The sequence below is a fragment of the Mesorhizobium temperatum genome (assembly GCF_002284575.1).
Taxonomy (GTDB): domain Bacteria; phylum Pseudomonadota; class Alphaproteobacteria; order Rhizobiales; family Rhizobiaceae; genus Mesorhizobium; species Mesorhizobium temperatum.
Genome location: NZ_NPKJ01000076.1, coordinates 166602 through 281944 on the forward strand (window position 1 = coordinate 166602; position 115343 = coordinate 281944).

Sequence of the window (115343 nt, forward strand, 5' to 3'; positions counted from 1 at the left end):
TACTGCCGCCGGACGGGCGCTTCCAAGTGGCACTGGACGCACCTTATAACAGCGCCAATCCGCTTGATCTTCGCGCCGCCCCTCGACTCGCCCGCTGGCCAGGCCATGTCACGGTCTTCGAAGGCGCCGTCGGCTACAGTTTTGTCGTGCCGGACCCGTTGACAAGGGCCGACGAGATCGCCGCCGGTTCTGACAGCCTGCGGGCGCCGATGCCGGGCCTGGTCAAGCTGGTGCGTGCAGCCAAGGGCGACGCCGTCATCAAGGGCCAGCCGCTGTTGATCCTGGAAGCGATGAAGATGGAGCATACGATCTCCGCCACCCATGACGGGACCATCGCCGAGATCGCCACAGAGGGGGCGCAGGTCACCGACGGGACCGTGCTGGTGCGTTTTGCCGAGGAAGCCCACGGCTGACGCTGCTCCTTAATCCACGAGGCGATGTAGGGGCACGCGCCACAGACGCACCCCCAAAATGAAAATGGCCGAGTCTGCCCGGCCATCTCCGATAGTCGCTAGGCGACGCTAGCCATCACGGCTGGATCGGCGCGTATTTGCCGTCGTGCCACTGGTTGATGTCGTAGCTGACGTTCTTGAGGTCGCCCTTTTCATCGAAAGTGACAGGGCCGACGACGGTGCTGATCGGCTCGCCGTTCTTCAACGCTTCGGCAACCTTGGCCGGGTCGTCGCTGCCGGCGCGCTTGATACCCTCGGCAAAGGCCTGGATCACGGCATAGGAGAACAGCGTAAAGCCCTCGGGCACGAAGCCGCCCGCCTTGATCTTTTCGATGGCTTCCTTGGCTTCGGGCTTGGCCCGCGGATCCGACGGGAAGACGAACATGGTGCCTTCGCCGGCCGGGCCGGCAACCTGCCAGAATTCCGGCGTGGCAATCGAGTCCGGCATGATCAGCTGGAACTTGAGGTTCTGTTCCGCCGACTGACGCAGGATGAGGCCGGCCTCGGGGTGGTAGCCGCCGAAATAGACCACATCAGCCTTCAGTTCCTTGAGCTTGGTGACAAGCGCCGAGTAGTCCTTTTCGCCGGCGTTGATGCCCTCGTAGAGTATCTCTTTGAGACCGTTCTGGTTCATCGTCGCCTTGACGGCGTCGGCCACGCCCTGCCCATAAGCGCTCTTGTCATGCATGATGACGACGTTCTTGCCGGCATATTTCTTGGCGATCCATGGACCGATGAAGGCGCCCTGCGCATCGTCGCGCGTATAAAGGCGCATGATCGTCGGCCAGCCGGCTTTCGCCGCCGCGTCGGTCAGTTCTGGGTTCGACGAAGCCGGACTCATCATCAGCGCACCGGCTTCGGCATAGACGGCCGAGGCCGGGATGCTCGAGCCCGAGCAGGCATGGCCATCGATGAACTTGACCCCGTTGGCGACGATGCGGTTGGCGACCGAAACCGCCTGCTTCGGATCGCACTGGTCATCCTGGACGTCGAGCTTGATCTGGCGGCCTTCGACACCTCCAGCGGCGTTGATCGCGTCGGCGGCGGCTTGCGCGCCCTGCTTGAACTGGTCGCCGATGGTGGCAAGCTGTCCGGTCATCGGTCCGACCACCGAAAAGGTGATGTCTTCGGCGAAGGCAACCGGCGCGCTCATCACCAGGCCCACTATGGCCGCGCTCAAAATACCCAACTTTTTCATGGTGATACAACTCCTCCACTCTCGCGCGGCCGTCCCGGCCGCGCCTCTTCCAGAGTGGCTGGGAGAATCTCACCCTTCGCTAAGCCTGTCTAGGCGCATCGGCGGCACTCAATTGGGCCTGCAGCCTTTCTGTTTGACGATGATCTTCTTCCAAAAACCGGTTTCCACTTTTTGGGATCATGGTCCGAAAACGCAAAAGCCGCGCCGGCCTTGTTCCGGCCGGTCGCGGCTTTGTCGATCGAACAATCTCGAACGCTCCTGCGCCCGAAAACCGCTCGCCTTCCCTGTCCGTCGCGCAGCTTGGCTGTATCCGGCCTGCCGCGTTCCTGTCATTGTAGGTACGACCGTCTTGCGCGGCCTTGTTCTTGCCGGTCCGGCCGTCTTGAGCAGCCTTGACCTGAAGCGTCCCTGTCGGTGATCTCAGTGCCCGATGAACTCAAGACCCAATGAACTCCGGGCCTGATGAACTCAGGGCCAACTTAGTGCATCGTCATCCATTCGCGGGCTTCGCGCAGCGCCCTGGCGATCTCGACCTTCGACATGGCGGCCGACAATTCCGAGCGCAGTTCCGCGGCGCGGACCGAGCCCTTGATCGCAGCGATGTTGAACCATTTGTGGGCGGCGACGACATCGGTCTCGCAATCGCGGCCGGTCGCATACATCATGCCCAATTCGAAAAGAATATCGGCCTGGGCAGTTGCCCCCATGGCGCCGAAGCCGGCTTCAGGCATTTCAAAACGTGCCATTTCAATCCCCTGTTCTAGCCCCTGTCAGGCTCCCGAGAGCTGCCTCGTTCTGTCCCTTGGTGTCTGTTGATAACCCTTGGGGCGGCCGCTCTTTCGATGCTTTCGAGAATGAACCGGAGGCTTGAATCCGCGGTTAAGTGGCGTGCTTAATTTGAGGAAAACAAAGCTAAAACAAGAGGTAAACGCGAGAATTCGTTAAGGATGCAAAGCCAGCAATTGCGCCGGTTTGCACCAAATTTGACGAAAATTTGCGAGGCGAAGATCAAGACTCCGCTAACCACGGGAGACAAAGACGGAGTTGCGAACGTTTCATTTCCCACCGATGAGACCGCTTCTAGCGGCCGGAAAATCCTGAAGTCTTCCGCAGCGGCACCGCTTTTGTTTTGTCGGGAGGTGAATTAGCTTACGTTTGCGTAAAAGGCAGACCGGCGGGGCGGAACACCCGGCCGGATGCCCACAGGGAGGAGAAACATGTTTCGCAAAATCAGCATGGCCCTTGCGGCCACCTTGATCATGGCCGGCGCGGCTTGCGCCGATCCGATCGAAGGCAACTGGAAAACGCAAGCCGGTTCGACTGCCGCCATTGCGGGCGGCGGCGGTGCATTTTCCATCACGCTCAAATCAGGCAAATTTGCCGGCAAGCGGATCGGTTCGTTCAAGGTGTCCGGCGCCAACAAATATTCGGGCACCATAACCGACCCGGAAACCGACAAGACCTATTCGGGCAAGGCCTCGGTCTCGGGCGCTTCGCTCAAGATGAGCGGCTGCGTGCTCGGCGGGCTGATCTGCAGGAGCCAGACCTGGCACAAACTCTGATCGTTTCCGCTGCCACAAAATGAAAACGGGGCCGCGAAGGCCCCTTTTTGTTTGCGCCGTCTGTTTGGGACAACGGATCAATCGTGCGGGCCGCGCGTTCAGCGCCCTAACAGCATTTTACCCGCCCTTGTCGGCAGCAAGATTGGGGGTCGGCAGCTAGACTGCGGCGACGCTCGTGGCCGGCGACGGCGCGGTGGCGGCGGGCACTCGACCCTCCGTCGATAAATTTGAACCGCAGATGAACGCCGGCATCAGAACCGGTTCAGTTGCATCAGGGCATTCTCATGCGTGTTGAAGGAGACACCACGCAATGTTCGCCCGCCGCTTCACCATCGTCTGCCTGCTGATGAGCCTGTTCGGCATGTCGTTCGCCATCCTCGTTGCCGAGGCCGGCCGCCCAGCCCGCTCCTGGGACCAGGCCAATTCCTGCCGGTTCGGTTGCCCGGGCCATCTTCGCCATTGACGCCGACAAAAACCCTTAGAGAGAAGCAACACACCATGAACCGCATCGTCGCCAACGCCCTCAAGACCCTTCGGCTTGTGCCGCGGGCGACGCTCATCCTGATGGTTCTTGCAGCGCCGGTTCTGGCCGTGCCCTCGATGCGCGCCGATGCCGGCTCGACGATCGAGGCGCCGGCGTTGAAGAAGACCGGCGTCGGCTTTGTGCTGTTGATCAGCCTGCGGCGCGGCTAGGCCAATCGGCCTTCATCGAAACCATTGAAAAAGAAAAAACGGCGCTTCGGTCGCGTTCAAACCGGCACACCCCCTCCCAACCGCATGACCAAGCCTCTATATTGGGTTATGGAAAAGCGAATCTATCCCCAAGCCATAGACTCAGTCGTGATGCCGGAGCCGTTTGGCCGGCAGAGCTTCAATGATGCAGGAAAGGCCGTCGCGGCCTTGCAGGTCCTCTACGATCGCCACACCAAATTCCTGCGCGATTCATTTACGGCGCTCGCCGCAGGCGGCGACAATAACAAGCGCTACCGGGCCTTCTATCCCGAGGTCGGCGTCACCACGACTTCGTTCACCCAGATCGACTCGCGGCAGGCTTACGGCCACATGCCGACACCTGGGCATTTCTCGACCACCATCACCCAGCCTGCCCTTTTCGAACGCTATCTTACCGAACAGCTTGGCCTGATCATGCGCAATCACGGCGTTCCGGTCACGGTTTCGGAATCGACGACGCCAATCCCGCTGCATTTCGCCTTCCTGGAAGGCTCCCATGTCGACGGCGCGGCAGCCGAGCGCATCAGGCGGCCGATCCGTGACCTGTTCGACGTGCCGGACCTCGACGGCACCGACGACCAGATCGCCAACGGCACGTTCGAAGTGGCGTTAGGCGAAGCCAGGCCGCTGGCGGCGTTCACAGCGCAACGTATCGACTACTCGCTGCACCGGATGTCGCACTACACGGCTACCAGTCCGCAGCATTTCCAGAATTTCGTGCTGTTCACCAACTACCAGTTCTACATCGACGAATTCGTCGCCCGTGCGCACAAGCTGATGGCGAATGGCGGCGGCGGATACGTCGAATTCGTCGAGCCGGGAAACGTCGTCACCAAGGCTGGACAAAGCGCGCCTAGCGATGGCGTGGCGCCGCCGCGCTTGCCGCAGATGCCGGCCTATCATCTGAAGAAGCCGAACCATGGCGGCATCACGATGGTCAATATCGGCGTCGGCCCCTCCAATGCCAAGACGATCACCGACCACATCGCGGTGCTCAGGCCGCATGCCTGGGTGATGCTCGGCCATTGCGCCGGGCTGCGTAACACTCAGGCGCTGGGCGACTATGTGCTGGCGCATGCCTATGTGCGCGAGGATCATGTTCTGGACGACGATCTTCCGGTCTGGGTGCCGATTCCCCCGCTGGCCGAAATCCAGGTGGCGCTGCAAGAGGCGGTCGCCGAAGTCACCGGCCTTTCCGGCTACGACCTCAAGCGCATCATGCGCACCGGCACCGTCGCCACCATCGACAACCGCAACTGGGAGTTGCGCGACCAGCGGGGGCCGGTGCAGCGGCTGTCGCAGTCACGGGCGATTGCGCTCGACATGGAATCGGCGACGATCGCGGCCAATGGCTTCCGTTTCCGCGTGCCCTACGGCACCCTGCTTTGCGTCTCGGACAAGCCCCTGCATGGCGAATTGAAGCTGCCCGGCATGGCGACCGAGTTCTACAAGCGGCAAGTGGCACAGCATTTGACCATCGGCATCAGGGCGATGGAAAAGCTGGCCGAGATGCCGATGGAACGGTTGCATTCGCGCAAGCTCAGAAGCTTTTCGGAGACGGCGTTCCAGTAGCAACGATCGGCTTGCATCGACCGGACCTTGGTAACCGCGCGGCAGGGCATTTCGTAATCTTGATTTGGGCTGCATTTCTGCCGATAAGCAAACGAGATGGCACGCGTTCGAAACATGATGGCGTCGGTAGCATTCGTAGCAATGCTCGTCTTCTCGGTCGCGGTGGTGGCCGGGTTTTTCGGAACGCTGCATCCGGCCTTCGATTCCTTCGCTCATTTCCGCGCTCATCTAGCCGTGCTGATGGGGCTTTGCGCGCTGCCGCTGCTCGCGACCTCGTTTCGCCTAGAGGCGGCCACAGCGCTGCTCTTTGCGGTGGCTGCCTTTGCCACCACCTCGAACGCCCTGTCGGTGCCCCGCCTGTGGCCGGTCCAGGCAGCCTACGAAGCAGAGGCCGGCGATCAGGCGGTCCCCGGTGACCAGGCGGTCTACCCCGGTGACCAGGCGGTCTACCGCCTGCTGCAGATGAATCTGCGGTTCAACAATCCAACGCCTGAAAAAGTCCTGTCGCTGATCGGCCGGACCCAGCCTGATGTGATCACACTCAACGAGGTGTCCGACATGTGGAAGGCGAAGCTTGCCCATCTCGCCAGCGCCTACCCCCACCGGATCCTCTGCCCCTACCCCAATGGCGTGTTCGGCGTTGCGCTGCTGTCCAGACGGCCGTTTGCCGCCGGCACGCAACCGCGCTGCGATGGCCGCGGTGCGATGGCCGTCGCGACGGTCGATTTCGGCGGAACCGACGTCGACGTCGCCGCCATGCACCTGACCTGGCCATGGCCGCGCAACCAGTCACGGCAGATCGGCGGATTGTCGGGGGAGTTCGCCTCGCTCGGCGAAACATCGATCATGGCATGCGACTGCAATGCAGTGCCGTGGAGTGCCGCCGTCCGGCGCGTCGCAGGTCTTGGCAAGCTGACCGTGGCGCCTTCGCCGGGACCGACCTGGCTCTATATCGAGCTGCCGGATTTCCTGCGCTTCGCCGGACTGCCGATCGACCAGGTTTTCAGCAAGGGCGCGGTTCTCATCCATTCGGTGTCGAGGCTGGAAGCCACCGGCTCCGACCATCTTCCGCTGATGGTGGAATTCTCGCTCAGGCCGGAACAGAAAAAGCCGGTCGACGAACATGAAACCGCAACCGCATCGGTGACACAGAACGGCAGGACGCGAAGCTGAGCGCCTACTGCTTGCGCAACAGGGCACCGATGAGGCGTTCGACATGGCCGCCGGCGCGATGCTCGCGCGCGTCGAAAGCGTTCTGTTTCGCCTCGTATTCGGCATAGACAGCCTTGATCCGGCGCCTCGCCTCGCGATGCGTCTTGCTGCAAACCCAGTTGTCGGCGAGTTCCAGTCCGGTGATCGATTTCTCGGTCGCCCGCATCATTGTCCTGGCGATGCGGCCGTGGTTATGCTCGTGGGCACGAACGCCCGCGAAAAACCGCTTCCAGCGCTTCTGAAGCGCCGGCGTCGCGGCTGAGACCATGCGCGGTAAGGTGTAGGTGAGATCGAGTGTCCCATTGGCCTGCCGCAGCCGGCAGACACCACCCTCTCTGGTGACCTCAAGGTCCCAATTTACCGTATAGGCGGCCAGCGCGATGGCGTGCGTCATGAAGCCGTGCCGCTTCGGACCTTTCCGGTCCATGGCCTCGATCAGGGCGGCGCCCGTGGTTCCTGATATGTCGTAGGTTCGGGTCTTGACCAGCACCTTCGTGTCAGCCGATGCCGACGGTGCGAAGCCGCACAAGCCACCAATAGCCACAAGGCACGTCAGAACCGCCAGGCGCATGGTCATCTCTCCGGGTCAGGAGGGAAAGGAACCACAAGCGCCGCGCCGCTTCAACTTCTTTTAGATGCCAGAAATATAACGGGCCTTCCCCTGCTTTCATTTTGGTCGACGGTTCCGGTGGACTTCACACGCTGACGTTGTGCTCCATTGATCTACGCATCACAGCGGCGCATTCCATCGCACATTGAACTGGCCGGAACGTCTCTCGACCCAGAAGCGGACTTCCTGCGCTTCCGGGGCTCTCGTACCCGAACATACGCTCCGTTCCGGTTCTCGGAAACCACCATGTCGGCGCGGCCTGGCTTGAATCTCAACACACCGAGTTCCCGATGGTCCGCTGGCTGGCGCAAACGCGGCGTCTCTTAAGCGCCTGCGGCACGGAAAGGAGGCGACGCGTCATGCGTTCGGCAGGGCGGCGTGTTGCGCGCCAATCGCGATCCTTGCGGATTTCCTCAACGCGGCGGGCCCGTCGATCCGCGGACCACCAGTTCAACCGACATGATGATCTGCCTCGGCTGGCCGTTTTCATTCACCATCTGGGCAGCAAGGCGACCCTTCCCGATGATGTCGTGCGCGACAGTGGTGAGTGGGGGCGTGGTGCGTGCCGATTCCGCGGTGCCATCGAAGCCCACAACCGACACGTGCTCGGGTATGTTTATGCCGCGACGAACCGCTTCGTCGAGTACGGTGATTGCCTGCCAGTCCGACATGGTCAGGATGGCCGTTGCTTCTGGAAATCGATCGAACACGACAGCTCCGGCCGAAGGCTCCCCAGGAGTGGTTTCGATGATCGGGACATCATCGATTGACAGATTGACCTCCGCCAAGCCTTGGGCGAAGCCATCAAGCCTTTCATAGTCGAGCTGAAAGCCCGCGGTAATCGCACGCTTGCCCTTGCCCGGCATGTGGACAATCGGTGGTCCGGATGTGCGCCGGATGGAGAGGATCACAAAATGCCGGTGCCCGAGAGCAGCCAGGTGCCCGACAGCCATCAGCGCTCCGCTCCTGCCGTCGATCCGGATCGAATTGATATCCGGGCCGGCATCGCTTTCGAGGATGACAAATGGCAGGCGCCGGCGCTGCGCCGAGGTGATCAGGTCGATGTCTACGCTATGGCCCAAAATGAAGCCGTCAACCAACGCCTCCCGGATGGTAGAGGTGCGCGTTTCTTCCGTACCGTTGACTAGGCTCAGCGTCGCCCCGGCCTCGTCGCACGCAAGCGAAACGCCAAGCACCAGTTCTCGTCCATATGGGCTTCTGATCACGTCGGCAATGGCATAGGCGCCCGGCGGCATAAACCCGATGGCGTTGAATTTGCCATTACGCAGTACCCGCCCCCTAGGGTCGGGACCATCATAACCAAGCTGGCGCGCCGCAGCTTCGACGCGCTCGCGCACGTCGGACCGCACCAGGTCCGGGTGATTGAAGACATTGGAGACAGTGCCGCGGGAGACCCCGGCAACTCTCCCGACATCCGTGAGGGTCGGCGTTTTGGTATGATTCATTCCTTCAGTTAAACACTTTTTTGGAGCGCTCCAAGGTTATTCTTGACTCGTCATCATAAAAGGCAGATCTTGCATTGGAGCGCTCCAATTAGCATAAATAGCGGCTTTATAAGCATTCTGTGCCAAAGCGAAGGCTCGTGTGCCCAATCTGGGTGTGTGAGCGCTAAATCATCAAAGGAGAGTAGGATGGCTGCGACCAGTGGTGGCCCGACATCGCTCGTGGGGAAGACTTTCGACTGTTCATTCGGCCCGTTCGTGCCGCGGCTCACGGTTCTGTCGCCGACAGAATTGCATGTACGGGCAACGATCGGCGCTACTCAGATCGATGAGGTCGTGAAGAGCGATCTGACAGGCGTCCGCCCTGATCTGTTCATCATGAGCTGGACGGAGCAGAGCGGTAACTTCGTCGTGCAGGTTCAGGATCACGAGAACAAAGTCGTTCATAATTATGCGCGGCTGGCCGACGGGCAACTGTTCTGTGCGCAGGGGTCATTCAGCCGGTACCGGCGGCCTGACAGGGTATCACACCGCGCCGCGCGAACTACGCGAACTGTTGTGCGGCCACTTGACGAATACAGGAGTACATTTCCCTCAAAATAGACCCGTTCACCCTCAGGAGTGTCGTCATGAACACCCTTTCCGAACCAATCTTCGATGTCGCCCAGCTCGCGCATGTCGAATTGCTGACGCCCGATCTCGATGGGACGTTACGCTTCTTCATGGATTTAATGGGCATGCAAGAGACCGAGCGGCGCGGCAAGTCGGTCTATCTGCGCGGCTATGAGGAGCAGTATCACCACTCGCTGAAGGTGACCGAGGCACAGCACGCTGGACTGGGGCACGTTGCTTGGCGGACGCGCAGCCCGCAGGCGCTGGAGCGCCGAGTCGCAGCGGTAGAGGCGACCGGCCTCGGGCGAGGCTGGATCGACGGTGATGCCGGCCATGGCCGCGCCTTCAGATTCGAAACGCCCGGGGGGCACTCGATGGAGCTGCTGTGGGACGTCGACTATGTCAGCGTACCGCCGGGGCAGGCTACGAAATTGCTTAATCGCCCGCAGAGACGCCCGCTCAACGGCATTCCGGTTCGCCGCATCGACCACCTGAACCTGATGGCCGCCAACACCGGCGCCTGCCGCGATTTCATGGTTGACGTGCTAGGCTTTCGCGAGCGCGAGCGGGTCGTTGGTGACAACGGGTCGGCGATCGCGAGCTGGCTCAGCGTGACCAACCTTTCGCACGATATTGCAATCGTCCCGGAGCCGACGGAGATGCGTGGACGCTTCCACCACGTCTGTTTCCACTACATTTCGGTGCAGCATCTCTTCGATCTGGCGGAGCTGGCAAGGGAAGCCGGCATTTCGATAGAGCACGGGCCGGGCCGGCACGGCATTGGCGGGGCAACGTTCCTGTACATGCTGGAACCAGGGGGCAATCGCATCGAGGTGATGGGCGATCCCGGCTACATGATCTTCGATCCGGCCTGGAAAACCGTGGTGTGGGAGGCGTCCAAGATCGCCGATGCCGTGGTCTGGAGCGGCTCTCCGGTTCCGGATTCCTTCTGGGTCTATGGAACGCCGGTGCCGCGGCCGGTGGAGGGTACGACCATCGCCGCCGTGGCGTAGAGTCAGTATTAGCGCGAAGACAGAATGCCAATTTTCTAGCGTTCAATACGCTCGCCAGATCTGCTCGGCACGGCACCGCGCGATCCCACGTCGAGTGCAAGATGTGCCAGCAGTCTTGCCACTCGTTCTGTCAATTAGGAATAGCTAATATCTGACGCTACATGTTCTGGTAAACTGGGCCTTCGCCACCTTGTGGCGGCACCCAGGTTATGTTTCGGTTCGGGTCCTTGATGTCGCAGGTCTTGCAGTGGACGCAGTTCTGCGCGTTGATGACGAAGCGCACGTCCTTCGCCTCGGGATCGGCGGCGGCGTTGCCATCCTTGTCGACCCATTCGTAGACACTGGCCGGGCAGTAGCGTGTCGATGGCCCGGCATAGACATCGTGTTCGGAACGCTGCTGCAGATCCATATCCGCGACCAGCAGGTGGACAGGCTCGTTTTCCTCGTGGTTGGTGTTGGAGAGAAACACCGAGGACAGGCGGTCGAAGGTGAGCACGCCGTCCGGCTTCGGATAGGCGATCTTCTTATGCTTGGCGGCCGGCTCCAGCGTCGCATAATCGGCCTTGCCGTGCTTCAGCGTGCCGAAAGGCGAGAAGCCGAACAGCGTGTTCAGCCACATGTCGAGGCCGCCAATGCCGACGCCGATGGCGGTGCCGAAGCGCGACCACAATGGCTTAACGTTGCGCACCTTCTTCAAATCCTTGCCGATGTCGGTTGCCCGCCATGCCGCCTCGTAAGAAGCCAGTTCGTCATTGGCGCGGCCGGCGCCGATCGCCTCGGCGACGTGCTCGGCCGCCAGCATTCCGGAGAGCACGGCATTGTGCGAGCCCTTGATGCGCGGCACGTTGACGAAGCCGGCGGCACACCCAATCAGCGCGCCCCCGGGGAAGGACAGTTTCGGCACCGACTGCCAGCCGCCCTCGGTGATGGCACGGGCGCCATAACCCAGCCGCTTGCCGCCCTCGAATGTGCCCTTGATCGCCGGATGGGTCTTGAAGCGCTGGAACTCGTCGAAAGGTGACAGATAGGGATTCTTATAGTTGAGATGGATGACGAAGCCGACCGCCACCTGGTTGTCCTCCAGATGGTAGAGGAAGGAGCCGCCGCCGGTCTTCATGTCGAGCGGCCAGCCGAAGGAATGCTGGACCAGGCCTGGCCGGTGGTTCTCCGGCTTGACCTGCCAGAGCTCCTTGAGACCGATACCGTATTTGCCGGGCTCGCGGCCGTCGGAAAGATGGTATTTGGCGATCAGCTGCTTGGCCAGCGAGCCGCGCGCGCCCTCGCCGATCAGCACATATTTGCCCATCAGCGCCATGCCCGGCGCGAAGCTCGGGCCATGCGTGCCGTCCTTCTCGACGCCCATATCGCCGGTGATAACGCCGGTGACCGCGCCCTCGTCACTGTAAATGAGGTCCACGGCGGCAAAGCCCGGATAGATCTCGACGCCCAGCGCCTCGGCCTTGGTCGCCAGCCAGCGGCAGACATTGCCGAGCGAAACGATGAAGTTGCCGTGGTTGTTCATCAGCGGCGGCATCAGGATGTTGGGCAGACGGAACGAACCGGCGGGGCCGAGGACCAGGAAATGGTCTGCCGTGACCGGCGTCTTGAACGGATGTCCCTCTTCGTCACGCCAGCCCGGCAGCAGCCGGTCGATGCCGATCGGATCGACGACGGCACCGGACAGGATATGGGCGCCGACTTCGCCGCCCTTTTCAAGGACGACGACGGAAAGCTCGGGATTGACCTGCTTGAGACGGATCGCGGCGGCGAGGCCAGCCGGACCGGCGCCGACGATGACCACGTCGAATTCCATGCTTTCGCGTTCGATCTCGCTCATCAACTTCTCACTGGCTGCCGCATTTGCGCATCTTGCTGGCTTATCAGCTGCATAGCGCATCAATTCGCGACGTGAAACCGGCGCTGACGTGACAATGCCGATTTCGTCAAAAAGTCGCGCATCATACTACAAAATCGCGGTTTGCGGTCCACCAGAACATCGATCCCGGCCAAGGCATTCCAAGACGCCACTCCAAGGAGAGCCGTCGCCCTGACGTTTTTAATTGTTCGACGGCTTGCTTATCGGCCATACTTCGCGCCATGCGCACTCCTGGGCCATCCGGCTTTTCATCGACGCGCTTTTTTTCGTCGCCCGGACGGATTTGCCGGGCGCTCGTTTTGGCCCTTTTGCCGCTGGCGTCCGTTGGCGCCCACGCCGAGCCGCAAAGGGTCTGGGCGGCCGGAGCCTACTCCTTTTCCGACGAGTTGGGCGGCTTCCGCATCACCAGCGCCTCGGGCATCGGGACAAAGGAGGACCCGCTTGTCATTACCGAAGAGCTGAACTCGGCGACACCGGTGACATTGACGATCCGCACGACTAAGCCGATCCAGCCCTTCGGCACTGCGGGCCAATTTGCCAATGGCCTCATGTATATGCGCGTCGACGTGCTCAACAACAGCGGCCAGGCCTGGGTCGAGTTCCAGTTCGAGCTCCAGGAGGTGCTCCACAGGCCGAGCGTATTCGGCGACGGCCTGTCATTCGACCAGCGCAACAAGACGCCTGACAACATCTGGTCGAGCAGCTTTTCCGATTTCGATCGCGACTTCGAGCCCTATGACCGGCTGCTGTTCAAAAGCGGCAAGATCGACCCGCTGAAGACGGCAAAGTTCAATTACCTGATCACCGACTACACGCCTCGCTGGACGTTCTATCTGGTGCAGGATCCGCGTATACCGTCGAGCTGAACTACTTCGTCATTCCAGGGCGGAGCAGGAGCGAAGCGACGTCGCGGAGACCCTGGAATCCATGCCGTGGCTGCCGCCGAAGAATGCGACGGCCCAGAATGAAGGCTGCTTTTTGGCGCCGCCTCCGCTCACAGGGATCTGCACCGCTGCAGCGCTCCGATGTTACGGCATGGACCCTGGGGTCTTCGCAACGTCGCTTCGCTCCTGCTCCGCCCCAGGATGACGAAATCATGAAGCATCGCGCCAATCACGATGTTGCAAATTCCTGCCGCGCGGCCGAATGTGAAAGCATGACTGCCGTTTCCCGAGACGACCGACCAGATATCGCCGACCTGCTGGCCTTCTACGCCAGCGTTGGGGTCGATGAAGCGCTCGAAGACGAGCCGCTGAACAGGTTTGCCGAGGCTGCGTCAAAGCCGCCTGAGCGGGCGCCGGCGACAGTTACGCCGCCAACTGGTGAAAACGCCGCACTGCCACGCCCGACAAGCCTGTCACGCGCCGGAATGGGCGAAAGGCAAGCTGCGGCACCGGCGGCGCGCGCGCCGTCCGGGACGGCGACGGTGCCCGACGAAGCGCAAGCGGCATTGGCGCGGCAATTGGCGACGAGGGCGGCGAGCCTGGACGAGCTTCGCCAGCACATGGCGGCATTCGACGGCTGCAATCTCAAATTCACCGCCAAGAACCTGGTGTTCGCCGACGGCAATCCGAATGCCGCGGTGATGCTGGTCGGCGAGGCGCCCGAGCGCGACGAGGACATCGAGGGATTGCCGTTCGTCGGCCGCTCGGGCCGGCTGCTCGACCGGATGCTGGCCGCGATCGGCCTCGACCGGACCTCGGCCTACATCGCCAATGTCATCCCCTGGCGGCCGCCGGGCAACCGCACGCCGACACCGCACGAGACCGAGATTTGTCGGCCGTTCATCGAACGGCAGATCGAACTGGTCAATCCGAAGGTACTGGTCAATTTGGGCGGCCTCTCGGCAAACACCCTTCTCAACACCACAGAGGCCATCCTGCGGCTGCGCGGCAATTGGCGCGTCCACACGACCGCCGCCGGCATTGCCATTCCCGCCATGCCGACCCTTCACCCGGCCTATCTCTTGAGAACCCCCGCGCATAAGAAGCTGGCGTGGCGGGATTTTCTTGAGGTGAAAGCGAAGCTGCGGGCGCTGGGTTGAGTTGGGGCGCAGCTTCCCTTCTCCCCTTGTGGGAGAAGGTGGCCGAGCGAAACTCGGTCGGATGAGGGGTGTTCCAGCTTGGCAAGGATGGCACTCCGTCCAGCACCCCTCAACCGTCTCGGCGCTACGCGCCGATCCACCTTCTCCCACAGGGGGAGAAGGAAGAGCCGCGCGATAACCTCCCCGGTAATTGAAATACATCTGCTACCGGCCTAGTCATGCGCTCATGACAGCAACCCAGACTTCCGCCGGTAGCCTCATTCGCGAATGGCGCACGCGCCGGCGCATGAGCCAACTCGATCTCGCCATGGAAGCCGAAATCTCACAGCGGCATTTGAGCTTCGTGGAAAGCGGCCGTGCAGCACCCTCGCGCGATATGGTGCTGCATCTGGCCGAGCAGCTGTCGATCCCACTGAGGCAGCGCAACCAGCTCCTGCTGGCCGCAGGCTTTGCCCCTAGCTTCAGCGAGCGTTCGCTCACCGATGCCTCACTGGCGCCGGCGATGGCGGCCGTCGAGATCGTGCTCAAGGGGCACGAACCCTTCCCAGCGCTCGCTGTCGACCGACACTGGAACCTGGTGTCGGCGAATGCTGCCATCGGCCCGTTCCTTGCCAATGTCGCCGAGCCCTCCCTGCTGAAGCCGCCGGTCAACGTGCTGCGGCTCAGCCTGCACCCCGGTGGCGTCGCGCCACGCATCGTCAACCTCGCCGAATGGCGCGCGCATCTTCTTGACCGGCTGAAACACCAGAACGACGCCACTGGCGACCCGGTTCTGGTCGGACTGGAGCGCGAGCTTCGGACCTATCCGTCCGGCCTGAACGGCGCACGGCCGGTGCCGGTCGAGCCGAACGCGATCGTGCACCCGCTGCGGCTTGCCCATGGCGATGCCGTGCTGTCGTTCATCAGCACCATCACCGTGTTCGGCACGCCGCTCGACGTGACGCTGTCGGAACTGGCGATCGAATCCTTTTTCCCCGCCGACGAACAAACGCGGACGGTGCTGGTCCGATTGGCGAAAGAGCGGGCCGAGCCGTCCTGATCATCATTGCGGCGGGGTCGCCTGGCGGGTGCGGGCACGTTCGAGGCCAAGCTGGCGCTCGCGCCAGATGATGAAGATGCCGGCGGCAACGACGATCACGCCGCCGATGAGCATATGAACCGTCGGGACGTCGCCGAAGGCGAGATAGCCGACGACGATGCCAAGCAGCATCGACGTGTATTCGAACGGCGCTACGACCGAGGCCTCGGCATGGCGATAGGCTGCCGTCATCAGAATCTGCGCGACCCCGCCGCAAAAGCCTGCAGCAATGAGAAGACCCGCCTGCACCGGTGTCAGCGCCTGCCAGCCGAACGGCAGCGAAAGCAACGCCAGGACGCTCGCCGTTACCGAAAACCACAGCACGATGGTTGCCGTCGGCTCGCTCTGGACGAGGTTGCGCACCAGCAGCATGGCGACGGCCGAGATCGCTGCCGCGACCAGGGCGGCGACGACGCCGAGCACCTCCTGATCGCCGAGTGCAGCGCCCGAACCAAGCAGCGTCAGTTCCGGCCATGAGATGACCAGCACCCCGACCAGTCCGACCGCAACCGCGCTCCAGCGATAGACGCGGATTGCTTCGCCGAGGAAGATCGAACTGAACACCACCACCAGCAGCGGTTGTGCGTAGTTCAGCGTGATCGCCTCGGGAAGCGGCAGCCGTGTCAGCGCAAAGAAGCCGAGGCCCATGGCGCAGACGCCGACAACGCCGCGCGCAATGTGGTTGAGCGGACGTTTGGTCGAGAACGCCGTGCCAAGCTTTCCCTGGAAGGCCAGTAAGACGATGATCGGAAAGATGGCGAAGAAGGAGCGGAAGAACACGATCTGGCCAGCCGGCACCGTGCCCGCCGCCTTGATGCAGGACGACATGCCGACAAAGACCGCCACCGACACGATCTTGAGCATGATCCCGGTCAGCGTGTTGTGCGCGCCGGGATGATCCGTCGGGTTCACTTAGCAGCTGCTTCCTGGATCGCTGCCCAGATGCGCGCCGGCGTTGCCGGCATGTCGATATGCCTGATGCCGTAGGAGCGATAGAGCGCATCCGTCACCGCGTTGAGCGCGGCAGGCGTCGCTCCGATCGTGCCTGCCTCGCCGGCGCCCTTGATGCCGAGCGCATTGGTGGTCGAGGGCACGTTGCGGGTCTCGAAATGGAAGAACGGCAAATCGTCGGCGCGCGGCATAGCATAGTCCATGAAGCTCGCCGTCAACAGCTGCCCGTCCTCGTCATAGACCGTGTTCTCGGTCAGCGCCTGGCCGATGCCCTGGACGACGCCGCCATGCACCTGGCCGGCCAGCAGGATCGGGTTCACGGTGACGCCGAAATCGTCGACGATCGTATAGCGAACAATCTCCGTCGTGCCGGTGTCGGGATCGATCTCGACCTCGCAGATGTGGGTGCCGTTCGGATAGGTGCATTCGTCCTGCACGAACTCGCCAAAGCCTTTGAGATCGTCCGGGTTCTTGGCGGCCTTGGCGATGCTCGAAAAATCGATGGTGCGGTCGGTGCCGACGATTCGGGCGACGCCGTTGGACAATTCGATGTCGCCGGCCGAGGCTTCCAGCTCATCCGCGGCGATACGCTTGATCTTGTTGGCCAGATCCTCGCCGGCGCGAGAAGCTGAGACACCGCCAAGCGGAATCGAGCGCGAGCCGCCGGTACCGCCGCCGGCCTTCAGCTCGTCGGTGTCGCCCTGGCGGACATGGATCTTGTCGATGTCTAGATGAAGTTTTTCCGAGAGGAACTGCGCATAGGCGGTCGCGTGTCCCTGCCCGTTGGTCTGGGTGCCGATCTTCAGCGTCACCGTGCCATCGCCGTTCAATTCGACAAAGGCCGGCTCAGAGCCCGGAAAGGCACAGGCCTCGATATAGGTGGCCATACCGATGCCGCGGATCTTTCCTTCAGCCTTCGACTGCGCCAGCCGCTCCGGGAACGCCTGCCATTCCGCCTCCTCGATGGCGCGGTTCATATGGCCTTCGAATTCGCCGGTGTCGTAGAGACGGCCGGTCTGCGTGCGGTAAGGGAACTGCTCAGGCTTGACGAAATTGCGCCGGCGGATCTCTTCGACGGGCAAGCCCAGATCGTGGGCGCAGGCGTCGACGAGCTTTTCCAGCAGGAATGCCGCTTCCGGACGGCCGGCGCCCCGATAGGCGTCGACCGGGCAGGTATTGGTGTAGAGGCCGGTCACCGATACATCGAGCGCCTGGATGTCGTAGACGCCGGTCGACATGGTGACACCGACATAGGGGATGAACGGGCCGTATTGTGAGACATAGGCGCCGATATTGGCGAGAAGATCGACCTTCATGCCGAGGAAGCGGCCGTCCTTGTCCATGGCCATCTCGGCAGTCACGACATTGTCGCGGCCTTGCGCATCGGTGAGGAAATGCTCGGTGCGGTCGCCGGCCCATTTCACCGGGCGGCCAAGGCGCCTGGCGGCCTCGAGCACCAGCGGATGCTCGCGATAGACGAAGGTTTTCGGTCCGAATCCGCCGCCGACATCCGGCGTGATGACGCGCAGCTGGTTCTTCTTGATCTTGAACACGTCGGCCAGGATGTACTGCATGGAATGCACGCCCTGCGAGCCCGTGGTCAGCACGAAGCGGTTCTCATCAGCCTTCCACTCGCCGATCGCCGAGCGCGGCTCCATGTAGTTGCAGACCAGCCGGTTGTTGATGAATTCGATGCGGGTGACATGCGCCGCCCCGGCGAATGCCGCCGCGGTCTTCGCCTTATCGCCGATGTGATAGCTGAAGGCGCGGTTGGAGCCGAGTTCCGGCCAGACCAGCGGCGTGCCTTCGTCAAGCGCCGTGGCGGTGCCGGACGCGGCATCCTCGCCATCGTAAGCGACTTCGATCAATTCGGCCGCGTCCTGCGCCAGGGTGCGGCTGTCGGCGACGACGAAGGCAACAGCGTCGCCGACATAATTGACCCGGTCGCGGCAAAGGACCGGAATGTCGCGGGTCGGCGCCTTGGTGCCGTCCGGCTGCCTCTGCATGACGCCGGATTTCAGCTTGCCGAGATGAGCAATATCCGCCCCAGTCAGCACCAGATGGACGCCAGGTGCTGCCTTCGCCGCCTCGGTCGATCCGACGGTGAAGCTTGCCTTGGCCACCGGCGAGCGCAGGACGTAGCCGTGCAGGAGGCCGGCCGGCTGGATGTCGTCCGTGTAGCGACCGAGACCCTTGATGAAGGCCTGATCCTCGCGACGCAGCACAGAGGCGCCCATGCCGAATTTCGGTGTGACGACGGTCATGGATACCTCGCGATGATGATTGGAAAACGAGTGCCTGAAATAGGCGCTGCGCCAGTTTTGTCGAGTGACGGTTTCGTGTAAAGAGCGCGGGCTTCAAATTTCTTGGACCAGCGGACTCACATGCCGCTGCGGGAATCGACAGGAAACCTCACGGAATGCGCACGGACACCGGCCAGGTCTTCAAGCTCGAAGACTATCGCCCCACCGACTATCTCATTCCGGAAACCGGCCTGACTTTCCGCCTGTCACCAGCAGCCACGCGTGTCATCGCCGTACTGACGGTCGAACGCCGCGACGGCATAGCGGCGTCAGTGCCGCTGGTGCTGGACGGCGATGGGCTGACGCTCAGCCGCATCGCAATCGACGGCCAGACACTCGCGCCGGCCGATTTTTTTGCCACGCCCGATCAGCTGACGATCACCACGCCGCCCGCAGCACCCCGCTTCCAGCTCCTGATCGAAACCGAGTTGGCGCCGGCGCACAACGAAGCCCTGATGGGTCTCTATCGCTCCAGCAACGTCTATTGCACGCAATGCGAGGCCGAGGGCTTTCGGCGCATCACCTATTTTCTCGATCGCCCCGATATCCTGTCCGTCTATACGGTGCGCGTCGAGGCGCGGCACCACGAGGCGCCACTGCTTCTTTCCAACGGCAACCCGGCGGGCAGCGGCGAACTTGCCGACGGCTGGCACTATGCGGTCTGGCACGACCCCTTCCCCAAGCCGTCCTATCTGTTCGCCCTGGTGGCGGGCGCTCTCGGCAAGGTCGCTGACAGCTTCGTCACATTGTCCGGCCGCAAGGTCGAACTCGGCATCTATGTCGAGCCGGGCAAGGAGCGGCTCGCCGGCTACGCCATGGACGCCCTGAAACGGTCGATGAAATGGGACGAGGAGGCGTTCGGCCGCGAATACGACCTCGACGTCTTCAACATCGTCGCCGTGTCCGACTTCAACATGGGCGCGATGGAGAACAAGGGCCTCAACATCTTCAACGACAAATATGTGCTGGCCGATCAGGAGACCGCAACGGACGCCGATTTCGCCAATATCGAGGCGATCATCGCGCATGAGTATTTCCACAATTGGACTGGCAACAGAATCACTTGCCGCGACTGGTTCCAGCTTTGCCTGAAGGAAGGGCTGACGGTTTTCCGCGATCACGAATTCTCCGCCGACCAACGCTCGCGAGCGGTGAAACGCATTGCCGAAGTGCGCACGCTGCGGGCGCATCAGTTTCCCGAAGACCAGGGACCGCTGGCGCATCCGGTGCGGCCGCGCCGCTACCGCGAGATCAACAATTTCTACACGGCGACAGTCTACGAAAAGGGCTCGGAAGTGGTGCGCATGATCCGCACCATTCTCGGCAGCGAGACGTTCCGGGCCGGCATGGATCTCTATTTCGAGCGCCACGACGGCGAGGCTGCGACGATCGAGGACTTCATCAAGGTGTTCGAGGATGTGTCCGGCCGCGACCTCTCGCAATTTTCGCTCTGGTACCATCAGGCGGGCACGCCCAATCTGACGATCAGTTCGACGCACAATCCGGCAGCCCAGGAATTCACGCTCGAGATCGAGCAGTCGGTACCGCCAACGCCGTCCGAAAGCCGCAAGCGGCTGATGCATATTCCGCTGGCCTTCAGCCTGGTCGGCACCGACGGCAAAGCGATAGCCTATAGCGGCGTCGAGGGCGCCAGCGTCGAGGACGGCGTCATCCATATCCGCAAGCGCCGGCACATGGTGCGCTTCACGGGCGTCGCCGAGCGCCCAGCGATGTCGCTCAATCGCGGCTTCTCGGCGCCGGTGACGCTTTCCGTCGAACAGAAGGCCGACGATCAGTTCTTCCTTGCCGGCCATGACAACGATACCTTCTCGCGCTGGCAGGCGTTCAACACGCTTTTGACCGACGCGCTGATATCAGCCTTCCGCCAGGTCCTTGACGGCAGGCAGCCCGGTTTCGCATCACGGTTGACCGGGCTTGCCGGCAAAATAGCCGACGACGAGACACTCGAACCGGCCTATCGGGCGCTGGCTCTGGCGCTTCCGAGCGAAGCCGATATCGCCCGTGACATCGGCAAGAACATCGACCCCGATGCCATTTTCTCGGCCCGCGAGGCGCTGACGGCCGCGATCGCCGAGGCGAACCGCGAGATATTCTCCGACCTCTACGATCGACTGGCCAACAACGACGCTTTCAGTCCGGATGCGGCGAGCGCCGGGCGCCGGGCGCTGCGCAACACCTTGCTCGACTATCTCTCGCTGCTGCCGGGAGGTGCGGCGCTTGCGGCCCGGCATTTCCAGTCCGCGACCAACATGACGGACCGTGCCGCCGCACTGACCGTGCTTGCGCTCCGCCACCGCGGTTCGCCCGAGACGGTCAAGGCACTGGCCGACTTCGAAGCGAAATATGCGACCGACCCGCTGGTGATGGACAAATGGTTCCAGATCCAGGCCAGCGTGCCGGGCCCGCAAACCATTTTTGCGGTGCGCGCCCTCACCGGCCACCCGGCCTTCTCGATGGCCAATCCGAACCGGGTGCGCTCGCTCGTCGGCACGTTTTCCAGCGCCAACCAGACCGGCTTCCATCGCGCCGACGGCGAAGGCTACCGGTTTTTCGTCGAAACGGTCCTGCAGGTCGAAAAGCGCAACCCGCAGCTGGCCGCCAGACTGGCGACGGCACTCAGATCATGGCGCTCGCTCGAACCTGCCCGGCAGGCCAAGGCAAGGGAAGCGCTGCTTTCGATTGCCAAAACCGAGAACCTGTCGGCCGATTTGCGGGACATCGTCGAGCGGACGCTGGCGTAGGCGTCCCTTCCTTCTCCCCTTTGTTTGGACTGGGGACATCGCGCTTCTGTCCTTGAACGGCATCCCGAACCCCTCGCGCACAATGCGCAAAACTGTTCGCGATGTCCTCGCACACCTGTTCGCGATGTCCCCAGTCCAAAACACCCTTGTGGGAGAAGGTGGATTGGCGCGTAGCGCCAAGACGGTTGAGGGGTGTTGGACGGAGTGCCGTCGTTGCCAAGCTGGAACACCCTAATCCGGCCTAGCGCTGCCACGCGCCATTATCGGGCAGGAAAGCCATTATTTTAGTCGATTTTTAATCTTTTTTCGCTGCGCCTATGGACAAGCCGAATCACCTTTGATTCTTTAGCTTAAGATTCGGAAGTGCGGCGTCGCCGGATCGTCAAGCAGATTTAAAATCGGGGAGAGCCATTTATGGCGAAGGCGGACGCGTGGGGCGCGCCCGGAGGGACGGGTTTTGAGCAGCGTGAGGCGAGAAGCGACGGTCTCGCCGGCAACGCGCGGCTCATCGCCGAACCCGCCTACCGACGGCTTCTGGCAGCCGAGCCATTGTTGCGCCGATCGATACCGGCCCTCATCATCATTTTCCTGGTCGTCATCGCGGCGCTGCGGTTCCTGTCGCTGATGAACGAACGTGACGACGTGGAACGCGACGCCAAGGCGATCCTTTCGCTCGCGGCGGGCCAACTGGCCAGTTCGATTAGCGTCGATGCGAACTTGGCCTCAACGCCTGGCGCGACGCAGGACCTGTTGGAGGGCATCAGCCGTCAGGGCGCGATGGGCCGAAGCCACGTGCTTGCGGTCACCGACAGCGCGTTCAAGATCGTTGCCGTGACACCGCAATCGACGGGCTGGGAAGGGCGGTCGCTCGACGCCATCGCCCAGGGCGGTCAGCCGCTGTTCATGTTCGGCGACCGCGCCGGGGTGATGGAGGTCAGAATCGGCGGCCAGGACTGGTATGCGGCGGTGAGCCTGACAAACGGCAGGAACGGTGCTGCCGCAGCGCTCGTTCCGCAGGAAGCGGTCTTCGACACGTGGCGCAAGACCGTTTCGCTCAACGTCACGCTGTTCGTGCTGACAGCCGGCGTGCTGATCATCATCCTCTACGCCTATTTCGGCCAGGCGGCGCGCGCCCAGGCCGCCGACCGCATTTATCTCGAAGCGCACCAGCGCATCGACATGGCGCTGGTGCGCGGCCGCTGCGGCCTGTGGGACTGGGACATGGTGCGCGGCAAGATGTACTGGTCGCGCTCGATGTACGACATGCTGGGCTATGAGCCCTGCGACACAATGCTGTCATTCGGCGAGGTCGACGAGATCATCCATCCCGAGGACGGCGACCTGTTCCAGCTCGCCAACAGGATCGTCGCACGCGAGATCGATCACATCGACCAGGTGTTCCGGATGCGCCATGCCGACGGACAATGGGTGTGGATGCGCGCAAGGGCGCAGGTGATCGACCCGGAAGCGCCGGAGATCCAGCTGATCGGCATCGCCGTTGACGTCACCGAGCAGCGGCACCTGGCGCTGCGCTCCGAGGCCGCGGATCTTCGCCTGCGAACGGCCATCGAAAACATCAACGAATCCTTCGTGCTCTGGGATTCCGCCCAGCGCCTGATCATGTGCAATTCCAAATACCAGCAGGACAACGGCCTGTCGGACCGCGACGTGATGCCGGGCGCCTCGCGCGCCGTTCTGGAAGATCGCATGCTTGCCTTCGCCTCGGAGCGCCGGCTTGCCAACACCAACGGGCAGCAGGGCGGCGTGACTTTCGAGCGGCAGCTTGCCGATGGCCGCTGGCTGCAGGTGAACGAATTGCGGACCAGGGACGGCGGCACCGTTTCGGTCGGCTCGGACATCACCCAGATCAAGCTGCACCAGGAGAAGCTGGTCGACAGCGAACGCCGGCTGATGGCGACGATCCACGATCTCAGCCTTGCCCGCCGGGCTGAGGAAGAGCGGTCGCGCGAACTGGTCGAGCTCAATCACAAATACATGAAGGAAACCGAGCGCGCCGAGGCCGCGAACCGGGCCAAATCCGAGTTCCTGGCCAACATGTCGCATGAATTGCGCACGCCGCTCAACGCGATCATCGGCTTCTCGGAGCTGATGGAACAGGCGCTGTTCGGGCCCTTGGGTTCGCCGCGCTACGAGGAATACGCTACCGACATCAACGGCAGCGGCAAATATCTTCTGGGCGTCATCAACGACATCCTCGACATGTCGAAGATCGAGGCCGGCCAGTTCTCGATGGATCAGGAGGAAATCGACCTCTGCCCGCTGATGCGGGAAACGGTGCGCGTCATCTCGCTGCAGGCAGCGGAAAAGTCGATCACCGTCGAAACACGCATCCCCGATTCGCTGACGCTGTTCGCCGACCGCCGGGCGATCAAGCAGATCATCATCAACCTCCTGTCGAACGCGGTGAAATTCACCGGCCAGGGCGGCCGCATCGCGGTAAGGGCCCGCAACACATCCAGCGCTCTGGTCCTGACGATCGAAGACAATGGCTGCGGCATCCCGAAGGAGGCGCTGAGCAAGCTCGGACGGCCGTTCGAACAGGTGCAGAACCAGTTTTCCAAGAGCCATGCCGGTTCCGGCCTTGGCCTTGCCATCTCACGTTCGTTGGCCGAGCTTCAGGGCGGCGCTTTGAAAATCCGCTCAACCGAAGGCACCGGCACGATCGTGTCGGTGCGCATTCCGACCAGGAAGCCGACGCAGCCGGTCAGGGCCGCCGCCTGACCCTATGTTGTCGTGAAGCGGTTGGAACTTTCGGAAAACGCCGGAGGGACAGCGCCCCCCGATGCTATTCGAAACAGCCGTTTGGCGTTGCGACGTCATGGTCGTTTCGCACGAAGCAAAAGGTCGAAATCCTTTCTAACCTTTTGCGACGTCTCTTTGAGGTGCGCTTCCAGCACACCGAAATCCGGCAGGTCGGTGACCGCCAGAAGCAGATCCGAAAGCCCGGGCGGAACGTCGTCCCGTTCGAATACGCCGGTGAGGCAGAGCCGCGTCATCTGGGTCAGCGCCAGATAAAGCGCATAAGCATCGCAAAGCTCCTGCCTGACCTGGGCCTCGGCGAAATCCGGCGCCAGCCTCGACAGGACTTCCGCTGTCCCGGTGACCCGGCGGCCGGCTTCGATCTTTCCCGTGATCACCGCCACCTGCGCGATGAATTCGAGATCGATGAGACCGCCCGGGATCAGCTTGATGTCCCAGAGATCGCGCGGCGGCTTCTCCTTCTCGATCATCGCGCGCATCTCGGCCGCCTCGGCCATCACCTTGGCGCTGTCGCGCGGCAGGGCGAGCACCGCCGCCACCTCGGCCTCGACCTCGGTGCATAGCGCTTGATCGCCACCGATCGCGCGGGCCCTGGACAGCGCCATATGCTCCCATGTCCAGGCGTCCTTGCGCTGGTACTTCTTAAAAGCATCGACATGGGTGGCAACCGGCCCCTTGTTGCCGGACGGCCGCAAGCGAAGGTCGAGCTCGTAGAGAACGCCCTCGGCGGTCGGCGCGGACACGGCTGATATCAGCCGCTGCGTCATCCTGGAGTAATAGTGGGATGGGGCGAGCGGCTTGTCGCCGTCGGATTCCTCGGCATCCGCATCGTGATCATAGAGGAGGATGAGGTCGACGTCGGAGCCGGCCGTCAGTTCGCGGCTGCCGAGCTTGCCCATGCCGAGCAGCGCAACGGTGCCGCCGGCGATGCGACCGTGACGCAGCGCGAACTCGGCGATGACCGCCCGCAGCGCCGCGTCGATGGTCAGATCGGCCAGATCGGAAAAGGCACGGCCGGCGCGGGCCGGATCAATCGAGCCGGCAAGCAGCCTGACACCGATCAGGAATTTTTGCTCGGACGCAAAGATACGCAAACGGTCGAGCACGTCCTCATAGGCCCTGTCGCCCTCGAGGAAGGCGGCGAGACGGCCGGACAGATAGGCGCGGTCCGGCAGCTCGGTCAAAAGGGCCGGATCCAACAAGCCATCGAACACGTGCGGCCGGCGCGTGATGATAGCGGCCAGCCGTGGGGCCGCGCCCATGATCGTCGCCAGCAGCTTCAGCAGAGCCGGATTGGACTGGAGCAGCGAGAAGAGCTGGATGCCGGCGGGCAGGCCGGCAAGGAATTCGTCGAAGCGTATCAACGCCTCGTCCGCCCGGCGCGTCTGACCGAAGGATTGCAGCAGCGCCGGCGTCAGTTCGGTCAACCGCTCGCGCGCCTCGGCCGACTGGGTGACGCGATAGCGGCCGAAATGCCAGCCGCGGATGACGCGGCAGATGTCGCTCGCCCGCTGGAACCCCAATCTCTGCAGGGTCTGCAACGTATCGGGGTCATCGACATCGCCGGTAAAGACCAGATTGCCGATGCCCGCCGAAAGCTCGGGCGCAGTTTCGAAGAGTGCTGCGTAGTGGCGTTCGACCTGGTGGAGTGCGGCGCGGAACGCCTCGGCAAAGGCCGCCGCATCGGCAAAGCCCAGAATGCGGGCAATGCGTTCGAGCTCTTCGTCATCTTCCGGCAGTACATGGATCTGCTCGTCGGCGACCATCTGGACGGCATGCTCGACGCGGCGCAGGAACCAGTATTCCCGGGCGAGCGCGTCGCGCGCATCGGCTGTGATCCAGCCGCGTGCCGCAAGCTGGCCAAGCATCGGCACGGTCTCGCGGCCGCGCAGCTCGGGGAAGCGGCCGCCGGCGATGAGCTGCTGGGTCTGGACGAAAAATTCGATCTCGCGGATGCCGCCGCGGCCGAGCTTGACGTTGTGGCCCTTCACCGCGATCTCGCCAAGACCCTTGTGGGCGTGGATCTGGCGCTTGATCGAATGGACGTCGGCGATCGCCGCATAGTCCATGTATTTGCGCCAGATGTAGGGCTGGAGGTCCTTCAGGAACGCAGCACCGGCATCAAGATCGCCGGCCACCGGACGCGCCTTGATCATGGCGGCGCGCTCCCAGTTCTGCCCGCGCGCCTCGTAGTAGCGCAGTGCCGCCTCGACCGGGATCGCCAGCGGCGTCGAACCGGGGTCGGGACGAAGCCGGAGATCGGTGCGGAAAACATAGCCGTGCTCGGTGCGATCCTGGAGAATGCGGACCAGCCGGCGCGTCAGGCGCGACAACAGCTCCGTCGCATCGAGCGGGTCGACGACGGCAGGCGCCTGCGGGTCGAAGAAAACGACGAGGTCGATGTCGGAAGAGAAGTTCAGCTCATGCGCGCCAAGCTTGCCCATGCCGAGCAGGATCCAGCCCGACCGGCGCGCCGGATTCTCGAGGTCCGGCAGTTTGAGCTTGCCCTGTCCGTGCGCGTCGCGAAGCAGGAAGTCGACGGCAGCGCGGGTGCAGGCGTCGGCAAGATCGCTCAGCCGCCGTACTGTGATTGCAGTTTCAGCCTCGCCTGCAAGGTCGGCCAGCGCGATCAGAACATGCGCTTGCGCTTTCCATTGCCGCAGCGCCATCATCAGGCTGTTTTCAGAGATGGCTTCCGCCCGCGCGGCCTCGTCGATCGCGGCGCCGATCGACGCCAGCCGGGCCTCGACCGTCTCACCGAAAAGCGCGTCCAGGATCTGCGGGCGGCGGCGTACTGTGTCGCGGAGAAACGGCGACAGGTCGAACACTGCGGCGAGGAAATCCTGGACGGCGCCCTTGCCGGTGAGAAATTTCGCGAGCCGGGGGAGCCCGTCTTCCTGCGCAGCGGAAGCGATTTCCGACAATTCCCGCCTGGCGCGGTTCCGATCCAGGGGGACGAGCTTTGCCGCCGGCTTCAGAAGCCAGTTGGTCTGTTCCGCAGCCGCCCTCACCGCCATCAGCGATCCTCCCGTTCGGGAAAACTCATGACGACGGACAATCCGGGATCGGCGGGCAGAAGATCAAGCCGTCCGTTGTGGAATGTCATGATTGCCTTGGCAAGGCTGAGGCCCAGACCGGAGCCCGGTTGCGAGCGGCTCTTCTCCAGGCGCACGAAACGCTCGGTCGCCCTGGCGCGATCGGCATCGTCGGGAATGCCCTGGCCGTTGTCTGTGACGGAAAGCCTGATTTCCCTGCCAACGCGATCGAGCGCCACGCGGACGGTCGGCTTGGTGGTCGAATCGGTCGAATATTTTATCGCGTTGTCGACGATGTTCGATAGCGCCTGGCCGATCAGCTCGCGATTGCCTTCGACGGCGAAGCCATCCTGCACCGAGGTCTCGAGTGTCACTCCCGCCTCCTCCGCCACCGGCTCGTAGAGCTCGACGACATCGTGCACGGACGCAGCAAGATCGACCCGGCTGGTGCTTTCGGAGGAATAGCCCGCCTCCAGCCTGGAGATCATCAGGATGGCGTTGAAGGTCTTTATCAGCTGGTCAGACTCGGCGATCGTCCCTTCCAGCGCCTGGCGGTAGTCGGTAGCGCTGTGCTTGCCGGAAAGCGTCGCTTCGGCACGGTTGCGCAACCTGGTCAGCGGTGTCTTCAGATCGTGGGCGATGTTGTCGGAGACCTGCTTCAGCCCTTCATTCAGCGTGGCGATCCTGGCCAGCATGGAATTGAGATTTTCGGAGAGCCGATCGAACTCGTCGCCGGCGCCGGTGACCGGTAGCCGGCCGGAGAGGTCACCGCCCATGATGCGGCGGCTGGCCTCCGACACCGAGTCGATGCGCTTCAGCGCCGCGCGGCCGACGAAGAACCAGATCAGGAGCCCGCCGAGCGCCATCATGCCGAGCGCCAGCATCAAAGCGCGGCGGATGATGGCGCGGAACCGCTCCGGCTCGCCAAGATCGCGGCCGACGAGCATGATCATCTGGTTCGGCAGGCGCAGCACCAAGGCAATGGCGTTGTGGCCCTTCTCGCCTTCGACCTGGACTTCGCTCTGGCTGGATTCGTTCGGGTCGGCGACCGGGTTGCGTTGCCGCTCGAGCTCGCCCTCGCCGAAGCGCCGGTAGGAAAACGGCTCCGTCGTCCAGCCCTCGGCCTCGAGAACGCCAGGCTCCAGGCTCTGCACGTTTCCGGTTAGGATCTGGCCGTTGGTGTCGGCGATCAAATAGAGATTGGCGCCAGGCTGGCGGGAGCGCTGCTCGACCACGCGGACCAGCAGCGGCAAGCCGCCGCGCTGGTAGGCCCGGGCGAGGCCAAGCACCTCGTCGTTGATCGTGTCCTGGGTCTGACCGGTCAGCATGCGCGCCGACAGCGAGGTCATGTAGAAGACGAGCAGCACCGCGCAGATGGCGAACAGCAGGAGATAGAGCGCCGAAAGCCGCGCTGCCGTCGTCTTCATGATGGCCGGCATGGAAAGAGCCATGCTACCCGCTCTTGAGCATATAGCCGGCGCCACGAACGGTGTGCAGGATCGGCTTGTCGAAGCCCTTCTCGATCTTGCCGCGCAGCCGCGAGACGTGAACGTCGATGACGTTGGTCTGCGGATCGAAATGATAGTCCCAGACATTTTCCAGCAGCATGGTGCGCGTCACCACCTGGCCGGCATGGCGCATCAGATATTCCAGCAGGCGGAACTCGCGCGGCTGCAGCGTGATCTCGCGTGCCGCGCGCCGCACCGAATGAGAGAGCCTGTCGAGTTCGAGATCGCCGACCCGGTAGACGGTTTCGGCTTCCCTGGCGCTGGCGCGGCGGTTCAGCACCTCGACCCGGGCCAGAAGCTCGGAAAAGGCATAGGGCTTGGTCAGATAGTCGTCGCCGCCGGCGCGCAAGCCAGTGACCCGGTCGTCGACTTCGCCGAGCGCCGACAGGATCAGCACCGGCGTTGTATTGCCTCTGGATCTCAGACCGGCGATGACCGACAGGCCGTCGCGGCGCGGCAACATGCGGTCGACCACCATCACGTCATAGTCGCCGGAGTCAGCGAGCGCGAAGCCGGTTTCGCCGTCGCCGGCGACATGGGCAGTGTGTCCGGCCTCGGTAAAGGCTTTCTGCAGGTAATCGGCCGCTTCGCGATCGTCTTCTATAACGAGAATCTTCATGGGACCGTTATACGCGATTTCGCTGGAAGATTGAGTGGCCGGCATATGCATCGTGGCCTCACCAGGGCGTATCGCGAACAAAGTGATTCAAGAATACGCAGTAAGTCTTTGTTTTGGAATGTCGTTGCTTCGGAGCCGCCGGCACCCTCGGATCAAGCCCGAGGCAGGCTTTTGGGCGACATGCAGCGGCAGCGGGCGATGGGAGCCCGCTGCCGCTGGGGCGGAACACGATGACTGACTAACGTATTCAAGCCCCGTACTTTCCCGTGCGGCGGCTCGGGGTGTTTGAAACCGCCGCACCGGAAAAGTCTGGAATGTCAGCCCTTGGCGACAGGCAGCGCGACGAAGCGGTTGCTGTCGTCGCGGGTGATCTGCATCAGCACCGCCTTGCGGCCCGACTTCACCGCGTCGGCCATGGCCTTGGCAATATCGTCGGTGCCGTTGACCTCCGTCGAATTGACCGAGGTGATGACGTCGCCGGGCTGGATGCCGCGATCGGCGGCATCGCTGTCGGGATCGACATCGGTCACCACAAGCCCTTTGCCATCGTCGGACCTGGTGACGGTGAGGCCGAGATCGGCCAGCGTATCGGCCTTTGGCGGAGCGGAAGGCTGCTGGTCGGCCGAAGCCTGCTTATCGCTCGAAGGCAGCGTGCCGAGATCGACCTTAACGGTCTCACTCTTGCCGTCACGCCACAGCGTGACGTCGACCGGCTTGCCGGGTTGGTAGGCGCCGATCAGACGGGCGAGTTCCTTCGGCGAAGTGACGTCCTTGCCGTCCACCTGAGTGATGACGTCACCGGCTGATATGCCGGCCTTCTTGCCGGGACCATCGTCCTGGGCGCTGGAAACGAGCGCACCCTTATCGGACTTCAGCCCGAGCGATTCGGCGATTTCGGAGGTGACCGGCTGGATCTCGACGCCAAGCCAGCCGCGCTGGACGGTGCCGTCCTTCATCAGATCCTGCACGACTGCCTTTGCCGTCGAGGCAGGAATGTCGAAGGCGATGCCGACGCTGCCGCCGGACGGCGAGAAGATCGCGGTGTTGATGCCGACGACCTGGCCGTTGAGGTTGAAGGTCGGGCCGCCTGAATTGCCGCGGTTCACCGAGGCGTCGATCTGAATGAAGTCGTCATAAGGACCGGCGCCGATATCGCGGCCTCGGGCCGAGACGATGCCGGCGGTGACCGTGCCGCCGAGGCCGAACGGATTGCCGACGGCCACGACCCAGTCGCCGACGCGAACCTTGGAATCATCGGCGAAGTCGACATAGGTGAACTTGCCGTCGCCTTCGACCTTGAGCACTGCGAGATCGGTGCGCGGATCTGTGCCGACCAGCTTGGCGTCGAGTTCCTTGCCGTTATGCATCACCACCGTGAAGGACGAGCCGTCTCCGACGACATGGTTGTTGGTGACGAGGTAGCCATCCTCGGAGATGAAGAAACCGGACCCCTGGGCGACCGGCCGCGGCTGGCGGTCACGGCGTTCGAAACGTCGCATTCCATCCCGGCCATCCTGATCGCCAAAGCCACGGAACTCCCTGAAGAAGCGGCGCAATTGCGGATCATCGGGAAGATTGCCGAAGGCGTCGGGCAGGTCGGAGCCGTCGTCGGCCGTCGATTCTATCTTGGCTTTGACGCGGACACTGACAACCGCCGGCGAAACGCGCTCGACCACGTCGGCGAAGCTCGGGACCTGCGGTGCCTCGACACGCACGGCTTCGGCCAGGACCGGTACTGTCCCGGTGGCAACCGCGCCGAAGCCGATCGCGCCGGCAATGGCCACTGAAGCGGCGGCAGCCATCAGGCGTGTGCGGGTGCGGGGATATGAATTGGGGGCAATATTCATGGGTCTCGTATCCTCTTTCAAGGGATGCGCTTCGGTCGGCATCCTCGGGCAAGAGAAATAGGGGTGCGCACATTACGGCGCCATTTCCGGTGCATGAAACTTTTGTAATGTTTGCGGGCGGTCGCCGCCTTCAGTCCCGGTGCAAAATAGTATCCAGCTCCGCCTGTTCCTCGGCGGTCAACGCATTGGTTGCCGTCGAACGGCGCGACCGGGCGGTCAGCACGATGAAAATCCCGCCGGCAAGGAGCAGAAGGACCGGCGTGCCCCAGAGCAATGCATTGCGCAGGCTGAAGCGCGGCTTCAACAGCACGAACTCGCCGTAGCGGGAAACGATGTAGTCTATCACCTGCTGGTCGGTGTCGCCGGCGACCAGGCGCTGCCGCACCAGCACGCGCAGATCGCGGGCAAGATCGGCATCGGATTCGTCGATCGACTGGTTCTGACAAACCATGCAGCGCAGCTGCTCCGAAAGCGTCCGCGCCCGCGCCTCGAGCGCCGGGTCGGCCAGAACCTCGTCGGGCTTCACCGCAAGTGCGGCGCCGGCAAACAACAGCGTCAGCAGCAGGATCAGCGATGCCAGCGAAAATCTTGCGGTCATGGCAGGCTCGCGGAGGGCACAGCGCCCGTCGACTTGCGGCGACGGGACGGTGCCCCGACGCGCAGGCGCCGGTCCATGAGCGACATCGCAGCACCTGCCATCATGACAAGGCCGCCACCCCAGATCAGCGTCACCAGCGGCTTCCACCACAGCCGCACCACAACGGAGCCGTCGGTTCCCTCGTCGCCAAGCGAGAGGTAGAGCTGGCTGAACCCAATCGTCTTGATACCGGACTCGGTTGTCGTCATCTGTCGGATCGGATAGGAGCGCTTGGCCGAGGTGATTACGGCGGTAGTGCTTCCATCAGCGCCGAGCAGGGCGAAGCGGCCGCGATCCTCGCTGTAATTAGGCCCCTGAGCCGGATAGAGCCCTTCGAAACGCAACGTGTGGCCGGACAGTTGCACGGTCTCGCCAGCATGCATCGACAAGATCTTCTCGGTGCCGAAGCAAAGTGTGCCGACGATGCCCAGCGTCGTCAGCCCGAGGCCGAGATGGGCAAGCGCGGTGCCGAAGACCGAACGCGGCAAGCCGGCGAAGCGCCTGAGCATGACGCCGGGCGCGACAGTGCCAAAGCCGGATTTGACGGCAATATCGGTGAGCGCGCCGCAGATCAGCCAGAAGGCCAGGCCGACGCCAAGTGCTGCAAACACCGACGCGCCGTCGATGAACAAGGCCGTCACCAGCACGGCCAAAAGCGCTGCGGCGAAGGCCGCCATCAGCCGCTGGGCGACGGCGAAAATGTCGCCGCGCTTCCAGGCCAGCAGCGGTCCGAACGGGACCACGGCCAGAAGCGGCACCATCAGCGGGCCGAATGTCAGGTTGAAGAATGGCGCGCCGACCGAAATCTTGTCGGCAGAAACGGCCTCGACGGCCAGCGGATACAGCGTGCCGATCAGCACGGTGGCGGTGGCCGTGGTCAGGAACAGATTGTTGAGGACCAGCGCCCCCTCGCGCGAGATCGGATGAAACAGGCCGCCGGCCGTCAACCTGGAGGCGCGAAAGGCGAACAACGCCAGTGATCCGCCGATGAACAGTGTCAGGATACAGAGAATGAACACGCCGCGCGTCGGATCGGTGGCGAAGGCGTGGACGGAAGTGAGCACGCCGGAGCGCACCAGGAAGGTGCCGAGCAGCGATAGCGAGAAGGTCAGGATCGCCAACAACAGCGTCCAGATCTTCAAGGCCGAGCGCTTTTCCATGACGATCGCCGAATGGAGCAGCGCGGTGCCGGCCAGCCAAGGCATGAAGGAGGCGTTCTCGACCGGATCCCAGAACCAGAAACCGCCCCAGCCAAGTTCGTAATAGGCCCAGTAGGAACCCATGGCGATGCCACCGGTCAGGAACATCCAGGCGACGAGCGTCCATGGCCGCACCCAGCGCGCCCAGGACGCGTCGATGCGGCCTTCGATGAGGGCGGCGACCGAGAAGGAAAAGCAGATCGAAAAGCCGACATAGCCGAGGTAGAGCAGCGGCGGATGGATGGCGAGGCCAAGATCCTGCAGGATCGGGTTGAGATCGCGGCCCTCGATCGGCGCCGGATTGAGCCTGGCGAACGGGTTGGACGTCGCCAGGATGAACAGGAAAAAGGTGGCGCCGATCGCGCCTTGCACGGCCAGCACATTGGCTCGAAGGGCCGCGGGAAGATTGCTGCCGAAAGCAGCGACGAGCGCGCCGAAAAAGGTCAGGATCAGCACCCAGAGCAGCATCGAGCCCTCGTGATTGCCCCAGGTGCCGGTGATCTTGTAGATCAGCGGCTGCAGCGAATGCGAGTTGTCCCAGACGTTAGCCACCGAAAAATCGGACGTTGCATAGGCTATCGCCAGCGCCGCGAAGGACAGAGCGGTCAAGGCAAAGCCGGTCACCGCGACCGGACTGCCGACGGCCATCATCTTCTGGTTGTTCATGCGCGCGCCGAACATCGGCACCAGCGTCTGCACCAAAGACAGCGCGAATGCCAGGACCAGCGCGAAATGTCCGGTTTCAACCATTGTGGCCAAGCCCGCCAGGTTTTTGTTTTGCCGCAGGATCTTGCCGCAAAACCGAGGGACACTCTTGCGGAACCTGCTTAGTCACTCTTGCTCTCCTGCCACACGCCCTTGGATTTGAGGCTCTCGGCCACCTCCTTGGGCATGTAGTTCTCGTCGTGTTTGGCCAGCACGCTGTCGGCGACGAAGACGCCGTCCGGGCGAAACGTGCCTTCAGTGATGACGCCCTGCTCCTCGCGGAAAAGGTCGGGAAGAATGCCGATGTAGGTGACCTTGACCTGCTTCTGGTTGTCGGTCACCGAAAAGGCGACGGTGGCCCCCTGACCGCGCTCGATCGTACCTTTTTCGACGAGGCCGCCGAGTCTGATACGCTGCCCGGGCTGCAGGCTGGCGTTGGTCAGATCGGCGGGCATGTAGAAGTAGGAGGCCTTCTGGCCGAGCGCGTAGAAGGTCAGACCGGTGGCTGCACCGAGAAAGGCCAACCCTCCGGCGATCACCGACAGTCTTTTCTGCTTGCGCGTCATGTTTTACTCCGTCGCCGTCAGGCCAAGCGAGACGGCAAAGGCGGTGAATTTCTTCGCTTCCTCACTATCGGAGCCAAAAACGGCGATACCGCGATTGAGCGCGTCGCGGGCCTGATCGGCCTTGCCCAGCATGACATAGGAACGAATAAGCTGCATCCATCCTTCCGCATCGCGCGGGTTTTGCCGAAGTCTTTCATCAAGTCCCGCGACCATGGTGTTGATCATCGCTTCCCTGTCCTGCGGCGACATCGACGAGGCGGCATCGATATCCCCGCCGTCCGGGCCTTTTGCAGGCACTCCCGAAGCGACGCTCTGCCTGGCGGATTCGGCCAGTGCCTGCTCGACGGCGGCGCGCCAGGCTGAGTCCCGCGGCAAGGCCGCGAGCATTTTCTGCCAGCCAGCTGTGGCCTCCTCAATGCGGCCTTCCTGCGCCATGCCCATCGCCAGATAAAAGCTGGCCTTCGGATTTGCCGGATCGAGCTTCAGCGCCGCCTCGAAGGCGGCCTGAGCGTCGGCCGAGACAATGCCGCCCGCTGCGCTGGCGATCGCCTCGCCGAGGCCGGCCCGGCGGGCAGCGCTGTCGCCGTCGAGGCGAATGGCGTTGCGGTACGCCGTCACCGCGTCGGAAAACCGCTGCATGCGCAGATAGACCGGCGCCAGAACGTCCCAACCCCTGCCGTCGGACGGATTGGCGGCAAGGTGGGCCTCGGCGCGTGCCACCAGTTCGTCCACCGAACTGTCGGCGGGATTCTTGGCCAGTCGCTCGCTGAGCGGCTGCGACGGCAGCTCGGGCGAGCCGAGCTGGCTGTACAAGCCCCAACTGACCAGCGGAACCGCCAGGACCGCGGCCGTCGCAACCAGCCTGGTCGCCGTCGACGGCTGCCGCGCCGCTGTCTTGTCGGCGGCATTGTCCAGGCGAAGGATGCGGCGGGCGATCTCCGCACGCGCCTCTTCGGCCTCCGCCGGCTGGATCAGGCCACGCGCCACGTCCCGGTCAAGCTCGGACAACTGGTCGCGATAGACTTCAAGGTCATGATCGCTGCTCGCCGAACCACCCTTCGGGCCGCCGGCCAGCGGCAGCAGAACCGCCAGGCTTGCACCCAGCGTGAGAATGGCAGCTATGACCCAGAACAGCATACTTCTTCCAATAACGGCAGAGCCCTGCCCTGCCAACACAGGCGTCCTGCGACGCTTTGACGGCAGATGCGTCGCATGTCCTTGATTGATGTCAACCGGACCTAAAGCGCGTCGCGTTCGACCGGCGTAATGCGACGCGCTTTAGGTTGTTGTTTTCATGCACGTCGTCATCGCAAAACCGCTGCACACTTTTGCGCGACATGCATTATCCGGCCGGTCGTTACGTCAGTGGCGTCCAGCTGCCATCGGCGTTGCGGCAAGCGGTTCCGCGCGCGGTGGCGCCGGCAGCGCCGGTAAAGACCGTATGCGTGTATTGCCGGCAGTCCTGCGAGCCGACACGATAGGGCTGGGCGGGCACGACTTCGCCGTAATGCGCCGACCGATCGCTCTTCCATGTCACCTTCTGGCCACTCGCCGTGTACTCGAGCGCCCTGTATTCCGCTTCCAGCGCCTTGCGCTTTTCCGGATCGCTCAAGCCGGTACCGATCGATCCGCTGACGAGGCCGCCCCCCATGGCGGAAATGATCGTCGTCGCGATCTTGCCGTCACTTGGCGGCGTGGCGGCCGGCTGCGGCGCCACCGTGGGGCCAGGGCTATTGCCCAGCGTCGTGCAGCCGGAAACGGCCAGCAGTGCGGAAACGAGCGCGACGCAAATCTTCATGCCAACAACCGGTTTGAGTTAGAGCTGGGAGCCGCGCCATCGGGGAAGTCGGCGTGGCCATAGTGTCGATGTTTGTCGGAAATTTGGCCGCGGCCGACGGCTCCGGGACCAGTCGACATGCCGCAATATCACGCACCGTCGATCAATGTCGACTGGCCCCAGCAAAAGCATAAGTCTAGTGAAGGCTCCGCAATCGAACCACCGCCTTCAACCCGCCCATGCTCGACCGTTCCAGAGCCAGAACGCCTCCATACTCGTTGATCAGGTCGGCGACAATGGCAAGTCCAAGCCCGGTCCCCGGCTTTGTCTCGTCGAGCCGCCGTCCGCGCTTCAGCGCCTCGCGCGCCTTCTCTTCGGGAATGCCCGGGCCGTCATCTTCGATGCTGATCTCGAACAGATCGACAGCACCCTCCTTGCCGACGCCACTCTTCTTGCCGGAGATTGGCGCCACCGACACGGCGACCGCGCTCTTTGCCCATTTCATGGCGTTGTCGAGCAGATTGCCAAGCAATTCTTCCAAATCCTGGCGTTCGCCGGCAAAGACGATATCGACTGCCGGCAGCGAAAGCGAGAGAGCGGTCTGCGGGTTGAGTTTTTGCAGCACGCGCACCATGCGCTGGACCAGCGGCGCCACCGGCGTGCGGTAGACGACGCTGTCGCGTTGCGCCGCAACGCGGGCGCGCTGCAGATAATGGTCAACCTGCTTCTGCATAGAGGCGGCCTGCTCGGCTATGAGCTGGCCCTTGGCGCCGCCGAGCGCCCGCCCCTCATTGATCAGCACCGCCAGCGGCGTCTTCAGCGAATGGGCGAGGTTGCCGACCTGCGTCCGCGAGCGCTCGACGATACGCTTGTTGTTTTCGATCAGCGCGTTGGTCTCGTTGGCGAGCGGCTCAATCTCGGCCGGGAAGCGACCGTCGAGCCTTTGCGCGGTTCCTTCGCGCACCATGGCGAGAGCGTTCCTGACCCGGCGCAATGGCTGCAGGCCCAACAGGATCGCGATGGCGTTGATGGCGATCATGCCGACGCCGAACAGGGAAAGATAGGTCAGCAGACGACGCTGGAAGGCGCCTATCTCCTGCTCGAGCTCGGTCTTGTTGCCCATGACACGGAAGCGCGCTGCGCGATTTTTCGCGTCGAGAACGAATTCGCTCTCGAACACTTCCAGTTCCTCGCCATTGATGCCTTCTGTCGCATAGCTGCGCTGGAAGCTGGCATTGAAAGGAACCTCGGCGACGCTTGGCGACAGGATCGCCTTGGTCATCGAGGAGGAGTGCAGCTCACCGCGGACGCCTTCCGACGCAGGCTCCACCGACCAGTACCAGCCGGAATTCGGCTCCGAGAACCGAAGATCGCCAAGGTCAGGAGCGCCGGTCAGCGAACCGCCTTCGGACACGCCGACCGAGCCGATCAGGTTGAACAGATGCGCCGACAACAAGCTGTCGAAACCGCGCTCGCTCGCCTGGCGATAGAGTGTCGTGATCAGCGTGAAGATGACAATCAGGGTGAGTATCGCCCAGACCGTGGAAAAGGCGATCACCCGGAACGCCAGCGAACGCGGCCAGAACCGCAGTGAAAGCGGCGTTCTTGCAGTCTGTTTGAGCGGTTCCGCCTTACGCCTCCGGCTCACGCATTCGATAGCCCATGCCGCGAACGGTTTCTATCATGTCGATGCCCATCTTCTTGCGAAGCCGCCCGACAAAGACCTCGATTGTGTTGGAATCGCGGTCGAAATCCTGATCGTAGAGATGCTCGACCAGTTCGGTCCGGGACACGACCTCGCCCATATGGTGCATCAAATAGGCAAGCAGGCGAAATTCGTGCGACGTCAACTTGAGCGGCACGCCGGCGACATCGGCCTTGGAGGCCTTGGTGTCGAGCCGCAGCGGCCCGCATGTCAGTTCGGACGACGCATGGCCGGCCGCGCGCCGGATGAGCGCTCGGACCCTGGCCAGCACCTCTTCGATGTGGAACGGCTTGGTGACATAATCGTCGGCGCCGGCGTCGATGCCGGATACCTTGTCGCTCCAGCGATCGCGCGCCGTCAGAATCAGGACAGGCATCTTGCGGCCGCCGCGCCGCCAGCGCTCGACCACGCTGATGCCGTCCATCTGCGGCAAGCCAATGTCGAGCACCACGGCATCATAGGGTTCGGTGTCGCCGAGGAAATGCCCTTCCTCACCGTCGAAAGCCCGGTCGACGACATAGCCGGCATCGACCAGCGCGTCCGATATCTGCCGGTTGAGATCCTTGTCATCTTCGACAACGAGTACGCGCATGCGGGGATCATACCTGTTGAAGATCTGGCCTGTTGAAGAGCTGCCCTGTTGAGAAGCTGGGCGTCAGATATAGGCCGATTCCGGCGCCTGGGAAACGGCAGGGATCAGTTCAGCGGAACGACGATCTCGGTGCGGCGCGGACGCTGCCCGTCCTTGCCCGGGACCAGCACGACGATGACGCAGACCGGCTGGCCACCGCGCGTCGACTGCGAAGCCTTAGCCAGCGTGCCGCCATTCTGCTCGGCAACCTGCTGACCGATCGCGTAGCAGTCGGAGGCAGCCAGGACGATCGGCCGGTTCTGCTCGGGCACGACGATCGGCAGCGCCGTCGCCTGCGGCGCAAACAGACCGGCAGCGCAGAGCGCTAGTGTCGCGGTTCGGAAATGGGAGCGAAGCGTTTTCATGATCAGCGTCCTAACGCATCGGTGCTGAACGTGAAATGAACGGTGAACGCCTGCAACACATGCCTATCTCACCCCCCTGAAACGCGAGACAACCGACCTTATGATTTTGGCCGCCCAACCCGGCAAATTCATCCAAGCGCCAGTCTAGACTCTGTTGCAGCCAGATTGAAAGCGCGTCAGGCGTTTTCTTCCGTCACGGCGCGAAAGCGCAGCAGCCCGTGATAGGCTGAAAGATCCTCGTCATAACGGGCCTCGGTGAATTCGAGCCTGAGATTGACGCGGTGATGCTCGTCGAGCGCGAGCGCCGTATCCTGAAGCCGCGCGCTGACCATGTCCATCAAATCGAGCATTTCTTTCCTGGCCTCGGACTTCGACCAGAAATGCAGTGTGAAAAGCTGCTCGGCTTCGTTCTCCATGCCGGTTGTCCAGTCGTAGACGCTGGTCCGGCCGTAGGTGACATAGGGAAATGGGACATTTTCCGGGGCATGATCGAACAGTTTTGCGCCGCCCAATGCCGCTGACAGGGAACCATCGCCGTTCAGCGCTTCGAACAAGGCCTTCTGCAGCGCAGCGGCCGGCGCGGTCATCGTCTTCTCCCTCGCCCGTCACGGCTGAACGGGCCTTTGTGCCGTCAGCGACTCCTGCTTGCAGCGTAGCCGCGTTGAAGTTGCTGCGCCAGATCAAGGGATCTCGAGTGGCTAACCCACACCTTTCATTTGGCATGCAAGGCGTTTGAAAAACGGTGCTATGGAGTGTTTGTTTCTCCAGACATTCGAGGTTGTTTTCGTGCGCGAGCCATCGCTGCTGCCCGTTTTCGGAAAGCTTGGGATCAAGTCGCCAGTTGTCATTGCGGCGGCACCGACCATGTCGAAGAGCATTAAGAACAGTTTGCCCCGCATGCGGGAGGTTCTGTCTTCACACGGAGGCTTGGCCTTGAAGCTGTCCGTGGTCGTGTGGACGGTCCTTGTCCTGGCGGCAGTGTTCTACATCACGCAGGCCTGACCAATCGACGTTTCATCGATCGGGGCACCCAGGTTATGGTCGGCACCAGATCATGGTCGGCATGAAAACACGCGACGCAGACGTGATGCTCAATCGGCTGAACAGCCGAGACGTCAAGCGGCGGGCAAAGGCCGACCGCAAGTCCTGATCCTGCCGCTAGGTTCACCCGGCACATCTGTGCGCCTGGATCGGGAATCGGATCTGGCGTTGGCCCTGAACGCGACGACGTTCGGGATTTAGCGAAAATCGGCCGCGGTCAGCACATATATGCTCTTGCGAGTGCGGGCATAGGCATTTCTGGCGATTTCATGGATGGAACTGGAGGCGGTGTCGAACGCCGCCAGATAGGTGGCTTCAGCAGTTGGTGCCTCTGATGGTGCCTTCGAGATGGCATCCGTGGCGACAGAGAAGGAAATCTGGAACATGCCGTCATGGCCGACGAAGCGGATGCGTTTGCCCGCCTCGTCGTAGCTGCGGCTTCGATTGGGAAATGTCAGGCTCATGACTTGACCTCCGTTGATGCAACCTCTGCTTTCTTGACCGCCCGTGACGCCCGCTTTTTCTTGGGGGCGACGGGATTGAGTGCCTTCGCGGCGCGGTCGGCCTCTTCCTTGGCTAGCCGCAACGCCCGCAATCTTGCCGTCTTGATGACCCTGGCCTTGGCCTCGGAAACATACTCGGCCGTTGCCTGGTTTCGCTCCGCAGTCTTTTTCTGCTTTTCCATGAAGCGCGCTTCAGCTTTCTCCATGATATTCTGACTGAATTCCGCCATCGATTAAAACCTCCTTTTTGCTGGAATGATGAAAATGATTTTCGTACTTAAAATAGGGACTCGAGGTGGAAAAATCAATTTCTGATGTACTTTTGATGAGGCAAATTTCTGAAAGCGAAAGGGCAAAATAATACTATTCAATATTTTACGACCTCCAATGAATATTTTTTGGCACTCCTATCTATCGAGTGCCAACGCGCCTATAGAAGGGAGCGGCCGCCTAAGCCGGCCCCAGAAAGAAGTTTCCATGAAATTCCGGCCACTCCACGATCGCGTCGTCATTCGGCGCGCCGAAAGCGACACCAAATCCAAGGGCGGCATCATCATCCCCGATAATGCCAAGGAAAAGCCGCAGGAAGGCGAAGTGATCGCCGTCGGGCCAGGCGCGCGTGACGAAAGCGGCGCGCTGATCGCGCTCGATGTCAAGGCCGGCGACCTCATCCTGTTCGGCAAATGGTCCGGCACCGAGGTCAAGATAGACGGCGAGGACCTTCTGATCATGAAGGAGGCCGACATCATGGGTATCATCGAAAAGACCGTCGCTGCCAAGAAGGCCGCGTGATTGGAACGCTGCGCGTCCGCTTGGACGCGCAATGGCGCTCCAGTTTTTTGAATTTATGCATCGTGCTTTTCCGAAAATCGAATCCGATTTTCGGGCCGATACTTCAGGCGGCACGCCGAAGCCTTCCTGGCTCCACAGCGAGCGGGCCTACTCCACACACGAACGGGATGAAAAATCATGTCTGCCAAGGAAATCAAGTTCTCCACCGATGCGCGTGACCGGATGCTGCGCGGAGTCGAAATCCTCAACAACGCCGTCAAGGTGACGCTCGGCCCCAAGGGCCGCAACGTCATCATCGACAAAGCCTATGGCGCACCGCGCATCACCAAGGACGGGGTGACGGTGGCTAAGGAAATCGAGCTTGCCGATAAGTTCGAGAACATGGGCGCCCAGATGGTACGCGAAGTGGCCTCGAAGACCAACGACCTTGCCGGCGACGGCACCACCACCGCCACGGTGCTTGCCGCTTCCATCTTGCGCGAGGGCGCTAAATTCGTTGCCGCCGGCATGAACCCGATGGACCTCAAGCGCGGCATCGACCTTGCTGTTACCGCTGTCGTTAAGGAAATCCAGGCACGCGCCAAGAAGGTCAAATCCTCCGGTGAAATCGCGCAGGTCGGCACCATTGCCGCCAATGGCGATGCGACCGTCGGCGCGATGATCGCCAAGGCGATGGACAAGGTCGGCAATGACGGCGTGATTACCGTCGAGGAAGCCAAGACCGCCGACACCGAACTCGACGTCGTCGAGGGCATGCAGTTCGACCGTGGCTATCTCAGCCCCTATTTCGTCACCAATGCCGAGAAGATGCGCGTCGAGCTGGAGGATCCTTACGTCCTCATCCACGAAAAGAAGCTCGGCAATCTACAGGCGATGCTGCCGATCCTCGAAGCCGTGGTGCAAAGCGGCAAGCCGCTGGTGATCATCTCCGAGGACGTCGAAGGCGAAGCGCTGGCAACGCTGGTCGTCAACAAATTGCGCGGCGGCCTCAAGGTCGCGGCCGTCAAGGCGCCGGGCTTCGGCGACCGCCGCAAGGCGATGCTGGAAGACATTGCCGTGCTCACCGCCGGCCAGATGATTTCCGAAGACCTCGGCATCAAGCTCGAGAACATCACCATCGACACGCTCGGCCGCGCCAAGCGCGTGCTGATCGAAAAGGACACGACGACGATCATCGACGGTGCGGGCGAGAAGGCCACGATCCAGGCGCGTGTCCAGCAGATCAAGGGGCAGATCGAGGAAACCACCTCCGACTACGACAAGGAGAAACTGCAGGAGCGGCTGGCCAAGCTCGCCGGCGGCGTCGCGGTCATTCGCGTCGGTGGTGCGACCGAATCCGAGGTCAAGGAAAAGAAGGACCGCATCGACGATGCGCTGAACGCCACGCGCGCGGCGGTGGAAGAGGGTATCGTTCCCGGCGGCGGTGTCGCGCTGCTGCGCGCCAAGGCCGTGCTGAACGGGCTGACCGGAGCCAATGCCGATGTTACGGCGGGCATTTCGATCGTGTCGAGAGCGCTCGAAGCGCCGATCCGCCAGATCGCCGAGAACTCCGGCGTCGAAGGTTCGATCGTTGTCGGCAGGCTCATGGACAGCAGGGATCACAACCAGGGCTTCGATGCCCAAAACGAGATCTATGTCGACATGATCAAGGTCGGCATCGTCGACCCGGCAAAGGTGGTGCGGACCGCCCTCCAGGATGCCGGTTCGATCGCGGCATTGCTGATCACTGCGGAAGCCATGATCACCGACATTCCGGCCAAGGATGCCGCGCCTGCGGCCGGCATGGGCGGCTACTGATAATCGCCTGGACAAGCCTGCAGCGCCCGGCCGGAAAGGCCGGACGCTGATCCAACATCAACCAAGAAGGAACTGTTCCGTGGCCACACAAAGCAGCAAGCCATCTCTCGCGCGTCGATGGGAAGATTACCAGCCGGCCAAATCCACGCTTCTGTGGGCATGTGCGGCAACCGTCGTCGCCACGCTGATCATCGGTTTCAACTGGGGTGGCTGGGTGACCGGTGGCACCTCACGCGCGCTGGCGGCAACCGCCGGCGACGTGGCGCGCGGCGAGCTGGCCTCGGCGGTCTGCGTCGATCGCTTCAACACGGCACCCGACGCGGCCGTCAAGCTTATCGAGTTCAAGGCCATAACCGACAGCTACAAGAAGCGGCAGTTCATCGAGACGGGCGGCTGGGCGACTATGCCCGGGAAAACCTCGCCCGACAAGCTGGGTGCGCAAAGCTGTGCGGTCGCTCTCGCCGCCTGACATCTTCGAGCTCTCCGAAAGAAGAGAGATCTTCACGAGAGCCTGAAAGACTGCCGCCGGGGCATTTTCCCCGGCGCCAGCCCAGCGGCAAGGAGATCGATCCATGATCGCATTCGTCCCGAAGCCAAATGCAGCGGCGAAGACCAAAGTGGCCGAGGAAAGCCGCTTCGATCGCATTCGCAGGCTTGCCGACAAGCACAGGAAATCCGAGGTCGGCACGATACGCCGCGACCCGCAAAAGACCCGGGATAAGCGTCCCATGTGACGCATGTGGCTGAACTGCATCAAGAGATCGGCGCGGCCCCGCCCTCTTCCGTGCGCCGCGCTATGAATTCGTCGAGGACGCCTGATGTGGCAGCGGCAGAAGCCGGCGGCTGGAAGTCGGCCAGCAGCCGTTTCCAGATGCCGGTGGCGCGCTCGGTCGCGGTTCTTGACCCAGCCTCGCTCCAGTTGCCGAAATTCGACCAGTCGGCGACCAGCGGCTCGTAGAATGCGGTGCGGTAGCGCGCCATTGTATGTCCGGCCGAGAAGAAATGCCCGCCCGGCTGCACTTCGGCGATGGCCTCGAAGCCGATCGCATCTTCGTCGCCTGGCGTCGTCGTGCACAGCTCCGCGATGGTCTGCAGCGCTTCGACATCGGTGATCAGCTTCTCGAAGGAGACGCTCAAGCCGCCTTCGAGCCAGCCCGCGGCATGGATGCAGACCGTTGCACCCGCAAGCACCGAGCCCCACAGAGCGAACTGCGTTTCGTGGGCCGCCTGCGCGTCCGAAATGTTGGCGGCGCTGCCGCCGCCGGATCGCCAGGGAAGGCCGGTGAAGCGTGCAAGCTGACCGGCGCCGAGCGTCGCCTTGACGTGCTCCGGAGTGCCGAACGCCGGCGCCCCCGACTTCATGTCGACATTGGAGGAGAACGAACCATAGACGACCGGCGCGCCCGGTCGCACATTCTGGGCCAGCGTCAGCCCGGCCAGCGCTTCGGCGTGCTGCAGCGTCAGTGCGCCGGCCACCGTGATCGGCGCCATGGCGCCGGCCAGGCAAAAGGGCGTGATGATCAACACCTGCCCCGCCTTGGCGAAGTCGATGATGCCTTGCGCCATCGGAATGTCGAGCTGACGCGGCGAATTGGTGTTGATGACGGTGTAGCAATGAGCGCCCGAACGGAATTCGGCCTCGGACAGGCCGCGCGCCAGCCGCAGCATCTCGAAGCCGTCCTCGACCTGCGGCGTGCCGCGCGCGAAGACGAACGGTAACTTGTCGGAGAGCGTCAGTTGAGCCCGGTTGACGGCATAATGGCGGAAACGGTTGTCGATGTCCTGCGGCTCGATGCAAGGTCCCAGCATGTGCAGCACGTCGAAATGCTGCACCAGGCGAATGAGATCCTCGAAAGCGGCAAGCGTTCCCGGCCGCCGGCCGCGCTCTAGATCGGTGACGTTGGGCGCTCCGGATCCCGCCAGGAACGTCATCGAGCCAAGCTCGAGCGTCAGGTCGCGGGCACGGTCACCAGCGTACGCCCGGATCGATTTCGGCGCAGAGACCAGCGCCGCCGCGACAATGTCGCGGCCGATGCGCACCATTTGACTGTCTTCGTCGACCAGCGCACCGGCACGAGCAAGAATGGTGCGCGCCTCCGGCAGCAGCACCTTGACGCCGAGTTCCTCGAGCACGCGCAGCGCCGCGTCATGTATCGCGGCGACCTGATCGGCCGAAAAGATCGGCTGCGGCAGGAACGGGTTCTTCAGCGAACGATAGTCCGGCCGGCGGCTGGTCTCGCTGCCGGCCTCACCGGTTCGTCCGCGCCTGCGTTCGCGCCTGAGATCACGTGCGGCGTCATCGATCATGGCGGATACTCCTCATTGCCGTATTGCCCTGCCGTATTGCCTTGCCCTGGGATCGTAGGGAGAAGCCGCTATGACGCGCGCCGGCCGCTCGGCCCAGTTCGTTGAGGCGGGCAGGACACTTGCACTGTACATATGTGTCTAGTACGATTGTGTGCAGTTCCCCCTCATGCTTATTGTGCGGCCATGATCATGATTGCTCCGCAGGACGAGCCGGCGCCCGGCAACATCAAGGTGACGCGCTGGGACTGGATCAATCTTGCACTCCAGACATTGATTTCAGGCGGCATCGAAAGCGTACGCGTGCTGCCGCTCGGCCAGAAGCTCGGCGTTTCGCGCTCAAGCTTTTACTGGTATTTCGAGAGCCGTCAGGATCTGCTCGACCAGTTGCTTGCCCATTGGCGGAACACCAACACCAAGGCGATCGTCGAACGCGCGCAGCGGCCAGCCGAAAGCATCATCATGGGCGTCATGAACGTGTTCGAATGCTGGGCGGACGAGCGCCTGTTCGATCCCAGGCTCGACTTCGCCATCCGGGAATGGGCGCGTCGCTCCGACGACGTGCGCCGGGCCATCGACCAAGCCGACAATGACCGGCTCGGCGCGATCCGCGACATGTATCGCCGGCATGGCTACGACGAAGAGGATGCCTTCATCCGCGCCCGTGTCCTTTATTACATGCAGATCGGTTATTATGTGCTCGACCTCAAGGAACCGGTCGAGGCGAGAGTCGGTCATCTCGCCGCCTATCTGCGCAGTTTCACCGGCCAGGAGCCAAGCGACGCCGACGTGGCACATTTCATGCGCTTTATCGCGGCGCGGTAATTTGAAAGCGGATGCGAGGTGCCAAGGCGGTGGAGGTTGCATGCCCCTCCCCCTCGCATCGACAATCTGTGCCGCAAAAGTCCCCCTCGCCCTTGTGAGCGGGGCCAAAATGGACGAATAGTCTTGGCTGGCGCGCCGCCCTGAAATTGCCCGCATGCAGTTTCTCAGTGAGAGGCGTAGCCGCAGCCGGATCCTGGAATGGCCAGTCCTTTGAAACCACGCAAGAGAAGAGGTCCGATTGCCGCAAGACTGCTGGCAGCGGATGCGTGGTTCGATTCCTCGCTCTACGAGATCGGCTTCAAGGCGCGCCGGTTCTGGGAAGCGGCCACCATTTTTTTCCGGCGCTTCCGCGTCTCCGGCTGGCGCCGCGGCATCATCGAACTGTTGAGCGAGGGCTTCACGCTCGGCGCCGGCGGCATCGTCGTCATGCTGGCGCTTGCCTTGCCGGCCTTCCAGGAAACCGCTGGCGACTGGCGTGCCCAAGGCGATTTCGCCGTCACTTTCCTCGACCGCTATGGCAACGAGGTCGGCCAGCGCGGCATCATCCAGCGTGATTCGGTGCCGGTCGACGAGATGCCCGACCAGGTCATCAAGGCGGTGCTGGCCACCGAGGATCGGCGTTTCTTCGATCACTACGGCATCGATGCGCTCGGCCTTTCGCGCGCGATCTTCGCGAATGTGCGGGCGAATTCCGTGGTTCAGGGCGGATCGAGCATCACCCAGCAGCTGGCCAAGAACCTGTTCCTTACCAATGAACGGACTTTGGAGCGCAAGGTCAAGGAAGCCTTCCTGTCGCTGTGGCTCGAGGCCAATCTGTCGAAGAAGGAGATCCTGCAGCTCTATCTCGACCGCGTCTATATGGGCGGCGGCACCTTCGGCATCGAAGCGGCCGCCGATTTCTATTTCGGCAAAAGCGTCAAGGATCTGAACCTCGCCGAGGCGGCTATGCTGGCCGGCCTGTTCAAGGCACCGACCAAATACGCGCCGCACATCAACCTGCCTGCTGCCAGGGCACGTGCCAACGTGGTGCTGTCCAATCTCGTCGAGGCCGGCTTCATGAGCGAGGGTCAGGTGCTGCAGGCGCGGCTGCATCCGGCCGAAATCGTCGACCGCGGCGAGCAGAAGAGCCCAGATTACTACCTCGACTGGGCATTCGAAGAGGTCAAGAGGATCGCGGCGAAGTCCGGCCAGCATTCGCTGGTCGCTCACACCACTTTCGATGCCAACATCCAGAAGGCGGCGGAAGAATCAATGGAGTTCCATCTCCGCCAGTTCGGCAAGGAATACAACGTCACCGAAGGCGCCATGGTCATCATCGAAACCAATGGCGCAGTCAGGGCGATCGTCGGCGGCCGCGACTACGGTGCCAGCCAGTTCAACCGCGCCACCAAGGCGCTGCGCCAGAGCGGCTCATCGTTCAAACCCTATGTCTATGCAACGGCGATGGAGCACGGCTTCACACCGGACTCGGTCGTTTCCGGCGGGCCGATCTCGTGGGGTGGCTGGTCGCCCCATAATTACAACGGCGGATCGGCCGGCAAGGTCACGCTGATCACGGCGATGGCCAAATCGATCAACACCGTGCCGGTGCGGCTGGCCAAGAATCATCTCGGTATCAAGCCGATCAAGGCGATGGCGGAAGCCATGGGCGTCGAATCGCCGCTCGAATCGCACAAGACGATGGTGCTCGGCACATCGGGCATGACCGTGATGGACCAGGCGACAGGCTATAGCGTGTTCGCCCAGAACGGCTTTGTCGGCTCCCGGCATGGCATCACCCAGCTCGTCACCCGTACCGGCGAGGTGGTTTACGATTTCGCCAAGGACGCGCCGCCACCGCACCGTGTGCTCTCGGAACAGGCGCTGAAATATATGAACACCATGCTGGCGGCGGTGCCGGTGATGGGTACGGCGCGGCGCGCTGCTCTTCCCAATATCGTTTCGGCGGGCAAGACCGGCACCACGCAGTCTTACCGCGACGCCTGGTATGTCGGCTTCACCGGCAACTACACGGCTGCCGTGTGGCTCGGTAATGACGACTTCACCCCGACCAACAACATGACCGGCGGCTCGCTGCCGGCGATGGTCTGGCAGCGGCTGATGGTCTATGCGCACCAGAATATCGACCTCAGGCCGATCCCCGGTCTCGATCATCCCTTCGTAGACGAAGAGATCGCCGCCAAGGCCGAGGAAGCGGAAAAGAAGAATGCCGAGCAGGCAGCGGCCGACGCTGCCGCCGAGCGCCCGCCGGTGCTGTCCAGCCAAACAACGCGGGCGCTCAGGGACATCACAAGACTGTTCCAGTCAGCGCCCGTCCTACAGGCGCCTGCGACGCCGGAGACCCTGTCGGCGCTTTGACGCCGGCACGACGGGCCAGGCCGTGCTCGCGCCGGCAATTCCACAGAGGTCCGCTTGCCATCGCCCCCTGCCCCGCGATATCCCCGGGCGGCACTCCTCTTTTTTCCCGCGGCTCTTCATGCTCAAGAACGCATTCCTGACGCTCCTCGCGCTTGCCATAGCCATCGGCGGCGGCGGCGGCAGCGTCTGGTACGCTCTCAAGACGCAGGACGGCATCGGCGCGATCAGGATCGGCCCATGGACAGCGTTCCCCGATATCGGCACGAGGGCGGCGGATCCTTATTCGAAAGCCCGCGTGGCGCGCGAGGGTATCCTTGCACTCGGGCAAGCAGAAGGCCTGTCCTTTATCGCCGAACGCGATTCCGGTGGCGAACAATTGAAACGCCAATGCGCCTATGAAATCGAAGGTGGATTTCCCGCGGCCCGGTTCTGGACCCTCTATGCCGCCGATCAATCGCTCGGGGTGGTCGAGACCGGCAAGCCAAGGCTTGCGGCACTTCAATCATACCAGGTGCTGCGCCAGCCCGACAATTCGGTGGTGATTTCCGTCAGCAACCGCCCCGCACCCGGCAACTGGCTGCTTTCCGACGGCTTCGGCCGGATGTATTTCGTGCTGACATTCTACGACACGCCGATCGCCAGCAGCACGGGTCTTTCGGACATCACGCTGCCGCAGATCCTGAAGGTCGGCTGCAATGCGTAGGCTGCTGCACGCGATCCTGCTCGGCCTGCTGGGCGCCGGCATCGTGCACATCGTCGTGCTGCTGCTCGTCCCGGAATTTTCCGAACGTGATGCGTGGTCGCGGCTGGCCATGGCCTCGGACCTCTATAGGATGACCAGGCTGGACGCCGAGGCCGGCGGTACGCCGGTGGTAAAATCCGTCGATCCGCTGTTTTATGCGGCTGCTTGCCGGTTCGATCTGTCAGAAGGGATGGTTCGGGTGAAGTCACCAGGAAACGTCCCGTTCTGGTCCGTATCGGTCTATGACCGCAGCGGCCATAACATCTACTCCTTCAACGACCATAGTGCGACCGGAAGGGTGCTGGACAGTATCGTACTGACGCCGGCGCAGATGATTGAGATCCGCAAGGAGCTCCCGGAGGAATTGCAAGGGGCAATCTTCGTCGAGGCGCCCGTTGACGAAGGCATGTTCGTCATCCGCTCGTTCGTGCCCGACGACAGCTGGAAGCCGGTCGTGTCGCGGTTTCTCGAGCAGAGTTCCTGCGAACTGCAGGCCTACTGACGTCAACCGAAATATGCCGCCGGTTTCCGGCCCAACAGGGTGCGCGGCGCTAATGATGCGGAACAGGCATCGTCCCCGACGAGCCCGGCATAGTCCTTGACGAGCCCGGCTTATCCGGACCGGCGCCTGGCCGCGTCTCGCCCGTCAGCTGCCGTAGCTCGTAGCGGACGCCGGGGAAAATGATCACCGCCGCCGGCGTTCCGGTGTTTCGTTCTGCTCGATTGGTTGCCGCCGTTCGCGGCACGAAAGACAGTACCATGCCCATGGTTCATGCATTCCTCTCGGTTGCCCCGGAGCACAACGCAACGCCTCCAATCTGATTAAGGACGGCAGTAGGTTAACGGAACGCTAACGGATCGCCGCTAATTTGATCTTTGTTCTGAGGTCAGGAAGTCCTGACCCGAGGCAAATGCGAAACCGACACAGTCCCGGTCGAGCATGGTCCAGATCGTGTCGAGTGTCAGGCGTATCCTTCGTGTCAGCTTCGGATTTCAGGCAAATCGCTATACGGGCTGAATCGGGAAAGGCCGAAAGGCTGTTCCGCGCGGCGGTGTCGGCGTTCTGTTCGCTCACCCGCCCTTCGCGCCGGGAGATCGCACAACTTGAGGATCTGACGCTTCCGCTTTTCGCCAATGTGTCGGTCGAATCGCGCCGCTATGTCGCCGCCGCCCTTTCCGAATGCGAATATGCACCCACTGCGCTGGTCCGGCGGCTTTGCGAGGAGCCGGTCGACGTTGCCGCGCCGTTGCTCATCCGCTCGCGCGCGCTGAGTGATATCGACCTCGTCGCGCTGATCGGACGGCACGGCCTGCCGCATGCGCGCGCCATCGCGCGCCGCAAGGATCTGAACCCGACCATCGCCCAGTTGATCAGGGCACTTGAAAAGCCGACGCTGGTGAGCGTGCGGCAGCAGGAGGCGGTCGCCAAGACGGCGCCTAAAAGCGCCGAAGTCGTCGCGCCCAGCCCCGCCAGCCAGCATGTGCCCGGCGCCGCCGCCGAGAATGCACGACGCCGGCTGCGGTCGATGATGCGTGCCGATGATGAGAGCGGCGGCGCGACCGTCAATCCGTTCGCCGGCGCTGAAACCTATGTCAAACTGCGCGAGACGGCGCTGACCGGCAACGTCGCATTCTTCCAGACAGCACTGGCCGACGCGCTCGAAATCGATTTTTCAACGGCGCGGTCGCTCACCGCAAACCAGAACTACACGTCGCTTCTAGCCGCCCTGCGCGCGCTTGATCTCGGCGAAGAGAGGGCGTTCCTGATTACCGTCGCCGTCTATCCCACAGAGTTTCCGCATCCGCAGGCTATTCGCATCTTCCTCGACCGCTACCGACTGCTGCATCGCGAAGCAGCGCTGGACAGGCTACGCGGCTGGAAGGCCGAGACACTGTCGAAGGCCATTCGCAATGCCGGGCCCGTTGCGGCAAACGCCGACATCCGCAAAGCGGACAGCGACGATGCTGCCGCCAGCCCTATGGCGCGTCGGGTCTGAAAGAGATTCAAGCGGACGCTTTAAGCCTTTGTTTTCATGCATATCGTTAGAGCGACTTGACGGAAATAAGTTCCTCGACGGGAACAGCGCCGGCCTCGATCTCGACGACCCAGATGTCAGGATCGAATTTCTTCTCCCTTTCCAGTCGTGCGTCAAAAACGGTGGCATCGTCACCGGCGCCGAGCAGACTGAAGAAACGGTCGTCGGGTTTGGCCGAATCGTAGCTCGTCTGCGGCGCCGGTCCAAACAAGGCAACCTCGCCCATGCGGCCACGCGCCAGCAAGAAGACCGCGCCGGCCTCGGTCGCGCCGCGCTTGACCACGGCGGCGAAGCCGCCGGCGCCGAAAACCCGGCGCAATAGGGCCGACACCCACAGATCGGTGGTTACGCGCATGGCAGCATTCTGGACGACATCGGACGGTACTTAGAGCGCTTTGCGTTTGGGTGAAACCAAAACCGCGCTCCAGGTTTTTGTTTCAACGCAATTTGTCGGACGCCAAACGAAGACGTTTGGCTGCAAAATGCTCCAGAGCAAAGGTCTGAAAACCGAAATCGGTTTTTGCCCACCCGGCTGGCGAGCGCCCGCCTCGACCATCAGTTGGTCAGGCCGATCTCGCGCATCTTGACGTAGACGACCTCGTCGGGCTCGCCGGTCTCAGGCAGCCCGAACAGCGACTGGAACTCCCTGATCGCTGCCTTGGTGCGGGCCCCGACCACGCCGTCGAGTTGCATATCGTCATTGCCGAATGCCTTCAACCCAGCCTGGATCTTGATGATACGGGCGTCGGGTGCCTGCGCCGGCGCATCTGCCGGCGCCGAAGCGGAGACGGGAATCGCGGCCAGGTCGTCCGGACGAGGTGCCGGATGCGGCACGACCGTCGAGGCGGTTGGCGTGGCGCCCAGTTGATCGAGCAGAACGCTGTCGATCTCACCGGAAGCGTTGAGCCCGACCTTCTGCTGATAGGCTTGTATGGCCTTACGCGTGTTGGGGCCAGAAATGCCGTCGACCGTGCCGGAATAGAAATCCAGGTCCTTCAATATGCCCTGGATCTGCTCGACGACCGGATCGCTCTTGATCGGGGCCGAGCCCGGCCGCACGATGTTGATAGTGGTTTCGGGTTCGTCGGCACCTGCTCGAGGAAAGCTCTCTATGCTCCTGGTCGCAAAAAACGCGCCGGCATGAGGAAAAGGCTGATACCACAGGGCGTTCGCCGAGACGTAGAACAGCGTCACCAGGAAGGCGGTCGAACCGCCGACCAGGACCGGATTGCGCGAGATCAGGCTGCCGACCGCGACCGCGCCACCCTGGAAGGCATTGCCGCGGCGCTTGACCGTCTTAGGCTGTTTTGCGGAGCGAGCCATGCCTGTCCCCTTTCGTCTCCGCCTTCGCCGCAGGCATTGGCAGCACGCCGGGCTTGTCCGTCGAACGTCCCTTCGGTCCGTTCACCGGCAAGCTGATCGTGACCGTGGTGCCGTCGCCCGGCATGCTTTCGATCGACATCGTGCCCTCGTGCAGCGCCACCAGGCCCTTCACCAGTGACAGGCCGAGCCCGGTTCCCTCGAAGCGGCGCGTATAGTCGTTCTGGATCTGCATGAACGGCTTGCCGAGATTGGCAAAGTCTTCCTCGGCGATGCCGATGCCGGTGTCCCTGACCCAGAAATGCAGTCGCGAGCCGATCCGCTTGGCGCCGACGACGACATCGCCGCCATCGGGCGTGAACTTGATGGCATTGGAGACTAGGTTGATGAGTATCTGCTGCACGGCACGACGATCGGCGTTTATCTCGCCGGCATCCGGTGCGATCTGAGCCTGTAGATCGATGTTCTTTGCCTCGGCCTGCAAGCGCATCATCGACTGGCACATTTCGACCGCTTCCACGAAACGGAACGGTTCCGGCTCGGTTGCATAGGCGCCGGCTTCGATCCTCGACACGTCGAGTATCGAGGTGACGACGGCAAGCAAATGCTGGCCGGACTCCTTGACCAGGCCGACATATTCCTTCTGGCGCGGATCCTTGAAGGTGCCGAACATCTCATGCAGCAGCATGTCGGAAAAACCGATGATGGCGTTCAACGGCGTGCGAAGCTCGTGGCTGACGACCGCCAGAAACCGTCCCTTCGCCACTTCGGCAGACGCGGCCGCCTCTTTCGCAGCGGCAAGCTCTTCGCGCAAGCCGGCGAGCTCGTCGTTCTCGCGCAGGACGAGCGCGAAGACATCCTCCTGCTCCGCCCGCACCAGCTCAAGGGAAAACGGCCGGTAATTGTCCGCCGTTGGGCCGTTGCCGTTTTGCGGAAGTCGGACGCGAAGATCGAGCCGACGTGCCGACGCGCCATCGCGCATATCGGCCAGCGCGCTGAGGTATGCGACGCGATCGGACAGATGGATACGGTCGAACAGGCCGCTACCGAACAGCAGTTCCGGCTGCAGCTTCAGGATTGTGCGCGCCTTTGCCGACGCATCCAGAACCTCGCCATGCCTGCCGGCCCGCAGGACAACGGCGTCGATGATGTTTTCGAGCCGATCGTCGGTCGCCGGATCAAGCTGCGCGCCGGCCGGATTGCCAAGTCTCGCGACGCGCGGAACGAGGGTGAGCGCCCAACCCAGCGGCAGCAGCCAATGCCAAGCGGTGATTTCCGCCGGACTGAACGGGAAAACAGAACCGGCAAAAGCCTGCAGCAGGATAGCGACAAATGCGGCTATGGCGCCCGAGAGTGCAGCGCGACGAGACGCGCCGATCCACCAGGCTTCGAACGGCAGCGCCACGACAAGCATGGCGACCGGCGAGGCCAGACCGTCCGCCGCGGCAATGACACCGGCAAGAGCAAGACTGCCCATCACCAGGGCGACCTGGCCGGCAAACGCCATCTTGCCCGATGCCGCCACCAGCAAGGCGGCAAACCAGCAGAGGCCGAAAGTCGCAAAGATCGCTGCCATGGTCACGGCCGCGCCCATGCCCGAGGTGACCAGCGTGACTGCTGCGCCTGCCGCAAAGAACGGAGCGGCCAGCATGACACCGATAAACCGGCGCTGGCACCGGCGGTCGTTCTGTCCGAGGATCGACGGATGAACCATACGTTCGCAACCGGCTGCCATCGCGCCGGGCAACTCAACGTATCTGGCCCTTATCGAACTCAACTCAACGCACTCGCACCTGGTCGTGAACAGCCGTGCTTCGCAGACTGCTTTTGTTGATCTGAAACTCGCATCCAGCGTTTAAGGAATGGATAAGGCAGGAACCGATCAATGCCCCGCCTGAGACAAATATTGGGAGGCCGGCGCGGCAAAACCTAGGCAATTGCAGCCATAGTAAATGGAGCGTTATCCGGGCGAACCGCCCTTTCGCCTCCGACAGTCGCCACCGGCACGCCGCGTTTCGGCGAAATAACTACGGAAAACAATTAGATGGATGGTTAACCTCAAGTGAAGAAAATCGGCTGGATTTGAGACAAATCCATTGCAAAATGCTTCGTTTCGAATTTGCCTAAAATTTGAGGAAAATTTTCGCTGACCGTTCAAGCCGTCCTTTGCGCGTCTATGCAACTATCGTACCCATAAAGAGGTCATGCCGCACGAATGCATGGTCCGGTCACAGATGAGGGCATACAGATGGGCTTTCTGATCAGAATGGCTTTCTGGTTTTCGCTGGTGCTTCTGGCACTGCCGCTGAATGTCGGCTCCGACGAGAAAGGCCACCAAAGCGTCGGGCCGATCCAAGCGTTGTTTGCGGCACGCGAAGCCGTCGGCGACATTGCCGGCATATGCGAGCGCAAGCCTGATGTCTGCGAGACCGGCAAGTCCGCAATGCACACGATCACCGCCCGGGCCAAGGAGACCGCCAAGATCGCGGCCGCCATGTTGGACGACAAGACCGGCGAACCAGACACGGCGACAATGACCGGCAGCTTGCCCGAGGACATCGTCTTGCCCGCGAAAATCGACTTGCCGGCGAAAATCGATCTGCCGGCGAAAAACTGAGATATTTTTCAGCGCATCTATCACCGCACCACAGGCCGTCCGCCCGTCGACGCCTATGGTGTTTTTCCTCTTTTTCCGTGACGCGGCGTCGCCGGATGACTATATCCGAGGTGATGACCACGACGATCCAAACGATCCGCGACGACTTCTCCCTGCTTGACGAGTGGGAAGACCGCTATCGCTATGTGATCGAACTGGGCGAGGCCCTGCCGCCGTTTCCCGATGAGGAACGCAACCCTGCCAACAAGGTACCCGGCTGCGTCAGCCAGGTCTGGCTGACGACCGAATATGGACCGGGTCCCGACCCAGTCGTCACCTTCGCCGGTGATTCGGACGCCCATATCGTGCGCGGCCTTGTCGCTATCATGCTGGCGCTGTTTTCCAGACGACCCGCCAGCGAGATCCAGAAAACCGACGCGGAAGCCACGCTGAAGGCACTTGGCCTCGACGAGCACCTGTCGCCGCAACGCGCCAATGGTCTTCGTTCCATGGTCAAGCGCATCAAACGCGACGCCGAGGCGGCGTTGAGGCAGACCGCCTGATTAGGCCGCGCGATTGCCCCGCATGACGGAGAGCCCGCACATGACGCAACGCATATCGGCTGCTCCAGCAATGCTCCGAAACCAAAACGGCGCCCGGAGGCGCCGTTGATCGTTCAACCCACGTTGGGAAGAGCCGATGTCAGCGTCCCTTGCGCTTGCGGCCGAGACCCATCTTTTTGGCGAGCTGTGAGCGGGCGGCAGCATAGTTGGGAGCAACCATCGGGTAGCTTGCGTCCAGGCCCCATTTTTCACGATACTCGTCCGGCGTCAGACCGTAGTGGGTCATCAAGTGACGCTTCAGCGACTTGAACTTCTTGCCGTCTTCAAGACAGACGATGTAGTCGTCATGGACGGAGCGTTTCGGGTTTACTGCCGGCTTCTGCTTGTCGGCAGGAGGCTGTTCACTGGCCCCGCCCACGCGCCCGAGGGCGGCATGGACATCGGCGATGAGGCTCGGCAGCTCGCCGACCGGCACCGGATTGTTGCTGACATAGGCGGCTACGACGTCGGCCGTCAATTCGATCAGCGCATCACTATTTCTGGAAGGTGTTTCGATAATATCCATGGCTTCCTGGCCCCAACGTGAGTTGTTTCTACCTGCGCCCTATTTTTGATAGGTCGGGCATCGCGCGAAATTTTTGCAGGAAAGAGCCTCTGCGATTCGCGTCGCAGCATCCTAATGGGCCACTAAACCAAGTAAGTCAATTCGCTTCTTGCGCTGTATTCATCGATGGCAATAAAATATTCGACGATCAGCTTCAACCTTTCGTGCACTCTGTAACTTTGCGATATTTTCTGGGCAGACCAGCAGCGGCGGACGCTCGGTCGAGCTGCCGTTACATCCATGAGAGCCAGTAAAAAAATCTCAATGCTTGGCTATGCTTGGTTGTGGCGCAGGCTAGCTGGTTGTTTTCAGAGTCCACAAAACCATAGGTTGCGATTTGCTGTTTGCAAGCAAGCCGGAATCAGCACCGCGGACCGGCACCGATCCATCAATGTGGGGTGATGTATTTTCCGTAGACCCAGCCGGTTACGAAATTGCCGTTCTGTGCCGGATCATGCCAAACTTCGCACCAGCGATAGCGTATCTTCTGTTCCTGCTTCCAAGCCGGCTGCTTGGCGATGTCGAGCAGGTTTATGCCGCCTGTGCATTTCCCGGTCATCTGCAAAACGGCACCGTTGGGATAGGCGGCCTGCTTCTGGGATGACCCCGCCGGATACTTGCGCACGTTGAGCGTGTCGCCAAACGGAACGTTGGTGACTTGCCAAGCTGCGAACACGGTTGCATGAGATTGGCCGGTAAAGGCCAAAACTGTCGAAGCGACGGCGAAAGCCGCAGCAACGTGAAAACGGAATTTCATTTTTCCCTCTCCTCCGGCTCATCTTCTGGAGCCCGACGCAAACATATATTCCGGCTCTTGAACCCGCGCTGATCGGCGTGTTCATTCTCCATTCAAGTAACTTCCACAGCGAGACGCAATGACCCAAATCCCAGCATTTCCGACTGTCAGCCCGCCACAACCCGAGAAGCGACCGGTCTTCGATCTACATCATGGAGTAACCCGGACGGACGACTATGCCTGGCTGAGAGCCGACAACTGGCAAGAGATGTTCAGGGATCCGTCGCTGCTCGACGGCCAGATCCGCGCCCATCTCGAAGCCGAGAACGCCTATCAAGCGGCGTTGATCGCCGACACCGCCCAGTTACGGAAGCAGCTTTTCAAGGAGATGAAGGGCCGCATCAAGGAAGACGATTCTTCCGTGCCGATGAAGGATGGGCCGTACGCCTATGGGTCATCCTTCAAGCTTGGCGGCGAGCAGCCGCGTTATTTCCGCACGCCGCGCGATGGCGGCGACCAGCAGATCCTGCTCGACGGTGACCTCGAGGCCGAGGGAAAGGCCTATTTCCGCCTCGGTGGCGTCGACCATTCGGCCGATCACGGCAAGCTCCTGTGGGCTTTCGACGACAAGGGCTCCGAATTCTTCACGCTTCGTGTGCGCGATCTTACCAGCGGCAAGGAGTTGCCGGACAGGATCCCGGACACAGGTGGCGGCGGCGTGTGGGATGCCGGAAATGACGGATTTTTCTACACCCGCCTCGATCCCAACCACCGTCCTTCCAAGGTGCTGTTCCATGCCCTTGGCGACAGTCCTGAGAACGACCGGCTGATCTACGAAGAAACCGATCCGGGCTTCTTCATGAATGTCGGCGGCACGCGCTCCAACGAATGGATCATGGTCGGCATCAACGATCACGAGACCTCGGAATACCGCATCATAAGCGCCAGCGAGCCATTCGCCAAACCGAAGCTAGTTTCGCCGCGCGAGACCGGCCTGCAATACGATCTCGAAGAAGGCGGCGATACCTTCTTCATTCTCACCAACGCCGACGGCGCCAAGGATTTCAAGATCATGACGGCGCCGGCGAGCGACCCGGTGCGCGCCAACTGGCAGGAGTTGGTGCCGCACGAAGCGGGCCGGCTGATCCTTTCGGTGATCGGCTTCAAGGACCATATGGTCAGGCTTGAACGCAAGGAAGGCCTGCCGCGCATCGTCGTGCGTGACCGCAAGAGCGGCGAGGAACACCTCATCTCCTTCGACGAGGAAGCCTTCTCGCTCGGCCTGTCGGGATCCTATGAATACGACACCGAGATCATGCGCTTTTCCTACTCGTCCATGACAACGCCGGCGCAAGTCTTCGACTACAACATGCGGACCCGCGAGCGCGTGCTGCTGAAGACCCAGGAAGTTCCGTCCGGTCACGACCCGGAGCATTACGTGACGCGGCGGCTGATGGCGCCCGCAGCCGACGGCGAACTGGTGCCGATCTCGCTCATCCACCATCGCGACACGCCGCTCGACGGATCAGCGCCTTGCCTGCTTTACGGCTACGGCTCCTACGGCATCACGGTCCCGGCCGCCTTCAACACCAATTTGTTTTCGCTGGTCGACCGCGGATTCGTCTACGCGATTGCCCATGTCCGCGGCGGCAAGGACAAGGGCTATGGCTGGTACGATGACGGCAAGCGGGCGCACAAGATGAACACGTTCACCGATTTCATCGCGGTCGCCCACCATCTCGTCGCTGAGCGCTACACCGCCCATGATCGCATTGTCGCACAGGGTGGCTCGGCTGGCGGCCTGCTGATGGGCGCCGTCGCCAACATGGCGCCGGAATGCTTCGGCGGTATTGTCGCCGAGGTTCCGTTCGTTGATGTGCTGACCACCATGCTCGACGCGACCTTGCCGCTGACGCCGCCGGAATGGCCTGAATGGGGCAACCCGATCGCGTCGGAGGAAGACTACCGGACGATCGCTGCCTACTCGCCTTATGACAATGTCGCCGCGCTTGACTATCCGCCGATCCTGGCGCTTGCCGGTCTTACCGACCCGCGTGTCACCTATTGGGAGCCGGCCAAATGGGTAGCGCGGCTGCGCGACCGCAAGACCGGCGACAATCCGGTGCTGTTCAAGATCAACATGGACTCCGGCCATGCCGGCGCATCCGGCCGGTTTTCCAGGCTCGAGGAAATCGCCTTCACCTATGCGTTTGCACTGAAGGTGGCAGGCAAGGCCGACCTTGCCACCACAGCGCCGCCAATCCTTTTGGACGCCCAAAGGGCGCTGTAGGAGCTTGATCTTGCGCACGATTCCCGGCGGAAAATCGATTCCGATTTCGGGTCATGGCGTGGCTGATTTTCCGCTCGCAATTGCGATGGCCGCGCGCTACCCATTGCGCGGCTTTTCGCAGCCGCGCCGCCAAATCATCCAGTCAGGTCAAGGGTCTGCCATGTTGCTCGTCGACGTCTATCTCGACAAATCGCCCATTCAGGGCATCGGTGTCTTTGCCAAGAACCACATTCCCCGTGGCACACTGGTCTGGAAGCTCGATCCCAATTACGACCGGCGCATCCCGGTCGAGACCTATGAGCGCGAAACCGGGCCGATCAAAGCCTATCTCGATCGCTATTCCTATCCCGACCGGCGCGACCCGAACTACATCGTCTTCGAAGCCGACGACGCGCGCTACATGAACCATGCCGATGACCCGAATTGCGACGTCTCCTCGCCCGAGGAGACGTATGCGTCGCGCGACATCGCGCCCGGCGAGGAAATGACCTGCAACTACAATCATTTCTTCGAAGCCGGCTTCGATTTCCTCGGCGACCGCTGACGCGCCGCCATCCCGTCCGGTTTCCGCGTCAGCTCGAAGGCTGCTTGCGCGCCGGATAGCCATTGGGATGCGGCGGTATGGCCTTCAGATAGGCTGATATCGCCGCCCGGTCCTCGGGCGTCAGTTCGGCCATGTTTCTCTGAACGTCGACCATGGCGCCACCGACGGAATCGAAATCCGGCGTGAAGCCGGTTTCGAGAAAGTAGGCGATATCGGCCTCCGACCAGTCACTGAGCCCGCCTTCACCCGAAGTGATGTTCGGCACGATGCCGCTGCCTTCGGCAGCAGTGGCTCCGGCCAGCCACTCGCCCTTTTTGGTGCCGCCAGAAAAATCACGCGGCGTGTGGCATTCGCCGCAATGGCCCGACCCTTCGACCAGGTATCGGCCGGCCATCACCGGATCCGGCGTGCCATCGGGGAAGGAAACCACCGGCTGGTCACTCAAATAGAGACGTTTCCACAACCCGATGCCGCGACGGATGTTGAACGGGAATCCCAGTGAATTGGGCGGCGCCTTGCCGGCGACCGCCGGAAGCGTTTTCAGGAAGGCATGGAGATCGGCAATGTCGGCCGGCTTCATGCGCGCGTAGGATGCATAAGGAAACGCCGGATAGAAATGCTCGCCGCTCGGCGACACCCCCTTCATCATTGCGTTGGCGAGGTCTTCGACCGACCAGGCGCCGATACCGTCCTTGGCATCCTGCGAGATGTTCGGTGGCACGAAGGTGCCGAACGGCGTCTTGAGTTCGAGACCGCCTGCCAGTTGAAGGCGAGCATCGCCTTGTGAGCCTGGCTTCGCATGACACGATGTGCAGCCTCCGGCATAAAAAACGCGTTTGCCCCTGGCCGCATCGCCGGGGCCGAGCTGCGCCAGGGTCTCAGTGTCGAGCCTGACCGGCGCCGACAGGAACCAGCCAGCGACAGCGCCGGCGGTGCCCAGTACGAGGGCGGCGCCGACGAGTTTTTTCAGCCGGCGCATCGCCCGCTATCAGCCCTTCTTTATCCTGTATGTCTGGTGGCAGGTGCCACAATCGCCGCCTATGGTGTTGAACCCCGCCTTCAAGCCATCGACGTCGGCAGGGGCGGCGGCCGCCGCCGCCTTGACGTCGGCGAGATATTTTTCCTCAACCGCCTTGAAGCCGGCCATATCCTCCCAGATCTTGGTGGCAGCGGTGGTGTCGCCGGTTTCACTGCCAGCCGGGAAAAGGGTCTCGACGTTTGCATGGAATTTCTCGGCGTTGGCCTGCAGCGCCTTCAACGCCGCCAGCACGGCCGCGGCGTCGTAAGGGGTCTCGCCCTTGACCACTTTCGACAATTGGCCGGCGATCTTTCCACGTTCCTTCATCAGGGCCTGGCGCTCCTGGATCGGATCGGCGAATGCCGCCGAACCGGCGAAGGCGAGCATCGAGATGGCGAGGATAAGCTTTCTCATTCAATTGGCTCCATGGTGAGGACGTTTCGGATGAAGGTCGGAACTGATCGATAACGGCAAAATTGGCTTAAAAATTCCGGAAATTCGCCTCACGCTTGTGTGAATTTTTGCGACAGTCGTTCTGTGCTGGAAAAGGGCGGCCGATCTTGAGCCAAAAGAAAAGCCCCGGTTTTGCCGGGGCTTTTCTGCAACTCAGTTAGGCCTACGCCTTTTCGTAGAGCTCGAGGACATGGTCCCAGTTGATGAGACTGTCGACGAAGGCTTCGAGATATTTCGGCCGGGCATTGCGATAGTCGATGTAATAGGAGTGCTCCCAGACATCGACGCCCAGGATCGGCGTCGCGCCATGGACCAGCGGGTTCTCGCCGTTCGGCGTCTTCGAGATCGCCAGCTTGCCGTCCTTGACCGAAACCCAGGCCCAGCCTGAACCGAACTGAGTGGTTCCGGCGGCGATGAAGTCGGCCTTGAACTTGTCGTAGCCGCCGAGGTCGCTGTCGAACGCCTTTTGCAGCGCCCCCGGCAATTTGTTGCCGCCTCCGCCCTTCTTCATCCACTTCCAGAAATGGATGTGATTGTAATGCTGGCCGGCATTGTTGAAGAGCCCGGGGTTCTTGCCGAAGGACTGTTTCACAACCTCTTCGACCGACAAATCGCCGAGCCCGGCTTCGGCAGCCAGCTTGTTGCCGTTATCGACATAGGCCTTGTGGTGCTTGTCGTGGTGATACTCCAGCGTCTCCTTCGACATGTAAGGCTGCAAGGCCTCGTAGTCATAGGGCAAGGCGGGCAATTCAAAAGCCATCGGTCGTACTCCTCGTGGAAAAATCCGGTGCAATACCGGACTAACATAGGTCTGGATTGATATGGAGCAACTCCGGAATGAGGCGCCGGTTCGCTTTTTCGCCAGTCAGCCGGTCGAAGTCGAATGCGCCCAATCCCAGTAGAGTTCGCGCGCCTTCTTGGCTACAGGCCCGGGCTGGAGATTGCGATCCTCGATGCGGGTGACCGGCACGACTTTCGAATGGTTTCCCGTCGAGAATATCTCGTCTGCTTCGAGGAAGTCGCGCACCGACAGCGTCTTCTCGGTGGTCTTGAACCCATACTCGCCAAGCAGCGTCATCGTCCGCGAGCGGGTTATACCGGACAAGAACGTGCCGTTCGGCGCCGGCGTCAGGACATGGCCGTCCTTGACCAGGAAAATGTTCGAGGTTCCGGTCTCGGCGACATTGCCAAGCATGTCCAGCACCAGGGCGTTGTCGAAGCCGCGCATCTTGGCTTCGAGGATGGCACGACCATTGTTGGGATAAAGGCAGCCGGCCTTGGCGTTGGTCGGCATGGTTTCGATGGTCGGACGCCGGAATGGCGAGACGGTGACCGAAAAGCCCGACGGCGGGATCATCGGCGATTCATAGAGGCAAAGGCAGAAACGAGTCGAGGCCGGATCTGCCGGCACGCCCATATAACCACCATGCTCGGCCCAGTACATCGGCCTTATGTAGACCGCCGTCTTGCCGTCGAACTTCTTCAGCCCGTCCCAGGTCAGCCCGACGATCTTTTCGGCGCTCATGGATGGTTTGAGACCAAGGGCGATCGCCGAAGCGTTAACCCTCGCGGCGTGGCGGTCGAGGTCGGGGGCGACGCCCTCGAACCAGCGGGCGCCGTCGAACACGCTGGTGCCGAGCCACATGGCATGGCTGCGCGGCCCCAGGATGGCGACGTTGCCTTCGTACCAGTCACCATCCACGAAGGTCCATGTCGCGGATTGCGCCGCAGTCGCCAGTGTCATCGCTTGGTTCCGTTCCAGACTGTCCTGTGTCGCCATTGGAAGATGCTTTGGCGTCCGCCGTCAACGGGCATCGCTGAGATTTGTTGAGGCCAGCGCTATGTGAACCGCAATCTGTGCTTGCGCCTTGCCTTGCCTCGCCGCAAAACTGTCACCATGCACCACACGGCTTACGCTTTCGACGCCTACGGCACGCTGTTCGATGTCCATGCCGCCGTGCGGCGTCATGCCGACGAGATCGGGCCGGACGGCCAGCTCTTGTCGGAGATATGGCGCGCCAAGCAGCTGGAATATTCCTGGGTGAGGACGCTGATGGGCGCCTACGCCGATTTCTGGCAACTCACCGAGCAGGCGCTCGATTTCGCGCTGCGCAAGATTCCCTCCGCGGACACGGGGCTCAGGGCCAAGCTGCTCGACGCCTATTGGCGACTCGACTGCTATCCGGAGGTGCCGGCCGTGCTCAAAGCGCTCAAAGCCTCTGGCGCCAAGCTGGCGATACTCTCAAACGGCTCGCCTGAAATGCTGGAGGCGGCGGTCAAATCGGCCGCGCTCGACCAGTTTCTGGACGACATCTATTCCGTCGACGCCGTCAAGCGCTTCAAGGCCGATCCGTCGGTCTACGACATGGTCACGACAGGCTGGCGCCTCTATCCGGGTGCGGTGTCGTTTCAGTCATCGAACCGCTGGGACGTCGCCGGCGCCACCAAATTTGGTTTCCGGACAGTCTGGATCAACCGCTCCAACCAGCCCGAAGAATACCAGGACTTTCCGCCGGCCCTGATCCTGCCCTCGCTCGAAGGCTTGCTGGCCGGAGGCTGACACATGACCCTAAAAATCGGAATCGATTTGCAAAGGATCATGCGCAAATTAAACGTGCTACAGCGTCCTTACGCGTCCAAATGGACGCCGCGCGCTGTAGCCCTGTTGCCCCGGCGCAACAGCGGCGGCGCCGCCACAGCTTTGCCTTGGTTTGTCCACCCTCAGGCCAGAATCGGAACCGCCTATCGCGCCGAGCATTGGTAGGGCTGGCGCCGTGCTGATCGGCGTATTCATGTTTTGTTTCGTTTTGAGACCAAAAAGGCAACTATGTTCACAACCGAAATCGAACCCTATCGCCTGAGCCGTCGCGGCTTTCTCAGCGCCGCTGCACTCGGCGCCGCCTCGATTGCGGTTTCCGCCTGCACCACGGTGGGAGGGCAGCCGGTCGAGCCTCCGCCGCCAGCCAATGTCGAGCCGCCGCTCCTGGACTATGCAACGATGTACGCTCCGGTCAGCGACGGTGGCTTCGAACTCCCGGGCATACCGTTCGAGAAAATCGACGAGCAATTTCTGCGTCAGATCGTTCCCGATCCGACCGGCCAACGGCCCGGCACCATTGTCGTCGATACGGCCGGCCATCACCTCTATCTCGTGCGTCCGGGCGGACAAGCCATTCGTTACGGTGTCGGGCTAGGTCGCGCCGGTTTCGAATGGTCTGGCGATGCCGTCGTCCAGTGGAAGCAGAAGTGGCCGAAATGGACCCCGCCGGCCGAAATGATCGCCCGCCAGCCCGAGCTCGCAAAATACAGCGCCGAGAATGGCGGCATGCCCGGCGGGCTGACGAATCCGCTCGGCGCGCGAGCGCTGTATCTCTTCGAGGGCAACGAGGACACGCTTTACCGCCTGCACGGCTCGCCGGAGTGGTATTCCATAGGCAAATCGGTGTCATCTGGCTGCGTTCGCTTGATAAATCAGGACATCATCGACCTTTATGACCGTGTGCCCAACAAGACGCCGGTGATCGTTACCGCCGGTGTCGGTCAGGAACTGGTTGCCACGGCAGACCGCAAAGCCATTCCAATCGATGCGGGCGTCCCGGAAGGATCCATCCTGCTCGGTCCGGCAAGAACGATCTCGGACTCGATTTTCTGAGCTGGTCGAAGCAAAGTAGCGGCCATCGAGCCGCTCCTTTTGTTTTCTTGGATTGTCCCCAAACCGGTGCCCGCCTCTGGGTCCGATGCTTATGTCTGAGCATCGCAGTTAGCCACGCACTACGTGGCAACGCCACTAGTCTAGTCACGCTCATCAACCACCGCGAACGTTGAAATAATCTGCGTCATAGGCCTATAGTCCGCTTGCTATCCTCAGCGGCTTAGAGGCGTCTTCTGGATCGTACGCTGGGCGGACGTTCCCTCTACGGCTTCAGTCAGACGATGTTGCCTTCACGATCGACTTGCACGCCTTTCTGCTCAAGGCGCGCGCGTGCGGCCGGTACGCGATGGCCAAGAGTATGACCTTGACCTCGGCATATCCGGAAAGAAGACCTGAGCACAAACCCTCCGCGAGATCCGCTATTGGCGTGTAGCTGCGGTCCAGCCCCAATTAGGCCGATGACACCAATGCCCTCAGCGCCCCCTTGCCAGGCTGCCGAGGATGCCGCGCACGATTGCCCGTCCGACGGACGAGCCGACCGAACGAACCACCGATTTGATCGCCGCCTCCGCCACCGTCTGGCGATTGGACGATCGCGGCGCCGGTGCCCGCCTGCCGCCGGTGGGCTGGGGGGCGGGATCGTCATTGCCGAAGCCTGGAATGGTCCAGCGTGAGCGGCCGCTCTCCTGCTGCTGCGCCTCCGCGTCGAGAGCGTCCTTGGCCTTTTTCTGCAGCATCTCGAACGCCGAATCGCGATCGACGGTCTGGTCGTACTGTCCCGCAACCGGGCTCTCAGTGATCAGCTTGCGACGCTCGTCAGGCGTGATCGGACCAAGCCGCGACGACGGCGGGCGAACCAGCGTCCGCTGGACCATGGACGGAACACCTTTGGCTTCCAGCGTCGAGACCAGAGCCTCGCCGGTGCCGAGCTGCGTGATTACGGTCGCACAGTCGAAATCGGGATTGGGCCTGAACGTCTCGGCGGCCGTCTTCACGGCCTTCTGCTCCCGCGGCGTGTAGGCGCGCAGGGCGTGCTGCACCCGGTTGCCGAGCTGTGCCAGAACCGTTTCGGGGATATCCAGCGGATTCTGGGTGACGAAGTAAACGCCGACGCCCTTCGAGCGGATCAGGCGGACCACCTGTTCGACCCGGTCGATCAGCACCTTCGGCGCGTCATCGAACAGAAGGTGCGCCTCGTCGAAGAAGAAGACCAGCTTTGGCTTGTCGGGGTCGCCGACTTCGGGAAGCTCCTCGAACAGTTCCGACATCAGCCACAAAAGGAATGTCGCATAGAGCCGGGGATTCATCATCAGCTTGTCGGCGGCCAGCACGCTGATGGCGCCGCGGCCGTCGCGGGTCGTGCGCATGATGTCGGCGATCCGCAACGCCGGCTCGCCGAAGAAATTTGCCGCTCCCTGCTGCTCTAGAACCAGCAGCGTGCGCTGGATTGCGCCGACCGAAGGCTTGGTCACATTGCCGTAGCGAGCGCCGATTTCTTCGGCGCGTTCGGCGATGTTGGCAAGAAGCGCTTGCAGATCCTTCAGGTCCAGCAGCAACAGGCCTTCCTCGTCGGCGATGCGGAAGGCGATGTTCATGATGCCTTCCTGCGCCTCGGACAGGTTCATCAGGCGCGACAGAAGCAGCGGCCCCATTTCCGAGACGGTGGCGCGGATCGGATGGCCCTGCTCGCCGAACAAATCCCAGAAGATGACCGGAAATTCCTGGAAATCATAAGGATCGAGCTTGACCTGCTCGGCGCGCTTGACCAGGAAATCCTGTGCGGTGCCCATCATGGCGATACCGGACAGATCGCCCTTGATGTCGGCGCAGAAGACCGGCACGCCGGCATTGGAGAAACCTTCCGCCAGAATCTGCAAACTCACGGTCTTGCCGGTGCCGGTCGCGCCGGTGACCAGGCCGTGACGATTGCCATACTGAAGCAGCAGATTTTCTGCGCGCTGGTAGCTGTCATCAGGCTTTCGGCTGGCTCCTATGAAAATACTGGTGTCGTCAGCCATGTGTCCGGTCTCCGCAAACCTGAAGTGTTGAACGCCCTGGTCTATTGAAAGTAACGGGGCTCGCCGCAGGTATAATGACGCCATTGCGCAGCGACAATGGCCATGGTCGAAATTGGTTTTGGAGCTTGCGGATTTTGCGCATGTTTGGCAATCGGTTGACGGTTCATCGTCGCAGGACGCGTGTTGCATTGTGATATGGGACGGGGAACCGTAGACTGACGTTCCAGGCCTATCGGCCGAGAAGACGAGGAGAGCGGATGGGCGCCGGTGCCTTGAACCACGATGCCGAACTTCCGAACCCTGACCGGCAGCGGTGGCTGGCCCTTGCGGAAAAAGCCTTGGCCGGCGGATCCTTCGAGGAAAAGCTCGTATCCCATACGGACGATGGCATCCGCATCGAACCGCTCTATGATCGTTCGGTCACCGGAGAGCCTCTCGCGCGGGCAAATCCCAGATCGCCGTGGATCGTCAGCCAGCGTATCGACGATCCGGATATCGGCCGCGCCAAAGCCCAGGCCCTGGAAGACGTCGCACAGGGTGCCACCGGATTGTCGCTTGTCTTCGAAGGCGCGCCGAATGCGTTCGGCTACGGCCTGCCGAGGACTGCCGAGGCGCTGGAGACCGTGCTGGACGGCGTGCCGCTCAACCGCATCCAGGTCCGCATCGACGCGCATCCCTGGAGCCGCGCCGTGGCCGACTGGCTGGTTGCGTTCTTGAGCAAGCGCCGGTCAGACCCGGCAAAGCTCAACCTTTCCTTCGGTATCGATCCGGCGGCGATCTTTGCCGGAACCGGCCGGTTGCGGATGTCGATCGAGGCCCTGCAGGCGTCGATGCCGCAATCCCTGGCACATTTTTTCTCGATGGACGTGCCCGGGGTTCTGCTGGAGGCAGACGGACGCGTCTTCCACAATGCCGGCGCCACCGAAGCGCAGGAGCTGGGCACCATGATGGCTTCGGCGGTCTCCTATCTCCGGATGTTCGAGGAGGCGCGCCAGCCGCTCGTCTATGCGGCGCCCCATATCGGCTTTGCTCTGAGCGTCGACCAGGACCAGTTCGTGTCGATGGCCAAGGTCAGGGCCCTGCGCAGGCTGTGGGCGCGGGTCCAGGAGGCATGCTCGATCGCCGCCGCCACCGCCAACATCCATGCCGAGACGTCCTTCCGCATGATGACTTCGGCGGACCCGGAGACAAACATCCTGCGTACCGCGATCGCCGGTTTTGCCGCGGCAGCCGGCGGGGCGGATTCGATCTCCATCCTGCCGCATACGATCGCGCATGGCCTGCCGGCGGGCTTTGCCCGCCGTGTCGCCCGCAATACGCAACTGATCATGGCCAACGAAAGCCATATCGATCATGTCGCCGACCCTGCTTGCGGTTCGGGCGCCGTTGAAGCGCTGACCGCCGAACTCTGCGAAGCGGCGTGGGAAGAATTCCGGCTGATCGAGGCGGAAGGCGGCGTGCTGTCCAGCCTGCAGCAAGGACATATCCAGAAACGGGTTCAGGCGGCCGCCGCCCGCCGCAATGCTGCCTATCAGGCGGGCGATCGGGCCATAATCGGCACGACACTTCACCCGTCGAAGACCGAACGTCCGGTCGAAACGCTGGCGGCGGAGCGGCGGCCTGCCGTCACCGAGGGCGTAGCGGTGTGCGAGCCGCTATTTCCGATCCGCCTCGATCAATCGATCGGAGCAGCGCCATGATCCCGGATTTCAGCCAGATCGGCTGGTCGGCGCCGCGCCGGGCGCCGATCGAGGCCAATGGCCAGCGGATGACCCCGGAAGGGCTGGCCATCAAGCATCTGTACAACCAGGGCGACCTCGAGGGGTTACCGCATCTCGACACCTATCCGGGCCTGCCGCCATTCGTGCGCGGCCCCTACCCGACCATGTATGTCCAGCAGCCGTGGACGATCCGGCAATATGCCGGCTTCTCGACGGCGGAAGAGTCGAATGCCTTTTACCGGCGCAACCTTGCAGCCGGCCAGAAGGGACTGTCGGTCGCTTTCGACCTTGCCACGCATCGCGGCTACGACAGCGATCATCCGCGTGTCGCCGGCGATGTCGGCATGGCCGGCGTCGCCATCGATTCCATCCTCGACATGCGCCAGCTCTTCGACGGCATACCGCTTGACGAGATGACGGTGTCGATGACCATGAATGGCGCGGTGCTGCCGATCATGGCGCTCTACATCGTGGCGGCGGAAGAACAGGGCGTTGCGCAGAAGGACCTCACTGGGACCATTCAGAACGACATCCTGAAGGAGTTCATGGTGCGCAACACCTACATCTATCCGCCAAAGCCTTCGATGCGGATCGTGTCGGACATTTTCTCCTACACGTCGCAGCACATGCCGAAGTTCAATTCGATTTCGATCTCCGGCTATCACATGCAAGAGGCAGGTGCGACCGCCGACCTCGAGCTCGCCTACACGATCGCCGACGGCATCGAATATGCCCGCGCCGGTGTCGCGGCGGGTCTCGATATCGACCGTTTCGCGCCGCGCCTTTCCTTCTTCTGGGCGATCGGCATGAACTTCTTCATGGAGGTCGCCAAGCTAAGGGCAGCCCGCCTTTTGTGGTCGATCCTGATGCTGAAGAACTTCTTGCCGAAGGACGAGCGCTCGCTGTCGCTGCGTACCCATTGCCAGACTTCGGGCTGGTCGCTGACGGCGCAGGACCCCTACAACAACATCATCCGCACCATGATCGAGGCGATGGCGGCGACGCAGGGTCATACGCAATCGCTGCACACCAACTCCTTCGACGAGGCGATGGCGCTGCCGACCGACCATTCGGCTCGTATCGCCCGCAACACGCAGCTCATCCTGCAAAAGGAATCCGGTACCACCCGCATCATCGATCCATGGGGAGGCTCTGCCTATCTCGAACGGCTGACGCATGACCTGGCGGCGCGCGCGCTTGCCCATATCGAAGAGGTCGAGAGCCTGGGCGGCATGGCCGCCGCAACCGAAAAAAACATACCGAAGCTGCGCATCGAAGAGGCCGCCGCGCGCACGCAGGCGCGGATCGATTCCGGCGAGCAGATACTGGTCGGCGTCAACGCCCATCGTCCGGAGACGGACATCAAAGTCGACGTGCTGAAGATCGACAACGCTGAAGTCAGAGCCCGGCAATTGTCGAAACTGCAACGGCTGAAAGGCACGCGCGACGTCGGTGCCGTCGAGAGCGCACTGGGTGCGCTGAGCCGCGCTGCGGAGAGCGGCGAAAATCTGCTGGAGTTCGCCATTCGCGCCGCGCGCGCCAACGCCACGGTCGGCGAGATTTCGCTGGCTCTGGAAAAGGTCTTCGGCCGCCATGTCGCTTCGGTCCAGACGATCTCCGGCGTCTATCGCAAGGCGCTCGGCGACAATCCGGTAGTCGACCGGCTGCAGGACAAGATCGTGGCGTTCGAGGAGAAGTCCGGCGGCAAGCCGCGCATTCTCGTCGCCAAAATGGGGCAGGACGGCCACGATCGCGGCCAGAAGGTCATCGCCACGGCATTTGCCGATCTCGGCTTCGACGTGACCGTTGGACCGATGTTCCAGACGCCGGACGAGATCGCCAGGCTCGCGGTCGAGCACGACGTGCATATCATCGGCGCCTCGTCGCTGGCGGCGGGCCATTTGACGCTCATTCCCGAACTCAAGGACGCGCTGAAGAAGCTCGGACGCGACGGCATATTGATCGTCGCCGGCGGCGTTATCCCTCCGCAAGATTACGATGCTGTGATGCAGGCGGGGGCCGCGGAGATCTTCCCGCCGGGCACGGTCATCCCCGAGGCCGCCGACCGGCTGATGGACCGGCTGTTGCAGGCTGGATGAGCCGTTATAATATATGTTGTAACGAGGGCGGGTTTCGTTATAATTGGTGTTGCAACAAGGTGCAGCGCCATGAACACGACCATCCGCAAGATCGGCAATTCCGAAGGCGTCATCCTGCCGAGGGAGCTTCTCGATCGTCTGAACCTGAAGGCTGGCGACCAGCTTCAAATCGTTGAAACCGGTGATGGCCTTGCGCTGAAGCCGGTGGACGATAGCTTCGAGCGGCAAATGAAAGCTGCCCGCGAGGTGATGGACAAATACAAAGTGGCGCTTCAGAAGCTCGCCGAATGAGCTGGCAATTCCTGAGCCGGCGCGCCGTGGAAGCGATGCACGCGGAGCAGCTGCGCCGGCATGGCGGCGCGCAGGGTTTGAGGGACGAGAATGCTCTTGAATCGGCGCTCGCCCGCGCCGAGAACAAGGCGAACCATGGTGATCCATCGATCGGGGATCTGGCTGCGGCCTATATCTTCGGCATCGCCAGAAATCACGCCTTTGTCGACGGCAACAAGCGCACGGCCATCGTCGCCGCCGGCGTGTTCCTGATTGTCAACGGCTATACGCTGACGGCCGACAGCGGCACGATCTATGAATTCGTCATGGGCGTTGCCGCCGGCGAGATCGACGAGGCTGGCGCTGCGGCGTTCTTCCGCGACCATATTGTCAAGATCGAGGACTAATTGTCGGAGAGCTTGACGATTTCCCATTCCTTGCCGTTCACAACGGCAATTTCGCCGACTTTCTTGCCGAACAAGGCCAGGGCCATCGGTGAAACATGGGAAATTGTGCCCTTGGCCGGATCGGCCTCATCCTCGCCGACGATCTTCCAGTGCACCTTCCTGCCGTCATCGCCTTCCAGCGTGACGCCCATGCCGAAGCGAACCAGATTGCTGCCCGGTTCCGGCACGGAAAGCTCGGCGCTTTCACGCCGCGCGGTCCAGTAGCGCAGGTCGCGCGAGATGAGCGCGATGCGCTCGCGGTCGGCCCTCTTTTCCGCTCGAGCCAGATCATCGCGCAGGGCAGCCAGTTCGGCGTCGATCAGCGCCAGGCCGCGTTGCGTCACCAGATTGCGGTGCGGACTGATCGGCCGCTCGCCGATGCCGGCGATGGCGTTTTCGCTATCCTCTTCGCGCGTGAAGGCTCTGCTCATTAGTCGAGCTTATGCCTCGCGCGGCGACTTCACAAGCTTTTGCCGGCAAACCGGATCAGCCGATCCGGTCTGGCACGATTCCTGCGGCGCGACGGCCGAACGCTGGGAATCTGTGCCGATGTTGAACAGACGAAAATTTCTCGCACAAACCGCCGGCTTTGCCGTCCTGGGCCTCTCGCTCGGCAAGGCAGCGGCGGGCAGCCTGCCCGGCATCGACAATGCCTCGATGCACGGCTCGATCAACGCTGCCGACCTTGGCGTGCGGCCCGGCGCGCTTGACGACCAGAGCAAGGCCTTCGCCAGGCTGCTGCGCGACGCAAGCGACCGCGACATGCCGGTGTTCCTGCCGCCGGGAACCTATGTCGTATCCAACCTTTCGCTGCCCAGCCGTATCAGACTTTCCGGCGTGCCGGGCGCATCGCGGATCGTCTACGGCGGCAACGGCCATCTGCTCATGGCCGAACAGGCCGAGCACATCGAACTCACCGGGCTGATGTTCGACGGCACCAACCGCTGGATGGCCGACTACGCGCAAGGCCTCCTCGGCCTCCGCCGCGTTGCTCACCTCGTCATCGACAATTGCCAGATCACCGGCAGCGGCAAAAGCGGCCTGGCGCTCGAGCACGCTTCGGGCCGCATCGAGCGCTCGGAAATATCGGACGCGGCCGACGCCGGCATCTATTCGGTCGAAGCCGCCGGCCTGGAGATATCAGCCAATACCGTTTCCGACTGCGCCAATGGCGGTATCCTCGTGCACCGCTGGCAAGCGGCCGAGGACGGCACCATCGTCAGCGGCAACCGCGTCGAACGCATTCAGGCGCGTAGCGGCGGAACCGGCCAGAATGGCAACGGCATCAATGCGTTTCGCGCCGGCAACGTCATCATCTCGGGCAATATCGTCTCGGACTGTGCGTTTTCGGCGATCCGCGCCAACAGCGCCAGCAATCTGCATATCACCGGCAACACCTGCTCGCGATCGGGCGAAACGGCGCTCTATTCCGAATTCTCGTTCGAGGGAGCGATCGTCAGCAACAACATCGTCGATGGCGCCGCCAACGGCATCTCGATCGTCAATTTCAACGAAGGCGGCCGCATGGGCGTGTGTTCCGGAAACATCGTCCGCAACCTCTCGACCAGCGGCCCCTACCCTGCCAACGCGCCCGGTTTCGGCGTCGGTATCAGCGTCGAGGCGGATACTGCCGTCTCCGGCAACGTCATCGAGAATGCGCCGCTCTACGGCATGCACATCGGCTGGGGACCGTTCATGCGCAACGTGGTCGCCACCGCAAACATCATCCGCAAGGCTGGAACCGGCATTGCCGTCACCGTGGTCGAGGGCGCCGGGACGGCGGTCATCTCTGACAATGTCATCGACGGCGCCCAAAACGGCGCGATCGTCGGCCACCGCTGGGCCGAGCCGGTGACCGACGATCTCGCCTCATCGGGCAATGCCGGCTATGCGCATCTGACCATCGAGCGCAATCATGTGAGCTGAATGGCCGTTCTCAGCTTAGTGCGGCGGTGGGCCGGAGTACGCCAACCTTGGCGCCGATCCGGCTTTCGATGGGCGGATGTGCCTGTTCGATCAGTCTTGCCGCCAGCGCCTTGTCGGCGTGGAAAAACCTGGCCATGCACGCCGCGACCATGACTTCAGCCGCCCGGCCGGCGCCATCATCGCATTTCAGCGCTATGCCAAGGCCAAGCTCGGGAAGTGCCGCGCAATAGACGCCTTCAGCGCCTCCCTTCACAAAAATCCGGCCGGGTGCGGCTTCCATCAGCGCAACATCAGCCCTGCCCGTGCCGGCAACCAGAAAGGGCTCGGCCATGCAGGCGGAAAGCAGCCGCTTTGCCGCCTTGGCGCGCACCGGCTCAAAGCCGACACCGGTCGCCATGCGGGCAAAGCCGAGCGCGAAGCTGCGCAATGGCACGGCATAGGTCGGGATCGAGCAGCCGTCAGTGCCGCAATGATCAAAATCATGGACGGCACCTGTCACCGCTTGCATCGCGTCGCGCACCATCTCCTGCGAGGCGTGGCCTGGTTTGACATAGCCGCGATGGGCGATGCCGGTTTGGACGCAGGTGCAGAGGAAGCCTGCATGCTTACCTGAGCAGTTGTTGTGCAGTGCGTTTGGCGCCTTGCCGGCACGGGCGAGCGCAACTGTCGCCGGATGGTTGGACGGCCAATGGGCGCCGCACTCCAGCGCGGTCTCGTCCAGCCCGGCCTTCGCCAGCATCGCCCGCGCCAGTTCGACATGCGCCGGCTCGCCGGAATGCGAAGCGCAGGCTAGCGCCAGTTCGCGGTCGCCGAAACCGTACGCATCGGCGGCACCGCTTTCGACCAGTGGCAGCGCCTGGATCGCCTTGACGGCCGAGCGCGGGAATACCGGGCGGGTCGTATCGCCGATTTCCCAGACTGATTTGCCGTCGGCATCGAAGACCGCAATGGCGCCACGATGCACGCTCTCGACCACGGCGCCGCGCAAAACTTCGACCAGAACCGGATTTGTCATGAATTCCCCGCTAACGCATGACCTCGAAAATCGGAATCGATTTTCGAAAAGGATCATGCGTAAAATCAAAGTGTTACAGCGCCCTTTGCGCGCCCGGAAGGGGCGCGCGGCGCTGTAATGCGGGCCGCTTTTATCTGATCCGATCGAGAATGGAAACGTAGTTGGCGACCGCGGCGCCACCCATGTTGAAGATGCCGCCAAGCTTGGCTCCCGGCACCTGGATGCCGCCGGCCTCGCCGACGAGCTGCATGGCGGTCAGCACGTGCATCGAGACGCCGGTGGCGCCGATCGGGTGGCCCTTGGCCTTCAGCCCGCCGGACGGATTGACCGGCAGCCGACCGTCCTTCGCCGTCTCGCCATCCAGCGCCAGTTTTGCGCCCTCACCCGGTTTCGCCAGTCCCATCGCCTCATATTCGATCAGCTCGGCGATGGTGAAGCAGTCATGCGTCTCGACGAAGGACAGATCATCGAGCGTCACACCAGCCCTCTTCAGCGCCTGGCTCCAGGCCTGTTCGCAGCCTTCGAACGCCAGGATGTCGCGCTTCGACATCGGCAGGAAATCCTGCACATGCTCGTTGGCGCGGAAGGCGACGGCGCGGCGCATCTTTAACGCAGTCGCCGTGTCGGCAAGGACCAGGGCGGCGGCGCCGTCCGAAACCAGCGAGCAGTCGGTGCGTTTCAGAGGGCCAGCGACGAAGGGGTTCTTCTCGCTCTCATGCCGGCAGAACTCATAGCCGAAATCCTTGCGCATCTGCGCATAGGGATTGTCGACGCCGTTCTTGTGGTTCTTGGCGGCGATCATCGCCAGCGCGTCCGACTGGTCGCCATAGCGCTGGAAATAGGCTTGGGCGATCTTGCCGAAAACGCCGGCGAAGCCTGCCGGCGTGTCGCCCTCCTCGGGCAGATAAGAGGCCTTGAGAAGGTTCTTGCCGATTTCTGGACCTGATGTCGTCGTCATCTGCTCGGCGCCGACCACCAGCACGATGCGGGCGGCATTGGCGTCGATGGCGCGGATGCCTTGCCTGACCGCCGCCGAACCGGTGGCGCAAGCGTTCTCGACGCGGGTCGCCGGCTTGAAGCGCAGCCGGTCGTCGGCCTGCAGGACCAGGCTTGCGGTGAAATCCTGTGCGGAAAAGCCGGCATTGAAGTGGCCAAGCACGATCTCGTCGACCTCGTCCGGACCGATGCCGGCATGATCGAGCGCCTCGCTAGCCACCTTGGTGATCAGGCCCTCCAGCGTCTCGCCTTCGAGCTTGCCGAAACGCGAATGCGCCCAGCCGACGATGCATGCTGTCATGGTTATCTCCATCCTACGGGCCGGGCTACGCGATGTCGCAGCGCCTCAGCATTGTTCAAGCATGAACCGTTCCAGCGACTTCGTGAAGGGGCCAGAACCACACAATCGCTTGATCTTGAGTATCTGGTCACGGCACCTCACTTTTGCCACCAAATCAGGCTGGATTTTTGTTGATTGATCCGTCAATAAAAAATAATCTCGTCTCACAGGCCGGAGCAAGAATGCCGAAAGTCGGAATGGAGCCGTTGCGCCGCAGGGCGCTGATCGACGCGACGATCTCGGCGATCGGCGAGCGCGGTTCGCTTGATGTGACGATGTCGGAAATCGCCGGGCGCGCTGGCGTGTCCTCGGCGCTTGCCCATCACTATTTCGGCGCCAAGGACGAACTTTTGCTGGCGACGATGCGGCACATCCTGGCCGAGCTGACCGCCGACATGCGGCGCGCGCTTCGATCGGCCAGCACGGCGCGCCAGCGCGTTTCGGCCGTGGTCGCCGTCAATTTCTCCGACGTCCAGTTCCGGCCGGAAACGATCGCCGCCTGGCTGGCCTTCTATGTCGAGGCGCAGAAATCAGCAGCACTTCGCCGGCTGCTCAAGGTCTATGCGCGACGGCTGCATTCCAATCTGTTGAGCGGGCTGACCGGCATCCTGCCGAGAAGCGAAGCCGACCGGGTCGCCGAGGCGACAGCGGCGCTGATCGACGGGCTCTACATCAGGCGCGCGCTGAAGGACGGCGTGCCCAATGCCGCGACCGCGATCGCACTGATCGAGGATTACCTCGAAACGAAACTCAGCCGCCGGAGCGCGCAGTGACGTCCAAGCGACCCAATTTCCTGATCGTCATGGTCGATCAGCTCAACGGCACGTTGTTCCCGGATGGACCGGCGGACTTCCTCCATGCGCCGCATCTGAAGGCGCTGGCCGCTCGTTCGGCGCGCTTCAAAAACAACTACACTGCCTCGCCGCTCTGCGCGCCGGGCCGCGCCTCGTTCATGAGCGGCCAGTTGCCGTCGCGCACCGAGGTCTATGACAATGCCGCCGAATTCGTCTCGTCGATCCCGACCTATGCGCATCATCTGCGCGCCGACGGCTACCATACCTGTCTCTCCGGCAAGATGCATTTCGTCGGGCCGGACCAGTTGCATGGCTTTGAGGAACGGCTGACCACCGACATCTATCCGGCCGATTTCGGTTGGACGCCGGATTATCGCAAGCCCGGCGAGCGGATCGACTGGTGGTATCATAATCTCGGCTCGGTGGCCGGCGCCGGCGTCGCCGAGATCACCAACCAGATGGAGTATGACGACGAGGTTGCCTTCCATGCGGTGCAGAAGCTTTATGATTTCGCCCGCGTCTCCGACGACGCTTCGCGCCGGCCATGGTGCCTGACCGTTTCCTTCACCCATCCGCACGACCCCTATGTCGCCCGGCGGCGCTATTGGGATCTCTACGAGGACTGCCCGGCGCTTGAGCCCAAGGTGGGCTTCATTCCCTACGACAAGCAGGATCCGCATTCGCAGCGGCTCTACCGGGCCAGCGACTATGACAGCTTCAAGATCACCCCGGAGCAGATCCGCCGCGCGCGGCGCGGCTATTTCGCCAACATCTCCTATCTCGACGACAAGGTCGGCGAACTGCTGTCGGTGCTCGAACGCACGCGAATGCTCGACGACACAATCATCCTGTTCTGCTCGGATCACGGTGACATGCTCGGCGAGCGCGGCCTGTGGTTCAAGATGTGTTTTTTCGAGGGCTCGGCACGGGTGCCGCTGATGATCGCCGGAAAAGACATTTCGGCCACCCTGATCGAGACCCCGGTGTCCAATCTCGATGTCACGCCGACGCTTTGCGACCTCGCCGGCATCGACATGAGCGCGATTGCGCCATGGACCGACGGCCAGTCGCTGCTGCCGCTGCTCGACGGCAAGACGCGCACCGCACCCGTGCTGATGGAATATGCGGCCGAAGGCTCCAACGCGCCGATGGTGGCGATCCGCGACGACCGATACAAATTCATCCATTGCGAGATCGATCCGCCGCAACTGTTTGATCTTGAATCGGATCCGCGGGAATTGACCAATCTCGCCGCTGACCCGGCTCATGCCCCCTTACTGGCTGCTTTCACCGAAAAGGTCCGGGCGCGCTGGGACATGGCCGCTTTCGACGCCGCCGTCCGGACCAGCCAGGCGCGCCGCTGGGTGGTCTATCCGGCGCTGCGCAACGGCACCCATTACCCCTGGGAATTCCAGCCGCTGCAGAAAGCATCGGAACGCTACATGCGCAACCACATGAACCTTGACTTGCTCGAAGAGCAGAAGCGCTTTCCGCGAGGCGAATGATGACAACCCTTGTCCCCTCCCTCGATCACCTCAAACAGGCCTATGCCGTCACCGCCAAGGCGACGCAGATCACGCCGCTGCTGGAGTCAGCGGCCTTGGCCAGAGAGACCGGCGCCGCGCGCGTCTTCGTCAAGCCGGAGTCGCTGCAATGGGCGGGTTCCTTCAAGGTGCGCGGCGCCTATTGGCGGCTGAAGCGGCTTTCGCCCGATGAAGCCAGGAAGGGCGTCGTCGCCTATTCCTCCGGCAATTTTGCGCAAGGGCTGGCCGCCGCCGGCCAGGCGCTGGGCATTCCGGTGACCATCGTCATGCCGATCGACGCGCCGGCCGCCAAGCGTGACGCAACGACCGGCTATGGCGCGCGCGTGGTGCTGACCGACCATGGCGAACGCGCGCGTGAGGAGGTTGCCGCCGCCACGGCGCGCGAGATCGCCGAGACCGAGGGGCTCGCGCTGCTGCATCCGTTCGACGATCCGGAGATCGTCGCTGGCCAGGCTGGTGTGGGGCTGGAGGCACTCGAGCAACTCGATGCCAGGGATGCCAGCGCCGATCTTCTGTTCTGTTCGGTCGGCGGCGGCGGGCTGATCGGCGGCGTTTCGCTGGCTTTCCACTATCTGTCGCCGGCGACCGAGATCATCGGCGTCGAGCCGGAAGGTTTCAACGGCATGGGCTCGTCGCTGGCGCATGGCGTCATCGAAACCATGCCGATCGGGCCGAAATCGATATGCGACGGGCTGATGGCGCGCAAGCCTGGCGACGCGCCATTCGCGGCGGTCAGAACCGCGGGCGTTCGCGGCATCACCGTCGACGATCAATCGGTGCGCCGCGCGATGCGCATCGCCTTCGAACGGATGAAGCTGGTGCTGGAACCTTCGGGCGCTGCATCGCTGGCGGCGCTGCTCGGCGGCAAGGTGGATGTGAGCGGCAAGACCGTGCTCGTGGTGGCAACCGGCGGCAATGTCTCGCTCACCGATTTCATGGCACATATGAATCATGCTTGAGGCGGATTTCGTCATCATCGGCGCTGGCTCGGCAGGCTCGGCCATGGCCTACCGGCTGTCGGAGGACGGCAAGCATTCGGTGATCGTCATCGAATTTGGCGGCAGCGACATCGGGCCGCTGATCCAGATGCCGTCGGCGCTGTCGATCCCGCTCAACATGAGCCTCTACGACTGGGGCTTTGCCAGCGAGCCGGAGCCGCATCTCGGCGGCCGCGTGCTGGCGACGCCGCGCGGCAAGGTCATCGGCGGCTCGTCCTCGATCAACGGCATGGTCTATGTGCGCGGCCACGCCCGCGACTTCGACCACTGGGCCGAACAGGGCGCGGCCGGCTGGGGGTTTGCCGACGTGCTCCCCTACTTCAAGCGCATGGAGGACGCCAACGGCGGCGAGAATGGCTGGCGCGGCCACGGCGGCCCGCTGACCGTGCAGCGGGGCTCAAGGACCAACCCGCTCTACGGCGCGTTCGTCGAGGCGGGCCGTCAGGCCGGCTTCGAGCTGACCGACGACTATAATGGCGCGAAGCAGGAAGGCTTTGGTCCGATGGAGCAGACCATTCGCGGCGGCCGCCGCTGGTCGGCGGCGAGCGCCTATCTCAGGCCTGCGCTCAGGCGGAAAAACGTGAGCCTGGTCAAGGGCTTCGCCCGGCGGGTGATCATCGAGAATCAACGCGCCACCGGTGTCGAGATCGAAGTGCGCAAACGGATTCAGTTGGTCAGGGCGCGACGTGAAGTGATCGTTGCCGCCTCCTCGATCAACTCGCCCAAGATCCTGATGCTGTCCGGTATCGGCCCGGCCGAACATCTCAGGGAATACGGCATTCAGGTGATCGCCGACCGGCCCGGCGTCGGCCGCAACCTGCAGGATCATATGGAGCTCTATATCCAGCAGGAATCGACGCAGCCGATCACGCTGAATTCGGTGCTGAACCCCTTCTCCAAGGCAATGATCGGCGCGCAATGGCTGTTTTTCAAATCGGGTCTCGGCGCAACCAATCATTTCGAGGCGGCGGCCTTCGTGCGTTCGCGCGCCGGTGTCGACTATCCCGACATCCAGTATCATTTCATACCGGCGGCGGTTCGCTATGACGGCAAGGCGGCGGCGAAAGCGCATGGTTTCCAGGCGCATGTCGGGCCGATGCGATCGAAGTCGCGCGGTTCTGTCATGCTGCGCTCGCCCGATCCCGGATCGAAGCCGGTGATCCGCTTCAACTACATGTCGCATCCGGACGACTGGACCGAGTTCCGCCACTGCATACGGCTGACGCGCGAGATCTTCGGCCAGTCGGCATTCGACCCTTATCGCGGCAAGGAGATCTCGCCGGGCTCGCACGTCCAGTCGGACGACGATCTCGATGCCTTCATCCGCGATCACGCCGAAAGCGCCTACCACCCTTGCGGCACTTGCAAGATGGGCCGCACCGATGATCCGATGAGCGTCGTCGATCCGGAATGCCGTGTCATCGGCATCGAAGGGCTGCGGGTCGCCGATTCCTCGATCTTCCCGCGCGTCACCAACGGCAATCTCAACGCGCCGTCGATCATGACCGGCGAGAAGGCCGCCGACCACATTCTCGGCCGCACGCCGCTGGCGCCGTCCAACCAGGGACCATGGATCAATCCGCGCTGGCAGGCATCGGACAGATAAGCCATGATCTGACGGACTGTCCGCCCGCCGGTCCCGGCGAAAGACAATTTTGGAGAAGCTCCCATGCGCGCCCAGCCAAAGGCATCGCACTATGTCAACGGACGCTACATCGACGACGAGCAGGGTGCGCCGCTGCCGGTCATCTATCCGGCGACCGGCGAGACCATCGCGATGCTGCGTTCGGCGACGCCGAACGTGCTTGAACTCGCGATCGAAGCAGCGCGTGCAGCCCAACCGGCCTGGGCGCGGCTGAAGCCGGTCGAGCGTGGACGCATCCTGCGCCGCGCCGCCGACATCTTGCGCGCGCGCAACGCCGATCTGGCGCGCATCGAGACGCTGGATACAGGCAAGGCGATCCAGGAGACGCTGGTGGCGGACGCGCCATCGGCAGCCGACTGCCTCGAATATTTCGGCGGCGCGGTCGCTGCCTTTAATGGCGAGTCCATCGATCTCGGCGGACCCTTCGCCTATACAAGGCGGGAGGCGCTCGGCGTCTGCGTCGGCATCGGCGCCTGGAACTATCCGATCCAGATCGCCGGCTGGAAATCGGCACCGGCGCTCGCCATGGGCAACGCCATGGTGTTCAAGCCGTCGGAGAACACGCCGCTGTCGGCTCTGGCGCTGGCCGAAATCTATACAGAAGCCGGCCTGCCCGACGGGCTGTTCAACGTCGTGCAAGGCTATGGCGATGTCGGCACCGGCCTCGTCGGCCACGATGTCGTCGCCAAGGTCTCGGTGACCGGATCGGTGCCGACCGGGCGCAAGGTGCTGTCGCTCGCCGGCTCGAAGATGAAGCATGCCACCATGGAGCTTGGCGGCAAGTCGCCGCTGATCGTCTTCGACGACGCCGATCTCGAAAACGCCATCGGCGGCGCCATGCTCGGCAATTTCTATTCGACCGGCCAGATTTGCTCCAACGGCACGCGGGTGTTCGTGCAGAAGGGCATCCACGACCGTTTCGTCGAGCGCCTGGCCGAGCGGACCAAGAAGATCCGTATCGGTGATCCGCTCGACCAGGAAACGCAGATGGGGCCGCTTGTCTCCAAGGCCCAGCACGAAAGGGTCATCGGCTATATCGAGGCCGGCAAGCAGGATGGCGCCGTGCTCGCCTGCGGCGGCAACGTGCCCTCGCTGCAGGGTTTCGGCGGCGGCTTCTTCGTCGAGCCGACGGTCTTCACCGGCGTCACCGACACGATGCGCATCGCGCGCGAGGAGATTTTCGGGCCTGTGATGAGCGTGCTGAAATTCGACGGTGAGGACGAGGTGATCGACCGCGCCAACGATACCGAATTCGGCCTCGCCGCCGGCGTGTTCACGCGCGACCTGCCGCGCGCCCACCGCGTCATCGCCGAGCTGCAGGCCGGCACCTGCTGGATCAACGCCTATAATCTAACGCCGGTCGAAATCCCGTTCGGCGGCTTCAAGCAATCCGGCATCGGGCGCGAGAATTCGCTGGCGGCGCTGGCGCTCTATTCGCAGCTGAAGTCGGTCTATGTCGAGACCGGGGATGTGGCGAGCCCGTATTGAGGCTTGCGGCTACTGCTGGTCAGCCGCTGCATTTGCCCGACTGGAAATCCGGTCGGATGCAAGCTCGATGAATGCCTTGACGAGGGGCGAAAGATGCCGGCTGCTCGGATATAGGACATGCAGCCCGCCGACCGGCGTCGTGTAGTCCCGGAGAACGCGGTTCAGCCGCCCCCCATTGATGAGGGGCTCGGCGATGCTGTGCGGCAATTGGGCGATGCCGAAGCCTGCGAGCGTGGCCGCAACGACCGCCTGCATTTCATTAGCGGCGAAGCGCCCGGCCACCGTGACCGTTTCCTGGCCGTGTGGCCCGTCCAGCACCCAATGGGTGCCCGAGGTCGAAGGGCCTGCGATGACGCACTGGTGGTGCGCGAGATCTGCCAGGCGCTCCGGCACCCCGTGGCGCGCGAGATAGTCCGGGCTGGCGCAGAGCAACCTGTGCGTGGAGCCGAGCTTGCGGGCGATCAGCGTGGAATCCTGAAGGATGCCGGTGCGGAAAGCGAGGTCTATGCCGTCTTCGACCAGGTTGAGCTTGTCGTCGGTCAGGCGCAGTTCGACCTTGGTTTTTGGATATATCGCCAGAAAGTCGACCACGGCAGCTGTGAGGAAATGACCCCCGAAGCCAACGGGCGCCGAAATGCGAATCGTGCCCGATGGCTCCGCTCTCGCTTCGGCGAGGCGCAGATTTGCTTCCTCGATCGTCCGCAGCGCCCGGCTGCTCTGCTCGTAGTAGAGACGCCCGGCATCCGTCACGTTGAGGCTGCGCGTCGTGCGCTGCAGCAAGCGGACCCCAACCTCACGCTCGAGCGCGGCAACGCGTCGACTGACCGTCGTCTTGGGCATGGCAAGCAGCCGCGCGGCAGCGGTGAAACTGCCAGCTTCGACGACGCGAGCGAACACCACGATATCATTGAGATCGAGCATTGTGTCCATACATGGGACAAAGTTTTCCAATTATAGGCAATTATGCATCAATGTGACAAACCCTAATTTTGCTCCATCGGAAAGAAGAAGGAGCAAACACATGACCACCAAACAAAGCGTTCTGGTGACCGGCGCCACCGGCCAGCAAGGCGGCGCAGTTGCGCGTGCTTTGCTGTCGAGCGGACATAGCGTCAAGGCACTAACGCGCAGGCCGGACAGCGATGCCGCGCGGCAATTGGCGTCGGCAGGCGCCGAGATCGTGGCCGGCGATCTCGGCGATACGGCCTCCGTTGTGCAGGCAGCCAAAGACGTCGACACCATGTTCCTGATGGGCAACAGCTACGAAGCCGGGATGGAAGAGGAGACCCGCCAGGGGATTCTAGCCGCCGATGCAGCCAAGGCTGCAGGCGTCGGGCATCTGATCTATTCGTCCGTTGCCGATGCCAACAAGAAAACCGGCATCCCGCATTTCGAAAGCAAATATCTCGTCGAGCAGCATGTCGAACGGCTCGGCATTCCGTATACGATCAGCGCCCCGGTTGCCTTCATGGAGAATTTCGTCGCGCCGTGGTCGATCGGCGCGCTCAGCCAGGGCACGCATGCCTTTGCAATGCCCGCCAAACGTGTCCTCCAGCTGGTCGCACTTGCCGACATCGGCGCCTTCGTTGCCGCCCTGGTCGAGCGACGCGAGCGCGTGTTCGGCAAGCGCTTCGATATTGCGGGAGACGAGTTGTCCGGCGAAGACCAGGCCAAGATCCTTTCGCAGTCCATCGGCCGCCCGATCAACTATCAGGCAATTCCAATCGCGGTGGCTCGCCAACAAAGCGAAGATACGGCGCTGATGTTCGAGTGGTTCGACCGCGTCGGCTATGACGTCGATATCGCGGCTTTACACCGAGATTTCCCGGAGGTCCGCTGGCACAGTTTTGCCGACTGGGCGCGGAAGTTCGACTGGCGTGTCCTTGAGCGGGCTTATTCTGCTGCCTGAGTTCCTCGGCCGATGGAAACCTGGGAACCAGCTGTAACGGGAGAATTTTGTCCGCTTCCCCACCGTGGCCTTCTCACGCCGCGATCAAATGAGAGAAGCTAAAAGGTCTGGTTGTAGGCGCCGACCTCAGGGCTGCGGCGCAGCACCGCATCGACGGCTTCGAACATCTGCCGGCGCCGCTCCGACGACACCGGGCTCTCCACCACGACGACAAGCTCCGGCTTGTTCGACGACGCCCGCACCAGGCCCCAGGTGCCGTCCTCGGCAACGATGCGAACGCCATTGACGGTGATCAGCTCGGCGATCTTCTGGCCGGCGAAGACCGTGCCGTCCTGCTTCATTGCCTGAAAATCGGAAACGACCCGCTCGACCACGCCGTATTTCAGCTCGTCGGCGCAGTGCGGCGACATGGTCGGCGTGCCGAAGGTCAGCGGCAGGTCGCGATAGAGATCGGCCATGCTGCTGGTCGGGCTGCGATCCAGCATCTGGCAAATGGCGATGGCCGTAATCAGACCATCGTCATAGCCGCGCCCGATCGGCGGATTGAAGAAGAAATGACCGGATTTCTCGAAACCGGCGATGGCGCCAAGCTCGGCCACGCGCCGTTTTATGTAGGAGTGGCCGGTCTTCCAATAGTCAGTGACGGCGCCATCGGCGCGCAAGGCGGCGTCGGTGTTGAACAATCCGGTCGATTTGACGTCGACGACGAAGGTCGAGCCGGGATGCAGTTGCGCAATGTCGCGCGCGAGCATGACGCCGACCTTGTCGGCGAAGATCTCGTTGCCTTCATTGTCGACCACGCCGCAGCGGTCACCATCACCGTCGAAGCCAAGCCCGACGTCGGCTCCCGTCTCCAGCACCTTGTCGCGGATGGCGTGCAGCATCCTCATGTCTTCGGGATTGGGATTGTAATTCGGAAACGTATGATCGAGCTCGACGTCGAGCGGGATCACCTCGCAGCCGATCCGCTCCAGCGCTTCAGGCGCAAAGGCGCCGGCGGTGCCGTTGCCGCAGGCGGCGACCACCTTGAGCTTTCTCGCTATGCGTTTGTCCCGGGTCAGGTCGTCGAGATAGGATTTGCGGAAATCCGCAACGAAGTCATAGGAGCCGCCGCCGATAAGATCGAAGTCGCCGGCAAGCACGATCGTCTTCAATGCGCTCATTTCCTCCGGGCCGAAGGTCAGCGGACGCGCCGCCCCCATCTTGACGCCGCTCCAGCCGTTCTCGTTGTGCGAGGCGGTGACCATGGCGACCGACGGCGTGTCGAGCGCGAACTGGGCGAAATAGGCCATCGGCGACAGCGCCAGCCCGATATCCCTAACCCGCGCGCCGGCGGCCATCAGCCCGGAAACCAGCGCCAGCTTGATCGCCAGCGAATAGGAGCGGAAATCATGCCCGGTTACGATGTCCGGCCCGGCGCCCAAGCGCCGGATCAGCGTGCCGAGCCCCATGCCGAGCGCCTGGACACCGATCAGGTTGAGTTCCGGCGGCTCCGCAGATCCAGGATGGCCGAACCACCAGCGCGCATCATACTCACGAAAGCCGGACGCCTTGATCAGCGCCGAGGTTTCAAACTCGAAGGTGTTGGGAAGGGCTTCGCTAACGATCTTCAGGGACAAGACAGCAACTCCAAGCGGCTGGATTCAGAGTGGTTTTAACGCAGGTGGCCATGCCTATAACACGAGCCCTTAAGCGGTGTTTATCCCGCAGGGAACTGAAACCTGTATGACGTTATGGCGAAAGCGGAAGAAATGCGACAGAAGCGTTGCCATTGGCGCTTGCAGGAACGAAGTACGGCGGCTATAAGCCCGCGGTCTGGTCACGGAGTGTAGCGCAGCCTGGTAGCGCACATCGTTCGGGACGATGGGGTCGCAGGTTCAAATCCTGCCACTCCGACCAGAAAAAACAAATACTTAGCGTCTCCCGAAAACGCCCGCCTCTGGCCGGCGGACTGACCGATGTCCGCGACAGGCAGCCGGCGGTTAACGCGCCATAAGGATCGGCATCGACGGGTCTTCAAGCATCGAGACGGTGACGCCACCGAAGATGCGCTCGCGCAACCGGGAATGACCATAGGCGCCCATCACTATCAGGTCGGCGGCGATGTCGACCGCGTGCCTGCGAAGCACGTCGGCGACTGAATGATCCAAGCTGGGCAGCCGGTCAACCGTGACATTCACGCCATGCCGTGCGAGATAGGCAGCGGCGTCGGCTCCGGGTTCCGCCCCGTGGCGGTATTCGTCCTCCACCGGATCGACCATGACAAGGTGCACCTCATCGGCACCTGGCAGCATGTCGAGAGACTCGCGGACGGCACGCGATGACTCCAGACGCGCGTCCCATGCAATCAGCACGCGTTTCGGCTTCAGTGTCGAGCGCGACCCCTCGGGGATGAGCAACAAAGGCTTTCCCGAAGAAAACAACGCGCCTTCGATCGCTTTGCTTTTCAGCGTTTCGCTAGCAAACAACTCCGGTCCAACAACCGTAATATCGGCGTAGCGGGCACGGCGGCCGATGGTATTGTCGGCCCAGCCAGCTTCCGGATATTCGCTGGAGACATCGGCCGAAGGCGCCCTGCCGGCGAGAAAAGCCGACACGGCAGCGGTTCGCTTCTTCAACAGATTCTCGTCGGCCTGACGCTCTTCGAGCCAGGCTTCTGAAACGACCGCAGCATACTCTCCGACTGGTGGCGGCGCAGCAACGGCAACGACGAGAACAGCAAGATGGGCGCCGATTTCGTTGCACAGGCCGGCGGCGAGCTTGAGATCGTCGTCACCCTTGTTCGGCCCGGTAATGGTAAGTATCGTCCTGAAAGCCATGGCGGCTGCTCCCGATCTTGTGTCAAAGCCCAATCGTCGCTGCAACAATAGCGAGACGGCTCAGCGCATTCATTGCGCTGAGTGAAGAACGTCGCCGCGCATCATTTGATCCGTATCAACGTGCCCACGTGGTCGTGCCGAAACGTGGCGATCGCGACATGCCTGTGTGGTCGCCAACTTTCTTCCGGAAGACGCTAAGAAATACCGCCCGAACACCGGAAAAGTATCACCACGGAACGCATCCACGGCCTGGCTGGTTATATCCAGACGCTGCAGCAGTATGGGCCCGATGGCGCGGAATTTCAGCGACCGCGCTCGTCGGATTCCAAGGGTTCGATACAGATACAGAGGCATCCGATGATCGTCGAAGATCAGGAATCCGTGGCCGCGATGTTGATGGACCCTGCCGCATATGGCGAGACCGGGCAGGTCGAGGCGATCGAAACTCACATCTCGCGTATCTTCCTGGTTGGCCAGCGCGCCTACAAGATCAAGCGAGCTGTCAGGCTGCCCTACGTCGACTTCTCGACCCCGACCCTGCGGCTCGCCGCTTGCGAGAAGGAGGTGGAGCTCAACTCCAAGACCGCGCCCGGCCTCTATCTCGGTGTGCGGCGCATCACGCGAGAGGCCGGCGGCAAGCTCGCCTTCGACGGAAGCGGCGAACTGGTCGATGCGGCGATCGAGATGGTCCGCTTCGATCAGTCGAAGCTGCTGGATCGAATGGCAGTCGGTGGCGAACTGACGCCTGCGCTGATGACGGCGGTCGCGCGCATGATCGTGCGCTATCATCGCGGCGCGCCGGAGATCCACAGGGGCAGCGGATCCTCGAACCTGGCAGGCGTGCTCGCCATCAACGAAGCCGGCTTTGCCACCAGCCATGTTTTCGAAGAAGCCGAGATCAAGGCATTCACCGGGATTTTCCGCACCGCCCTCGCCCATCATTCCGAACTGCTCGACCGGCGGGAGATGGCAGGCAAGATCCGGCGATGCCACGGCGATCTGCATCTGCGCAATATCTGTCTCTTCGACGGAGAGCCCCGCCTCTTCGATTGCATCGAATTCAACGACCAGATCGCCAGCATCGATGTGCTCTACGACCTGGCCTTCCTGCTGATGGACCTTTGGCATCGCGGCTTTCTGGAACTCGCCAACCTGGTGATGAACCGCTACCTCGACGAAGCAGACGACGAGGACGGCTTCATTCTCCTGCCGTTTTTCATGGCAGTGCGAGCCGCAGTGCGCGCGCACGTCACCGCAACCCAGATTGAGGAAGGCAATGCCGATTCCGGCGGGCTGACTGCCGAAGCCAGGTCCTATTTCGAGCTCGCCCGAACACTTCTCCAGGCAAGGCCGCCGCGGCTGATCGCCATCGGCGGCTTGAGTGGTTCCGGCAAGACGGCCGTTGCCGAGGCACTCGCCGCACATGTCGGCGCGCCGCCCGGCGCGCGCATTGTCGAGAGCGACCGCGTCCGCAAAGCCATGCATGGGGTGCCGGCCGAAACGAAGCTGCCGGACAGGGCTTATCGACCGGAGGTGTCGGACCGCGTCTATCGCGAAATGGCATGGCGCGCCGACTTGATCCTTTCCGAAGGCGGTTCGGTGGTCGCCGATGCCGTCTTCGACAGGCCGGCCGATCGCAACCGCATCGAGAAGACGGCAAATGGCAGAGACGTTGCTTTCGCCGGATTCTGGCTGGAGGCGGATCCGCTTGTTCTTTGGCAGCGGGTGAGCGAGCGCAGCGGCGGTCCTTCCGACGCCACTGTCGACATCTTGTCGCGGCAATTGCAGCGAAAGGCCACCCAGTCCACCTGGCGCAAGGTCGACGCCGATCGAAAGCTCGCCGACATCGCCGCAGAGTTGGCGAGCGTTTCGGACGCGGCCGCTTCTGCGCAGGGTGCTCCACTCAAGACAGCATCGTGACGGCGACGATCGACGCGCATAAAGATGGGTGAATGGGCATGACGCGGGAAAAACTGGTGGTCTGCGGCAAATGCGGCGGGGTCAATCGCCTGCCGCCGGCACGCAATGCCGGGGACGCGAAATGCGGAAAGTGCGGATCCAAGCTGTTCTTGGGTCACCCGGAAGACGTCGATGCACAGAGCTTTGATCGCCAGGTCCGACGAAGCAGCCTCCCCGTTGTCGTCGACATCTGGGCACCGTGGTGCGGCCCCTGCAAGATGATGGCGCCGGCCTATGAAGCGGCAGCAAACGAACTGGAGCCGCATATTCGCCTGATCAAACTCAATTCCGACAATGAGCAGGCCGTTGCAGCCAGGCTCGGCATTCGCAGCATCCCGACCATGATCCTCTTCCATGGCGGACAGGAGGTTGCGCGCACATCCGGCGCCATGACGGCGGGGCAGATTGTCAGGTGGGTCCGCGATCACCTGCCGACGGCCTCAGCCTGAACGCCGCCACGCCGTGGATTCGCTGATCGCGATGGCCGCATCAGAAAAGGTGTCGGCGAAAGCGAGCTGGGCGACTTGACGGCCGACGCGGAGCGCATAAGCCATATGATGATCTAAAGGCAGTGACAAATTTCATATGATGATCTCGCTTTTGCCCTGCGCCGGGAGTATGCAATGTCTCGACGCGGCAAAGTTTGGAGGACCCATGCAGCAGGCCGAACATCGAACGTCCCGCAGGTCGTTCGTTTCTCAGGTTGCAGATGCGCTGCGCGGCCAGATCGAAGCCGGCTTTTATGCGCCTGGCGACAAATTGCCGACAGAACCCGCGCTGATTGACCGGTTCGGGTTCAGCCGCACTGTGGTCCGGGAGGCCATCGCCGCCCTTCGCGCCGACGGGCTGGTGGAATCGCGGCAAGGCGCCGGCGTCTTCGTCCTCGGCCCGAAACCCGTCGACGAGGGATTGAAGCTCTTCACCGACGAAACGAACAAGATCTCGGACATCATCGAAGAGCTCGAGCTGCGCATCGGCATCGAAGTCGAGGCAGCCGGGCTTGCTGCAGCCCGCAGTTCGCCGGCGCAGGAGGCCGAAATCGAGGCCCAGGTCGAAAGGTTCGCCGATCTCATGGCGCAAGACCAACCCACCGACGAGGCGGACTTCCAGTTCCACTTGGCGATTGCCACCGCAACGAACAACGCCAGATTCAAGGCATTCCTCGAACATATCGGCCGCCGGATGATCCCGCGGGTGAAGTTCAAGACGATGATGGGCGGCATCGATCCCTTGCCCAATCGCGACCATCCGATTCTAGAGGAGCACCGGGAAATCGCAGATGCGATTCTCGCCCGCGACCCGGAAAAGGCGCGTGAGGCGATGCGCCGCCACTTGGTGACGGGGATAAAGCGCTATCGCGCCCTCACCGTCCGGCGCTCGACAAACCAGGACAAGACCGGCGGTTGACTCGTCGGCATACTCATCATATGAATCTAGATGACATCATATTAATTTGTGGGATGAGTTCCTTTGTCGCCAGATCAAATCAAGTCGCGTGTCGCTTCAGGGCTGCTGTCGTTTCCGGTCACACATTTCAACGAGGATTTCAGCCTCAATCTCGAAAGCTATCGCGCGCATGTGGAATGGCTGTCGGGGTTCGGTGCCGCCGCCCTGTTCGCGGCCGGCGGCACCGGTGAATTCTTCTCGCTGTCGCCGGAAGAGGTCGCCGATGTTACCCGTGCGGCCAAGGAAGCCTCCGGAGATGTGCCTATCATCGCCGGATGTGGCTACGGCACGGCGCTCGCCACGGAAATTGCCCGCCGCGCCGAGGCTGCGGGGGCCGACGGTCTCTTGCTTCTGCCTCATTATCTGATGGAGGTCTCCCAAGAGGGGATATTCCGGCATGTCAAAGCCGTGTGCGAATCCACCGGCCTCGGCGTCATCATCTACAACCGTGCGAACTCGGTCGCCAATGCCGACACGGTTGCTCGCCTTGCTGACGCGTGCCCAAACCTCATCGGCTTCAAGGACGGCACAGGCAAGATCGACCTTGTCCGCCACGTCACCGCAAAACTTGGCGATCGGCTCTGCTACATCGGTGGCATGCCCACACATGAGCTCTTTGCCGAAGGCTTCAACGGCGCCGGCGTGACGACTTATTCCTCCGCGGTCTTCAATTTTGTGCCGGAACTGGCACAGCGCTTCTACCGGGCCATGCGGGCAAGCGATCGCGCTGCAATGGAAGAAATCCTGCACAGCTTCTTCTTCCCCTTCGCGGCTTTGCGCGATCGAGAACAAGGTTATCCGGTGTCGATCATCAAGGCAGGCGTCGAACTCATAGGACGGACACCCGGCCCGCTTCGTCCGCCGCTGACGGATCTGAAGCCGCAGGAAAAAGACATGCTGCGCGGACTGATCGAGAAGATCGCCGCCTAGTTGCCGGGAGATCGGCAAATTGTCGGACGAACGGGACGAGGAGGTTCGCCCTGCGCACGACAGCCAAAACGGTAGATCCCAAAACGGAAGACCAAAGGGAGGACAGACATGAATAGAAGCGTTCATACGATTGCAGCTGTCGTATTGATGACCGCTGCCGCCGTTCCATCGGCTGTCGCACAAGAAGCGGCGCAGGAAATCCGTATCGTCCTGCCGGAGCAGCCGGCCAATCTGGAGCCCTGCGGCACCATCATCACAAATGTCGGCCAGATACTCAGCCAAAACGTCGTTGAATCGTTGACCGTCATCGATCCGGTCACCGGACAACCTCAGCCGAAACTGGCGACCGAGTGGACCAGCGTGGACCCGACCACATGGCGGATCAAGCTGCGCGAGGGCGTGAAGTTCCAGGACGGAACGGAACTCAACGCGGATGCGGTCGCATTCTCCATCAACAGGATGATCAGCGGCAAGCTCACTTGTAGCAACATAGCGAAATTCGGCGATGCCAAGCTAAAGCTGAAGCCGGTCGACGATCTGACCGTCGAGATAAAGTCGGACAGGCCCGAACCCATCATGCCGACGCTGTTGAGCGTGGTCATGATCGTCTCGCCGAAGACGCCGGTCGACCGGGCGGTGAACGATCCGGTCGGGACCGGCCCGTTCAAGCTGTCGACCTTTTCCCCGCAAACCGTAGTGCTGGACGCGTTCGACGGCTATTGGGGCAAGAAGCCGGAGATCACGAAGGCAACCTATGTCTGGCGGCCCGAATCCTCGATTCGAGCGGCCATGGTGGAAACCGGGGAAGCCGACCTGACGCCGTCGATTGCCATCCAGGACGCCAGCAATCCGGAGACGGATTTCGCCTACCTGAACTCCGAAACCACCGCGATCCGTATCGATGCCGCCGAGCCGCCGCTCGATGACCTGCGCGTCCGCAAGGCGCTCAACCTGGCGATCGACTGGGAAGGCCTTGCGCAGCTGTTCGGCGACGACGTCAAGCGTGCGTCGCAGATGGTCGTCTCCGGGATCAACGGGCATGACGATGCGCTCGAGCCTTGGCCGTACGATCCGGAAGAGGCGAAAAAGCTCATCGAAGAGGCGCGCACGGCGGGTGTCGCGGTCGACACCGAGATCAAGCTCATCGGGCGAAACGGCATCTATCCGAACGGCGCCGAAGCGATGGAGGCCATGATGACGATGTGGCAGGACGCCGGCCTCAACGTCAAGCTCACCATGCTCGATGTCGCCGACTGGCTGCGCTATCTGCAAAAGCCTTTCCCGCCGGAGCGTGGCCCCAATCTCCTGCAGATGATGCACGACAACAACAAGGGCGATGCGGCCTTCACGGTTCCGATCTTCTACCGATCGAGCGGCAGCTACTCGACCTTGGCCGATCCGGCATTTGACAAGGAGATAGACGCGGCGCTGGCGGCGACCGGCGAGGCCCGCACGAACAGCTTCAAGGCGATCTTCGGCAAGGCCCGCAACGAAGTGGTGGCGGACATCCCGATGTTCCACATGATCGGCTACACCCGCGTCGGCACCAGGCTGGAATGGAAGCCCGACATCACTACCAACAGCGAAATACCGCTGGCCAATATCGCTATCAAAAAAGACTGAGTGATACGGAGGCGCTGGGTCCGATCGTGACCCTGCGCCCTGACCCGTCGCCTCCGTCGATATCCGTCCAAGGGCATCCCAAATGATTACCTATCTTGGACGCCGGGCGTTCCACAGTATCCTGTCGGTCATAGGTCTGTTGACGCTGGTCTTTTTCCTGACACGGCTTACCGGCGATCCTTCCGCCTTGTACCTGCCTCTGGACTCGACTGCGGAAGCTCGGGCCGCGTTCGCGCGGTTGAACGGCCTCGATCAGCCGATCTATTGGCAGTTTCTGGATTATTTGCGCGATCTTCTGCAGCTGGATTTCGGTGAATCGCTGCGCCAGAACCGCTCGGCGATGCAGGTCGCGCTTGAGGCTTTCCCGGAAACGCTGAAGCTTGCCGCCGTCGCGATCACCCTGTCGACCGCTTTGGCTATCCTTGTCGGCTCTCTTGCGGCCGCGCGGCCGGGCAGCATGTTCGACCGTGTCGCCAGCTTCGTCTCCCTGGCCGGCGCAAGCGCGCCGGATTTTTGGGTCGCCATCGTCGGCATCCTTGTCTTCGCCGTGGGGCTCGGGCTTTTGCCGACATCCGGCACCGGAACCTGGGCCCATTGGATCATGCCCGTCTTCGTGCTGATGCTTCGTCCCTTCGGTCTCCTGGTGCAGGTCGTGCGCGGAACCATGCTGTCCGCGCTTGCCTCTCCATACATCAAGACCGCAAGGGCCAAGGGCCTGCCCCTTCAGAAGATCATCTTCGGGCATGCGCTTCGCAATTCGCTGCTGCCCGTCGTCACGGTCGCCGGCGACCTGGCGACCAGCCTGGTCAACGGCGCCGTCGTCGTGGAGTCGATATTCGGCTGGCCCGGCATCGGCAAGCTGATGATCGACTCGATCATCCAGCGCGATTTTGCCGTCGTCCAGTCGACGATTCTGGTGACGGCAACCGCCATCTTCATCCTGAACATCGCGATCGACCTGCTCTACGCGGTTCTCGATCCGCGCATCCGGTACTGAGCCATGACGATCATCACCCCCGACATCAAGCCGGCGGCCGTTCCAGGCAGCGGCAGCGTGCTTCTCGCCTATTTGAAGCGCGACAAGCTTGCGCTCGCCGCCGCTATTTTCCTGGCGATCGTCGTGCTCGCGGCGGTCCTCGGCCCGTGGCTGGTGGGCGACGCCGCATCGCGGCTGGGGCTGCGCCAGCGCAATCTCGCCCCCTTCTCGCTGGCCAGCGGCTGGATCTACGTGCTTGGCGCCGATACCCTCGGCCGGCCCATTCTGGCCAGGCTGATTGTCGGTGCGCAGAATACGTTCGGCATTGCCGCGGCGGCGGTGTTCGCGTCCATGCTGGTTGGCGGAACACTGGGCCTGATAGCGGGCTATTCGGAGCGCTGGTACAGCCATCTCATTCTGCGCCTGGCCGATGTCGTCATGAGCTTTCCCTCGCTGCTGTTGGCGCTCATCGTGCTCTACACGCTGGGGCCGAGCATCACCAACCTGGTGATCGTTCTCGCCGTCACGCGCATGCCGATCTACCTCAGAACGGCGCGCGCAGAAGTTTTGGAGTTGCGCGAGCGCATGTTCGTGAGCGCGGCGCGAGCCATGGGTGCGAAGCCGGCCCGGATCGTCATCCGGCATATCGCACCCCTCGTCCTGCCGACACTGGTGACGATTTCCGCCATTGATTTCGCGACCGTCATTTTATCGGAATCGGCGCTGAGTTTCCTTGGCCTCGGCATTCAGCCACCCGACTTTACCTGGGGCGCAATGGTGGCGAACGGCCGCGGCTATCTCGCCACCGCCTGGTGGATCGCATTCTGGCCGGGTCTTGCAATCATGCTGACGACGCTGTCGCTCAACATCCTCTCGAACTGGGCGCGCACCGTCGCCGATCCGCAGCAACGCTGGCGTCTTCAGACATTGCGAAAATCTGCCCAATGAGCAACGCGACCAATCCCATTCTCAAAGTCGACGGCCTGACCGTCGATTTCCTTTCGGACGATGAGCCGGTACGTGCCGTCGACGACATCTCTTTCCACGTCAGCCGTGGCGAAACGCTCGTGATCCTCGGCGAAAGCGGTTCGGGAAAAAGCGTCAGCACCAGCGCGGTGATGGATCTCATCGACTGTCCGCCAGGCGATATCGTGGCCGGCTCCTGCCTCTTCGATGGCGTCGAACTCTCGGGCCTCGGCGCGGAGGCGCGCAGAAGCATCAACGGCCGCAGGATTGCGATGATCTTTCAGGATCCGCTCGCATACCTGAACCCCGTCTATACGGTGGGGCGCCAGATCGAGGAGGTCTATGAGAGCCACGGCGCAGGAAGCGGCAAGGACGCACGCGCCAAGACGATAGAACTGCTTCGGCGCGTCGGCATTCCAGAGCCGGAAAACCGCGTCGACTTCTATCCGCATCAGTTCTCGGGCGGACAACGCCAGCGTGTGATGATCGCCATGGCGATCGCGTTGAAACCGGACATCCTGATCGCCGATGAGCCGACGACCGCTCTGGACGTCAGCGTGCAAGCGCAGATCCTCGATCTGCTGCGCGATCTCCAGCGCGAGACCGGCATGGCGTTGATCATGATCACCCATGACCTCGAAGTCGCCGCGTCCATGGCGGACCGGATTATCGTCATGAACGGCGGCAAGGTCGTCGAGACAGGCATCGCCAAGGAGGTCTTCAGCAATCCGCAGCATGCCTATACGCGCCGCCTCATCTCCGCCCTGCCTCATGGCAACGCAGCGGAGGCGCCGAACAAGCGTTCGACAGCGATCGCCGGCGAAACGCTGCTCAAGGTGGAACATCTCACCAAGCACTATGTGCTTGCTTCCGGAGCTTTCAGCAGCAAGCGGACGTTCAAGGCGGTGGATGACATAAGCTTCGAGGTCAGGAGAGGCGAAACGCTCGGCATCGTCGGCGAGTCCGGCTCCGGCAAATCGAGCGTCGCACGCATGCTGTTGGGGCTGAACGCGCCAAGCTCAGGCAAGGCCGTGTTTGCCGGTGAGAACATCTTCGAAATGAACGAGAAGCGTCTTATGGCGTTTCGGCGCAAGGTCCAGATGGTCTTCCAGGATCCATACGGATCGATGAATCCGCGCATGCGCGTTTACTCCATCATTTCCGAACCCTGGGTGATCCACGGCGATATTCTGCCGAAGAACAGGTGGAAGGCTCGAGTGGCAGAGCTCCTGGAATTGGTCGGGCTGTTGCCGGAGCACGCCGACCGCTATCCGCACCAGTTTTCCGGCGGCCAGCGACAGCGGATCGCCATTGCGCGCGCGCTTGCGAGCGAGCCGGAACTGATCGTCTGCGACGAGGCGGTTTCGGCGCTCGACGTCTCTATCCAGGCGCAGGTGATCGATCTTCTGGCCGGCCTTAGGACCCGGCTTAGCCTCTCATATATTTTCATCACACACGACCTGCCGATCGTGCGCCATTTCGCGGACCGGATCATGGTCATGAAAGATGGAAAGATTGTCGAGGAAGGCCAAACCTCGGCGCTGTTCGGGGCGCCTCGCCACGAATATACGCAAAGCCTTTTGCAGGCTGTTCCCAGGCCCAAATGGCTTACGCAAGCTCAATAGCTCTCATCCGAACCTAGCGCGCGAGCAACGCCTTGCCGATGCCAACCCCGCGTCGCGGACACTTCTGCACCGGCCCGGATTTCATCCTACCGCAGTCACCCTTTGAATAGCCGAACGTCAAGCTCGAACGGATCGACCCGTGCGATTTTGATTCGGGCGGCGGCAGGATGACGAGGATTGATGAGAACATTCTGATCTGGTCCGTCCGAGATCGGGACAATGGCTGACGGAACAAAGAACAGAGCAGCGGCGACGCTGTTGAGCCACTCATTGCCGAGCTGAATCCGCCGACTTGAGTCGGCGGATTGTTCGGCACTATGATCAAACGGCACTCCCGGAGGATCTGCCGATGCCACAACGCCCCTACGATGAGCGCCTACTCCGTCAGGCGTTCGATGTCGCGCGCAAGGCCCGCGATGCTGGCGAACATCCCTTTGGTTCGCTCCTCGCTGACAAAGACGGCAATGTGTTGCGCGAGCAACTCAACGGTTACAAATCCGGAGGGGGCGACCGCACCGCTCATGCCGAAAGGCTGCTGGCCTCGTGGGCGGGGAGGAATTTCAGTCTCGAAAAGCTGGCCTCCTGCACACTCTACTCTTCGGCCGAACCTTGCGCGATGTGCTCCGGGACAATCTATTGGGCGGGCATCGGAAGGGTCGTCTTTGGGCAGAGCGAACATGACCTCAAAGGGTTGACGGGTGCACACGTCGAGAATCCCACACTCGACCTCCCCTGCACGATCGTTTTCGAAGCTGGGCAGCGTCCGACTGAAGTCGTCGGCCCGCTGCTTGCCGATGAAGCGGCGCAACTCCACGCCGATTTCTGGGAAGACAAGTAGCTCAATTGGCGCGCGCGGAAAACGAGTGAGTGCTAGGCGATGTCGTCGCGAATGCAGGCCTTCAGATGGCCATCGGACGTTGTTGCCCGTAATGGCGGGACGATGCCGGCGCAAGCATCGAGGGCAACCGGGCAACGGGTTCGGAAAACACACCCGGTTGGCGGATTTGCCGGGCTTGGAATGTCGCCCTTCAGCACCTGCCGGCCTTGCCTGGCCAGTGGGTCGAGCGAGGGAATGGCCGAGAGCAGCGCGCGCGTATAGGGATGCTGCGGCCGGGCATAGAGCGCGGCAGCAGGCGCGACTTCCATGATCCGGCCGAGGTAGAGAACGATCACCGTGTCGCAGATATATTCGACGACGGCCAGGTCATGCGAAATGAACAGCATGGTCAGACCGAGCCGGACCTGCAGGTCGCGCAAAAGATTTATGATCTGCGCCTGAATGGAGACATCGAGGGCAGAGACCGGTTCGTCGGCGACGATGAACTCGGGTTCGAGCGTAAGCGCGCGGGCGATGCCGATGCGCTGACGCTGCCCGCCTGAAAATTCGTGGGCGTAGCGGTCATAGGCATCGACTGGCAACTCGACCGCAGCAAGTGCCTTCTCCGCCCTCGCCCGCCGCTCGGGCCTGTTGCCGATGCCCTGAATATCCAGGCCTTCGGTCAGGATCTGCCCGATGGTCATGCGCGGCGACAGACTGGCGAACGGATCCTGGAAAATGTATTGCATCTTGCGGCGCTGGCGAGTCAGCGGCCCGGCGCTCAGCTTGGTGATATCGACGCCGTCAAATCTTATTTCGCCGGACGTCGGCTCGATGAGACGCAGCACCGAGCGGCCGATCGTGGTCTTGCCCGACCCGGATTCTCCGACGAGGCCGACCACCTGGCCGCGCGCAATATCAAAGGAAATATCGTCCAGCGCCCTGACGACGGGACCGCGCGAGAACGCCGTCGGCGCAAAATGCTTGGTCAGGTTCCTGACCGAAAGGAATGGGGCGTCCACTGTCAGAGATCCTCCCAGCGCAAACAACGGCTTTGCTGGGTCGTCGTCGCCGCGAACAATGGCGGTACAGCAGTGCGGCAGGCATCGACCGCCAGGGCGCAACGCGGCGCGAAGGAACAGCCCTTGGGCAGCAAGGCCAGCGACGGAACATTGCCGGCGATGGTCGGAAGCGGCGTTCCTGCTGCCTTCAGTGTGGTGGCTTGGCCAAGCCGCGGCACCGAACGCATCAGCCCCGCCGTGTAGGGATGCCGCGGACGGGTGAACACCTCGCGCACCGGACCCGATTCCACGATGCGCCCGGCATACATCACCGCGACCCGGTCGGCGATCTCGGCAACGACGCCGAGATTGTGCGTGACGAACAGAATGCCCATGCCGCGTTGCGCCTGCAGCTCAGCCAGCAGGTCGAGAATCTGGGCCTGGATGGTGACGTCCAGTGCGGTGGTCGGCTCGTCGGCGATCAGCAAGGTCGGATCGCATGACAAGGCCATGGCGATGGTGGCGCGCTGGCGCATCCCTCCCGACAGCTCATGCGGGTATTGCCGCGCCCGCCGATCAGGGTCGGGAATGCCGACCTGAGCCAGCAGCCGCACGGCATCAGTGGCCGCATCACGATGCGACTTGCCGAGATGGATGCGGATCGGCTCGGCGATCTGTTCGCCGATGGTGTAGACCGGATTGAGGCTGGTCATCGGCTCCTGGAACACCATGCCGATGTCGTTGCCGCGCACCTTGCGCAGCGACTCGGGATCGAGGCCGGTCAGTTCGGTGACAGTGCCATCCCTGCGGCGCAGCGCGATCGATCCCTCGGCGACGTGTCCGATCTTCTTCGGCAGCAGGCCGATGATCGACAGGCTGGTGACGGATTTGCCCGATCCCGACTCGCCGACCAGCGCCACCGTCTCGCCCGAACCTATCACCAGGTCGACGTCCTGCACGGCGGCGATATCGCGTCCGGCGATACGGAACACCGCCCTAAGACCGGAAATCGAGAGGATCGGAGTGTCCACGGTCAGCGCAGCAAGCCGACGTCGCGAAGGATGATGTCGACCTTTGCGGTTTCCTCGTCGTTCAAGCTGCGTTGCGGCCGCGCCATGGTGTTGGAGGCGATGATGCCGAGGCTCTTCATCGCGGTCTTGAAGGCGCCGACGCCGGCCGAGCCGGCGCTCGTCCTGCCGAGCGAGATCCAGACGATCTCGAACAGCTTCAGCAGCCGCTCCTGCTCCAGGCGGGCTTCGGCGTGCTGACCCGCCTGCATCAGGTTCCACAGCCTGACGTAGCCGTGCGGGTCGACATTGGCGAGGCCCGGCACGACACCATGCGCACCCATGGCAAGCACGCTGTCGACCAGGATCTCGGACCCGGTCATGCCGAAGAAACTCGGATCGTTGGCCATGTCCTTGAGCACATAACGCAGATTGCCGTCATCGCCGCTGGAATCCTTGATACCGGCGATAACGCCTTCGCTGGCAAGGCCGACGGTGGTCCTGCGCTCCAGCTTGACATGGACGCAGACCGGGATGTCGTAGGCGATGATGGGGATGTCGACCGCGTCCTTGATATAGCGGAAATGATCGCCGATCTCGGGCTGGCTGGTGCGGGTATAGAAGGGCGCTGTGACCACAACGGCGTCGGCGCCGGCCGATCTGGCTATCCGGGCGTGGTTGATGACACGATCGGTTGTCGGGTCGATGACCCCGGCGAAGATCGGAACGCGGCCGTTGTTGACCTTGACCGCGTGCTCGATGATGGCCCTGCGGCCGGCCTCGTCATGGAAGACTACTTCGCTGGTCGAGCCGAGTACGAAGAGCCCGTGGACGCCGCCGTCGAGCAGGTTTTCGATCGTCCGGGTGAACGACGGGAAGTCGACACTGAAATCGGAATGGAGCGGGGTGACGACTGGTGGCACGACGCCGGTAAACAGGGGCATTTTTGAAAAAACCTTCAGGTCAGTTGAGATCGGAACGAGGGTCGAATGCATCGCGCAGGCCATCGCCAATGAAGTTGATGGCCAGGACGGTGAGCACGAGCACGGCGCCGGGAAACATCCATTGCCAAGGATATTGCTCGAGCACCACGGTGGAGCGGGCGAGATTGAGCATGTTGCCCCAGCTGGCTTCGGGCGGCGCGATGCCGAGGCCGAGGAAGGAGAGACCGGCTTCGAGTAGAATGGCGTTGGCGATCTGCAGCGTGGCGTAGACGACAAGAATGTCGATGCAGTTCGGCAGGCCGTGACGGAACAGGAGATGCGGCAGCCCCGCCCCCATGCCACGGGCGGCGACGACGAAGTCACGCTCGCGCAGCTCGAGCAGCCGCGCGCGCACCATGCGCGACAGCACCGGCCAGGAGAGCAGCGAGATCACCAGGATGGTCGGCGCAATGCCGGTGCCGGCGATCGAGGCGAGCACGAGCAGGAAGATCACCGGCGGCAGCGTCATTGCGAGATCGACGAAGCGCATCACCGTGGCGTCGACAAGACGCCCGCCGAAGCTGGCGACGGCGCCGACCAGGAAGCCGATGACGATCGATATGGCGACCGAGCAGACGGCGACCAGCAACGAGATCCGCCCGCCTTGCATCAGCCGGGCCATGACGTCGCGGCCGACGCCGTCGCTGCCTAGCCAATGAATGGCGGACGGTCCCTTGTTGATCGCCCTGAGATCGATGGCGTTGGGGCTGAACGGCCACCATAGAGGATAGGTCGAAACCGCCAGCAGGATGGGGATGACGATAAGCAGACCGGCGCGCGCCGCACGATTTTCAAAGAACCGGTCGAGCGCGCGGCGGAGCGGTCCTCTGGTTTGCGGCACGGCTATCGGATCGACTGTCGGATCTGGCGCGGTGATTGTCATCACGACACCTGAATGCGCGGGTCGACGACCGCATAGACGATATCGGTCAGGAGATTGACCAGAATGACGCAGATGCCGATTACCAGGGTGGCGCCCATGATCACCGGGTAATCCCTTGTGCCAACGGCATTGACCAGCAGCAGGCCCATGCCCGGCCAGTTGAACACGCTTTCGAGGAAGATGGCGCCGCCGATGGCGATGCCGACCGTCGAGCCGATCAGGGTGATAACAGGCAAAAGCGCATTGCGGGTCGCGTGCTTGATGATCACCCAGAATTCGCGCACTCCCTTGGCACGCGCGGTCCGCACATAGTCCTGGTTGAGCACTTCCAGGAGGGACGCGCGCATGTAGCGCATGATCAGCGCGGCGTGTCCGATCGACAGCAGGCAGGCGGGCAGGACGAGGTGCGCGAGCACGTCCGATACGGAAAAGGGTGCGCCGGCGGTCTGCATGCCGCCTGATGGCGCCCAGCGCAGCAGCACCGAGAAAAAGTACAGCCCGAGAAGTGCCGTCAGAAAAGCCGGGCTGGAGATGCCGACGAAGGAAACCACCGACAGCGCGATGTCGGGCAGCGCGTTACGGCGGACGGCGGAGAAAATGCCGGCGGAAATTCCGAGCACGATGGCGATGGCCAGGCCCGTGCCCATCAACAGCGCGGTCGGGCCGATGCGCTCCATGACCAGCGGCAGCACGGCAACGCCGCCGCGCTGGATCGAATAGCCGAAGTCGCCGCCGAGCGCAGCGCGAAGCCAGGCGAGATATTGCACGGGAAGCGGCTGGTCGAGCCCAAGCCGGTCACGCAGGACTTCGAGGTCGGAAGCAGACATCGGGCTGGACGGATTGATATAGGCGTCGATCGGATCGCCGGGCGCCAGCCGCAGAAGGATGAAGATGAGGACGCTCAAGGCGACCAGCATCAACAGTCCTGTAGCGCTGCGGCGGGCAATGAAACTCAGCATTGGCTGTCCGTGGTGATGGTGAGCGGGGCCGGTATCGTGCCGGCCCGTTTCATTGGCGGGCCGGAGTGGCCCGCCAGCCGTTTTACTGGATATCCCAGCGTTCCGGGTGAGCCGCATAAGGACCGCCGGCCGGCGCCGGCGTCCAGACAAAGTCACGCAGCTTGTTGGAGGCGACGCCATAGCGGTTGGCCACCCATAATGTCGCCCAGGGCAGATCCTTGTTCATCACCTTGCAGACTTCCTGCCAGGATTGATCGATCTTGGCCGGATCGGTCTGGCCGAGCGCGGCGTCCAATGCAGCGCTGAGATCGTCGAACTCGACGCGCATGGTGTTGAAGCCTGCTGGCGGAATCTGGGACTTGTTGAGACCCGGGCTGATGCCAGCCGGATTCGGGCCGTTCTGCAGGCCGGCATAGACCATCGCAAACGCGTTCCAGTCCGGCGTGCCTTCCTTGTAGACGATGCCGTTATAAGTCGGCGTATCGACGACGCGCGGCACCACATTGATCCCGACCTCGGCCAGCATCGACTGGATGGCAGCCATCACATTGGCCGCTTGCGGCGAGCCGTAATAGGTCAGCAAGGTGATCGGCTTGTCGCCGTTGATCTTGTCCCAGCCAGCCTCGGCAAGCAGAGCCTTGGCCTTTGCCGGATCATAGGCATAGGGTTCGAGGCCTTCGGGAAGCAGGTGCGGCGCGACGTAGCCGCAATTGGCCGGTTTGGCCGCCCCGCCATAGAGGCTCTCGATGATGGCATTGCGATCGATCGCGTACATGATCGCCTGGCGCACACGAACATCCCTAAAGAGCTCGACCTTCTGGTTGAGGCCGATGTAGTTGACCACATAGGAGGCGCCCTCGATCACCTTGAAATTGCTGTCGCTCTTGAAGGATACCGCATCGTCGGGCTCGACATAGGTGAACTGGATTTCTCCGGCGCGCAGCGCGGCAACGGCCGCCGCCGGGCTTTCGAAATATCTGTTGATGAGCACGTCGACCTTCGGCTTGCCGCCGCGATAGTCGTCATCCGCGGCCAGTTCGACATATTGATCGCTGACATAGCGCTTGAACTTGAAGGGGCCGGTGCCGACCGGAGTGGTGGACCACCAGGTGCTTGTGGCCAGCGTTTCCGGTGGCATCGCGGCCAGGGCATGCTCCGGCAGGATCATCACCTGCGAGAGAATCGACAGGAAGGAGCCGTTGGGCTTCGACAATTTGACGACCACGGTGCGATCGTCCGGCGCGTCGACCGACGCGATGTCGCCGAGGCGCGCGGCAAACAAACTGCCGGAGGCTTTGTTCCTGGCGAGCTCAAGCGTGAACTTGACGTCCTTGGATGTGAACGGCTTGCCGTCGTGCCAGCTCTCCTGGGCAAGGTTGAACGTATAGGTCAGCTTGTCGTCGCTGACCTTGTAGTCCTTGGCCAGATCGCCTTCGAGTTCGGTCAGATCGGCGTTGTAGATGACCAGCGGTTCAAAATAGGTGCTGAGCCAGGTAAAGCCGCCGGTCGCAGCCAGCGGATTGAAGTTCTTGGGAAACCCGCCGGGGCCGACGTCGAAGCCCCCGGTTATGGTCTTGGCGTCCTGTGCCTGGACGCTGGTAGCCAGGCCGATGCCGCCGAGCAGCAGCCCAGTGACGGCCAGATGAAGAGCGATAGTCTTGATGCGCATGGTTTTCCTCCCTTGGCATTGTCAGGTAATTCGGCTTTGGGTCAGGTAGTTCGGTTTCTCGCGATGACTTGCTGAATCCCCCTGTAGTGGTCGTCGAGGCGCTGACGCGCCCGGTCGACGTCCTTGGCGGCGACCGCCTCGACGATCTCGTGATGGTCGCGCCACGTCGCCAGAGGTGTCGGATTGTCGAGGCTGGTGAAATTCGAGGCCTTGTTGAAGGCCACCCAGAAGATGTCGATCAGCGCGCTCAGCATGTGATTGTTCTGGCAGCGGAACAGCAGCTGGTGGAATTGCTGGTCCTCTTCGGCAAAACTCTCCTGGCGCTCGGCGCGCCGCCGCATGCTTTCAGTCAGCTGGCGCAGCGCAGCGATGTCTTCGGCGCTGATCATTTCGATGGTCTTGGCGATGAGGCCGGTTTCAAGGACACGACGGATCTCACGCAGCTCCTCGACGTCGCGCAACGAATCCTGCAGGCCATATGCCAGATTATCCAGCAAAGGCTTGAACGAGAATTCCTTGACGAAAACGCCGATGCCGCGACGCGTCTCCAGAATGCCGATCGACTCCAGCGCCTTGATCGCTTCGCGCACCGAGTTGCGGCCGACGCCGAGCCGCTGCGCCAGGAAGGTCTCCGGAGGCAAGGGATCCCCAGCCTTGAGCTTATTGCTCTGGATATATTTCCTGAGGCTCTCCTGCACACTGACGTGAAGCAGCGGCGGTCGGGTCAGCGGTTCGATCGACTTGGGTTCCGAGATCGATTTGGGTTCCGAGATCGACTTGGCTTCCGGCATTTTGCTCCCAGCGCCGCTGCAATCGCGTCCAATGGCGCTGCAAAGCGGTCGATGCTTGTAGCATAGCGACTTGTAGGATATCCTGCAAGCAGGAGGATACGTCAACGAAATGAAGATTGTCCTGGCCGGCTCAAGCCATTGGCACGCCGACATGCATCTCGACGCTGCACACCGTTGTGGCGCCGAAATTGCCGGCATCTGGGATGAGGACGCGGAGCATGCGCGCGCCTTCGCGATGCGTCATCATTTGCCGTTCATTGCGGATTTTACGGAAATCCTCTCCAGCCCGCCGGACGTGGTCCTGCTGATGGGACATCCCTCGACGGTGCCGGCGCGGGCGCGTGCCGTCATCGAAGCCGGCATACCGCTGATCCTGGAAAAGCCGGCGGCGAGCAGCACCGGAGCGTTGACCGCGCTGCGCGACCTGGCGAGGCAGTACCAGGCCTTTGTGAGTGTTCCCCTGCCCAACCGTTTTGGGCCGGCCGTCGCTGCCTTTGAACGGCTGCGCAGCCAAGGCCGCGCCGGTGCGGTTGCGCATTGCCAGTTCCGGCTGGTCAACGGCCCGCCGCAGCGCTACGCGGCCGAGGGCGTTGCCTGGGTCGTGGATCCGGCGATCGGCGGCGGCGGCGCGCTGAGGAACCTAGGCATACACGGCGTCGACGCCGCGCTCGGTCTGGCAACCGGCGGGCTTGGACTGAAAGCCGTTTCGATCAAGAACCGCATTCACCGCGCCCTGGTCGAGGATCATGCGCTGCTTATGCTGGAAGACGCTGCCGGAGCGTTGTTCGTCGTCGAGGCGGGATACACTTTCGCGTCAATGCGCCCCGGCGGCGATTTCGAGTGGCGCATCGTCAGCGAGAATGCGACCCTCATCGACTTTGGCGACCGCGCCATCTGTGCGACGCTCGACGATGGCGCTATCGTCGACTTGCCGATCGAATTGCCGGCGACGCGCTACCGCCTGTGCATGACCGACACGCTCGACCGGCTGGCTCGAAAAGTGCCGCCGGCGACTTCGATCGATGACTATGTTGCGGCGATGTCGCTGATCGACACCGCATATGAAAAGGCAGGACGATGACTGGAATAGGCATTATCGGAGCCGGCGATTTCGGCGCCGCCCACGCAAGGGCAATCAAGCAAGTGCACGGCCTGCATCTCGTCGCATCGTGCCGCGGGAACAACAATGCCCTGGCCGCCTTCACCAGCGAACACGGTGGTCGCGGCTACACCGACTGGCGCAAGCTGCTCGACGACAGGGATGTCGACGCCGTCCTCATCGCTAGCCCTCACCATCTCCATGCCGAAATGGCGATCGGTGCGGCAAAGGCCGGCAAGCACATCATGCTCGAAAAGCCGATGGCGGCGACGGCAGCAGCATGCGATGCGATCAATGCCGCCGTGGCCGCCGGTCGCGTCAAGCTGATGATGGCCCATCTCATGCATTTCGCCCTGCCCTGCATGGCCGCCAGGCAGGCGCTGGAGGAAGGAGCGCTCGGCCGGCCGCTCATCGGATCGAGCTGGATCATCAAACTGTGGATGGAGCACAATCGCCGCGACTGGCATCTGCGCAAGGCGACCGGCGGCGGCATGCTGTTGACGGCCGGCATTCATGCGCTCGACCGCCTGGTCTGGCTGATGGATGACGACGTCGTGTCGGTGAGCGCCATGCTAGGCGCCAAGTTCCATGGCCAGGAAGCCGACGACACCGCCCTGCTCGGACTGCGCTTCGCCGGCGGCGGGCTCGGCCAGGTGCAGAGCGTCGGCTATCGCAACGGCGCGGCCGGCTACGCCATGGATCTGGTCTGCGAGCAGGGGACGCTGCGCATCGACATGGACCGCGGCACGATGCTTGGCCGCGATACCACCTGGATCGACCTGCCCGGTTCGTTCGAGCCGAACTGGATGCACAATGCGCTGGTGCGTGAGTGGAGCGCGATGCGCGATGCCATTGCCGACGACAAGCCGGTGCCGGTCGACGGCGCCTATGGTCGCAAGATCATCGGCATCATCGAGGCCGCCTTTGCGTCGAACGAAACCCGGCGCGAACACGAGATCGCCGGTGCGCGCTGAACCGGACGACCACCTGACCCACTTGCCCGCACACGCGCCGCGCGGCGTCTGGGGCGCGGTGATGCTGGCCATCGACGATCGTGGAGCAATCGACTGGGAGGCGACGGAAGAGACGATCGCACGGCTCTGCGCTTGCGGAGTCGACGGCATTTATTCGAACGGCACGGCCGGCGAATTCCACTGCCAGACCGAGCCCGAGTTCGACCGTCTTAGCGACCTGGTGGCCGCGAATGCCGGCCGCGCGCGCTTGCCCTTCCAGATCGGCATCAGCCAGTCCAATCCGCGCGTCGCGCGCGAGCGGCTGATGCGGGTGTCGGCGCTTTGCCCGGCGGCAGTGCAATTCACCTTGCCCGACTGGTGGCCGCCCAGCGACAACGAGGTCATGAGCTTCGTCGGCGGTCTTTGCGAGACCGCGCCTGACATGCCTCTGGTGCTATACAATCCACCGCACGCCAAGCGCCGCCTGACGCTCGAAGGCATCGCCGGGCTGCGTGCAGCCGTGCCGTCGCTGGTCGGCGCCAAGCTGCCGGGCGGCGACGCCAGCTGGTACGCCGACATGCGCCGCGAACTGCCGGGATTTTCGGTCTTCGTGCCCGGCCATACGCTGGCGACTGGGTATGCACAGGGCGCCCACGGCAGCTATTCCAATGTTGCCTGCCTCAACCCGAAGGGCGCGGTGACGTGGTGGCAGATGATCCGCACCAACGTCGCAGCCGCTGCCGAGGTCGAGACGCGCATCCAGGCTTTTCTCGCCACGCACGTTCTGCCTTTTCGCGCTCGCTACGCTGTCAGCGATGCGGCGCTCGACAAAGCGATGGCGGCGGCCGGCGGCTGGGCGCCGCTTAGCCCGCGACTGCTCTGGCCCTACAGCTCGGTTCCCGACGGGGAGATCGCGACGCTGGCCGAAGCCGCACGCACGGCCTTCCCCGAATGGTGGCAGTGACCGTCGGTTTAGGGCGCTGCGGCCGCACGTCGCTCATTCGGATTGCATTCGACTTCCCTAAGTGGTGGCACTTCTGGAAATCCATCCACGCTGGCCATCAGTTCCAAATACCGTTGAGCCGACGCGGCCCACTGAAATCGGGCCGTCCTTGCGCGACCGCGTGCGATTAATTTGGCTCTGAGGCCTTTTTCGTGGACCAGGCGCATGAAACAATCGAACCATGCATTCTCATCGCAAGGTGATGCGTACAGAACCGCATCCCCGCCGATTTCGGGCAGACTGGCACGGTCCGACATGATCACCGGACATCCAAGTGTCATGGCTTCGAGGGGCGGCAGTCCGAAACCCTCAACCAAGGAGGGGAACGCGAGGCATAGGGAATCGCGCAGAAGTGCACCGAGTTCCGCGTCCGACCTTCTTCCCAGCCAAATGACGTTCGTCGACGTCTTGTTGCCAATGCTGCCGAAAACACGGGGCGTTGACGCGCCCACAACAACAACCCGTAGCCCCGCCGCGGCAAGTCGGTCGTGCATCCCGATGATCAAGCCGACATTTTTGTGCGGGATAGAACTGCCAAGCACGACGATCGTACCAGGGCCGGCAACTGCCAGGGTTTGGTCCGAGTGACAAGGAGCCCATCGCAGCGCATGTTCATGCCCGTTGCCTACAACCTCGACCTTTGCCGCCGGGCACACGCCATAGCGCGTCAGTTCACCTGCAGAGTATTGCGACACGGTCGCGACCTTAAGCGCGGTCCTGCCCAAGGCAGGAACTAAGGTGCGGTAAAGAAGCCGAAATGGAAATGAATAACTCTGCGGGCATGCCCGTGTATTGACGTCGTGAATGCACAGCACCTGCCGACGTACGGCCAGAGGGCCCGTATTGCAGAGGCTGAGCAGGCCGCCGCGAACATAGGCCGGAAGCACAGCTTGTTCCCATGCATGACCCCCGAAGCTGCCGACAGTCCGGACACGGATTGCGGCCAGGGGCAACGTGTCAAGTGTCCCCGGCGGGACCAGCAACTCGACGGTCAGATCCCGTGCCAAGGGAGCTTGGCCCACGATCAGGGCATCCAGCGCCGAAACGATCTCGCGTGCGTACCGCTGAACTCCGGTGGTCGGCTGCGCGAGAAAACGGCCGTTGATCGTCCAATGTCGTGTCATCACGAACCACATCCGGGCGACAGGGTTTGGTCACCAGCGCCATGTCTCAGTTCCGCGACTTTGGACGACCAGGACGGCAGGGTCATCTTGGCTTTTGGGACGTAACCGGTCGTTTGCCCGAGAGGCTTCCCGGCAGCTCTCATCCGAATGGCGTGGCAAATCATCGGCGTTTACGCCAAATGTTTGAGGTTCGGCGTGGCGCCGCAGTGGTAGACTGCGTTGGGCAGTGCGGAAAATCTCATTCGTCTGCTCGGATGGATGTCAGGCAGAGTTCAGCGAATGGAGTGATGCCGAAAATGTCTGGCGCAAGACAAGCAAGTTCGCGCTGATGCAGCGGCCGACCAATCCATCGCAACCAGGTTCCATTGGACGGGCCGTCGCTGCGAGCAGACGTCTATGGACAACCCTGGCATGCCTGCTGGGCATGACGGCTTCGTGCGCAGCGGATCTGCTCTGGGGGGTGAATGGCCATCCCTTCAACGCCTATCCTGGGATATCGATCGAACAGCAACTCGACTATATCCGCGACCTCGGCATGAAGTCGTATCGCGTCAACATTTCCAACGCCGACAGCGCCACCAAACTTGCCGAACTGGTCAAAGTGGGCAAGGAGCGCGGAGTCCAGATCCTACCGGTAATCACGCCCGAACTAGACCTCGACAATGAATCCGTCGATGACCTCTATGCGCAGTCCTACCAGCTCGCGTCGACACTCGTATCCCGCTTCAAGGACGACATCCGCGTTTGGGAGCTTGGCAACGAGATGGAGAACTACGCCATCTTGATGCCCTGCGAGATGCAGGACAACGGAATACAATACAACTGCTCCTGGGGCCCTGCCGGCGGCACCGTGACGTCCGACTATTTCAGTCCGCGCTGGGCGAAGGTAAGCGCGGTGCTGCGCGGTCTGTCGGATGCAATCACTGCGGTGGATCCGGCCATAAGAAAAGCAGTTGGGACGGCCGGCTGGGGTCACCGCGCAGCGTTCACCCGCATGCTGCAGGACGGTATCAAATGGGATATTTCGGTCTGGCATCTTTACGAGGGTGACCCGGAGGACGCATTCAAGTTCCTGGCGACGTTCGGCCAACCCATCTGGCTGACAGAGTTCAATTATGCTGGCGGCAGCCAACGAGGGGAAAAGCAGCAGGCCGAAGGTCTGGTCCAGATCATGACGCTCCTGCGCAGGTATCAATCTCGGTATGGATTGGAAGCTGCCCACATCTACGAACTGCTCGACGAGCCGTACTGGGCGCCAAGCTACGAGGCCTTCATGGGCCTCGTCCGCCTGAAGAAGCGCGACAACGGGCTATGGGCGCCGAACGGGCAAAAGCTGGCATATGGTGCCGTAAAGAAGATCATCGCGGACGGCGATGCAGGTTCCAGTTCGCCGACGGTCTCGACGAAGAGCTTGCCGCCTGCGGGCCAGACGTCGGTACCCCCCGTTGCCGATGCCGGTGCATTTCACCCCTGTTCGCTTGATGCGTTCGATAAGTCTGCCTTCAACCATGCCAACCAGATTGCATATGCTTACTGCCTAATCTTGCGTCGCATGCCGTCTCCGGCCGAGCAGTGGCGCGAGGTCGTCGCGATGAAGAAGGATCAATCTATCTTTCCGATACTGACGAAGCTGTTGCTTTCTGTCGAATTCAGGACTGACAATCAGCCAGTTGGGCTTGGAAATGCGCAATTTGTAGCCCTTCTCTATCGGACATTGCTGGGACGGGAGCCAGACGGCCAGGGGCTTTCTGCTTACGTGTCGAAACTGGACAGCGGCGAGTTAAGTGGAGAACAGATCGTGGCGGAATCGATCCATTCGTATGAGTTTCGCTCCAGACACACGGTTCTGTTTCAGAACGAGCCTCAGCAGGGGGTCCAATGAACGTTTTCGGCCGACAGGTCGTCACTGGCGCTGTTTGGGCCGCTGTCGAGACCTGGGACCGACAGATCGCTATGTTTCGGCGTATTTGTGGTGCTGGCGCGGCACCTTGGCCCCGAGGCGTTCGGGCTTGCGGGGCTCGCCATGGTGGTGCCCAATATTTTGGCGGCTCCGGTAACGAGGGGTCTACCTGACGCCATTATCCAGCGGGAGGAAATCGATCCCATTCACCTTGATTCGGCCTTCTGCCTCCTTGCGTCGACAGGCGTTGCGATCACTGCACTTATCCTGGATATCCGCCGGTGCCATCGCGGCCGCGTTCGACCAACCGCATATGGAGGCGCTCGTAAAATGGACCAGCGCCATCGTTGTGATCCAGGCGTTTGGTGTCGTACCGGCGGCAGTCCTCAAGCGGCAACTTCGACTGTTTGCCGTCGCACGCTTACAGGCTCGGTAGTCGGCGGCGCGTGGGGCGTAGGCATGGCTATCGCAGGTTTTTGCGTGGGAGCCTCGTGTGGATGCAACTCACGAAGGCCGCAGTCGAAACCGCCATTCTCCTTTTTGGAAGTTCCTGGCGGCCACGTTTCAGGCATTGTGACTGGCTTGCAGAACTTGAACGCCACGCGATGAACCGAGCGCTCGCCGCCACCGATCTCACCGTCGGGTGCTCAGAACATGTCGTGACTGCGGCACACGCGCTTTGCTGAAATCGGCACAATTTTCGCAGTCCTGAGGAATGGACGCCCGCGAACCAGGACGTCGCCGTAGCGGGAATACCAGGAAAAGTATTGTTCGTCGGCCGTGTGTCGCCCGAAAAAGGCATTTCGAGATCGTCGGCCCATCGGCAACGCTTCCTCGTGAGTTCCTGATTGACCTGAGCGCGGACCGCGAAGTCTGCGATCTCGCTCGCTTCTACCACGGCGGTAGCGCATACCTCGGTTCCTACGATACCGCGCTGCGCGCGATGGTCCCGCCGTGAGCTTGTTGGCACCCTGCCCTACGAAAAATTGGCCGAGCGATATGCCGAAGCATCGCTTCTGGTAAATCCATCTCTCAGCGAGTCCTTCGGAATGAGCCTGATCGAGGCGCTGTCGAATGGTACTCCTGTCGTAGCCACTCGCGTCGGCGGCATGACCGAGATTGTGGAAGCGACTGGCGGTGGCGTTGTGGTTGAGAAGAATGACACGGAAGCGCTTGCAGCCCAAATCATCGGCCTTCTTGGGGATCCAGGGCGGGCGGCGAAACTGGGACGCCAGGGAGCCGCGCGGGTCGCCGATCTCTATGCGTGGGAAAAAATAGCCCAGTCGACCCGATACCTGTACGACAAGGCCATCGCCACCCACCGTTCACAGCTTGGAAAGCGAAACCCCTCTTTTGCTCAGCGCCGGGCCTTGAACGACGTGAACACCGAGCCCGTGTCATCTCCCCACTCCCAGTTGACGGCGAGTCCGACCCGCAAAATTTGAAGGGCGGCATCATCGGGATAGATGTCGGTGAGGCTTCGCTGCATCACCAGTTCGTCGTCGATCAAGATTGCAAACCGATTTCCGTCGAATGCAACGCGCATGCGAAAACGTTTTCCCCAAACGACCTTGTCCGCCACATTGGTCCAAACCGCGTCATAAAGTTCCTCAAAGCCGAGCCGCTTGATGAACACCGAAATCGAGGCACCCTGGTAGACGTCGTCGAGCCAAGTCGTGACACAAACGTAGTTGTCGCTGTCTTGCCAGAAAAGCAGTCCTGCCCGGCCGCGCTGGTCTTGTCCTTGGCGCTCCCCGGGAGGCTCGATTGTGACCTCGAGATCGGCGAATCCCGGTAGGTCCCATGGCAGCGAATAGAATGTTCGACCTGGGTTCGGTCTGTCTACGCTCGCGCGCACACGGGCGCTGCCCAGCCCGTCGACGTCGATGACCCCGGCGCCCAGTGTTCTGGCCCATTGTCCGCCGCCCAGCTCCGTCGTGCGGCGATCCAGTTCGCCGGCAGTACCGGTAAAGCCGTCGGCGTAGGACAGACTTGCACCGAGTTGGTTCCAAGGCGCCTCCACAGGTGCCATCAATGGGATGGGAACTTCGCGAGGATGAGCCTCGAAGCTATGCCAGCGCGGCCCGCTGTCGTAGCTTTTCCATATACCTACTCCGGTAGCACTCTCGATTGAATCGGCCTCAGCAGACAGGTCGAAAAGTCGAGCCTCATCCAGGAAGCAGCTTACCTGACCGTCCCAGTCAAGAATCTGGACCGAATGGGTAGAACGCTCGCGCAAGGCGTGTCCCGTATTCGTCGCGATCGTGATCTCTTTGCCCGATTGCTTGGCGACCAAAGTGCATCCGAGCGTCGAGAGTTTCAGCAGCCAGAAATTGTCCTTGTCCCGAAACCGCCAGACGAGACCACATACATCCGAGACCGCGGAAATTTCCAGCAGCCCGTGGATCAATCCTGAAGGGTGGCCAGGATCGACGATGGATAGATTGTCGCCAGCGTCCTGCGAAAAATGCCACCGCCCCCCGATTGCGGCGATCTGACCCGGCAAGCCTTCCACGTGTGCATCGGCAGCGTGGGCTGTGCCAAACGCCGTAGAAAATTCAGGTAGCCGCCCGACATGAACCGCTTGGACGCGTGTGTCGACGCGAAACCCGATCTGGCCAAGCGCCGACTGATGAACACCCGCAAACAGCTTTTCATCCTTGTTGAAAGGATCGATCGCGATCGGACGCATCATCGGAAAAGCGGCAAGACCGTGAGCTTTTTGGTCGGCGGCCGCATAATAGATAGCGCCCTGCTCTCGCAACGCCACGACATAATAGACATGAACGTTCTTTAGGCGCCGAAACGCACTCAGGCATTGCTTTCCTACACGAGCCCACAACTCGCCGTTTTCGCCTTCGGCGGCATGCACGACAAAGCCGCAGCCCTCTTCCACGGGATTAATCGGCGCCTCACTGGGGAACCAACCGACAGCCAGGTTCTCGTCGATGTTCGATCCCCGGTAGGTCCTGGAGGTGCTAAGCGTCCACCACCAAAAACGGCGAAGGGTGAGCCTCTTTCGTGGCGCACGCATCAGGGAAACCAGACGGCCGGGCCATGGGTCAATGCCGGGTCCTCGCAGCCAACGGTAGACTCGCCTGGCGAGGTCCTCAGGCAATGGCGATCCCTGCGATGTGTTGTGGCCGTTGGTGATCGAGACCAATAGCACCAGACCAGCCTCTCGCTGAAAGGGACCATAGGAGATCCCTTGCCGGCCCCAGCCTGGCCTGACGAGCGGCTGGAAACGAAGTGCGCCGTGATCGATCGCGATCTGACGTTCGATGTCGCGTCCTCGCCTGACACCTCCCTTAACTGCCAAGGTGCCAATTACCGCACCGCGGGCGCGTTCATCTTGAAAATTGTCTGCGACAAGAACCTCCGGCCGGGCAAAGCCGGACCCAGGCTCTTCAGCAGTTTCTGCCCAGTCATGACGGTGCAACAACTAAGACCCTCCTCACGTCGTCATGGACTGCGCGAGAATCGTACGAGGTTCTTCAAGGCATCGATGACGTGTCGCAGCCACGGGCAGAAGTCGCGCACCGCCTCGCTTTTCCCGTTTGATCACGCTTGCTGTCCTTGCATGAGATTCCCTTCCATAGCGCCGCAAATATAGTTCTTAGGCGCCCACCGGCTGCGCCAAGACGTGTTCGACCCGCCATCCTCCGTTGCCATAGGAGGCTGGCAGCGGTTTCAATGCGTAGCCTGCAGCAGTCAGGAGTTCCGCGATCTTTCGGGCCTTGCGGTCGAGCCCCTCGCGTGTTGCATCGTCGACCTCATAAATCACCTTCGGACGGTGCCTCCGCAGCGTTTCCGTCATACCGCCCAGGGCGTCGATTTCGGCGCCTTCCACGTCGATCTTGACCAGCGAGGGCGGCCTGAGGCCTCGGTGGGCGATGGCATCGTCGATAGTGACTATGCTGACTTCCAGGCGGCCATTCATGTCCGGCGGTGCTCCCGCCGAGGCAAGTGTGGCGCCGCCGATGTGATGGGCGAGCAGAAGCTGGCCACGACTGGTTGTCGCGCCCGCGGCTTCGGCGAACACTCGTATCGTGTCGAACCCACTGAGCCGCGCACTTTCTGCGACAGCGGCGGCGTTGCGGGGGACAGGTTCGAACGCATAGACTTGGCCGCGGGGCCCGACGCGGCGCGCGGCGATGAGACAGAAGAAACCGATATTCGCGCCGATGTCGAAAAAGGCGTCGCCGGGCGCCAGGTTTGCCGCGATCGCCTGTTGGATGGGCGGCTCGTACGTGCCGCGAACAAAGTTCGGGTCGGCGCTCTGCGCCACGAGCTTGAGACCGGCAGCCTCTCCCTTGGCTATGACGCGCGCGTCGCAGAACACGCCGAGGAACTTTGCCGTCAATCTCACGCGCTCTCCCCCAATCTGCGACGCCTCGGGACGCGGGCCAGCCGGTGCCGCTCGCCGCGAAGGTGACAGATTGTGCACCCGGGATCGAGCCCGACAACGGTTGGCCGCCTCCTACTTCCTCCGGCTGATCGCTACTCCGATTGTCTCATTCTGGGGTATCTGCCCAGGGGAATCGCATTTGAGTAGTTGGAAAATGGCTTGCCAATTGCCGGGTTGTGGATTCTTGGGAGGGCTCCGTAATTG

105 protein-coding genes and 1 tRNA gene (1 of these 106 only partly in view) are annotated in these 115343 nt (G+C 62.3%); 57 read left to right on the forward strand and 49 right to left on the reverse strand.

Features of this window, described 5'->3' with window-relative positions; genetic code table 11:
- Positions 1-413, forward strand: partial view of an acetyl/propionyl/methylcrotonyl-CoA carboxylase subunit alpha gene (locus CIT26_RS34405; RefSeq protein WP_095496708.1) — the end only. Its footprint begins 1555 nt before the window's first position; only the last 413 of its 1968 coding nucleotides appear in the window; its start codon lies off the left edge, out of view; its stop codon occupies positions 411-413.
- Between the two features lie 115 nt (positions 414-528).
- On the opposite strand, the gene CIT26_RS34410 is transcribed toward CIT26_RS34405, so the two are convergent.
- Positions 529-1650: a branched-chain amino acid ABC transporter substrate-binding protein gene (locus CIT26_RS34410; RefSeq protein ID WP_095496709.1), complete on the reverse strand. Its 1122-nt coding sequence runs from the start codon at positions 1648-1650 to the stop codon at positions 529-531.
- A gap of 479 nt (positions 1651-2129) precedes the next feature.
- On the reverse strand, positions 2130-2396 hold the full coding sequence (locus CIT26_RS34415; protein WP_027152750.1) for an SEL1-like repeat protein: 267 nt from the start codon (positions 2394-2396) through the stop codon (positions 2130-2132).
- Between the two features lie 471 nt (positions 2397-2867).
- Here CIT26_RS34415 and CIT26_RS34420 point away from each other — a divergent pair, with 471 nt between their 5' ends.
- The 5 genes from CIT26_RS34420 to CIT26_RS34435 all read left to right on the forward strand — a co-directional run bounded on the left by CIT26_RS34420 (position 2868) and on the right by CIT26_RS34435 (position 6689).
- On the forward strand, positions 2868-3212 hold the full coding sequence (locus CIT26_RS34420) for a DUF2147 domain-containing protein (RefSeq protein ID WP_095496710.1): 345 nt from the start codon (positions 2868-2870) through the stop codon (positions 3210-3212).
- A 310-nt stretch (positions 3213-3522) separates the two neighbouring features.
- Complete coding sequence (locus CIT26_RS36945) at positions 3523-3675, forward strand: hypothetical protein (RefSeq protein ID WP_167391643.1); 153 nt, start codon at positions 3523-3525, stop codon at positions 3673-3675.
- A gap of 35 nt (positions 3676-3710) precedes the next feature.
- Positions 3711-3905 (forward strand): hypothetical protein, encoded by a 195-nt coding sequence (locus tag CIT26_RS34425; RefSeq protein WP_095496711.1) that lies wholly within the window; start codon positions 3711-3713, stop codon positions 3903-3905.
- A 150-nt stretch (positions 3906-4055) separates the two neighbouring features.
- Positions 4056-5516 carry an AMP nucleosidase gene (locus CIT26_RS34430; RefSeq protein ID WP_245319667.1) on the forward strand — a complete coding sequence of 487 codons (1461 nt, stop codon included), beginning with the start codon at positions 4056-4058 and terminating at the stop codon, positions 5514-5516.
- 96 nt (positions 5517-5612) lie between these two features.
- Positions 5613-6689 carry an endonuclease/exonuclease/phosphatase family protein gene (locus CIT26_RS34435; protein WP_095496712.1) on the forward strand — a complete coding sequence of 359 codons (1077 nt, stop codon included), beginning with the start codon at positions 5613-5615 and terminating at the stop codon, positions 6687-6689.
- Between the two features lie 4 nt (positions 6690-6693).
- Here CIT26_RS34435 and CIT26_RS34440 read toward each other — a convergent pair whose 3' ends face one another.
- Both CIT26_RS34440 and CIT26_RS34445 read right to left on the reverse strand, forming a co-directional pair.
- Positions 6694-7299, reverse strand: a complete 606-nt coding sequence (locus tag CIT26_RS34440) for a DUF922 domain-containing protein (protein ID WP_095496713.1) — start codon at positions 7297-7299, stop codon at positions 6694-6696.
- Positions 7300-7751: 452 nt separating this feature from the next.
- Positions 7752-8804, reverse strand: coding sequence for a LacI family DNA-binding transcriptional regulator (locus CIT26_RS34445; RefSeq protein ID WP_095496714.1), 1053 nt, complete (start codon positions 8802-8804; stop codon positions 7752-7754).
- A 186-nt stretch (positions 8805-8990) separates the two neighbouring features.
- Here CIT26_RS34445 and CIT26_RS34450 point away from each other — a divergent pair, with 186 nt between their 5' ends.
- Both CIT26_RS34450 and CIT26_RS34455 read left to right on the forward strand, forming a co-directional pair.
- Complete coding sequence (locus CIT26_RS34450; RefSeq protein ID WP_095496715.1) at positions 8991-9404, forward strand: MoaF-related domain-containing protein; 414 nt, start codon at positions 8991-8993, stop codon at positions 9402-9404.
- Between the two features lie 26 nt (positions 9405-9430).
- Positions 9431-10426 carry a catechol 2,3-dioxygenase gene (locus tag CIT26_RS34455; RefSeq protein WP_095496716.1) on the forward strand — a complete coding sequence of 332 codons (996 nt, stop codon included), beginning with the start codon at positions 9431-9433 and terminating at the stop codon, positions 10424-10426.
- Between the two features lie 157 nt (positions 10427-10583).
- On the opposite strand, the gene CIT26_RS34460 is transcribed toward CIT26_RS34455, so the two are convergent.
- Positions 10584-12263, reverse strand: coding sequence for an electron transfer flavoprotein-ubiquinone oxidoreductase (locus CIT26_RS34460; RefSeq protein ID WP_095496717.1), 1680 nt, complete (start codon positions 12261-12263; stop codon positions 10584-10586).
- Positions 12264-12523: 260 nt separating this feature from the next.
- Between CIT26_RS34460 and CIT26_RS34465 the strand changes: the two genes are divergently transcribed.
- The 3 genes from CIT26_RS34465 (at position 12524) to CIT26_RS34475 (ending at position 15385) form a co-directional block, all read left to right on the forward strand.
- Complete coding sequence (locus tag CIT26_RS34465; protein WP_095496718.1) at positions 12524-13168, forward strand: hypothetical protein; 645 nt, start codon at positions 12524-12526, stop codon at positions 13166-13168.
- Positions 13169-13458: 290 nt separating this feature from the next.
- Entirely contained in the window at positions 13459-14346 is an 888-nt protein-coding gene (locus CIT26_RS34470) for a uracil-DNA glycosylase (protein ID WP_095496805.1), read from the forward strand.
- Between the two features lie 226 nt (positions 14347-14572).
- Positions 14573-15385 carry a helix-turn-helix domain-containing protein gene (locus CIT26_RS34475; RefSeq protein ID WP_095496719.1) on the forward strand — a complete coding sequence of 271 codons (813 nt, stop codon included), beginning with the start codon at positions 14573-14575 and terminating at the stop codon, positions 15383-15385.
- A 3-nt stretch (positions 15386-15388) separates the two neighbouring features.
- On the opposite strand, the gene CIT26_RS34480 is transcribed toward CIT26_RS34475, so the two are convergent.
- Both CIT26_RS34480 and CIT26_RS34485 read right to left on the reverse strand, forming a co-directional pair.
- Positions 15389-16288, reverse strand: a complete 900-nt coding sequence (locus CIT26_RS34480; protein ID WP_095496806.1) for a DMT family transporter — start codon at positions 16286-16288, stop codon at positions 15389-15391.
- Positions 16289-16332: 44 nt separating this feature from the next.
- Positions 16333-18639, reverse strand: a complete 2307-nt coding sequence (locus CIT26_RS34485) for a xanthine dehydrogenase family protein molybdopterin-binding subunit (RefSeq protein WP_095496720.1) — start codon at positions 18637-18639, stop codon at positions 16333-16335.
- A 155-nt stretch (positions 18640-18794) separates the two neighbouring features.
- Here CIT26_RS34485 and pepN point away from each other — a divergent pair, with 155 nt between their 5' ends.
- Both pepN and CIT26_RS34495 read left to right on the forward strand, forming a co-directional pair.
- Positions 18795-21440, forward strand: a complete 2646-nt coding sequence (pepN, locus tag CIT26_RS34490) for an aminopeptidase N (RefSeq protein WP_095496721.1) — start codon at positions 18795-18797, stop codon at positions 21438-21440.
- 414 nt (positions 21441-21854) lie between these two features.
- Positions 21855-24182 (forward strand): PAS domain-containing sensor histidine kinase, encoded by a 2328-nt coding sequence (locus CIT26_RS34495; protein WP_095496722.1) that lies wholly within the window; start codon positions 21855-21857, stop codon positions 24180-24182.
- A 95-nt stretch (positions 24183-24277) separates the two neighbouring features.
- Here CIT26_RS34495 and CIT26_RS34500 read toward each other — a convergent pair whose 3' ends face one another.
- From CIT26_RS34500 to CIT26_RS34560, 13 genes are all read right to left on the reverse strand, one after another.
- Positions 24278-27238, reverse strand: coding sequence for a bifunctional [glutamine synthetase] adenylyltransferase/[glutamine synthetase]-adenylyl-L-tyrosine phosphorylase (locus CIT26_RS34500; protein WP_095496723.1), 2961 nt, complete (start codon positions 27236-27238; stop codon positions 24278-24280).
- On the reverse strand, positions 27238-28707 hold the full coding sequence (locus CIT26_RS34505; RefSeq protein ID WP_095496724.1) for a sensor histidine kinase: 1470 nt from the start codon (positions 28705-28707) through the stop codon (positions 27238-27240). Before CIT26_RS34505 ends, CIT26_RS34500 begins: the two co-directional genes overlap by 1 nt.
- Position 28708: 1 nt before the next feature.
- On the reverse strand, positions 28709-29383 hold the full coding sequence (locus CIT26_RS34510) for a response regulator transcription factor (protein ID WP_164547000.1): 675 nt from the start codon (positions 29381-29383) through the stop codon (positions 28709-28711).
- A 317-nt stretch (positions 29384-29700) separates the two neighbouring features.
- On the reverse strand, positions 29701-31230 hold the full coding sequence (locus CIT26_RS34515) for a Do family serine endopeptidase (protein WP_095496725.1): 1530 nt from the start codon (positions 31228-31230) through the stop codon (positions 29701-29703).
- A gap of 130 nt (positions 31231-31360) precedes the next feature.
- Positions 31361-31828, reverse strand: a complete 468-nt coding sequence (locus CIT26_RS34520) for a cytochrome c-type biogenesis protein (protein WP_095496726.1) — start codon at positions 31826-31828, stop codon at positions 31361-31363.
- Positions 31825-33816 carry a heme lyase CcmF/NrfE family subunit gene (locus CIT26_RS34525; RefSeq protein ID WP_095496727.1) on the reverse strand — a complete coding sequence of 664 codons (1992 nt, stop codon included), beginning with the start codon at positions 33814-33816 and terminating at the stop codon, positions 31825-31827. The genes CIT26_RS34520 and CIT26_RS34525 overlap by 4 nt, the downstream gene beginning before the upstream one ends.
- A 77-nt stretch (positions 33817-33893) precedes the next feature.
- Positions 33894-34337 (reverse strand): cytochrome c maturation protein CcmE, encoded by a 444-nt coding sequence (gene ccmE / locus CIT26_RS34530; RefSeq protein ID WP_095496728.1) that lies wholly within the window; start codon positions 34335-34337, stop codon positions 33894-33896.
- Positions 34338-34340: 3 nt separating this feature from the next.
- Positions 34341-35474 carry a c-type cytochrome biogenesis protein CcmI gene (gene ccmI / locus CIT26_RS34535; RefSeq protein WP_095496729.1) on the reverse strand — a complete coding sequence of 378 codons (1134 nt, stop codon included), beginning with the start codon at positions 35472-35474 and terminating at the stop codon, positions 34341-34343.
- 220 nt (positions 35475-35694) lie between these two features.
- A complete protein-coding gene (locus CIT26_RS34540; protein ID WP_095496730.1) occupies positions 35695-36135 on the reverse strand; it encodes a hypothetical protein in 441 nt (146 codons plus the stop codon).
- A 175-nt stretch (positions 36136-36310) separates the two neighbouring features.
- Positions 36311-37762: an ATP-binding protein gene (locus CIT26_RS34545; protein ID WP_095496731.1), complete on the reverse strand. Its 1452-nt coding sequence runs from the start codon at positions 37760-37762 to the stop codon at positions 36311-36313.
- Positions 37746-38411, reverse strand: a complete 666-nt coding sequence (locus tag CIT26_RS34550) for a response regulator transcription factor (protein WP_027143933.1) — start codon at positions 38409-38411, stop codon at positions 37746-37748. The genes CIT26_RS34545 and CIT26_RS34550 overlap by 17 nt, the downstream gene beginning before the upstream one ends.
- Positions 38412-38515: 104 nt before the next feature.
- A complete protein-coding gene (locus CIT26_RS34555) occupies positions 38516-38815 on the reverse strand; it encodes a hypothetical protein (RefSeq protein WP_095496732.1) in 300 nt (99 codons plus the stop codon).
- 176 nt (positions 38816-38991) lie between these two features.
- Entirely contained in the window at positions 38992-39402 is a 411-nt protein-coding gene (locus tag CIT26_RS34560; protein WP_095496733.1) for a DUF3168 domain-containing protein, read from the reverse strand.
- Positions 39403-39547: 145 nt separating this feature from the next.
- On the opposite strand from CIT26_RS34560, the gene CIT26_RS34565 reads away from it, so the two are divergent.
- Entirely contained in the window at positions 39548-39817 is a 270-nt protein-coding gene (locus tag CIT26_RS34565) for a hypothetical protein (RefSeq protein ID WP_245319668.1), read from the forward strand.
- Positions 39818-40053: 236 nt separating this feature from the next.
- Here CIT26_RS34565 and CIT26_RS34575 read toward each other — a convergent pair whose 3' ends face one another.
- Together CIT26_RS34575 and CIT26_RS34580 are read right to left on the reverse strand one after the other, a co-directional pair.
- On the reverse strand, positions 40054-40320 hold the full coding sequence (locus CIT26_RS34575) for a DUF1488 family protein (protein WP_077381973.1): 267 nt from the start codon (positions 40318-40320) through the stop codon (positions 40054-40056).
- Complete coding sequence (locus tag CIT26_RS34580) at positions 40317-40589, reverse strand: hypothetical protein (protein ID WP_095496734.1); 273 nt, start codon at positions 40587-40589, stop codon at positions 40317-40319. Before CIT26_RS34580 ends, CIT26_RS34575 begins: the two co-directional genes overlap by 4 nt.
- A gap of 247 nt (positions 40590-40836) precedes the next feature.
- Between CIT26_RS34580 and CIT26_RS34585 the strand changes: the two genes are divergently transcribed.
- The 4 genes from CIT26_RS34585 (at position 40837) to CIT26_RS36950 (ending at position 43682) form a co-directional block, all read left to right on the forward strand.
- Positions 40837-41151, forward strand: a complete 315-nt coding sequence (locus CIT26_RS34585; RefSeq protein WP_095496735.1) for a co-chaperone GroES — start codon at positions 40837-40839, stop codon at positions 41149-41151.
- Between the two features lie 177 nt (positions 41152-41328).
- Positions 41329-42948 carry a chaperonin GroEL gene (groL, locus tag CIT26_RS34590; RefSeq protein WP_095496736.1) on the forward strand — a complete coding sequence of 540 codons (1620 nt, stop codon included), beginning with the start codon at positions 41329-41331 and terminating at the stop codon, positions 42946-42948.
- A 79-nt stretch (positions 42949-43027) separates the two neighbouring features.
- Positions 43028-43417 (forward strand): hypothetical protein, encoded by a 390-nt coding sequence (locus CIT26_RS34595; RefSeq protein WP_095496808.1) that lies wholly within the window; start codon positions 43028-43030, stop codon positions 43415-43417.
- A 103-nt stretch (positions 43418-43520) separates the two neighbouring features.
- The gene (locus CIT26_RS36950) at positions 43521-43682 is read left to right on the forward strand and encodes a hypothetical protein (protein ID WP_167391645.1); all 162 of its coding nucleotides are present in this window, start codon (positions 43521-43523) and stop codon (positions 43680-43682) included.
- Between the two features lie 19 nt (positions 43683-43701).
- Here CIT26_RS36950 and CIT26_RS34600 read toward each other — a convergent pair whose 3' ends face one another.
- Positions 43702-45255 (reverse strand): trimethylamine methyltransferase family protein, encoded by a 1554-nt coding sequence (locus CIT26_RS34600; protein ID WP_095496737.1) that lies wholly within the window; start codon positions 45253-45255, stop codon positions 43702-43704.
- Between the two features lie 183 nt (positions 45256-45438).
- On the opposite strand from CIT26_RS34600, the gene CIT26_RS34605 reads away from it, so the two are divergent.
- From CIT26_RS34605 to CIT26_RS34630, 5 genes are all read left to right on the forward strand, one after another.
- Positions 45439-46077 (forward strand): TetR/AcrR family transcriptional regulator, encoded by a 639-nt coding sequence (locus CIT26_RS34605; protein WP_095496738.1) that lies wholly within the window; start codon positions 45439-45441, stop codon positions 46075-46077.
- A 198-nt stretch (positions 46078-46275) separates the two neighbouring features.
- Positions 46276-48435, forward strand: coding sequence for a transglycosylase domain-containing protein (locus tag CIT26_RS34610; RefSeq protein WP_095496739.1), 2160 nt, complete (start codon positions 46276-46278; stop codon positions 48433-48435).
- Between the two features lie 118 nt (positions 48436-48553).
- Positions 48554-49138 carry a DUF1214 domain-containing protein gene (locus tag CIT26_RS34615; protein ID WP_095496740.1) on the forward strand — a complete coding sequence of 195 codons (585 nt, stop codon included), beginning with the start codon at positions 48554-48556 and terminating at the stop codon, positions 49136-49138.
- Positions 49131-49679 (forward strand): DUF1254 domain-containing protein, encoded by a 549-nt coding sequence (locus tag CIT26_RS34620; RefSeq protein ID WP_095496741.1) that lies wholly within the window; start codon positions 49131-49133, stop codon positions 49677-49679. The genes CIT26_RS34615 and CIT26_RS34620 overlap by 8 nt, the downstream gene beginning before the upstream one ends.
- 475 nt (positions 49680-50154) lie before the next feature.
- On the forward strand, positions 50155-51174 hold the full coding sequence (locus CIT26_RS34630) for a hypothetical protein (RefSeq protein WP_095496743.1): 1020 nt from the start codon (positions 50155-50157) through the stop codon (positions 51172-51174).
- A gap of 46 nt (positions 51175-51220) precedes the next feature.
- On the opposite strand, the gene CIT26_RS34635 is transcribed toward CIT26_RS34630, so the two are convergent.
- The 3 genes from CIT26_RS34635 to CIT26_RS34645 form a co-directional block, all read right to left on the reverse strand.
- Positions 51221-51568, reverse strand: a complete 348-nt coding sequence (locus tag CIT26_RS34635; RefSeq protein ID WP_095496744.1) for a DUF1491 family protein — start codon at positions 51566-51568, stop codon at positions 51221-51223.
- A gap of 200 nt (positions 51569-51768) precedes the next feature.
- Positions 51769-52536, reverse strand: coding sequence for a peptidoglycan-binding domain-containing protein (locus CIT26_RS34640; RefSeq protein WP_095496745.1), 768 nt, complete (start codon positions 52534-52536; stop codon positions 51769-51771).
- Complete coding sequence (locus tag CIT26_RS34645) at positions 52511-54247, reverse strand: PAS domain-containing sensor histidine kinase (RefSeq protein ID WP_095496746.1); 1737 nt, start codon at positions 54245-54247, stop codon at positions 52511-52513. Before CIT26_RS34645 ends, CIT26_RS34640 begins: the two co-directional genes overlap by 26 nt.
- 534 nt (positions 54248-54781) lie before the next feature.
- Here CIT26_RS34645 and CIT26_RS34650 point away from each other — a divergent pair.
- Together CIT26_RS34650 and CIT26_RS34655 are read left to right on the forward strand one after the other, a co-directional pair.
- Entirely contained in the window at positions 54782-55150 is a 369-nt protein-coding gene (locus tag CIT26_RS34650; RefSeq protein ID WP_095496747.1) for a DUF5330 domain-containing protein, read from the forward strand.
- 113 nt (positions 55151-55263) lie between these two features.
- Positions 55264-55692: a SufE family protein gene (locus CIT26_RS34655; RefSeq protein ID WP_095496748.1), complete on the forward strand. Its 429-nt coding sequence runs from the start codon at positions 55264-55266 to the stop codon at positions 55690-55692.
- Positions 55693-55831: 139 nt separating this feature from the next.
- Here the strand turns inward: CIT26_RS34655 and CIT26_RS34660 are convergent, their stop codons facing one another.
- Positions 55832-56257 (reverse strand): Ros/MucR family transcriptional regulator, encoded by a 426-nt coding sequence (locus tag CIT26_RS34660; protein WP_023800837.1) that lies wholly within the window; start codon positions 56255-56257, stop codon positions 55832-55834.
- Positions 56258-56684: 427 nt separating this feature from the next.
- On the reverse strand, positions 56685-57053 hold the full coding sequence (locus CIT26_RS34665; protein WP_095496749.1) for an SH3 domain-containing protein: 369 nt from the start codon (positions 57051-57053) through the stop codon (positions 56685-56687).
- Positions 57054-57171: 118 nt separating this feature from the next.
- Between CIT26_RS34665 and CIT26_RS34670 the strand changes: the two genes are divergently transcribed.
- Positions 57172-59322, forward strand: coding sequence for a S9 family peptidase (locus CIT26_RS34670; protein ID WP_095496750.1), 2151 nt, complete (start codon positions 57172-57174; stop codon positions 59320-59322).
- Between the two features lie 160 nt (positions 59323-59482).
- Positions 59483-59866, forward strand: coding sequence for an SET domain-containing protein (locus tag CIT26_RS34675; RefSeq protein WP_095496809.1), 384 nt, complete (start codon positions 59483-59485; stop codon positions 59864-59866).
- Between the two features lie 28 nt (positions 59867-59894).
- Here the strand turns inward: CIT26_RS34675 and CIT26_RS34680 are convergent, their stop codons facing one another.
- The 4 genes from CIT26_RS34680 to CIT26_RS34695 all read right to left on the reverse strand — a co-directional run bounded on the left by CIT26_RS34680 (position 59895) and on the right by CIT26_RS34695 (position 63081).
- Positions 59895-60845, reverse strand: coding sequence for a cytochrome c (locus CIT26_RS34680; protein WP_095496751.1), 951 nt, complete (start codon positions 60843-60845; stop codon positions 59895-59897).
- Between the two features lie 9 nt (positions 60846-60854).
- A complete protein-coding gene (locus tag CIT26_RS34685; RefSeq protein ID WP_095496752.1) occupies positions 60855-61298 on the reverse strand; it encodes a c-type cytochrome in 444 nt (147 codons plus the stop codon).
- A 202-nt stretch (positions 61299-61500) separates the two neighbouring features.
- A complete protein-coding gene (locus CIT26_RS34690) occupies positions 61501-62097 on the reverse strand; it encodes a superoxide dismutase (RefSeq protein ID WP_029354634.1) in 597 nt (198 codons plus the stop codon).
- 105 nt (positions 62098-62202) lie between these two features.
- Positions 62203-63081 carry a branched-chain amino acid aminotransferase gene (locus tag CIT26_RS34695; protein ID WP_095496810.1) on the reverse strand — a complete coding sequence of 293 codons (879 nt, stop codon included), beginning with the start codon at positions 63079-63081 and terminating at the stop codon, positions 62203-62205.
- A 153-nt stretch (positions 63082-63234) separates the two neighbouring features.
- Here CIT26_RS34695 and CIT26_RS34700 point away from each other — a divergent pair, with 153 nt between their 5' ends.
- The 3 genes from CIT26_RS34700 (at position 63235) to CIT26_RS34705 (ending at position 64989) form a co-directional block, all read left to right on the forward strand.
- Positions 63235-63897: a haloacid dehalogenase type II gene (locus CIT26_RS34700; protein ID WP_095496753.1), complete on the forward strand. Its 663-nt coding sequence runs from the start codon at positions 63235-63237 to the stop codon at positions 63895-63897.
- A gap of 3 nt (positions 63898-63900) precedes the next feature.
- On the forward strand, positions 63901-64101 hold the full coding sequence (locus tag CIT26_RS36300) for a hypothetical protein (RefSeq protein ID WP_143747980.1): 201 nt from the start codon (positions 63901-63903) through the stop codon (positions 64099-64101).
- Positions 64102-64164: 63 nt separating this feature from the next.
- Positions 64165-64989 (forward strand): L,D-transpeptidase, encoded by an 825-nt coding sequence (locus tag CIT26_RS34705; RefSeq protein ID WP_095496754.1) that lies wholly within the window; start codon positions 64165-64167, stop codon positions 64987-64989.
- A 473-nt stretch (positions 64990-65462) separates the two neighbouring features.
- On the opposite strand, the gene CIT26_RS34710 is transcribed toward CIT26_RS34705, so the two are convergent.
- The gene (locus tag CIT26_RS34710; protein WP_095496755.1) at positions 65463-67007 is read right to left on the reverse strand and encodes a helicase HerA-like C-terminal domain-containing protein; all 1545 of its coding nucleotides are present in this window, start codon (positions 67005-67007) and stop codon (positions 65463-65465) included.
- Between the two features lie 257 nt (positions 67008-67264).
- Here CIT26_RS34710 and CIT26_RS34715 point away from each other — a divergent pair, with 257 nt between their 5' ends.
- The 4 genes from CIT26_RS34715 to CIT26_RS34730 all read left to right on the forward strand — a co-directional run bounded on the left by CIT26_RS34715 (position 67265) and on the right by CIT26_RS34730 (position 71504).
- Positions 67265-68707, forward strand: a complete 1443-nt coding sequence (locus CIT26_RS34715; RefSeq protein WP_095496756.1) for a methylmalonyl-CoA mutase subunit beta — start codon at positions 67265-67267, stop codon at positions 68705-68707.
- Positions 68704-70827 (forward strand): methylmalonyl-CoA mutase, encoded by a 2124-nt coding sequence (gene scpA, locus CIT26_RS34720; protein WP_095496757.1) that lies wholly within the window; start codon positions 68704-68706, stop codon positions 70825-70827. The genes CIT26_RS34715 and scpA overlap by 4 nt, the downstream gene beginning before the upstream one ends.
- A gap of 69 nt (positions 70828-70896) precedes the next feature.
- A complete protein-coding gene (locus CIT26_RS34725) occupies positions 70897-71118 on the forward strand; it encodes an AbrB/MazE/SpoVT family DNA-binding domain-containing protein (protein ID WP_095496758.1) in 222 nt (73 codons plus the stop codon).
- Positions 71115-71504, forward strand: coding sequence for a type II toxin-antitoxin system death-on-curing family toxin (locus tag CIT26_RS34730; RefSeq protein WP_095496759.1), 390 nt, complete (start codon positions 71115-71117; stop codon positions 71502-71504). The genes CIT26_RS34725 and CIT26_RS34730 overlap by 4 nt, the downstream gene beginning before the upstream one ends.
- Here the strand turns inward: CIT26_RS34730 and greA are convergent.
- A complete protein-coding gene (greA, locus tag CIT26_RS34735; RefSeq protein ID WP_095496760.1) occupies positions 71501-71974 on the reverse strand; it encodes a transcription elongation factor GreA in 474 nt (157 codons plus the stop codon). The two genes, CIT26_RS34730 and greA, sit on opposite strands and share 4 nt — an antisense overlap.
- A 118-nt stretch (positions 71975-72092) precedes the next feature.
- Here greA and CIT26_RS34740 point away from each other — a divergent pair, with 118 nt between their 5' ends.
- The gene (locus CIT26_RS34740; RefSeq protein WP_095496761.1) at positions 72093-73469 is read left to right on the forward strand and encodes a TIGR03808 family TAT-translocated repetitive protein; all 1377 of its coding nucleotides are present in this window, start codon (positions 72093-72095) and stop codon (positions 73467-73469) included.
- Positions 73470-73479: 10 nt separating this feature from the next.
- On the opposite strand, the gene CIT26_RS34745 is transcribed toward CIT26_RS34740, so the two are convergent.
- The gene (locus CIT26_RS34745; RefSeq protein WP_095496811.1) at positions 73480-74484 is read right to left on the reverse strand and encodes an asparaginase; all 1005 of its coding nucleotides are present in this window, start codon (positions 74482-74484) and stop codon (positions 73480-73482) included.
- Positions 74485-74614: 130 nt separating this feature from the next.
- Positions 74615-75781 (reverse strand): acetyl-CoA acetyltransferase, encoded by a 1167-nt coding sequence (locus CIT26_RS34750; RefSeq protein WP_095496762.1) that lies wholly within the window; start codon positions 75779-75781, stop codon positions 74615-74617.
- 221 nt (positions 75782-76002) lie between these two features.
- On the opposite strand from CIT26_RS34750, the gene betI reads away from it, so the two are divergent.
- The 5 genes from betI to betB all read left to right on the forward strand — a co-directional run bounded on the left by betI (position 76003) and on the right by betB (position 82289).
- Positions 76003-76593 (forward strand): choline-binding transcriptional repressor BetI, encoded by a 591-nt coding sequence (gene betI, locus CIT26_RS34755; RefSeq protein ID WP_095496763.1) that lies wholly within the window; start codon positions 76003-76005, stop codon positions 76591-76593.
- The gene (gene betC / locus CIT26_RS34760; RefSeq protein ID WP_095496764.1) at positions 76590-78119 is read left to right on the forward strand and encodes a choline-sulfatase; all 1530 of its coding nucleotides are present in this window, start codon (positions 76590-76592) and stop codon (positions 78117-78119) included. Before betI ends, betC begins: the two co-directional genes overlap by 4 nt.
- On the forward strand, positions 78116-79117 hold the full coding sequence (locus tag CIT26_RS34765) for a threonine/serine dehydratase family protein (RefSeq protein WP_095496765.1): 1002 nt from the start codon (positions 78116-78118) through the stop codon (positions 79115-79117). Before betC ends, CIT26_RS34765 begins: the two co-directional genes overlap by 4 nt.
- The gene (gene betA, locus CIT26_RS34770) at positions 79110-80762 is read left to right on the forward strand and encodes a choline dehydrogenase (protein ID WP_095496766.1); all 1653 of its coding nucleotides are present in this window, start codon (positions 79110-79112) and stop codon (positions 80760-80762) included. Before CIT26_RS34765 ends, betA begins: the two co-directional genes overlap by 8 nt.
- 63 nt (positions 80763-80825) lie before the next feature.
- Complete coding sequence (gene betB, locus CIT26_RS34775; protein WP_095496767.1) at positions 80826-82289, forward strand: betaine-aldehyde dehydrogenase; 1464 nt, start codon at positions 80826-80828, stop codon at positions 82287-82289.
- 9 nt (positions 82290-82298) lie between these two features.
- Here the strand turns inward: betB and CIT26_RS34780 are convergent, their stop codons facing one another.
- Entirely contained in the window at positions 82299-83210 is a 912-nt protein-coding gene (locus CIT26_RS34780) for a LysR family transcriptional regulator (protein WP_095496812.1), read from the reverse strand.
- A 100-nt stretch (positions 83211-83310) separates the two neighbouring features.
- Here CIT26_RS34780 and CIT26_RS34785 point away from each other — a divergent pair, with 100 nt between their 5' ends.
- Positions 83311-84198 (forward strand): NmrA/HSCARG family protein, encoded by an 888-nt coding sequence (locus CIT26_RS34785; protein WP_095496768.1) that lies wholly within the window; start codon positions 83311-83313, stop codon positions 84196-84198.
- 98 nt (positions 84199-84296) lie between these two features.
- Here CIT26_RS34785 and CIT26_RS34790 read toward each other — a convergent pair whose 3' ends face one another.
- Complete coding sequence (locus tag CIT26_RS34790) at positions 84297-85817, reverse strand: phosphomannomutase/phosphoglucomutase (protein ID WP_095496769.1); 1521 nt, start codon at positions 85815-85817, stop codon at positions 84297-84299.
- A 203-nt stretch (positions 85818-86020) separates the two neighbouring features.
- Between CIT26_RS34790 and CIT26_RS34795 the strand changes: the two genes are divergently transcribed.
- Positions 86021-86097: transfer RNA gene (locus CIT26_RS34795), tRNA-Pro, on the forward strand.
- An 83-nt stretch (positions 86098-86180) separates the two neighbouring features.
- Here the strand turns inward: CIT26_RS34795 and CIT26_RS34800 are convergent.
- Positions 86181-87017, reverse strand: a complete 837-nt coding sequence (locus CIT26_RS34800) for a universal stress protein (protein WP_095496770.1) — start codon at positions 87015-87017, stop codon at positions 86181-86183.
- Positions 87018-87374: 357 nt separating this feature from the next.
- Between CIT26_RS34800 and CIT26_RS34805 the strand changes: the two genes are divergently transcribed.
- The 9 genes from CIT26_RS34805 (at position 87375) to CIT26_RS34850 (ending at position 97380) form a co-directional block, all read left to right on the forward strand.
- A complete protein-coding gene (locus CIT26_RS34805; RefSeq protein ID WP_095496771.1) occupies positions 87375-88937 on the forward strand; it encodes a bifunctional aminoglycoside phosphotransferase/ATP-binding protein in 1563 nt (520 codons plus the stop codon).
- Positions 88938-88975: 38 nt separating this feature from the next.
- On the forward strand, positions 88976-89425 hold the full coding sequence (gene trxC / locus CIT26_RS34810) for a thioredoxin TrxC (protein ID WP_095496813.1): 450 nt from the start codon (positions 88976-88978) through the stop codon (positions 89423-89425).
- A 205-nt stretch (positions 89426-89630) separates the two neighbouring features.
- Positions 89631-90383: a FadR/GntR family transcriptional regulator gene (locus CIT26_RS34815; protein ID WP_095496772.1), complete on the forward strand. Its 753-nt coding sequence runs from the start codon at positions 89631-89633 to the stop codon at positions 90381-90383.
- 63 nt (positions 90384-90446) lie between these two features.
- Positions 90447-91352: a 5-dehydro-4-deoxyglucarate dehydratase gene (gene kdgD / locus CIT26_RS34820; protein ID WP_095496773.1), complete on the forward strand. Its 906-nt coding sequence runs from the start codon at positions 90447-90449 to the stop codon at positions 91350-91352.
- A 108-nt stretch (positions 91353-91460) separates the two neighbouring features.
- Complete coding sequence (locus CIT26_RS34825) at positions 91461-92975, forward strand: ABC transporter substrate-binding protein (protein WP_167391646.1); 1515 nt, start codon at positions 91461-91463, stop codon at positions 92973-92975.
- 82 nt (positions 92976-93057) lie between these two features.
- Positions 93058-93972, forward strand: a complete 915-nt coding sequence (locus CIT26_RS34830; protein WP_095496774.1) for an ABC transporter permease — start codon at positions 93058-93060, stop codon at positions 93970-93972.
- 3 nt (positions 93973-93975) lie between these two features.
- Complete coding sequence (locus CIT26_RS34835; protein ID WP_095496775.1) at positions 93976-94899, forward strand: ABC transporter permease; 924 nt, start codon at positions 93976-93978, stop codon at positions 94897-94899.
- Positions 94896-96542: an ABC transporter ATP-binding protein gene (locus CIT26_RS34840; RefSeq protein WP_095496776.1), complete on the forward strand. Its 1647-nt coding sequence runs from the start codon at positions 94896-94898 to the stop codon at positions 96540-96542. Before CIT26_RS34835 ends, CIT26_RS34840 begins: the two co-directional genes overlap by 4 nt.
- Before the next feature lie 349 nt (positions 96543-96891).
- Positions 96892-97380: a nucleoside deaminase gene (locus CIT26_RS34850; protein WP_095496778.1), complete on the forward strand. Its 489-nt coding sequence runs from the start codon at positions 96892-96894 to the stop codon at positions 97378-97380.
- 32 nt (positions 97381-97412) lie between these two features.
- Here the strand turns inward: CIT26_RS34850 and CIT26_RS34855 are convergent, their stop codons facing one another.
- The 7 genes from CIT26_RS34855 to CIT26_RS34885 form a co-directional block, all read right to left on the reverse strand.
- A complete protein-coding gene (locus CIT26_RS34855) occupies positions 97413-98381 on the reverse strand; it encodes an ABC transporter ATP-binding protein (protein WP_095496779.1) in 969 nt (322 codons plus the stop codon).
- Between the two features lie 2 nt (positions 98382-98383).
- Positions 98384-99391 carry an ABC transporter ATP-binding protein gene (locus tag CIT26_RS34860; protein WP_095496780.1) on the reverse strand — a complete coding sequence of 336 codons (1008 nt, stop codon included), beginning with the start codon at positions 99389-99391 and terminating at the stop codon, positions 98384-98386.
- A 2-nt stretch (positions 99392-99393) separates the two neighbouring features.
- Positions 99394-100311 carry a dihydrodipicolinate synthase family protein gene (locus CIT26_RS34865; RefSeq protein ID WP_095496815.1) on the reverse strand — a complete coding sequence of 306 codons (918 nt, stop codon included), beginning with the start codon at positions 100309-100311 and terminating at the stop codon, positions 99394-99396.
- A gap of 19 nt (positions 100312-100330) precedes the next feature.
- On the reverse strand, positions 100331-101233 hold the full coding sequence (locus tag CIT26_RS34870) for an ABC transporter permease (protein WP_095496781.1): 903 nt from the start codon (positions 101231-101233) through the stop codon (positions 100331-100333).
- Complete coding sequence (locus CIT26_RS34875; protein ID WP_095496782.1) at positions 101233-102192, reverse strand: ABC transporter permease; 960 nt, start codon at positions 102190-102192, stop codon at positions 101233-101235. Before CIT26_RS34875 ends, CIT26_RS34870 begins: the two co-directional genes overlap by 1 nt.
- 82 nt (positions 102193-102274) lie before the next feature.
- The gene (locus tag CIT26_RS34880; protein WP_095496783.1) at positions 102275-103861 is read right to left on the reverse strand and encodes an ABC transporter substrate-binding protein; all 1587 of its coding nucleotides are present in this window, start codon (positions 103859-103861) and stop codon (positions 102275-102277) included.
- A 41-nt stretch (positions 103862-103902) separates the two neighbouring features.
- Positions 103903-104652, reverse strand: a complete 750-nt coding sequence (locus CIT26_RS34885) for a FadR/GntR family transcriptional regulator (protein ID WP_095496784.1) — start codon at positions 104650-104652, stop codon at positions 103903-103905.
- 109 nt (positions 104653-104761) lie between these two features.
- Here CIT26_RS34885 and CIT26_RS34890 point away from each other — a divergent pair, with 109 nt between their 5' ends.
- From CIT26_RS34890 to CIT26_RS34900, 3 genes are read left to right on the forward strand one after another with little or no spacing between them, the layout of a single operon-like run.
- Positions 104762-105733 (forward strand): Gfo/Idh/MocA family protein, encoded by a 972-nt coding sequence (locus tag CIT26_RS34890; RefSeq protein WP_095496785.1) that lies wholly within the window; start codon positions 104762-104764, stop codon positions 105731-105733.
- Positions 105730-106725, forward strand: coding sequence for a Gfo/Idh/MocA family protein (locus CIT26_RS34895; protein ID WP_095496786.1), 996 nt, complete (start codon positions 105730-105732; stop codon positions 106723-106725). The genes CIT26_RS34890 and CIT26_RS34895 overlap by 4 nt, the downstream gene beginning before the upstream one ends.
- The gene (locus CIT26_RS34900; RefSeq protein WP_245319670.1) at positions 106715-107668 is read left to right on the forward strand and encodes a dihydrodipicolinate synthase family protein; all 954 of its coding nucleotides are present in this window, start codon (positions 106715-106717) and stop codon (positions 107666-107668) included. Before CIT26_RS34895 ends, CIT26_RS34900 begins: the two co-directional genes overlap by 11 nt.
- 8 nt (positions 107669-107676) lie before the next feature.
- Here the strand turns inward: CIT26_RS34900 and CIT26_RS34905 are convergent, their stop codons facing one another.
- Positions 107677-108831, reverse strand: coding sequence for a glycosyltransferase family 4 protein (locus tag CIT26_RS34905; RefSeq protein ID WP_095496816.1), 1155 nt, complete (start codon positions 108829-108831; stop codon positions 107677-107679).
- 424 nt (positions 108832-109255) lie between these two features.
- Between CIT26_RS34905 and CIT26_RS34910 the strand changes: the two genes are divergently transcribed.
- The 3 genes from CIT26_RS34910 (at position 109256) to CIT26_RS34920 (ending at position 112176) form a co-directional block, all read left to right on the forward strand.
- Entirely contained in the window at positions 109256-110713 is a 1458-nt protein-coding gene (locus CIT26_RS34910) for a DUF4214 domain-containing protein (protein ID WP_095496788.1), read from the forward strand.
- Between the two features lie 141 nt (positions 110714-110854).
- On the forward strand, positions 110855-111340 hold the full coding sequence (locus tag CIT26_RS38605; RefSeq protein WP_342587053.1) for a hypothetical protein: 486 nt from the start codon (positions 110855-110857) through the stop codon (positions 111338-111340).
- 317 nt (positions 111341-111657) lie between these two features.
- Complete coding sequence (locus tag CIT26_RS34920) at positions 111658-112176, forward strand: glycosyltransferase family 4 protein (RefSeq protein ID WP_425350397.1); 519 nt, start codon at positions 111658-111660, stop codon at positions 112174-112176.
- Here the strand turns inward: CIT26_RS34920 and CIT26_RS34925 are convergent.
- On the reverse strand, positions 112089-114173 hold the full coding sequence (locus CIT26_RS34925; protein ID WP_245319672.1) for an oxidoreductase: 2085 nt from the start codon (positions 114171-114173) through the stop codon (positions 112089-112091). The two genes, CIT26_RS34920 and CIT26_RS34925, sit on opposite strands and share 88 nt — an antisense overlap.
- A gap of 174 nt (positions 114174-114347) precedes the next feature.
- The gene (locus tag CIT26_RS34930) at positions 114348-115073 is read right to left on the reverse strand and encodes an FkbM family methyltransferase (RefSeq protein WP_245319673.1); all 726 of its coding nucleotides are present in this window, start codon (positions 115071-115073) and stop codon (positions 114348-114350) included.
- Positions 115074-115343 lie beyond the last annotated feature (270 nt).

Coding starts and splice junctions, on each gene's coding strand:
- CIT26_RS34415 (WP_027152750.1), bottom strand. CDS start 2,396: ATGGCACGTTTTGAAATGCCTGAAGCCGGCTTCGGCGCCATGGGGGCA.
- CIT26_RS34645 (WP_095496746.1), bottom strand. CDS start 54,247: ATGGTTCATCCGTCGATCCTCGGACAGAACGACCGCCGGTGCCAGCGC.
- CIT26_RS34905 (WP_095496816.1), bottom strand. CDS start 108,831: ATGACACGACATTGGACGATCAACGGCCGTTTTCTCGCGCAGCCGACC.
- groL (WP_095496736.1), top strand. CDS start 41,329: ATGTCTGCCAAGGAAATCAAGTTCTCCACCGATGCGCGTGACCGGATG.
- CIT26_RS34885 (WP_095496784.1), bottom strand. CDS start 104,652: ATGCCGGAAGCCAAGTCGATCTCGGAACCCAAATCGATCTCGGAACCC.
- CIT26_RS34910 (WP_095496788.1), top strand. CDS start 109,256: ATGACGGCTTCGTGCGCAGCGGATCTGCTCTGGGGGGTGAATGGCCAT.
- CIT26_RS34450 (WP_095496715.1), top strand. CDS start 8,991: ATGGCTGCGACCAGTGGTGGCCCGACATCGCTCGTGGGGAAGACTTTC.
- CIT26_RS34540 (WP_095496730.1), bottom strand. CDS start 36,135: ATGAAGATTTGCGTCGCGCTCGTTTCCGCACTGCTGGCCGTTTCCGGC.
- scpA (WP_095496757.1), top strand. CDS start 68,704: ATGATCCCGGATTTCAGCCAGATCGGCTGGTCGGCGCCGCGCCGGGCG.
- CIT26_RS34605 (WP_095496738.1), top strand. CDS start 45,439: ATGATCATGATTGCTCCGCAGGACGAGCCGGCGCCCGGCAACATCAAG.
- CIT26_RS34825 (WP_167391646.1), top strand. CDS start 91,461: ATGAATAGAAGCGTTCATACGATTGCAGCTGTCGTATTGATGACCGCT.
- CIT26_RS34495 (WP_095496722.1), top strand. CDS start 21,855: ATGGCGAAGGCGGACGCGTGGGGCGCGCCCGGAGGGACGGGTTTTGAG.
- CIT26_RS34620 (WP_095496741.1), top strand. CDS start 49,131: ATGCGTAGGCTGCTGCACGCGATCCTGCTCGGCCTGCTGGGCGCCGGC.
- CIT26_RS34555 (WP_095496732.1), bottom strand. CDS start 38,815: ATGAAAACGCTTCGCTCCCATTTCCGAACCGCGACACTAGCGCTCTGC.
- CIT26_RS34610 (WP_095496739.1), top strand. CDS start 46,276: ATGGCCAGTCCTTTGAAACCACGCAAGAGAAGAGGTCCGATTGCCGCA.
- CIT26_RS34890 (WP_095496785.1), top strand. CDS start 104,762: ATGAAGATTGTCCTGGCCGGCTCAAGCCATTGGCACGCCGACATGCAT.
- CIT26_RS34850 (WP_095496778.1), top strand. CDS start 96,892: ATGCCACAACGCCCCTACGATGAGCGCCTACTCCGTCAGGCGTTCGAT.
- CIT26_RS34420 (WP_095496710.1), top strand. CDS start 2,868: ATGTTTCGCAAAATCAGCATGGCCCTTGCGGCCACCTTGATCATGGCC.
- CIT26_RS34455 (WP_095496716.1), top strand. CDS start 9,431: ATGAACACCCTTTCCGAACCAATCTTCGATGTCGCCCAGCTCGCGCAT.
- CIT26_RS34550 (WP_027143933.1), bottom strand. CDS start 38,411: ATGCGCGTACTCGTTGTCGAAGATGACAAGGATCTCAACCGGCAGATA.
- CIT26_RS34670 (WP_095496750.1), top strand. CDS start 57,172: ATGACCCAAATCCCAGCATTTCCGACTGTCAGCCCGCCACAACCCGAG.
- betB (WP_095496767.1), top strand. CDS start 80,826: ATGCGCGCCCAGCCAAAGGCATCGCACTATGTCAACGGACGCTACATC.
- trxC (WP_095496813.1), top strand. CDS start 88,976: ATGACGCGGGAAAAACTGGTGGTCTGCGGCAAATGCGGCGGGGTCAAT.
- CIT26_RS34680 (WP_095496751.1), bottom strand. CDS start 60,845: ATGCGCCGGCTGAAAAAACTCGTCGGCGCCGCCCTCGTACTGGGCACC.
- CIT26_RS34725 (WP_095496758.1), top strand. CDS start 70,897: ATGAACACGACCATCCGCAAGATCGGCAATTCCGAAGGCGTCATCCTG.
- CIT26_RS34410 (WP_095496709.1), bottom strand. CDS start 1,650: ATGAAAAAGTTGGGTATTTTGAGCGCGGCCATAGTGGGCCTGGTGATG.
- CIT26_RS34435 (WP_095496712.1), top strand. CDS start 5,613: ATGGCACGCGTTCGAAACATGATGGCGTCGGTAGCATTCGTAGCAATG.
- ccmI (WP_095496729.1), bottom strand. CDS start 35,474: ATGCTGTTCTGGGTCATAGCTGCCATTCTCACGCTGGGTGCAAGCCTG.
- ccmE (WP_095496728.1), bottom strand. CDS start 34,337: ATGACGCGCAAGCAGAAAAGACTGTCGGTGATCGCCGGAGGGTTGGCC.
- CIT26_RS34705 (WP_095496754.1), top strand. CDS start 64,165: ATGTTCACAACCGAAATCGAACCCTATCGCCTGAGCCGTCGCGGCTTT.
- CIT26_RS34585 (WP_095496735.1), top strand. CDS start 40,837: ATGAAATTCCGGCCACTCCACGATCGCGTCGTCATTCGGCGCGCCGAA.
- CIT26_RS38605 (WP_342587053.1), top strand. CDS start 110,855: ATGGTGGTGCCCAATATTTTGGCGGCTCCGGTAACGAGGGGTCTACCT.
- CIT26_RS34425 (WP_095496711.1), top strand. CDS start 3,711: ATGAACCGCATCGTCGCCAACGCCCTCAAGACCCTTCGGCTTGTGCCG.
- CIT26_RS34745 (WP_095496811.1), bottom strand. CDS start 74,484: ATGACAAATCCGGTTCTGGTCGAAGTTTTGCGCGGCGCCGTGGTCGAG.
- CIT26_RS34660 (WP_023800837.1), bottom strand. CDS start 56,257: ATGGATATTATCGAAACACCTTCCAGAAATAGTGATGCGCTGATCGAA.
- CIT26_RS34560 (WP_095496733.1), bottom strand. CDS start 39,402: ATGACCGCGCCGGCCGCTGCGCTGCAGAAGGCCTTGTTCGAAGCGCTG.
- CIT26_RS36950 (WP_167391645.1), top strand. CDS start 43,521: ATGATCGCATTCGTCCCGAAGCCAAATGCAGCGGCGAAGACCAAAGTG.
- CIT26_RS34445 (WP_095496714.1), bottom strand. CDS start 8,804: ATGAATCATACCAAAACGCCGACCCTCACGGATGTCGGGAGAGTTGCC.
- CIT26_RS34665 (WP_095496749.1), bottom strand. CDS start 57,053: ATGAAATTCCGTTTTCACGTTGCTGCGGCTTTCGCCGTCGCTTCGACA.
- CIT26_RS34750 (WP_095496762.1), bottom strand. CDS start 75,781: ATGACAGCATGCATCGTCGGCTGGGCGCATTCGCGTTTCGGCAAGCTC.
- CIT26_RS34465 (WP_095496718.1), top strand. CDS start 12,524: ATGCGCACTCCTGGGCCATCCGGCTTTTCATCGACGCGCTTTTTTTCG.
- CIT26_RS34865 (WP_095496815.1), bottom strand. CDS start 100,311: ATGCCCCTGTTTACCGGCGTCGTGCCACCAGTCGTCACCCCGCTCCAT.
- CIT26_RS36945 (WP_167391643.1), top strand. CDS start 3,523: ATGTTCGCCCGCCGCTTCACCATCGTCTGCCTGCTGATGAGCCTGTTC.
- CIT26_RS34600 (WP_095496737.1), bottom strand. CDS start 45,255: ATGATCGATGACGCCGCACGTGATCTCAGGCGCGAACGCAGGCGCGGA.
- CIT26_RS36300 (WP_143747980.1), top strand. CDS start 63,901: ATGACCCTAAAAATCGGAATCGATTTGCAAAGGATCATGCGCAAATTA.
- CIT26_RS34510 (WP_164547000.1), bottom strand. CDS start 29,383: ATGAAGATTCTCGTTATAGAAGACGATCGCGAAGCGGCCGATTACCTG.
- CIT26_RS34470 (WP_095496805.1), top strand. CDS start 13,459: ATGACTGCCGTTTCCCGAGACGACCGACCAGATATCGCCGACCTGCTG.
- CIT26_RS34500 (WP_095496723.1), bottom strand. CDS start 27,238: ATGGCGGTGAGGGCGGCTGCGGAACAGACCAACTGGCTTCTGAAGCCG.
- CIT26_RS34765 (WP_095496765.1), top strand. CDS start 78,116: ATGATGACAACCCTTGTCCCCTCCCTCGATCACCTCAAACAGGCCTAT.
- CIT26_RS34835 (WP_095496775.1), top strand. CDS start 93,976: ATGACGATCATCACCCCCGACATCAAGCCGGCGGCCGTTCCAGGCAGC.
- pepN (WP_095496721.1), top strand. CDS start 18,795: ATGCGCACGGACACCGGCCAGGTCTTCAAGCTCGAAGACTATCGCCCC.
- CIT26_RS34840 (WP_095496776.1), top strand. CDS start 94,896: ATGAGCAACGCGACCAATCCCATTCTCAAAGTCGACGGCCTGACCGTC.
- CIT26_RS34780 (WP_095496812.1), bottom strand. CDS start 83,210: ATGCTCGATCTCAATGATATCGTGGTGTTCGCTCGCGTCGTCGAAGCT.
- CIT26_RS34515 (WP_095496725.1), bottom strand. CDS start 31,230: ATGAATATTGCCCCCAATTCATATCCCCGCACCCGCACACGCCTGATG.
- CIT26_RS34430 (WP_245319667.1), top strand. CDS start 4,056: ATGCCGGAGCCGTTTGGCCGGCAGAGCTTCAATGATGCAGGAAAGGCC.
- CIT26_RS34880 (WP_095496783.1), bottom strand. CDS start 103,861: ATGCGCATCAAGACTATCGCTCTTCATCTGGCCGTCACTGGGCTGCTG.
- betI (WP_095496763.1), top strand. CDS start 76,003: ATGCCGAAAGTCGGAATGGAGCCGTTGCGCCGCAGGGCGCTGATCGAC.
- betA (WP_095496766.1), top strand. CDS start 79,110: ATGCTTGAGGCGGATTTCGTCATCATCGGCGCTGGCTCGGCAGGCTCG.
- CIT26_RS34575 (WP_077381973.1), bottom strand. CDS start 40,320: ATGAGCCTGACATTTCCCAATCGAAGCCGCAGCTACGACGAGGCGGGC.
- CIT26_RS34740 (WP_095496761.1), top strand. CDS start 72,093: ATGTTGAACAGACGAAAATTTCTCGCACAAACCGCCGGCTTTGCCGTC.
- CIT26_RS34520 (WP_095496726.1), bottom strand. CDS start 31,828: ATGACCGCAAGATTTTCGCTGGCATCGCTGATCCTGCTGCTGACGCTG.
- CIT26_RS34690 (WP_029354634.1), bottom strand. CDS start 62,097: ATGGCTTTTGAATTGCCCGCCTTGCCCTATGACTACGAGGCCTTGCAG.
- CIT26_RS34785 (WP_095496768.1), top strand. CDS start 83,311: ATGACCACCAAACAAAGCGTTCTGGTGACCGGCGCCACCGGCCAGCAA.
- CIT26_RS34460 (WP_095496717.1), bottom strand. CDS start 12,263: ATGAGCGAGATCGAACGCGAAAGCATGGAATTCGACGTGGTCATCGTC.
- CIT26_RS34685 (WP_095496752.1), bottom strand. CDS start 61,298: ATGAGAAAGCTTATCCTCGCCATCTCGATGCTCGCCTTCGCCGGTTCG.
- greA (WP_095496760.1), bottom strand. CDS start 71,974: ATGAGCAGAGCCTTCACGCGCGAAGAGGATAGCGAAAACGCCATCGCC.
- CIT26_RS34580 (WP_095496734.1), bottom strand. CDS start 40,589: ATGGCGGAATTCAGTCAGAATATCATGGAGAAAGCTGAAGCGCGCTTC.
- CIT26_RS34870 (WP_095496781.1), bottom strand. CDS start 101,233: ATGACAATCACCGCGCCAGATCCGACAGTCGATCCGATAGCCGTGCCG.
- CIT26_RS34655 (WP_095496748.1), top strand. CDS start 55,264: ATGACCACGACGATCCAAACGATCCGCGACGACTTCTCCCTGCTTGAC.
- CIT26_RS34475 (WP_095496719.1), top strand. CDS start 14,573: ATGACAGCAACCCAGACTTCCGCCGGTAGCCTCATTCGCGAATGGCGC.
- CIT26_RS34440 (WP_095496713.1), bottom strand. CDS start 7,299: ATGCGCCTGGCGGTTCTGACGTGCCTTGTGGCTATTGGTGGCTTGTGC.
- CIT26_RS34815 (WP_095496772.1), top strand. CDS start 89,631: ATGCAGCAGGCCGAACATCGAACGTCCCGCAGGTCGTTCGTTTCTCAG.
- CIT26_RS34485 (WP_095496720.1), bottom strand. CDS start 18,639: ATGACCGTCGTCACACCGAAATTCGGCATGGGCGCCTCTGTGCTGCGT.
- CIT26_RS34730 (WP_095496759.1), top strand. CDS start 71,115: ATGAGCTGGCAATTCCTGAGCCGGCGCGCCGTGGAAGCGATGCACGCG.
- CIT26_RS34525 (WP_095496727.1), bottom strand. CDS start 33,816: ATGGTTGAAACCGGACATTTCGCGCTGGTCCTGGCATTCGCGCTGTCT.
- CIT26_RS34830 (WP_095496774.1), top strand. CDS start 93,058: ATGATTACCTATCTTGGACGCCGGGCGTTCCACAGTATCCTGTCGGTC.
- CIT26_RS34875 (WP_095496782.1), bottom strand. CDS start 102,192: ATGCTGAGTTTCATTGCCCGCCGCAGCGCTACAGGACTGTTGATGCTG.
- CIT26_RS34695 (WP_095496810.1), bottom strand. CDS start 63,081: ATGACACTGGCGACTGCGGCGCAATCCGCGACATGGACCTTCGTGGAT.
- CIT26_RS34650 (WP_095496747.1), top strand. CDS start 54,782: ATGGGCTTTCTGATCAGAATGGCTTTCTGGTTTTCGCTGGTGCTTCTG.
- CIT26_RS34710 (WP_095496755.1), bottom strand. CDS start 67,007: ATGGCTGACGACACCAGTATTTTCATAGGAGCCAGCCGAAAGCCTGAT.
- CIT26_RS34640 (WP_095496745.1), bottom strand. CDS start 52,536: ATGGCTCGCTCCGCAAAACAGCCTAAGACGGTCAAGCGCCGCGGCAAT.
- CIT26_RS34675 (WP_095496809.1), top strand. CDS start 59,483: ATGTTGCTCGTCGACGTCTATCTCGACAAATCGCCCATTCAGGGCATC.
- CIT26_RS34805 (WP_095496771.1), top strand. CDS start 87,375: ATGATCGTCGAAGATCAGGAATCCGTGGCCGCGATGTTGATGGACCCT.
- CIT26_RS34895 (WP_095496786.1), top strand. CDS start 105,730: ATGACTGGAATAGGCATTATCGGAGCCGGCGATTTCGGCGCCGCCCAC.
- CIT26_RS34635 (WP_095496744.1), bottom strand. CDS start 51,568: ATGCGCGTAACCACCGATCTGTGGGTGTCGGCCCTATTGCGCCGGGTT.
- CIT26_RS34615 (WP_095496740.1), top strand. CDS start 48,554: ATGCTCAAGAACGCATTCCTGACGCTCCTCGCGCTTGCCATAGCCATC.
- CIT26_RS34480 (WP_095496806.1), bottom strand. CDS start 16,288: ATGCTCAAGATCGTGTCGGTGGCGGTCTTTGTCGGCATGTCGTCCTGC.
- CIT26_RS34700 (WP_095496753.1), top strand. CDS start 63,235: ATGCACCACACGGCTTACGCTTTCGACGCCTACGGCACGCTGTTCGAT.
- CIT26_RS34800 (WP_095496770.1), bottom strand. CDS start 87,017: ATGGCTTTCAGGACGATACTTACCATTACCGGGCCGAACAAGGGTGAC.
- CIT26_RS34505 (WP_095496724.1), bottom strand. CDS start 28,707: ATGGCTCTTTCCATGCCGGCCATCATGAAGACGACGGCAGCGCGGCTT.
- CIT26_RS34715 (WP_095496756.1), top strand. CDS start 67,265: ATGGGCGCCGGTGCCTTGAACCACGATGCCGAACTTCCGAACCCTGAC.